The 115,343-nt window shown below is 50.8% G+C and carries 89 protein-coding genes, 2 tRNA genes and 1 pseudogene (2 of these 92 cut by a window edge); 45 read left to right on the top strand and 47 right to left on the bottom strand.

Annotation, left to right across the window (positions count from 1 at the left end; all coding sequences use genetic code 11):
• The 3 genes from WC959_01545 to WC959_01555 form a co-directional block, all read left to right on the top strand.
• A protein-coding gene (locus WC959_01545; GenBank protein MFA5687827.1) for a hypothetical protein crosses the window boundary here: on the top strand, positions 1-496 show its final stretch. It extends 1,637 nt beyond the left edge of the window; the window shows 496 of its 2,133 coding nt (coding positions 1,638-2,133); its start codon lies beyond the left edge, outside the window; the stop codon is at positions 494-496.
• A gap of 79 nt (positions 497-575) precedes the next feature.
• Entirely contained in the window at positions 576-1,709 is a 1,134-nt protein-coding gene (locus WC959_01550) for a hypothetical protein (protein ID MFA5687828.1), read from the top strand.
• Positions 1,710-1,742: 33 nt separating this feature from the next.
• Entirely contained in the window at positions 1,743-2,180 is a 438-nt protein-coding gene (locus WC959_01555) for a hypothetical protein (GenBank protein ID MFA5687829.1), read from the top strand.
• 60 nt (positions 2,181-2,240) lie between these two features.
• On the opposite strand, the gene WC959_01560 is transcribed toward WC959_01555, so the two are convergent.
• From WC959_01560 to WC959_01570, 3 genes are all read right to left on the bottom strand, one after another.
• Positions 2,241-2,522 carry a LysM domain-containing protein gene (locus WC959_01560; protein ID MFA5687830.1) on the bottom strand — a complete coding sequence of 94 codons (282 nt, stop codon included), beginning with the start codon at positions 2,520-2,522 and terminating at the stop codon, positions 2,241-2,243.
• A 13-nt stretch (positions 2,523-2,535) separates the two neighbouring features.
• Positions 2,536-3,630 (bottom strand): tetratricopeptide repeat protein, encoded by a 1,095-nt coding sequence (locus WC959_01565; protein MFA5687831.1) that lies wholly within the window; start codon positions 3,628-3,630, stop codon positions 2,536-2,538.
• A 139-nt stretch (positions 3,631-3,769) separates the two neighbouring features.
• On the bottom strand, positions 3,770-5,719 hold the full coding sequence (locus WC959_01570; protein MFA5687832.1) for a choice-of-anchor Q domain-containing protein: 1,950 nt from the start codon (positions 5,717-5,719) through the stop codon (positions 3,770-3,772).
• Positions 5,720-5,721: 2 nt separating this feature from the next.
• On the opposite strand from WC959_01570, the gene WC959_01575 reads away from it, so the two are divergent.
• Positions 5,722-5,955 (top strand): helix-turn-helix transcriptional regulator, encoded by a 234-nt coding sequence (locus WC959_01575; protein ID MFA5687833.1) that lies wholly within the window; start codon positions 5,722-5,724, stop codon positions 5,953-5,955.
• Positions 5,956-5,981: 26 nt separating this feature from the next.
• Here WC959_01575 and WC959_01580 read toward each other — a convergent pair whose 3' ends face one another.
• From WC959_01580 to WC959_01590, 3 genes are all read right to left on the bottom strand, one after another.
• A complete protein-coding gene (locus tag WC959_01580) occupies positions 5,982-7,643 on the bottom strand; it encodes a site-specific integrase (protein ID MFA5687834.1) in 1,662 nt (553 codons plus the stop codon).
• A gap of 87 nt (positions 7,644-7,730) precedes the next feature.
• Positions 7,731-7,802 (bottom strand) — tRNA-Gly (locus tag WC959_01585).
• A gap of 129 nt (positions 7,803-7,931) precedes the next feature.
• Positions 7,932-8,177, bottom strand: coding sequence for a hypothetical protein (locus tag WC959_01590; GenBank protein MFA5687835.1), 246 nt, complete (start codon positions 8,175-8,177; stop codon positions 7,932-7,934).
• A 260-nt stretch (positions 8,178-8,437) separates the two neighbouring features.
• On the opposite strand from WC959_01590, the gene WC959_01595 reads away from it, so the two are divergent.
• The 7 genes from WC959_01595 to WC959_01625 all read left to right on the top strand — a co-directional run bounded on the left by WC959_01595 (position 8,438) and on the right by WC959_01625 (position 17,529).
• Entirely contained in the window at positions 8,438-8,650 is a 213-nt protein-coding gene (locus tag WC959_01595; protein MFA5687836.1) for an OadG family protein, read from the top strand.
• A 35-nt stretch (positions 8,651-8,685) separates the two neighbouring features.
• Positions 8,686-10,488 (top strand): biotin/lipoyl-containing protein, encoded by a 1,803-nt coding sequence (locus WC959_01600; protein ID MFA5687837.1) that lies wholly within the window; start codon positions 8,686-8,688, stop codon positions 10,486-10,488.
• Positions 10,489-10,502: 14 nt separating this feature from the next.
• The gene (locus WC959_01605) at positions 10,503-11,978 is read left to right on the top strand and encodes a sodium ion-translocating decarboxylase subunit beta (GenBank protein ID MFA5687838.1); all 1,476 of its coding nucleotides are present in this window, start codon (positions 10,503-10,505) and stop codon (positions 11,976-11,978) included.
• Between the two features lie 156 nt (positions 11,979-12,134).
• Positions 12,135-14,597, top strand: coding sequence for a cation:proton antiporter (locus WC959_01610; protein ID MFA5687839.1), 2,463 nt, complete (start codon positions 12,135-12,137; stop codon positions 14,595-14,597).
• A gap of 215 nt (positions 14,598-14,812) precedes the next feature.
• Positions 14,813-15,217 carry a thioesterase family protein gene (locus WC959_01615; protein ID MFA5687840.1) on the top strand — a complete coding sequence of 135 codons (405 nt, stop codon included), beginning with the start codon at positions 14,813-14,815 and terminating at the stop codon, positions 15,215-15,217.
• Between the two features lie 100 nt (positions 15,218-15,317).
• Positions 15,318-16,925, top strand: coding sequence for a thiamine pyrophosphate-dependent enzyme (locus WC959_01620; protein ID MFA5687841.1), 1,608 nt, complete (start codon positions 15,318-15,320; stop codon positions 16,923-16,925).
• Between the two features lie 19 nt (positions 16,926-16,944).
• Positions 16,945-17,529, top strand: a complete 585-nt coding sequence (locus WC959_01625) for a 2-oxoacid:acceptor oxidoreductase family protein (GenBank protein MFA5687842.1) — start codon at positions 16,945-16,947, stop codon at positions 17,527-17,529.
• A gap of 132 nt (positions 17,530-17,661) precedes the next feature.
• On the opposite strand, the gene WC959_01630 is transcribed toward WC959_01625, so the two are convergent.
• The 13 genes and pseudogenes from WC959_01630 to WC959_01690 all read right to left on the bottom strand — a co-directional run bounded on the left by WC959_01630 (position 17,662) and on the right by WC959_01690 (position 37,531).
• Complete coding sequence (locus tag WC959_01630; GenBank protein ID MFA5687843.1) at positions 17,662-19,029, bottom strand: UDP-glucose 6-dehydrogenase; 1,368 nt, start codon at positions 19,027-19,029, stop codon at positions 17,662-17,664.
• A gap of 62 nt (positions 19,030-19,091) precedes the next feature.
• Positions 19,092-20,714 carry an NAD+ synthase gene (locus WC959_01635; protein ID MFA5687844.1) on the bottom strand — a complete coding sequence of 541 codons (1,623 nt, stop codon included), beginning with the start codon at positions 20,712-20,714 and terminating at the stop codon, positions 19,092-19,094.
• Between the two features lie 72 nt (positions 20,715-20,786).
• Positions 20,787-22,271: an IMP dehydrogenase gene (guaB, locus tag WC959_01640; protein MFA5687845.1), complete on the bottom strand. Its 1,485-nt coding sequence runs from the start codon at positions 22,269-22,271 to the stop codon at positions 20,787-20,789.
• 113 nt (positions 22,272-22,384) lie between these two features.
• Positions 22,385-23,011, bottom strand: coding sequence for a hypothetical protein (locus WC959_01645; GenBank protein MFA5687846.1), 627 nt, complete (start codon positions 23,009-23,011; stop codon positions 22,385-22,387).
• 217 nt (positions 23,012-23,228) lie between these two features.
• Entirely contained in the window at positions 23,229-23,585 is a 357-nt protein-coding gene (locus WC959_01650) for a hypothetical protein (GenBank protein MFA5687847.1), read from the bottom strand.
• Between the two features lie 86 nt (positions 23,586-23,671).
• Positions 23,672-24,274 (bottom strand): sigma-70 family RNA polymerase sigma factor, encoded by a 603-nt coding sequence (locus tag WC959_01655; GenBank protein ID MFA5687848.1) that lies wholly within the window; start codon positions 24,272-24,274, stop codon positions 23,672-23,674.
• A 186-nt stretch (positions 24,275-24,460) separates the two neighbouring features.
• A complete protein-coding gene (gene ppdK / locus WC959_01660; GenBank protein MFA5687849.1) occupies positions 24,461-27,217 on the bottom strand; it encodes a pyruvate, phosphate dikinase in 2,757 nt (918 codons plus the stop codon).
• A 183-nt stretch (positions 27,218-27,400) separates the two neighbouring features.
• Positions 27,401-29,482 carry a helicase C-terminal domain-containing protein gene (locus WC959_01665; protein ID MFA5687850.1) on the bottom strand — a complete coding sequence of 694 codons (2,082 nt, stop codon included), beginning with the start codon at positions 29,480-29,482 and terminating at the stop codon, positions 27,401-27,403.
• 50 nt (positions 29,483-29,532) lie between these two features.
• Entirely contained in the window at positions 29,533-33,378 is a 3,846-nt protein-coding gene (locus WC959_01670) for a phospholipase D-like domain-containing protein (protein MFA5687851.1), read from the bottom strand.
• A 205-nt stretch (positions 33,379-33,583) separates the two neighbouring features.
• Positions 33,584-35,704, bottom strand: coding sequence for a hypothetical protein (locus WC959_01675; protein MFA5687852.1), 2,121 nt, complete (start codon positions 35,702-35,704; stop codon positions 33,584-33,586).
• A 126-nt stretch (positions 35,705-35,830) separates the two neighbouring features.
• Positions 35,831-35,907: transfer RNA gene (locus WC959_01680), tRNA-Val, on the bottom strand.
• Positions 35,908-36,432: 525 nt separating this feature from the next.
• A protein-coding gene (locus WC959_01685) for an IS5 family transposase (GenBank protein ID MFA5687853.1) occupies positions 36,433-37,196 on the bottom strand; the annotation gives its coding sequence in 2 pieces (ribosomal slippage) (positions 36,433-36,878 and positions 36,878-37,196; 765 coding nt in all).
• Between the two features lie 46 nt (positions 37,197-37,242).
• A pseudogene (locus WC959_01690) lies at positions 37,243-37,531 on the bottom strand (helix-turn-helix domain-containing protein).
• A gap of 158 nt (positions 37,532-37,689) precedes the next feature.
• On the opposite strand from WC959_01690, the gene hisA reads away from it, so the two are divergent.
• Entirely contained in the window at positions 37,690-38,418 is a 729-nt protein-coding gene (hisA, locus tag WC959_01695) for a 1-(5-phosphoribosyl)-5-[(5-phosphoribosylamino)methylideneamino]imidazole-4-carboxamide isomerase (GenBank protein MFA5687854.1), read from the top strand.
• A gap of 101 nt (positions 38,419-38,519) precedes the next feature.
• The gene (locus WC959_01700) at positions 38,520-39,842 is read left to right on the top strand and encodes a glycosyltransferase N-terminal domain-containing protein (GenBank protein MFA5687855.1); all 1,323 of its coding nucleotides are present in this window, start codon (positions 38,520-38,522) and stop codon (positions 39,840-39,842) included.
• Between the two features lie 82 nt (positions 39,843-39,924).
• On the opposite strand, the gene WC959_01705 is transcribed toward WC959_01700, so the two are convergent.
• The 5 genes from WC959_01705 to WC959_01725 all read right to left on the bottom strand — a co-directional run bounded on the left by WC959_01705 (position 39,925) and on the right by WC959_01725 (position 52,200).
• Positions 39,925-42,045, bottom strand: coding sequence for a polyribonucleotide nucleotidyltransferase (locus WC959_01705; protein ID MFA5687856.1), 2,121 nt, complete (start codon positions 42,043-42,045; stop codon positions 39,925-39,927).
• Positions 42,046-42,218: 173 nt separating this feature from the next.
• Positions 42,219-42,482 (bottom strand): 30S ribosomal protein S15, encoded by a 264-nt coding sequence (gene rpsO, locus WC959_01710; protein MFA5687857.1) that lies wholly within the window; start codon positions 42,480-42,482, stop codon positions 42,219-42,221.
• Between the two features lie 172 nt (positions 42,483-42,654).
• Positions 42,655-48,792 (bottom strand): autotransporter-associated beta strand repeat-containing protein, encoded by a 6,138-nt coding sequence (locus WC959_01715; protein ID MFA5687858.1) that lies wholly within the window; start codon positions 48,790-48,792, stop codon positions 42,655-42,657.
• Positions 48,793-48,933: 141 nt separating this feature from the next.
• Positions 48,934-50,502: a hypothetical protein gene (locus tag WC959_01720; protein ID MFA5687859.1), complete on the bottom strand. Its 1,569-nt coding sequence runs from the start codon at positions 50,500-50,502 to the stop codon at positions 48,934-48,936.
• Positions 50,503-50,517: 15 nt separating this feature from the next.
• A complete protein-coding gene (locus WC959_01725; protein ID MFA5687860.1) occupies positions 50,518-52,200 on the bottom strand; it encodes a hypothetical protein in 1,683 nt (560 codons plus the stop codon).
• Positions 52,201-52,563: 363 nt separating this feature from the next.
• Between WC959_01725 and WC959_01730 the strand changes: the two genes are divergently transcribed.
• The 7 genes from WC959_01730 to WC959_01760 all read left to right on the top strand — a co-directional run bounded on the left by WC959_01730 (position 52,564) and on the right by WC959_01760 (position 60,330).
• A complete protein-coding gene (locus WC959_01730; GenBank protein MFA5687861.1) occupies positions 52,564-53,259 on the top strand; it encodes a ComF family protein in 696 nt (231 codons plus the stop codon).
• A gap of 17 nt (positions 53,260-53,276) precedes the next feature.
• Positions 53,277-54,122 carry an acetyl-CoA carboxylase, carboxyltransferase subunit beta gene (gene accD / locus WC959_01735; protein MFA5687862.1) on the top strand — a complete coding sequence of 282 codons (846 nt, stop codon included), beginning with the start codon at positions 53,277-53,279 and terminating at the stop codon, positions 54,120-54,122.
• A 98-nt stretch (positions 54,123-54,220) separates the two neighbouring features.
• A complete protein-coding gene (locus WC959_01740; protein MFA5687863.1) occupies positions 54,221-54,589 on the top strand; it encodes a four helix bundle protein in 369 nt (122 codons plus the stop codon).
• Between the two features lie 17 nt (positions 54,590-54,606).
• Positions 54,607-55,866 carry a folylpolyglutamate synthase/dihydrofolate synthase family protein gene (locus WC959_01745; protein MFA5687864.1) on the top strand — a complete coding sequence of 420 codons (1,260 nt, stop codon included), beginning with the start codon at positions 54,607-54,609 and terminating at the stop codon, positions 55,864-55,866.
• The gene (locus WC959_01750; GenBank protein MFA5687865.1) at positions 55,863-57,020 is read left to right on the top strand and encodes a UDP-N-acetylglucosamine--N-acetylmuramyl-(pentapeptide) pyrophosphoryl-undecaprenol N-acetylglucosamine transferase; all 1,158 of its coding nucleotides are present in this window, start codon (positions 55,863-55,865) and stop codon (positions 57,018-57,020) included. The genes WC959_01745 and WC959_01750 overlap by 4 nt, the downstream gene beginning before the upstream one ends.
• Positions 57,021-57,040: 20 nt before the next feature.
• A complete protein-coding gene (locus WC959_01755; protein ID MFA5687866.1) occupies positions 57,041-59,584 on the top strand; it encodes a Mur ligase domain-containing protein in 2,544 nt (847 codons plus the stop codon).
• A gap of 14 nt (positions 59,585-59,598) precedes the next feature.
• Positions 59,599-60,330 (top strand): endonuclease/exonuclease/phosphatase family protein, encoded by a 732-nt coding sequence (locus WC959_01760; GenBank protein ID MFA5687867.1) that lies wholly within the window; start codon positions 59,599-59,601, stop codon positions 60,328-60,330.
• A gap of 17 nt (positions 60,331-60,347) precedes the next feature.
• Here the strand turns inward: WC959_01760 and WC959_01765 are convergent, their stop codons facing one another.
• The 4 genes from WC959_01765 to WC959_01780 form a co-directional block, all read right to left on the bottom strand.
• Entirely contained in the window at positions 60,348-61,763 is a 1,416-nt protein-coding gene (locus WC959_01765; GenBank protein MFA5687868.1) for an NADP-dependent malic enzyme, read from the bottom strand.
• Positions 61,764-61,998: 235 nt separating this feature from the next.
• Positions 61,999-63,468 carry a cardiolipin synthase gene (gene cls, locus WC959_01770; protein MFA5687869.1) on the bottom strand — a complete coding sequence of 490 codons (1,470 nt, stop codon included), beginning with the start codon at positions 63,466-63,468 and terminating at the stop codon, positions 61,999-62,001.
• 11 nt (positions 63,469-63,479) lie between these two features.
• Positions 63,480-63,887 (bottom strand): hypothetical protein, encoded by a 408-nt coding sequence (locus WC959_01775; protein ID MFA5687870.1) that lies wholly within the window; start codon positions 63,885-63,887, stop codon positions 63,480-63,482.
• Complete coding sequence (locus WC959_01780) at positions 63,884-64,867, bottom strand: aminotransferase class IV (GenBank protein MFA5687871.1); 984 nt, start codon at positions 64,865-64,867, stop codon at positions 63,884-63,886. The genes WC959_01775 and WC959_01780 overlap by 4 nt, the downstream gene beginning before the upstream one ends.
• 59 nt (positions 64,868-64,926) lie before the next feature.
• Here WC959_01780 and WC959_01785 point away from each other — a divergent pair, with 59 nt between their 5' ends.
• Both WC959_01785 and WC959_01790 read left to right on the top strand, forming a co-directional pair.
• A complete protein-coding gene (locus WC959_01785; GenBank protein MFA5687872.1) occupies positions 64,927-65,820 on the top strand; it encodes a PAS domain-containing protein in 894 nt (297 codons plus the stop codon).
• 310 nt (positions 65,821-66,130) lie between these two features.
• On the top strand, positions 66,131-66,502 hold the full coding sequence (locus WC959_01790) for a hypothetical protein (protein ID MFA5687873.1): 372 nt from the start codon (positions 66,131-66,133) through the stop codon (positions 66,500-66,502).
• Here WC959_01790 and WC959_01795 read toward each other — a convergent pair.
• Positions 66,499-67,368, bottom strand: coding sequence for a polyprenyl synthetase family protein (locus WC959_01795; protein MFA5687874.1), 870 nt, complete (start codon positions 67,366-67,368; stop codon positions 66,499-66,501). The two genes, WC959_01790 and WC959_01795, sit on opposite strands and share 4 nt — an antisense overlap.
• 136 nt (positions 67,369-67,504) lie before the next feature.
• On the opposite strand from WC959_01795, the gene WC959_01800 reads away from it, so the two are divergent.
• The 5 genes from WC959_01800 to WC959_01820 all read left to right on the top strand — a co-directional run bounded on the left by WC959_01800 (position 67,505) and on the right by WC959_01820 (position 72,394).
• A complete protein-coding gene (locus tag WC959_01800) occupies positions 67,505-69,220 on the top strand; it encodes a P-loop domain-containing protein (protein MFA5687875.1) in 1,716 nt (571 codons plus the stop codon).
• A gap of 5 nt (positions 69,221-69,225) precedes the next feature.
• Positions 69,226-69,672, top strand: coding sequence for a D-aminoacyl-tRNA deacylase (dtd, locus tag WC959_01805; protein MFA5687876.1), 447 nt, complete (start codon positions 69,226-69,228; stop codon positions 69,670-69,672).
• Positions 69,673-69,681: 9 nt separating this feature from the next.
• Positions 69,682-70,626 carry an aldo/keto reductase gene (locus WC959_01810; protein MFA5687877.1) on the top strand — a complete coding sequence of 315 codons (945 nt, stop codon included), beginning with the start codon at positions 69,682-69,684 and terminating at the stop codon, positions 70,624-70,626.
• A gap of 132 nt (positions 70,627-70,758) precedes the next feature.
• Positions 70,759-71,922 (top strand): ABC transporter permease, encoded by a 1,164-nt coding sequence (locus WC959_01815; GenBank protein ID MFA5687878.1) that lies wholly within the window; start codon positions 70,759-70,761, stop codon positions 71,920-71,922.
• A gap of 286 nt (positions 71,923-72,208) precedes the next feature.
• A complete protein-coding gene (locus WC959_01820; GenBank protein ID MFA5687879.1) occupies positions 72,209-72,394 on the top strand; it encodes a hypothetical protein in 186 nt (61 codons plus the stop codon).
• 67 nt (positions 72,395-72,461) lie between these two features.
• On the opposite strand, the gene WC959_01825 is transcribed toward WC959_01820, so the two are convergent.
• The 4 genes from WC959_01825 to WC959_01840 form a co-directional block, all read right to left on the bottom strand.
• Positions 72,462-72,932 carry a methylated-DNA--[protein]-cysteine S-methyltransferase gene (locus WC959_01825; protein MFA5687880.1) on the bottom strand — a complete coding sequence of 157 codons (471 nt, stop codon included), beginning with the start codon at positions 72,930-72,932 and terminating at the stop codon, positions 72,462-72,464.
• A gap of 257 nt (positions 72,933-73,189) precedes the next feature.
• The gene (locus WC959_01830) at positions 73,190-73,876 is read right to left on the bottom strand and encodes an outer membrane lipoprotein-sorting protein (protein ID MFA5687881.1); all 687 of its coding nucleotides are present in this window, start codon (positions 73,874-73,876) and stop codon (positions 73,190-73,192) included.
• 83 nt (positions 73,877-73,959) lie between these two features.
• The gene (locus tag WC959_01835) at positions 73,960-75,339 is read right to left on the bottom strand and encodes an MATE family efflux transporter (GenBank protein ID MFA5687882.1); all 1,380 of its coding nucleotides are present in this window, start codon (positions 75,337-75,339) and stop codon (positions 73,960-73,962) included.
• A gap of 276 nt (positions 75,340-75,615) precedes the next feature.
• Entirely contained in the window at positions 75,616-76,494 is an 879-nt protein-coding gene (locus tag WC959_01840; protein MFA5687883.1) for a DUF4886 domain-containing protein, read from the bottom strand.
• Between the two features lie 158 nt (positions 76,495-76,652).
• Here WC959_01840 and WC959_01845 point away from each other — a divergent pair, with 158 nt between their 5' ends.
• Positions 76,653-78,965 (top strand): sodium-translocating pyrophosphatase, encoded by a 2,313-nt coding sequence (locus WC959_01845; GenBank protein MFA5687884.1) that lies wholly within the window; start codon positions 76,653-76,655, stop codon positions 78,963-78,965.
• Positions 78,966-79,083: 118 nt separating this feature from the next.
• Here WC959_01845 and purM read toward each other — a convergent pair whose 3' ends face one another.
• From purM to WC959_01860, 3 genes are all read right to left on the bottom strand, one after another.
• Complete coding sequence (gene purM, locus WC959_01850; protein MFA5687885.1) at positions 79,084-80,115, bottom strand: phosphoribosylformylglycinamidine cyclo-ligase; 1,032 nt, start codon at positions 80,113-80,115, stop codon at positions 79,084-79,086.
• 114 nt (positions 80,116-80,229) lie between these two features.
• A complete protein-coding gene (locus WC959_01855) occupies positions 80,230-81,243 on the bottom strand; it encodes a LacI family DNA-binding transcriptional regulator (protein ID MFA5687886.1) in 1,014 nt (337 codons plus the stop codon).
• Positions 81,244-81,250: 7 nt separating this feature from the next.
• Positions 81,251-83,275, bottom strand: coding sequence for an alpha-amylase family protein (locus WC959_01860; protein ID MFA5687887.1), 2,025 nt, complete (start codon positions 83,273-83,275; stop codon positions 81,251-81,253).
• A 241-nt stretch (positions 83,276-83,516) separates the two neighbouring features.
• Here WC959_01860 and WC959_01865 point away from each other — a divergent pair, with 241 nt between their 5' ends.
• The 12 genes from WC959_01865 to folP all read left to right on the top strand — a co-directional run bounded on the left by WC959_01865 (position 83,517) and on the right by folP (position 99,064).
• The gene (locus WC959_01865; GenBank protein ID MFA5687888.1) at positions 83,517-85,217 is read left to right on the top strand and encodes a hypothetical protein; all 1,701 of its coding nucleotides are present in this window, start codon (positions 83,517-83,519) and stop codon (positions 85,215-85,217) included.
• A gap of 2 nt (positions 85,218-85,219) precedes the next feature.
• A complete protein-coding gene (locus WC959_01870) occupies positions 85,220-86,407 on the top strand; it encodes a Gfo/Idh/MocA family oxidoreductase (protein ID MFA5687889.1) in 1,188 nt (395 codons plus the stop codon).
• Positions 86,404-87,714, top strand: coding sequence for a Gfo/Idh/MocA family oxidoreductase (locus WC959_01875; GenBank protein MFA5687890.1), 1,311 nt, complete (start codon positions 86,404-86,406; stop codon positions 87,712-87,714). The genes WC959_01870 and WC959_01875 overlap by 4 nt, the downstream gene beginning before the upstream one ends.
• Positions 87,715-87,911: 197 nt before the next feature.
• Positions 87,912-89,132 carry a hypothetical protein gene (locus tag WC959_01880; GenBank protein MFA5687891.1) on the top strand — a complete coding sequence of 407 codons (1,221 nt, stop codon included), beginning with the start codon at positions 87,912-87,914 and terminating at the stop codon, positions 89,130-89,132.
• 13 nt (positions 89,133-89,145) lie between these two features.
• Entirely contained in the window at positions 89,146-91,224 is a 2,079-nt protein-coding gene (locus WC959_01885) for an alpha-L-fucosidase (protein MFA5687892.1), read from the top strand.
• 11 nt (positions 91,225-91,235) lie between these two features.
• Positions 91,236-91,556, top strand: coding sequence for a hypothetical protein (locus WC959_01890; GenBank protein ID MFA5687893.1), 321 nt, complete (start codon positions 91,236-91,238; stop codon positions 91,554-91,556).
• Between the two features lie 55 nt (positions 91,557-91,611).
• Entirely contained in the window at positions 91,612-92,301 is a 690-nt protein-coding gene (locus WC959_01895) for a hypothetical protein (GenBank protein MFA5687894.1), read from the top strand.
• 63 nt (positions 92,302-92,364) lie between these two features.
• Positions 92,365-93,063, top strand: a complete 699-nt coding sequence (locus WC959_01900; GenBank protein ID MFA5687895.1) for a hypothetical protein — start codon at positions 92,365-92,367, stop codon at positions 93,061-93,063.
• Positions 93,060-94,331 carry a hypothetical protein gene (locus WC959_01905; protein ID MFA5687896.1) on the top strand — a complete coding sequence of 424 codons (1,272 nt, stop codon included), beginning with the start codon at positions 93,060-93,062 and terminating at the stop codon, positions 94,329-94,331. Before WC959_01900 ends, WC959_01905 begins: the two co-directional genes overlap by 4 nt.
• A gap of 63 nt (positions 94,332-94,394) precedes the next feature.
• A complete protein-coding gene (locus WC959_01910) occupies positions 94,395-95,537 on the top strand; it encodes a uroporphyrinogen decarboxylase family protein (GenBank protein ID MFA5687897.1) in 1,143 nt (380 codons plus the stop codon).
• 623 nt (positions 95,538-96,160) lie between these two features.
• Positions 96,161-97,357, top strand: a complete 1,197-nt coding sequence (locus WC959_01915) for an acetylxylan esterase (GenBank protein MFA5687898.1) — start codon at positions 96,161-96,163, stop codon at positions 97,355-97,357.
• Between the two features lie 798 nt (positions 97,358-98,155).
• Entirely contained in the window at positions 98,156-99,064 is a 909-nt protein-coding gene (gene folP, locus WC959_01920; protein MFA5687899.1) for a dihydropteroate synthase, read from the top strand.
• A gap of 125 nt (positions 99,065-99,189) precedes the next feature.
• Here the strand turns inward: folP and WC959_01925 are convergent, their stop codons facing one another.
• The 10 genes from WC959_01925 to cdaA all read right to left on the bottom strand — a co-directional run bounded on the left by WC959_01925 (position 99,190) and on the right by cdaA (position 110,388).
• Positions 99,190-100,140 (bottom strand): metallophosphoesterase, encoded by a 951-nt coding sequence (locus WC959_01925; GenBank protein ID MFA5687900.1) that lies wholly within the window; start codon positions 100,138-100,140, stop codon positions 99,190-99,192.
• Positions 100,137-100,262, bottom strand: coding sequence for a hypothetical protein (locus tag WC959_01930; protein MFA5687901.1), 126 nt, complete (start codon positions 100,260-100,262; stop codon positions 100,137-100,139). The genes WC959_01925 and WC959_01930 overlap by 4 nt, the downstream gene beginning before the upstream one ends.
• Positions 100,259-101,524 carry a Gfo/Idh/MocA family oxidoreductase gene (locus tag WC959_01935; GenBank protein MFA5687902.1) on the bottom strand — a complete coding sequence of 422 codons (1,266 nt, stop codon included), beginning with the start codon at positions 101,522-101,524 and terminating at the stop codon, positions 100,259-100,261. The genes WC959_01930 and WC959_01935 overlap by 4 nt, the downstream gene beginning before the upstream one ends.
• Positions 101,525-101,541: 17 nt before the next feature.
• Entirely contained in the window at positions 101,542-102,117 is a 576-nt protein-coding gene (locus WC959_01940) for a hypothetical protein (protein MFA5687903.1), read from the bottom strand.
• Positions 102,118-102,392: 275 nt separating this feature from the next.
• Positions 102,393-103,619 (bottom strand): SGNH/GDSL hydrolase family protein, encoded by a 1,227-nt coding sequence (locus tag WC959_01945; protein MFA5687904.1) that lies wholly within the window; start codon positions 103,617-103,619, stop codon positions 102,393-102,395.
• Between the two features lie 588 nt (positions 103,620-104,207).
• The gene (gene pheT, locus WC959_01950; GenBank protein ID MFA5687905.1) at positions 104,208-106,613 is read right to left on the bottom strand and encodes a phenylalanine--tRNA ligase subunit beta; all 2,406 of its coding nucleotides are present in this window, start codon (positions 106,611-106,613) and stop codon (positions 104,208-104,210) included.
• A gap of 152 nt (positions 106,614-106,765) precedes the next feature.
• Positions 106,766-107,698 carry an HAD hydrolase-like protein gene (locus WC959_01955; GenBank protein MFA5687906.1) on the bottom strand — a complete coding sequence of 311 codons (933 nt, stop codon included), beginning with the start codon at positions 107,696-107,698 and terminating at the stop codon, positions 106,766-106,768.
• Between the two features lie 47 nt (positions 107,699-107,745).
• Positions 107,746-108,576, bottom strand: coding sequence for a tetratricopeptide repeat protein (locus WC959_01960; protein MFA5687907.1), 831 nt, complete (start codon positions 108,574-108,576; stop codon positions 107,746-107,748).
• Between the two features lie 5 nt (positions 108,577-108,581).
• Positions 108,582-109,547: a CdaR family protein gene (locus WC959_01965; protein MFA5687908.1), complete on the bottom strand. Its 966-nt coding sequence runs from the start codon at positions 109,545-109,547 to the stop codon at positions 108,582-108,584.
• Entirely contained in the window at positions 109,540-110,388 is an 849-nt protein-coding gene (gene cdaA, locus WC959_01970) for a diadenylate cyclase CdaA (GenBank protein ID MFA5687909.1), read from the bottom strand. Before cdaA ends, WC959_01965 begins: the two co-directional genes overlap by 8 nt.
• 378 nt (positions 110,389-110,766) lie before the next feature.
• Here cdaA and WC959_01975 point away from each other — a divergent pair, with 378 nt between their 5' ends.
• Both WC959_01975 and WC959_01980 read left to right on the top strand, forming a co-directional pair.
• Positions 110,767-111,153, top strand: a complete 387-nt coding sequence (locus WC959_01975; protein ID MFA5687910.1) for a transposase — start codon at positions 110,767-110,769, stop codon at positions 111,151-111,153.
• 82 nt (positions 111,154-111,235) lie between these two features.
• A complete protein-coding gene (locus tag WC959_01980) occupies positions 111,236-111,574 on the top strand; it encodes a transposase (GenBank protein ID MFA5687911.1) in 339 nt (112 codons plus the stop codon).
• 139 nt (positions 111,575-111,713) lie between these two features.
• Here WC959_01980 and WC959_01985 read toward each other — a convergent pair whose 3' ends face one another.
• On the bottom strand, positions 111,714-112,823 hold the full coding sequence (locus WC959_01985; GenBank protein MFA5687912.1) for a substrate-binding domain-containing protein: 1,110 nt from the start codon (positions 112,821-112,823) through the stop codon (positions 111,714-111,716).
• 159 nt (positions 112,824-112,982) lie between these two features.
• Between WC959_01985 and WC959_01990 the strand changes: the two genes are divergently transcribed.
• The 3 genes from WC959_01990 to WC959_02000 form a co-directional block, all read left to right on the top strand.
• Entirely contained in the window at positions 112,983-113,747 is a 765-nt protein-coding gene (locus WC959_01990) for a GDSL-type esterase/lipase family protein (GenBank protein ID MFA5687913.1), read from the top strand.
• 10 nt (positions 113,748-113,757) lie between these two features.
• Positions 113,758-114,969 (top strand): acetylxylan esterase, encoded by a 1,212-nt coding sequence (locus WC959_01995; GenBank protein ID MFA5687914.1) that lies wholly within the window; start codon positions 113,758-113,760, stop codon positions 114,967-114,969.
• Positions 114,970-115,070: 101 nt separating this feature from the next.
• Positions 115,071-115,343, top strand: partial view of a glycoside hydrolase family 47 protein gene (locus WC959_02000; GenBank protein MFA5687915.1) — the beginning only. It continues 1,899 nt past the right edge of the window; the window shows 273 of its 2,172 coding nt (coding positions 1-273); it begins with the start codon at positions 115,071-115,073; the stop codon falls past the right edge of the window.

The following is a 115,343-nucleotide window of genomic DNA, read 5'->3' on the forward strand; positions in this document are numbered from 1 at the left end:
GCCGGTACTAGGGCATTCAGTGCAATTGAAGCAAGGCGATGTTGTTTTGCAGGGGCTTCCGTTCTATGCCGGGCGTATTATGTATGAAACTGATTTTTATTATGACGGGACTGCTTCATCTGTTTGGCTTTCGATCAGAAAATTCTCCGCGACAGTTACCGAAGTCTTCATAAACGGAAATCGCGTTGGCACCGTTGACTCTTCGTTCGGAAAAATAAAATTAAACCATGTCCTTCATATTGGTGAAAACCACATTCGGATCGTGGCTTTTAACTCTTTGCGCAATTTGCTTGGGCCTCATCACCATCCTCACGGAGAACTTTGCAATGTCAGACCGAAAGATTTTCTGCCAAGCGAGATTTTTCTGATTCAGAATCCTGTGAATGTCGTCGAGAAATGGGGAGGCGAAGGAATTATTCCGATGGATTGGATCGCAGATTATTTCGTTATAGGGTTTCAGATTGGTGACGTGGTGCTTACAGAAATATCCGTTTGATTTCAAATCATCAAATGGTTTCTGTAATTAAGATATTTTACAAGCTGCAATAATATTAAGTCATTAGCAAAGGGATATTGTGGACTACAATCCATTGTCTAAAAAGTTAAAAGCGCTTGATGCTAAGCTGCTGGAACTAAAGCAAAGCGAAAGAGAACTTACCAAAGAACTCGAATGGTATAAGCATTTCAGCCCTGAAGCGCAGGAAGATAAACGACAAAAATCTTTATCAACGATTCAAAAACACCATGCATTGCTCGAAGATATACATGCCGAGACTCTTGCAGTAACAAATGAAATTAAACAACATCAGGACAGCATTCAGGATATTGATGAAATTTTAGAAAGTTTCGATACAAACTGGTACAAGGATCTTGATCAGGAAACGCTAGGAAAACTGCGCTGTTACTATCCAGAAATAGATGATAAACGTGCGCAGGCAGACATAACCAATAAAAAGATGTTATGTGATATCAGTAATTCGGAAGCACGCATATTCAGTTTGATGAAAAACATGAGAACTGTTTGTAATCCGTTGAACTGGTTTAAGTCCGACCAGGTCCAGCTGCGGAATGAGTGTAATGATTTAAAGAATAAAATATTAGACTGTAAAGAACGACGGGTATGGCTGAGAAAACAATTAAACGAGCTGAATCCTAAGGCTCGCTACAGAGATGCTCAGGTGGAGCATCAACGCTGCATAGACTCGTTGCAGGATGAAATTAAAAAAAATGAAACCGGGAAAATTTTGTGGAAGCAGGGGATTTTTTCCAAGGAACAATTCATCAAGGATTTAGCTGCAGTATCTAATAAATATAATAACTTTGATTTCAAGGAGAAGGCGCGCAATCAGAAGGAAATGCATAATGAAATCACGTTCTTTGAGAAGGAACGCGAGCGTCTTGCTGAAAAAAAGAAAAATAATGATGAAAAAATCAATCCGATTATCAATGAAATAAAACGGCTAGAAGACCGTATTAAAAAAACCAAAGACAAAATTCAAAAAGCAACCGAATTTGCCAAGGCACTTTCGAATGAACCTAATTCTTATGAGCGATTTAAACTCCACCGAAAGTATGAGACCGAGTTCGGTTTTGAGAAACCGGGGCCAGGGGCTCTTGTCAGACGAGAATCTAAAAAGCTGGCGGCCATGGAAAAAAGCTTATCAATGGAGAAAAGAAGACTCGCACAAATTAACAGAAAGGTTCTGTGACAGATCGATACGATTATTATAGATGGAAGCGATTTGTGTTACGAAGGTGATCGTTTTATAGGCACACCGTTATTGGTATTAGTGGTAGAAAAGCTGAAAACACAGTATAATATAATAATTATTTTTGATACCTCCACAGTTCGCGGGAAACTGAGTACCAACAGTCTGGCATTAAAACGTCGATTCCCTCAAGATGTCAGAATTCATGTTATTGCGGGCGGGGCAACTGCTGATGAAACAATCCTTGATTTGGCTTCACGCAACGACAAAACGTACGTCCTTAGCAATGACAGCTTTTCAGCGTATAAAGAAAAAGAAGTAATACAACACGACCGACGGATTCGCTATCAACTCGTAGAGGGGAATATTTTTATTCGTGATTTAAGTATCACCGTTCTTCAAGAGGAATACGTTGAGAAAAATTTGTCGCCTGATGATAAATTGGAGCGACTGCTTGCTGATTTGCTGTGATTTGTAAATACGGTCTCTTTTTTTAGCCCTCAGGCATCCTGAACTAACCCATAATGGGTGTCATTCATCGCAGTTCGGAACAGGAACCAGTAATTTCACACCAGCACCTACAGCTAATTCATCCGTGATATTATTCCGTTGCATGATGGCATCCTTGGAACTGCCGTACTGCTTGGCAACATCATCCAGAGTTTCTCCCGGATAAAGGACATGGTCGTAAACCGATTCCTTTGGCGACGTAGATCCTAAGCCTTCAGGCTCTTTCACATACCCAAATTTTGCGATCATCATTGGGCTTCTTGATGCCCATTTGTAGCGATGATTTACTCTTCTTATTTCCATAACTTAATTCCTTTTAATCAGCGTCCCAGCCAATGGATTGCGCCATCGCCAGCCCCGCGCTGGTAACGCCCAGTCCCATGAATTTAGAAGGCCCCTGAGTCTGGATTTTTACATAAAAGCCGTTTTCACAATACAAACGGGATTCCCACCACCATGGAGTATCAATAGGATTGCCTCTCAAAAATTCATCTGTTCCCCGCAAATATACGACACATGCAACAGGAGAATCTGAACCATCCAGCGGATCATAAAACGGCGTTTCATTCACCCGTTCAAAACCGTACATTGACTCAACTGAGTTCAGAACACTTGTAAAATGACGCTGGAACTCTTCTGACGGCGCAATGAACTTAAAGCCTGAATCGTTCTGATTGCTGAAAACCGGGGAACCATCTTTATTTTTCATCACTTGAGCGCCAATGGTGCCTTCTGCCGCACGGTAGATTGTCACAATGGATGTGATATCCGAGGCAGAGTCACAATATACCAATTGAATATCGTCGTTGTAGGTGAACCCTTTTACTTCCTGCAAAATGAGTTCGCCAGCTTTTACAGGCATCAGCATATCTGTCGTTCGTATATACACTTTCCCGTCAAATATCTGATACAAGTCCGCCGGGTTTGCCGTCGTTGCAACATCAACGAGCTGAATAGCTGTACTCCGTTGCTCAGTCGTCATTCTGCTCATTAAATCTGCGCGCAACTCTTCGGTTCCGTTCAATCCATTGATGCCCGCCATGGACACCCAGTAATACGCTTCGACATAATCCTGCTGAATTCCAATTCCCTTGGCGCACATATGTCCCAAATAAATCTGCGCTTCTGCAAATCCCTGGACAGCAGCCCGCCGCAGCCATTTTTCAGCTTTCACATAATTCTGGGGAATACTGACCCCCTCATAATAAGCTTCACCCAGATTGTATTGTGCGCCGAAGAACCCGCGCTCTGCGGCCTTGCGCCACGAATCAATGCCTTTATCAATATCCTGTTCTACGCCATCACCGTCGATGTACGCACAGCCAAGCGATGTTTGCGCCTCCACACGACCCTGTTCAGCATCGTTTTTTACCCGCAGAAACCTGTCTTCTGCATCCATTATTGCATCCATAAAACACTCCTTAAAAACTGTTAATTTATCAATACAAGAAACATGCGTATATTATTGCATGTTAATATCTTATGATAAACAACAATCTGAAGTTTTTATGGAATAAAATGCCCTTGAAACAGCAGGATTTCGTTGTGATCTACTCCTCCGGCAAACTGACTTTCACTCCGAAAAAGCGGTGGGTGGTATTGGTGGCATCGTGCTTTTTCCAATCATTGGTCAACGTGATGCGGCCTTCGACCGTGTAAACGCGTCCTGATGCGGTCAGATCAGGCGTCCAGCCGATCTGTTGTACACCGTTGGTGAAATATATAAGAAAACGGTCAAGTGTATTGGTCGGACAGGTTCCGGTAAGATAATCGTGCCATACCGGCGCATCTTTAATGGAATCATCTAGCGCCGCCGCTTCATAATCATTGTTTGTAACCAGACTATATTCATCTAGCCAATAGTGAGGAACCGGCACAGGTGTTGTCGCGGTATCCGCTACGAATTCATACGCACCCATATCGACCGTACCGCTTTGAATACGTGGATTCCCGTCAAGATCAATCTCACCAACAGCAAGTGCATTGCTGCCTGTGTTGATGCATGGAGAACCTATCTGTAACCGATAATCTCCATTTGCCGTATCCACAAAAAGCGGATCATTAGAAATATTGCCAGAGCCAGAAGGCAACGGCGTTGTGCAGGAATAACTGAATGTGCATAAATAATGATTCGAAACCACTCCATTAACTGTATTACTCCAGATAATACAATTATTAAACGTTCCATAATATGAACCACCACCGACCCTGCCAGCTGTATTACCAAAAAGGGTGCAGTTATTTAAAAACCCAGAATATGCCCCTCCGCCATCAAAGGCTGCCGAATTATTAACCAATATACAATTATTCAGCGTTCCACCATACGACCCGCCGCCACGAGTGTAACCACTAGTACCAATCGCCGTATTTTCCATCAACGTACAATTATTCAATGTACTGGTATACGTACCGCCGCCTTTCCCAGACCCAGACCCAACTCTGCCTGCCGTATTTCCCGTCAACATGCAGTTATTCAGTATTCCGCCATGTGCTCCACCTCCACGTCCAGAACCGGAACTGTTGGTATTGGATCCGCTTGCCGTATTTCCCGTCAATACACAATTATCTAATGTTCCGCCATATGCGCCGCCTCCATAGCCGGCACTGGTACTGGTGCCGTTTCCGTCTGCCTTATTTTCTATCAACACACAATCATTCAACGTACAATTGTTCACTCCGCCACCATAGCCGTAACCGTAACCTGTACCGTTGCCGTAGCTAGCGTTGCTGAGGCCAGTACCGGTACCCTTCGCCGTATTTTCCGTCAATGTACAATTATTCAGTGTACTGTCACTTGCTCCGCCGCCGTAGTCACGGCCAAAACTTGACCCATAGCTTGAACTAGAGCCGCTCGCTGTATTGTTGGAAAGGATACAATAATTCAAAGTACTGCCGTAGGCCCCACCGCCATAGCCATTGCCATTGCTTGAACCGGATCCGCTTGCTGTATTTCCTGTCAGCACGCAGTTATTCAACGTTCCACCGTACGCCCCACCGCCATAGCCATAGCCACTGCTTGAACCGGAATAGTGTGCCCGCCCGTTCCGCAATGTAAAGCCGACAAGAACGGTGCTGAAATGATTGGTCGCTGATCCCAGCGTCGCACAACGACTAGAATTTTTGCCATCAATAATGGTGTACTCTGCACCATTTATACTCTGAATAGTGATGGCTTTATTACCGGTCGAAATCGGTGCATAAGTCCCATTTGTTACCCAAATGACATCCCCGGCAACCGCATTATTAATGGCAAGCTGAATATTAGTGTATGCTGTTTCCCAGCTTGTGCCTCCAGCTCCCGATCCAGAACTGCTGACATAGAGCTCTCGCGCTTCTACACAGGAAAAAGACAGTCCGACCCAAAGGAAGATTTGCCTTATTTTTATCGATTCTCGCTTTCTATTTCGTTTCACCTGAAACTTTGGAATGCATTCCAAAAACTCATAAATGCACATTTTTAATGGTGTAGAAGTATTTGCACTACTTTGGTGGTGTGTCAAGCATGCAAACACACGATACAAATACTCAACGGAAGATGCTGGGAGAGACTCTTCAGGCATATCGCAAAACAAAAGGAATCAGCCAGGAAAAGCTGGCGGAAATGCTGGATGTCCACCGCAATTATGTCGGCAGGATTGAACGCGGGGAGCAGAACATCACGTTTGACACGTTATGTGGAATTGCACAAACTCTCGGCATCTCGCTCTCCGAGCTCTTTGTGAACGCGCAGCTTTGATTATGAAAAACCGATAAAAGGATAAATCAATGCTCCCTGCCGTATTCAAGCCGCTGGAGCTGTTCAAGTAAAAGCGCAGGCGTTGATTGTCCAGCATAACCGCGATGAACAGCGGATACGCCTTCAACCTCGTGTCCCATGATTTCTTGAGCATAGCAGTCGTCTATTTTTGCCTGATTCTGTGCCTGCTGGCTCCATGTGTGGCGGAGGCCGTGGAAATCTTTATAGTGCGAAGATTCCGGTAGCCAATCCTTTTTCCACCTGTTAAACCAGCGAGACATACGGGCGCGATAACCTTTTTTATCATCGTATGTAACGTCTGAAAATAACGGTTGATTCGTACGTTCCTCACGTTGTTCTTCCCACCACGCTTTAAAACCTAAGGCGTCACGGACGTACGGATGCACCGGGACGATGCGAACTGAACTATTATTTTTCACTTTCTTGGTCGGGCGATTTGCACGAATGTAGATAACGAAAATGCCATCCTCGTCTTCGTAGATATCATCAGGGAACAGACTGCAGATTTCATTCAACCGGAAGCCGTGATATAACGCCAGCACGGTTGTCCAGTAACGGGCAGGGTGCTGATCGACCTCTTGCTGAACGGGTTGAAGTGCAGTCCATAATTCCTGAAGTTCATCTTTTGTGTACGTTTTCGGACGTTTCTCAATCACCCTGTATTCTGGAACTCTAATATTTGCGGCAGGATTAACAGGAATCAAATTCATCTGATCTTTGGCATAGTTGAATACAACATTCAGATTTATCAACCTATTGCCGCATGTCCGGTGTGAAATCGGAGGATACTTCGTCGGGTCGGCCTTTGTTAGCTCTATGCACTCACGGAGTGACTTGCCGGAATACTTGTTTCCTTTGCTCATGTTAGATGGGACATATGGCAGACAGTTTTGAACAAAATCAATCAGATCGCGCTTCGTATAAGCTGTGATATCACTTTTCCCGCTCCATTCTTCCAGAATCCGGATATCTGCTTGAGTTGTCGTTTCCGTTTTTGCATCCCGTTTCTTCGACGCCAGCATCAGACGTGTAATTTCAGAAAGAGAGTTGTCCTCTGAGGAAGCAGTTGCTGGGGCAGTGGAGGGTTCAACGGGTTTCTGTTTGCTGTCTTCCGCCGCGTGTTCCGCTGGTGTTATTTCTAATTCCTGCGTGATATCAGCCATCATTTTAGAAAGGAACTTGCACAAAATCTTGCGTTGTTTCCGGTCTTCTCCGGGGCTGGATGCTTTTAACGGCCATTTAATCCCGATTTCATCAAAATCAAACTGTATTATAGACTGTCGGTTTTGAATGAACGCGATCGCACCCTCATAGTATTCCACACGCTCCAACAACGCGGCGTCATCTTCTTTATCCAGAATTTCCCGAAGATTGCGTTCCCACACCGCCGCTATCGTTTGTTCAAGATCGTCTGCTTTAGGCATAGAGTTTTTCACATCAACAGCTGATACAGTCTGTTGAACTTCTCTAGCTTTCTTGAACTCGGCATGCCAATGTCGCGACAAACGGTGTACTTCTTTTGCCATTTCGATAGGATCAGAAGTTTTAAGAGACTGAGTGATTTCAGTCTTTCCGACTTTAGCTCTGCACGCTTCAGGAACAACAATTCTGAAATGATAAATACCATTCCTTTTGATGACGTTTTTCAGCTCCATTGTAATAACCATTTCCCGCTCCGTTTTGGAGCAAACCTTTGTAGCAAACTGGCAGATTCCTTAGAAAAATCAATGTTTTCTAGGAATTATGTAAATTTGAGCGGGAGACGGGAGTCGAACCCGCGACGTTCAGCTTGGGAAGCTGACATTCTACCACTGAATTACTCCCGCAGAAGAGTGAGCATTTTGTACGGTTTCCGGCGGCGGGTTTCAAGCGTCTTGTCTCACATAAAAAGATACCGATGGGGTAAAGGGTTTTGATAGTTAATGGTCATGAGGTAGTCCTGTGGATGCGGATTGTCAGGCAGCCGATGCCCCGGCCTGTTTTTTGAGTTCTTCGATGTGGCGTAATTGCGTTTTGATCCGCTCCTTGAGGTCGAGCGGATTCAGCGTATTATACTCCCTTTTCAGTGCCTCGGTCTTTTCCGGCGTGAAGGTGCCGCTGGCGTTTAATCGCTCATACAGTGTTGGGACATCATAGATTTTTATATACCGGCTCCCGCTCCGAGCCTTGCTCGCCAGTTTCATGACCGGTTTACAAGTCATTCCGCTTTTCCCTGTCCGCATACAGTGTATTAAGTTCATCCACCAGTGCCGGATCGTCCAGCCGGTTATAGCCGAGCGGTTCACACACGTGTATGTGTTGAGTTTGTGATATGTGCGGTTGCGCATGAAAGAAACCGGCCGTTTAATAATCTGCTGTTTCGCACACCGTCGTTTTTTTATTTTGGTTTTTCGCTCGCCCGCAGCGCGCAGTTCGCGTAGAAGGTAGGCTATTTTTATTTATCTAAAACGGAGGACGCACGATGGAGGAAGGTTTGGTTCTGCTGGTGATCGGCATGGCGGTGGTTTTTGCTTTTCTGATTTTGATGGTTCAGGTCATGGATCTGTCGGCAAAGTTCTTTACAAAGTTTGCTCATCTGTTCCCCGAAGAGCAACCGAAGGCGGCGCCGGTAAAGGCAGCCAATGCCGGCGTTGAAGTAGCCGTCGCACTCGCGGCGATCAAGGCAAAAGGATAAGCAGAGAGTTTAATAACATAGAAGGAGTATATATCGTGGCTAAGAAAAAAATTCATATCATGAACACTGCGTTCCGCGACGGCTTTCAGTCCGTGTACGGCGCCCGCGTTTTTACCAAAGATTTTCTGCCGGCAGTGAAGGCCTGCGTTGAAGCCGGACAAACCCATTTTGAAGCCGGTGGCGGCGCGCGTTTCCAGGCGCCGTTTTTTTATTGTAATGAAAATGCATTCGACATGATGGATCAGTTCCGTGAAGCGGCAGGTCCGGATGCTGAACTGCAAACGCTGTCACGCGGTATTAATGTGGTCGGCCTTGAATCGCAGCCGCACGATATTATCGACCTGCATGCAAAGATGTTTGCGAAGCACGGCATGACAACGATCCGCAATTTTGACGCACTGAATGATGTGAACAATCTGATCGACTCGGCAAATTCGATTAAAAAATACGGCTTAAAACACGAAGTGGTTGTCACCATGATGGAACTGCCGCCCGGCTGCACCGGCGCGCACGATGTCGCGTTTTATGAAAAAACATTAAAGGATATTCTCGCCGCCGGGATTCCGTTTGACAGCGTCTGCTTTAAAGATGCCTCCGGAACTTCAGTACCGAAAAAAGTGTATGAAACCATTCGGATGGCGCGCAAACTGTTGCCGGCGGAGTGCAAACTGGTCTTTCACTCACATGAAACAGCGGGCATCGGAACAGTCTGCTACCTCGCTGCAATTAAAGCGGGCGCGGATCAGGTTGACTGTTCCATCGTACCGGCCTCCGGCGGAACCTGCCAGCCGGATATCGCAACGCTGTGGCACGCGCTGCGCGGCGAAGATTATGAACTCGACGTGGATATCGATAAAATCATGAAAGCCGAAACGGTATTTAAAGAGTGCATGGCTGATTATTTTATGCCGCCGGAAGCGCTGGCAGTGGAGCCGATGATCCCGTGGTCGCCGATGCCCGGCGGCGCGCTGACGGCGAATACGCAGATGATGCGCGATAACGGCATCATGGATAAATATGATGACTGCATTCAGGCGATGGGCGAAGTGGTTCGCCGCGGCGGTTTCGGCACATCCGTTACGCCGGTCTCGCAGTTCTACTTCCAGCAGGCGTTCAACAATGTGATGTTCGGTCCGTGGGAAAAAATTGCCGACGGTTACGGCAAAATGGTGCTCGGCTATTTCGGTAAAACGCCGGTTGCTCCGGATCCGGAAATTGTAAAAATTGCCGCCGAAAAACTCGGGCTTGAACCGACCACTGAAAATCCGGTGGATATAAACGACAGAGATCCGAAGAAGGGAATTGAAGCGGCAAAGAAAATGCTGACCGGCGCCGGCATCACCGACCTCAGCGACGAAAATATTTTTATCGCCGCAGCCTGCGGACAGAAAGGCATCGATTTTCTGCTCGGCAAAGCCAGCGTTAACGGCGTGCGTAAAGGTGCCAAAAACGCCGGTGAATCGTCCGGCGGCGGTGACGGCAATTATACCGTCACTGTGAACGGCAAAAAATACGCGATCGAAATCGCCGGCGACAAAGCTACGGTGAACGGCAAAGTGTACGATGTTGCAGTTGCCGCCGGAATCGATCAAGCGTCCGGTACGGCGCCGGCAGTTTCCGGCGAGGCCGCTGTGATTAAATCGGCAATGCCCGGCAAGGTCATTAAGGTGAATGTCAGCGCCGGCGACAGCATCAACGAAAACGATGTTGTGCTTGTGCTTGAAGCAATGAAGATGGAAGTTGAAATTAAATCTCCGGCTGCCGGCACTGTCGCATCCGTTTCCGTCAACACCGGCGATCAGGTAACCAGCGGCCAGGAACTGGCATCCATCAATTAAGGAGAATCTGCCCCATGTGTAAAGCAACACGAAAAACATTCGGGCTGATCGCCCTCTCAGCTCTGCTCGCAGCGGGCCTTGCCGCCGCGCAGGACGCAAGTACACCGGTAGAAAAGACAAAAATTTCAATTTCGGGCGGCTTCAAAAAACTCTGGAAGGAAACCGGCATCTACCGTTTCATCAATCCAAAAACAGCCGCAGAAAAACGCGCAGATTATCTTTCCGGCGCCATCAAAACCGCCGAGGCTGAAATCAGCGGAGGACATATTGAGAGTGCGGAACAATATATTGAACTCGCCGCCAAATCCGGTGCCGACGAACAAACGATTGCGAAGCTGAACGCATTGCTCGCAGAAGAAAAACTGCACGGCGCCGGCAACCATAACAGTCTGCTGCCGGAAGGCGCCGGACAGATTGTAATGATTCTCGTCGGACTCTTACTGATCTATCTCGCCATCGCCAAAGGCTTTGAGCCGCTGCTGCTGCTGCCGATCGGGTTCGGTGCAATTCTCACCAACATTCCGACCGCCGGAATCGCCGAAATCGGCGTACCCGGACAGCCCGCCGGTTTTCTCTACTATTTCTATCAGGGTGTTCAGCATGGACTCTTTCCGCTGCTCATCTTTATGGGTGTCGGTGCAATGACCGACTTCGGCCCGCTGATTGCAAATCCGAAAACCGCTCTGCTCGGCGGTGCAGCACAGTTTGGAATTTTTCTTGCGCTGTTCGGCGCGCTCATGATGGGCGGACTCTTCACTCTGCAGGACGCCGCTTCCATCGGTATTATCGGCGGCGCCGACGGTCCGACCGCAATCTTCCTCGCATCGCGACTCTCGCCGAACCTGCTCGGTGCCATCGCCGTTGCTGCCTATTCCTATATGGCGCTCGTGCCGATCATTCAGCCGCCGATCATGCGTCTGCTGACAACCGAAGAAGAACGCAAAATTGAAATGAAACAGCTCCGTCACGTCGGTAAAACTGAGAAAATTGTTTTTCCGATTATGGTGCTGCTGCTTTGCATCCTGCTGCTGCCGTCCGCGACGCCGCTTATCGGGATGCTCATGTTCGGTAACCTGCTCAAAGAGTCGATGGTAACCGATCGGCTGTCTGATACGGCGCAAAACGCGCTTATCAATATTGTCACCATCCTGCTTGGCCTCTCTGTCGGCTCCAAACTCGCCGCCGATAAGTTCCTGAACATTCAAACGCTCGGAATTCTGTTCCTCGGACTGTTTGCATTTTGCATCGGAACCGGCGGCGGCGTACTGCTGGCGAAACTGATGAACAAATTCAGCAAAGACAAAATCAACCCGCTCATCGGTTCCGCCGGTGTTTCGGCTGTGCCTATGGCTGCGCGCGTCTCCAATAAGGTCGGGCTCGAATCAAACCCGCAAAATTTCCTGCTCATGCACGCTATGGGTCCGAACGTCGCCGGAGTTATCGGTTCCGCCGTCGCAGCAGGTATTCTGCTCGCACTGTGCGGAAGTTAATTTTTGACGATTACAAGAATTGACCCCAAAACGCACTTTATCAAAGTGCGTTTTGGGGTTTATACGTTTAAGAAATTTTCTACATTCCGTATGTAGAACTTTACGTTTTATTTTTTATATTTTAAATTTCTACCTTAATTTTTAATTAAGGTTTGTATGCTGCCGATTTCAGATCCGGTTCTGGTATTCGCAATTCTGGCGCTGGCCATGCTCGTGGCGCCGCTGATTTCTGAGCGCTTGAGAATTCCGGATCTGGTGTTTCTGCTCATATTCGGTGCGCTGCTCGGTCCAAACGGTTTTCACATTATTGAACGCAGCACTGCAGTCACGCTGCTTGGTGCAATCGGCATGCTTTACATCATGTTTCTCGCCGGCATTGAGATTGATTTGTATCGCTTCATGCGCAGCTATAAACGCAGTATCGCGTTTGGAATGCTGACGTTTCTCGTGCCGCAAATCCTCGGTACGTTCGCCGGACGTTATATTCTCAACATGAACTGGCCGGCGTCGCTGCTGCTCGCCAGTATGTTTGCATCGCACACGCTGCTGGCATATCCAATCGCCAGCCGCCTCGGAATTTCACGCAGCGAGCCGGTGGCTGTCACCGTTGGTGCAACCATCATCACCGACACACTCGCGCTGCTTGTCCTGGCTGTTATCGCCGATTCTGCGCGCGGCATGACACTCGGCGCCGGTTTCTGGGTAACGATCATTTTCGGCATGCTCGCTTTAACGGCTTTGACGTGGCGGGGAATTCCATTGGCCGCGCGCTGGTTTTTTCACCGCGTGCCGGAAAAAGGCAATGCGCAGTTTTTATTCGTTATCGTCGTTGTTTGCGTGTGTGCGTGGCTGTCGCATTTCGCGCGCATGGAACCGATTATCGGCGCATTTCTCACCGGCGCGGCGTTCAACCGGTTAATACCGGAGAACAGCGCGCTGATGGCGCGCATAACCTTCGCCGGCAACACGCTTTTTATCCCGTTTTTTCTTATCTCCGTTGGAATGCTGGTCGACGCTGGTGCCATGATTACCGGTACGCGCGGGCTGATTGTCGGCATAACCATGGTTGTCGCTGTGATTCTCACCAAATATGTTGCGGCGCATCTGGCGCGCCGGTTTTGCGGTTACAGCCGCGATACCGGCAATGTCATGTTTGGATTGAGTGTGGTGCAGGCGGCGGCGACGCTCGCAGCGGTTGTTGTCGGGTTCAACTTAAAAATTTTTGATGAAGCCGTTTTGAACGGTGCAATTCTCATGATCATTGTCACCTGTCCGCTCGGCTCGTGGATGGTCGACCGCTACGGCCGGCGCATGGCTGCCGAAGCGCCGGTACGCACGGCGCACTCCGCCGCCGAACAGCGGATTCTTGTGGCGGTTTCAAAACCGACGTCGGCGGCACGCCTGCTCGATTTAAGTTTTCTGCTGCGTAACAGCGCGCGTCCCGGCGGAATTTATCCGCTCACTGTAGCGCGCGAACAGGCATATTCCGATGAAGCCGTCGCGCAGGGCGAAAAACTGCTCGGCGGCTGTCTGGCGCACGCCGCCGCCGCTGATATTCAGGTGCAGCCCGCACTGCGCGTTTCATCCAATATTTCTGACGGAATTATTCAGGCCGCGCGCGAACTCCGTTCTGGGCTTGCCGTTGTCGGCTGGAGCGGCGAGCAGTCCGCGAGCATCCGGATTTTCGGCACTGTCATGCAGCATCTGGTGGAAGACTGCGCACCGCGTCTGATGTTCTGCCGGATCGTCCGTCCCCTCAACACTGCGCGTCGGATTATCATCCCGTTTCCGCCGCTTTCATCGCGATTGCGCGACCTGCCGGATTTTATTCGCGATGCAAAAATGCTTGCACATCAGGCCGGGACCGAATTGAAACTTTTTTGCGCCGCCGGTGATGCTGCCGATATTCTCTCCATCGTCGCAAAAACAAAGCCGGCGGTAAAAACTGCGGTAGAAGAGGGCAGGGTGTGGAGTCAAATTCAGAGAAGCCTTTTTAAAGAAATCGGCGCAGATGATCTGATCCTGCTCCCGGTTGACCGGCGCAACGGTGTGCAGTGGTCGCCGGCGCTCGACCATCTGCCGGAAATGATCGTGAAAAAATTTCCTGAAAACAATCTCATCGTTGCTTATCCGTCCGGTGCCGGCAATGCGCCGGAAAAAGAAACCGCGCCGCCGGAAGAAGCAGACTTGCCCGATCTGCTGCCGATCGATCTGGACGAAACCGGCACGCTTGAGCTGGCATTAAAACAGATGACGGATTTTGCATTCGGCGATCAGCCGGTACTGGCGCGCGCTGTGCTGCGTTATTTCCAGTCGTCTGCCGGTTCATTCCCTGTTGAACTTGCACCGCGCATGGCGCTGCTGCATGCGCGCTTTGGCGATTTGCCGCATCCGGTACTCGGAATCATTCGTATTCCGGCGGGCTGGCCGACGCCCGATCTGCCGGAGCCGCCGCAAACTGTGCTGGTGCTGATCGATTCCCATTCGCAACCGCCGGAATATCACCTTAAAAATCTGTCGCTCGTCGCACGCCGGATGCAGGTGGTCCGCCGGAAACTTAAAGGGTACACCGTCGTAAGTGCGCTGGAAATCTGTGAACTGTTCAGAAGTTCATCGTAGAGAATCAATGAGCGCGCCGGCGCATTCCCCATGAATATTTTTTAACGGGCTAACGGGCTTGATACGAATCTTGATATTCTGCGGGCGGTGTTTGTTATGAGTCAACTTGTGCCGGCATGTGCGGTATGCCTGCTAAACAATGACTTTTCTTTTCCGGCATATCGGCGTATATTTTCTCATTTTAATTTAGAAAAACCATGAAACCGCCGTTCACAATGCAGTTTAGAGTTCGCTATAGCGAGACCGACCAGATGCAGACGTTTTATAATTCGCGCGCGCTGGAGTGGTTTGAGGTCGGCCGCACCGAACTGGCGCGTGCGCTTGGTCTGCCGTATTCGGAATGGGAAAAGCGCGGAATTCTGCTGCCGCTGGTCGAGGCGCACGTTTTCTTTAAAGGCCGCGCGATGTATGATGACCTGCTTGAGATGTCGGTGACGATGCAGCCGGAAGGCCGCGCCCGGCTGCGGTTTGAGAACCGTATCACGCAGGCGTCAACCGGTGCGCCGGTTGCGGAAGGCCACACCGTGCATGCATTGGTTTCGCCGGAGACCGGCCGGCCGGTGCGGATACCGGAATGGGTTTTAAGTTTGACCGCGGATTGCGCGGATGGAAACGGATAATTTTTATAGAAGATAACGAAAAAAGATATGACCACAGAGTATACGGAGACTCAGAGAATTCACCCTCTGTGATCTCTGTGGTTAAGAAAAAAGAGTTTTCATGAAAAAGGAAAATCAAAAATCTGTAATCTCCCATAGGCAATCGGCAATCGGTAATCGGCAATTCTTAATGGGCAATGCGGCGGTGGCTTTAGGCGCACTGCATGCGGGTGCGGCATACGGTGCGGGATATCCGGGCACGCCGTCGAGCGAGATTCTGGACGATTTTAACCGTCTGGGCGGTGCGGCAGAATGGGCGCCCAATGAAAAGGTTGCGGCGGAAGTAGCGCTCGGCGTTTCGTTCGCCGGCGCGCGCGCGTTCTCGACGATGAAGCACGTCGGATTGAATGTAGCGGCAGATGTTTTGTTTACGGCGGCATACAGCGGTGTTGACGGTGCGCTGGTGTTCGTTGTGGCGGATGATCCAGGCATGGCGTCGAGCCAGAACGAACAGGATTCGCGGCGTTACGCGGTGGCTGCCGGTATTCCGTGTCTGGAGCCGGCGGATTCGCAGGAGGCGTACGATTTTACGCAGCTGGCATTTGAGGTTTCGGAACGGTGGAAAATTCCGGTGATTCTGAAACTGACGACGCGCGTCTGTCATTCCGGTACAATTGTCACACCGCGCACGCCGGCGGGAAAACCGGCGCCGCATTTTGAACGCAATATCCCGTATCGTGTGATGGTTCCGGCGCACGCGCGTCCGGCGCACCGGCGGTTGCGTGCGAAGCTCGCCGAGATTGCGGAATGGAACGAAGCGGAAGGTCCGAATAAAATTATCGCCGGCGAAAAAGACACCGGAATCATTGCCTCCGGCGTTGCATTTCAGCATGTGCGCGAAGCGGCGCCGGCGGCGGCGGTGTTCAAAATCGGCATGAGTTATCCGCTGCCGGTGAACGCGATTTTAAAATTTGCCGGCGCGGTCGAGACAGCCTGGGTGATTGAAGAGAACGATCCGTTTCTGGCGGACGCTGTGCGCGCTGCCGGCGGAAACATTGAGAGCGCGCCGGAAATGTACCGCTTCGGTGAGCTGACGGTAGATCGCGTGCGCCGGATTTTAAACAATGATATTTCGCCGGAACCGGTGCCGCCGCGCGGCATCCCGCCGCAGCTTTGCGCCGGCTGCCCGCACACCAAAAGTTTTGAAGTGCTGAAAAAGCTCGGCTGCATTGTCGCCGGCGACATCGGCTGTTATACACTCGCGGCGATGCAGCCGCTGGCGGCGATGGATACGCAGATTTGCATGGGCGCCGGCATTGGAGTCGGACTCGGCATGCGCCACGTTCTGCCGCGTGAAGAGGCGAAGAAAGTGGTGAGCGTAATCGGCGACAGCACGTTCGTGCACAGCGGCCTGACCGGCCTCGCAGAAATGGCGTACAATGTGCCGGATACCGGCCATGTGCTGCTGATTCTTGATAATTCAATAACGGCGATGACGGGACAGCAGGAACATCCCGGCACCGGCCGGCGTCTGAATCAGGAACCTGCGAGTCCGCTCGATTATGAAAAAGTTGTGCGTGCGATGAATATTGAAAATGTGTTCACATTCGATCCGGTGCGCGAAACGGAGGCGTATGAAACAGCGCTGAAAGAGGCTTTGGAAAAAGATGAGCTGACGGTGTTTATTCTAAAACGTCCCTGCATTCTCTCCGCCGCGCGGAAGTCTTAATGAACCGCGGATTGCACGGATGGAAACGGATTTTTTCAGTTACAACCTGAAAGATGTGAAAAAAATCAGAGAAGAATTTATGAAACCGGAAATCGGAAATCGGAAATCGGAAAATAAAAATCATCCATCATCAATCGTTAATATCAAGCTTGCTGGCATCGGCGGCATGGGTGTATTGAAAGCATCGCTGATTCTGGCAGAAGTGTTTTTCCGGCGCGGTATGGATGTAAAAAAGGCGGAAGTGCACGGCATGAGTCAGCGCGGCGGATCGGTGTGCAGCGATGTGCGTTTTGGTAAAAAAATATTCAGTCCGATGATACCGGCGGGCGCAATTGATTATCTGGTGCTGTTTCAGGAAGATCAGTTCCAGCTCTATGAGGCAGAGTGTTCCCCGAAAACGGTAATTTTAAAACCGGCAATGATAGATTTGGACAAACTGAAAAATAAACGCGCGCTGAATATCGCAATGCTCGGTCTGTTGAGCCGCTATCTGGATGCGCCTGAAAAAGTCTGGCTGGATGTGATTAAAGAAAATCTGCCGGAAAAACTGCATGATGTGAATGTGGAAGCATTCGGTCTTGGTCGACTGACGCCCGCTTTTTAGAGCATTTTCGGTTTTGTTTAGTACAAAAACAGCAACACTCGTGCCGGCGAACGCCGATAAAACACGGGGCAGGTATTCCTGCCTGTTTTCATAGTAGATTGAGCAGACAGGAATGTCTGCTTCACTTGAAAATTAAATGTGTTTCAATGCGGCTTTGCCGATGGCGTAGACGTTGAAGCCGATGTTGTACAGTTCCTGATGGTTCAGGTGGTTGCGTCCATCAAATAAAAACGCCGGACTCATCATTGTATCATAAATCCGTTTGTAATCGAGTGCTTTGTACTCATCCCAGTCGGTGAGCAGGGCGACGGCGTGCGCACCTTCCGCAGCTTTATACGGGTCCGGTTCAAAGATGACGCGGTCGCGCACATCGGCAAGCTCATAACCGGCGTTTTCGAGCGCTTTCGGATCGGTGACCACTACTTGCGCATTTTCGGCCAGCAGCTCATGTACAATTTTAATCGCCGGGCTTTCGCGCGTATCCCCGGTATTGGCTTTAAATGCAAAACCGAACAGTGCAATCTGTTTGCCGGCAATCGTATTAAACATTTCCTGCAGCATGCGCGCGGCAAACCGGCATCCCTGATAATCGTTCATCTTTACAACCTGCCGCCAGTATTCGGCGACTTCATCGAGGCCGTAACTTTCGCAGAGATACACAAGATTCAGAATATCTTTCTTAAAGCATGAACCGCCGAAACCGACGCTGGCTTTCAAAAATTTTGGACCGATCCGGCTGTCGGTTCCAATCGCGTGCGCAACTTCATTGATATCCGCTTCAGTTACTTCACACAATGCCGAAATACTGTTGATTGAGCTGACACGCTGCGCCAGAAATGCGTTGGCTGTCAGTTTAGAAAGTTCGCTCGACCACAGATTGGTGGTCAGGATTTTTTCGCGCGGCACCCAGGTTGCATACAGATCGATCAGCTTTTGCACTGCCGCCTGGCCTTCCGGTGTTTGGTGTCCGCCGATCAGAATACGATCCGGATTTTCAAGGTCGTTTATTGCGGTTCCTTCGGCGAGAAATTCCGGATTAGAAAGTACATCAAACCGCACACCGTTTTTTGCACCTTTTAAAATCCGTTCCATTGCAGCGGCGGTACGCACAGGCAGGGTGCTTTTTTCAACAACGATTTTATTTGAAGTAGACACGTCTAAAATCTGGCGTGTGCATCTTTCCCAGTGCTGCAGGTCGGCGGCGCAGCCGGCGCCGTGACCGAATGTTTTGGTCGGCGTGTTCACGCTGACAAAAATAATATCTGCATCCCGGATACCCTGATCTACATCGGTTGAAAAAAACAGATTTTTCCCGCGCGCAGCTTTCACCACTTCATCAAGACCCGGTTCATAAATCGGAAGAATGTCGGAATTCCACGCGGCGATCCGTTTTTTGTTAATATCGACGACGGTCACTAGAACATTCGGATTTTTTTTGGCAATCATTGCCATCGTCGGACCGCCAACATAACCCGCTCCGATACAAAGAACTTTTGTCATAAAACTCCTCCGATTTCCAAAACCGTGAATTTATAGGAAATTTGCCGGTAAAAAGGAAGCCTTTATCCCGTATACCGGTTCGTAAGCGGCATACGCCGGTCGCGCCCGAACGTTTTCGGCGTGATGCGGATCCCCGGCGGACTCTGCCGGCGTTTATATTCGCTTGAGTTAATCAGTCGTACCGTTTTTTTAACAGCAGCCGCATCAAAACCGGCGGCAATCATCGCGGTCACGCTCATTTCTTGCTCAACGTATGCTTTAATAATCGGATCAAGAATTTCGTACGGCGGCAGTGAATCACTGTCTTTCTGGTCGGGGTGGAGCTCGGCAGACGGCGGACGCTCAATCGTTGACTCCGGAATCACTGCGCCTTGCCGGTTGCGCCAGCGGCACAGATCGAACACCAGCGTTTTCGGCACATCTTTAATCACCGCAAGTCCGCCGGCCATATCGCCGTACAGCGTGCAGTAGCCGGTGGCGATTTCACTTTTATTGCCGGCCGTCAGCACGAGCCAGCCGAACTTGTTTGAAAGCGCCATGATCATCGTGCCGCGAATCCGTGCCTGCAGATTTTCTTCTGTCAAATCCGCCGGCGCGTTTTCCCAGACCGTTTCAAGTCCGGCAATAAATTTCTCATACACCGGCAGAATCGGAATCGCATGGAATTCTATACCAAGCCGGGCTGCAACTTCTTCTGCATCCGCAATGGTTGCGCCGGATGAGTATTGCGACGGCATCGTCACTGCCGCCACACGTTCCGCACCGAGTGCGTCTGTTGCCAGCGTTAACACCAGCGCTGAATCAATTCCGCCGCTCACCGCGACAACAACTTTTTTAAAACCGTTTTTTTCAACGTAATCACGCAGTCCGGTTTTCAGTGCTGTATATACTTCTTCCAGCGGACCGGAAATATTCCGGCAGATTTCCGGTGTGGCGGTAGAGAGTGTATATTCTTCAAACAGCGGCGCACGGCTTGTTAATCTACCGTGCGCATCAAATGCCGCACTGCCGCCGTCAAAAACCAGTTCATCCTGACCGCCGGTCAGATTGCAAAAGAGCAGGGGGGCGTTCAGTTTTTGTGCGGCGCCGGAAAGTATTTTTTCGCGTTCGGTGTATTTTCCGCGATAATACGGCGATGCCGAAAGATTAATGACAATTTCCGGTGCTTCTTTTTTTAACGCTGCAAGCGCCGCACCGGAAAGTTCCAGAGAATCTTCACCGATCTGAATACCGGTTTTTATGTCGCACGCATCGAATGTAAACGCACGGTTACCGGCATCAAACAGATGCTGTTCATCGAATATGCCGGAATCCGGCAGAACCATTTTTTTGTAAACGCCGGCAATGTTGCCGCCGTAGAAAATAAATGCTGCGTTATACCGGCCGGTGCCGTCGGCAAACGGCGCGCCGGCAACAACATAAATTTCCGGCGGCAGTTCTTTCGCCAGCCGCGCAATCTGCCGGTCGCAATCCTGAATAAACTGCGGGCGCAGAATTAAATCTTCCGGCGGATATCCGCACAGTACGAGTTCCGGAAAAACTACCAGTTGCGCGTCCGACTTTGCGGCGGCGATGGCGCTGGAAATAATTTTATTTGCATTCGCCTCCAGCGCGCCGACCGTTGGATTCATCTGAACTGCCGCGCACCGGATTCCGAAAGCAGAGCTGTGAACAAAATCATTCATTTTTCGTGAGGCGGACATTCCTGTCTGCCTGTTTTCCGGTAGTGAGCAGACAGGAATGTCTGCTCCACATTCTCATCGACGATAGTTCGGCGCTTCTTTGGTGATTTTAATATCATGCGGATGCGCTTCGTTCATACCGGCGGCGGAAACGCGCACAAACTGGCCGTGCTCCTGCAGTTCCGGAATGGTTTTGCAACCGCAGTAGCCGAGGCTGGCCTGCAGTCCGCCGCCGTATTGTTTCAGCACTTTGCTGACGGAACCGGCGTAGGGCACAACACCTTCAATGCCCTGCGGTACAGGCTCATCTTCGTCATTCAAACCGTAACGCTGACGCGATCCCTCGCGCGATTTAATGGCGTCCAGGCTGCCCATTCCGCGATAAATTACAAACTGCCGGCCTTCGAATAGAATTTTTTCACCGGGGCCTTCATCTGTTCCGGCAAGCACTGAACCCATCATTACGCTTGAGGCGCCGGCAACGATCGCTTTTGCGATGTCGCCGGAATGCCGTATTCCGCCATCGGCAATCACCGGAATCGAACCTTTCAGTGCACCGGCGCAGTTATAAATTGCGCTGATCTGCGGAATGCCGACGCCGGCAACCACGCGCGTTGTGCAGATGGAGCCCGGGCCGATGCCGACTTTCACCGCATCCGCACCCGCTTTACGCAGTGCCAGCGCTGCTTCACCGGTGGCAATATTTCCGGCGATCACATCGATGCGCGGAAAAGTTTTTTTCACCCACGCCGTCATTTCAAGTACGCCCTGGCTGTGGCCATGTGCGGTGTCAACCACCAGCACATCCACATTTGCAGCTGCGAGCGCTTCGGCTCGTGTATAATCACCGGGTCCGATGCCGGCGCCGGCGCGCAACTGGTATTTTTCATCACGGTTATAAAGCGGGCGCGTATTTTCAATTAAATCAGCAACATCGGTGTAACTGTACAGCCCGGTAAGTTTACCGTTTTTTACGAGCGGCAGTTTGCCGATTTTATTTTTCTGCATGATTTCATACGCCTGCTGCAGTGTTGTGGTTTCATCGGCAGTGATCACATTTTTCGTCATAATGTCACCGGCGCGGACATCAAGGCTGCGTGCGTATTTAATATCTTTTGAGGTAAGAATTCCGGCGAGCTCCCCGGCGTCGTTCAGCACCGGGAATCCGCTGAACGTATATTTTTTTTCGTCGCGATATGCTTTGATTTGCGCAAGCGTCTGATTTTCATTAAACGTGATCGGCGTGTTGATCAGACCGTTCAAATAATGTTTTACGCGCGCAACCGCACTTGCCTGCTGTACGATCTCAAGATTTTTATGAATAATTCCGATCCCGCCGTGCAGTGCCATCGCAATCGCCATGTCCGCTTCGGTCACTGTATCCATTGCAGCGCTGAGAAAAGGAATATTCAGCCGGATATTAGTAGAGAGCTGTGTGGTGATATCCGTGTCGCCGGGCAAAAAATCAGCGTACTGTGTAATCAGCGAAACATCATCGAATGTGAGACCTTCAAACCTGAAAGTTTCCATAAATTTATCGAGGTACTTATTCTGACTCATCTTTTGTGTCCTTTTGCCGCGACAGCTTGACGTTTATCCATTGTGGAGTCAAGCAGGGCTTTTGAGTGTACGGCATCCTGTTTTTTGACAGATCAACGCGGGTCAAACCCAACTTAGAAATCTTTTTTCCACTGAATCGTCGCTTTCTGTTCTTCCGTGCCGGGAACGGTTTCGTAGCCGGCTTCCCATCCGCCGGCAGGCAGTGTAATTGCACCGCCGGAAAATTCATAATCGCCGGTTTCCGGATTTTCGGCGAAGCGGAGGCGGAATAGAGGCAGAGCCAGGTGAGGAAAAAGATAGGGTGTGATCCAGCCGCTATTAATATTGATTTCGGATGATCCGCCGGAAATGAAGTCGGAAAAATTTGAATAACTGCCGGCGGAGCTTTTCGCAACTTCAGCGAGTGTGTTCTGTAAAATTTTATCGGCAAACGTTTCACGGCTGCCGCGTGTAGCGGGCAGTGCTGGGATATCAATATTTGTACGCCAGTCGGCGAGTGGAAACGCCGGTACTTCAATTTCACCGGCGCCGGCGGAAAGCACCGGCGCCGGTGTTTTAATTTTTCCAGTCTTAAAAAAATAAAATACGGTGAGTCCGACGATGAATGCTGCCGCGAATGCAAATAAAATTAAACTGTTTTTCCGGTTGAGCATAGATTGAATTTTTTGACCATTAATACGGTACCAGCATACAATACATTCCAAATAATTAAATGAATTAACCGGTCCTTCACATAACACAATTTCCGTTCGTGATGAAAATAAATTAAAAAATCGGAATCAGCGGTTATCCGCACTGAAAACAAAACTGCTCTAAAGGAGTGCATACGGTATTCATCTGCCGGGAACTGTGTGTTCAGCAGTTCACTGCCGATTTTTTCTCCGATAGATCCATTCCAAACCCGCACATTACGCCGGCGCAACCGAATTGAATGATCCGGCAGAGACGATCGGAAATTTATTCTTCAAATGAGGTCAGCATTGATGGAACAGAGGTTGCCACCGGACGGCGAATATTAAAAATATTTGTGGTAACTTGCGGCTGATTGGTGGCAACAGCGGTAGCTGTTAGGACCGCCATGGCATCATTGATCGATTCAGGCTTCTCTATGGATAATGTCGGGTTTTCATGCAGTGCGTTCAGCGGACGGTTGATGAGGTGCATGCCAAGAAATAAAATGAAAAGGGCGGCTATTCCGTAACGAGGCCGCTCTAATATCCATGAAAATCCTTTTTCCGGAAAAAGAAGAATTGACGCCGGAGCATTGTCCGTATTACGAACGGCACGCATGATGCTCTGAATATTTTTTTCCACCCGGTCTTCATTGGGACGCTCATACGCTTTGAGTGCAAGTAGTCCGATTAGATCCGACTCACTGATTTTCTGCTTTTCACTCTTCATTATTTCGCAAACTCCGCGAGTTCCGCCTGTAACTGCTGCCGCGCATAAAAAAGACGCGACCGCACGGTTCCTTCAGAAGTGTGCAGGATGCGGGCTATTTTTGCATGAGGGACTCCCTCAATATCATGCATCACGACCACTGCTCTATGCTTCTCGGACAGCTTCATGAGGGCTTCGTTCATTTTTTTCTGAAATTCTCCAAGACTCATCTTGCGAAGTACCGATCCTTTGCTGGAAAATTCCCGGTAAGATTCGGCCAGTTTGATGTCGGGATCGAACTCATCAAAGCTGATATTCTGCCGGCGGTTGCGTTTTTTTCTGAAATTAATCGTCCGGTTCAGGGCAATGCGGTAGATCCAGGTGTAAAATCCTGACTGTTCGCGGAAGCGCCCGAGTGCCTTCCACGCCCGCACAAAAACATCCTGTGTAACATCTTCTGCATCTTCTCGGTTGTTTACCATGCTGTAAACCAGCCCGTAAATTTTTTTATAATAACGGCGCGTCAGCTCCTCGTAGGCGGAATGATCTCCCGCCTGCGAACGATGAACCAGATCCAGATCGACCGGTTCATCCGCCTTCAACTGTTCTTCCCGCTCCGTCATTGACAAATTTTTCCTTTTTTATTCTTTTATCAGACTTCGGAGCAATTTGAAACGGTGAATTTCGAATATCGAACAAAACGCCGGAAAATTTCTGAAAATCAAAAACCGCCGGAAATTTTCCGACGGTTTTGGTAGGGACGCCTCGATGAGGCGTCCGCGATGGCTTCATCGAAGCCGCCCTGCCATTTAGCTCTGAATTGCAGCCTGCGCGGCGGCCAGACGTGCAATCGGCACGCGGAACGGCGAGCAGCTGACGTAATTCAGGCCGGCTTTACAGCAGAACTTCACGCTGGCCGGATCGCCGCCGTGTTCACCGCAAATACCGCATTTCAGTTCCGGACGGATTGAACGACCTTTCTCAACGCCGCTCTTTACAAGCTGTCCGACGCCGGATTGGTCAAGGCTCTGGAACGGATCGCACAGCAGCAGTTTTTCTTTCAGATAATCCGGCAGGAATGTGCCGATATCGTCACGGCTGAAGCCGAATGTCATTTGGGTCAAGTCGTTCGTGCCGAAGCTGAAAAATTCGGCAGTGTCGGCCACTTCGTCGGCGGTCAACGCCGCGCGCGGAGTTTCGATCATTGTACCGACCAGATATTTCAGCTTTACGCCCTCTTTCTTAATCACCTCTTCTGCAGTACGGCGGATGATTTTTTCAAGGAAGTCGAGTTCGGCTTTCGTGGCGATCAGCGGAACCATGATTTCCGGCAGAACTTTGATTTTTTTCTTTGCTTTCGCAACTTTGCAGGCCGCACCGATAATCGCCGCTGTCTGCATGACGCAAAGCTCCGGATAGGTGATTGAAAGACGGCAGCCGCGGTGACCAAGCATCGGATTGAATTCATGCAGCTGCGCGGCGCGATCCGTAACCTTTTTTAGCGGGATGCCAAGACGCTTTGCCATCTCTTTCTGATCTTTCGGCGTATGCGGCACAAACTCATGCAGCGGCGGGTCAAGCAGACGCACCGTTACCGGCAGACCGTCCATTGCTTTAAAGATGCCTTCAAAATCTTTCTGCTGAAGTTTTAGCAGTTTACCAAGTGCTTTTTTGCGGCCGGTTTCATCGTCGGCAAGAATAAACTCGCGGATTGCCCAGATACGGTCACCCTCAAAGAACATGTGTTCCGTGCGACAGAGTCCGATTCCTTCGGCACCGAACGCGCGCGCGTTCGAAGCGTCTTTCGGCGTATCGGCATTCGTACGGACATTAATTTTGCGCGCGGCATCCGACCACTGCGAAATCTGTTCGTACATTTTATAAATCGGGTGTTTTTTCGCCGCAGCGTTATTGTCAATCACACCGGCAACCACCGGGCTTGACTGCGTCGGAATTTGACCCTCGTACACGATTCCGGTGGAACCGTTCAGGCTGATCCAGTCACCGGCTTTATAGTTTTTCCGGTCGACGGTTACAGTACGTTTTTTATAATCGATCTGCAGAGCGCCGGCGCCGCAAATACAGCATTTGCCCCAGCCGCGCGCAACGACCGCCGCGTGCGATGTCATTCCGCCGGTAGACGTGAGCACGCCTTGGGCCGCCCACATTCCGCCCACATCTTCCGGGCTTGTTTCGTGACGAACCAGGATTACTTTAGCATTCGGATCTTTGGCAACTGCCGCTTCGGCTTCTTTCGCTTCAAATACAATTTTACCCACCGCCGCGCCGGGCCCCGCCGGCAGCGCCGATGTAATTGCTTTGGCTTTCTTTTCCGCAGCCACGTCAAAAATCGGGAACAGCAGCTGTTCGAGGTCATCGCCGGAAACCGTCATGAGCGCCTCTTTCTGTGTCAGAATTTTCGGCAGTGTTTTTCCGGTGAACACATCTTTTCCGGTCGCCATTTCTACAGCCCAGCGCACACCGGCGAGACCGGTGCGTTTGGCGTTGCGTGTCTGCAACATCCACAGTTTGCCTTCCTGTACGGTGAATTCAACATCCTGCGGATATTTATACTGGCGCTCCAGGCGATCCATAATTTTCAACAGATCGGTATGCGCTTTTTTCCAGACCGGAGATTTTTCATGCGGCATTTCATCGAGCTGTTTCGGCGTACGGATTCCGGCCACCACGTCTTCGCCCTGCGCGTTAATCAGATATTCTCCCATCGGCTTGCTGTCGCCGGTGCCGCCATCGCGCGTAAACGCCACGCCGGTACCGGACTCCTCACCCATATTACCGAATACCATCGTGCAGACATTCACCGCCGTGCCGAGCAGTCCAGTCACTTTATTAATCTGCCGGTATTTTTCAGCGCGCTCGGAATTCCATGAACCGAACACCGCGCGAATCGACAGATCAAGCTGCTGCATCGGATCCTGGGGGAAGGGTTTCTTCACTTTGTTCAGATAAACTTTTTTATAAATTTCGACGAGCTCTTTGAGCTGATCCGCCGTGAGATCGGTATCTTCTGCCGCTTTATATTTTTGCTTCAGTTTTTTCAGTTCCACTTCAAAATCGTGGTGTGTCAGACCGGTATACGGACCCATCACGACGTCGCCGAACATATCAATAAACCGGCGGTAGCAGTCCCAGCCCGTACGTTCCTTGCCGGTTTGTTTGATAAATCCCAGCACTGATTTATCCGTCAGACCAAGATTCAACACAGTATCCATCATGCCCGGCATCGAAATTGCCGCGCCGGAACGGACTGAAACGAGCAGCGGATCATTCGGATCACCGAGTTTTTTGCCCATCAGTTTTTCAAGTTTGCCGAGCGTCTTTTTCAGCTGATCCTCCATGCCTTCAGGATAACGGCCGCCGTTTTTGCTGTAGCAGGCGCAGGCTTCGGTCGACACCGTGAAGCCCGGGGGCACCGGAAGATTTGCGTTCGCCATTTCGGCCAGATTGGCACCTTTGCCGCCGAGAATTGCTTTCATGCTGCTATCGCCTTCGGTGTGCTCTTTGCCGAAGCCGTAGAAATAAACGTACTGCTTACCTTTTGCCATTTTGGCTCTCCTATTCGGTTTATATAAAAAGCGCGCCCGACCTTTTCTTTACCACGGACACGCAAAAAAATGCATGCTAGCAGAGCACAATCTGCTGTCAAGGCCAGGATACATTCCCGGGCAAAACACTAAACTGGAAGTAACGCTCCCTGCGGCAAGCCACCGGAAGTTTCTCTTTTCTGATTATTCATCCACCTCGACGGGGCAGTCGGGCAGGGCCTGTAAAAACAGGCGGCCGTACCATTTGTGCATTACACGCGGGTCAAGAATCACAACGGTGCCTTCGTCGCTTGCGGTGCGGATTAAACGCCCGACGCCCTGCCGGAATTTGATGACGGCGGACGGCAGTGAATAGTTGCGGAACGGGTCACTGCCGGATTCTTTAATCTGTTCCATGCGCGCCTGCACAAGCGGCTGATCCGGCACAGCGAACGGCAGTCGCACAAGAATGATATTACTTAACGCATCTCCGCGCACATCCACGCCCATCCAGAACCGGTCTAAACCGAACAGCGCCGCCGCGCCGTGCTCACGGAAGCGTTTGAGCATCGACTGCGGAGAAAGTCCGGCGCCCTGTACAAACAGTTCAATGCCGGATTCTTCGAGCGTATCTTGTACCTGTCCGGCGACGCGGCGCATGAAACCGGCATTGGTAAAAAGCACGAATGTTCGTCCGCCGGATTTCAGAATATAGTGCGGCAGAGTGCGTATGACAGCCTCTTCATAAGCGCATTCATTCAGCGGATCAGGCATTCCCGCTGGAATTTTAACGCGCATCTGCCGGCTGTAATCGAACGGTGAATCGACGACGAGCTCGTCGCAGTGCTCCGCGCCGATCCGCCCGCGAAACCAGTTTAGTGTATCACCGACGGCGAGCGTAGCGCTGGTCATAATCACCGCCGGAATTTGGTCGAACACAATTTTATGCAGAATTCCCGCGACGTCCACCGGCGCCGAATAAAGCACCGGCTGTTTATGCGTTTTGCCTTCGAGTGCAATCCAGTAGACATGCCCATCTGCATTCTGTTTTAAAAACGCCGTGAGCATGTCCATAAAATATTTGCCTTTGGTGCGTACCGACTGCAGTTCCGCTTTCAATTCTTCGTTTTCCATGTCGCGGATCAGCACGCCGAGATGCACGTCCATTTCTGCGAGCTGGTCCGGTAGCATCGTATCAATTTCCGGCGGTTGACACAGGCGTACCACCGGATGATCATCTGACAGTTTAAACTGCCGTTTTACTGTTTTAAAAAACTTTGTACTTTCGTTCCAGGTGCGATTCGTAATATCGGCACCGCGTCCGTCGCGCAACACCGCAAACAGCCCTTTCTGATTATCCTGCGTGAACAGCCGGCGCAGCCAGTGTTCAAGTGCGTAGCGTGAAAGCCGGATGCCGAGATTTTCCGCGGCGACGTTTTCCATCTGATGTGCTTCATCAAACACCACAAAGCTATAATCCGGCAGAAATGCGCCGCCGGACGCGCGCACCGCCAGTTCCGCGAAAAACAGATGATGATTTACAATCAGCAGATTTGCCTCATGCAAACCGGCGCGCGCTTTCATCATAAAACAGCGGTCATAATCCGGACAGCGCCGCCCGAGGCAGTTGCCGTCTTCCACACACACCGCGCTCCAGAGATCCGCCGGGGGTTGCGGTTCAACTTCCTGCCGGCTGCCTTCCGTCGCCGTATCCGCCCATGCGCGCAGCCGGTCGAGCTCGAGCTTTTTCGACGTATCAAACAGATCGCCGCTCATCTGCTGCGCGCGCGCCAGCCGGCGCAGACAAAGATAATTTGAGCGGCCCTTTACCAGCCGTGCTTTAAACTCTGTGCCGAGCGCATCGCGCAGAAACGGAATATCTTTCTCCATCAACTGTTCTTGCAGTGTAATCGTATACGTTGCCACCACCGCACGCGTATTCTGCGCCAGCGCATTGAGAATCAGCGGGACCAGATAGGCAAAGCTTTTACCGACGCCGGTGCCGGCTTCCACCGCCAGATGGCACGAGCTCGCACACGCTTCCGCTACAGCCCGCGCCATTTTCTGCTGCTGCGGCCGCACTTCAAACGGAAACTCTTCACCGGCGTGTGCCTGCTCCAGTGCGCCGCCGGGTGCAAAAAAGCGCTCTGTTACCGTCAGTGTTTCAGGATGTTCAACCGGACGAATCATAAATTCCAGCCATAATTGCAGATCGCCGGCGGCGGTGCAAAAAGATAGCGGTATTTTCGTTTTATGCGGATAAGAGACAAATTGTAAAAGTAACAAAACTGTCTGCGTTGAGTTTTTGCAGTGCTGAACGCCGGCGGGCATCCTTTTCATCGAATAAGACTGTGAGTTTCATCGGCTGGTCGTATCTGTACACGATAAAAATTTTGTCCAGCGCGGTGGACAGAATCCGTCCACGAATTTTGCGGATACATAATTCCGGCGGCAATCATTTGGAACGGTTCGGTCAGGTTTACGGTGTGTTCGATGGAATAAATGCGCTCCGGCACAGAGCTCCACTGCAAGGTGATCCCGGCGGCTGATTGAATGGTAAACAGGGAGTTCGCGTCAAACAGATCGGTTCCGGCGATCATTTCGGCAGCGTTTGAAACCCCGTCACCGTCTTCATCGCCGCTGGAATGAACAACGATGCAACTGCCGATGGTTTCGTTTTCGGATGCGCGGACCAGCATAACGGTTTGTCTGTTTTCTTCCCAAAGCAGTGCCGCCGGCGGTGCGACGACGCACCGGATATTTTCAAAGCTCACCTGAATCAGTTCATCTCCGGAATTCAGTTGGAAAATTTTTCCGTACCGCAGACCGGAAAATGAATTGGTGATTACACCGCTGGACATCAGATGAATTTTCTCTACCTCGACCGGTGCCGGAATACCGGCGACACTCAGGCGGAAAATTCCGCTGTTCAGCCAGTTTGTAATTGTAACGGCGGGGCGGAATGAAAATGCGTCAACTGCGGTTAATGAGATTTGCCGCCAGCACTCACCGTTTTCTAACACAAAAATCCGGCGCGGATAGAATCCGCGAAACCAGCCGCTGATCCGGCTGTCCGTTGCGCCGGAAACTGCTGCCGCCGGTTCAACGGTGCATGTGCCAAGCACACGATCATCCACACCGATCAACCGCATCAGCAGCTGTCCGCCTTTTTCAAACCGCCAGACGCGCGCCGGAAGCTCATTCATCGGAACATGTTCAAAACTGATTTGTTTCCATGCGGTGCCGTCGGTCAGCTCAAAAACAGTTTCATAATGCAGCCCGGAAAATTTTCCGGTGATGAATGTTTCGATGATATCAATCTGCTCAACTTCAACATAACCGGAAACACCGGCGACGATCATGCGGCGCTGTCCGAACTGATTAGTGATTGTCACTGCGGGACGATACAGCGGCGCGACGCGTTTTACACCCCCGACCGTCTGCTGCCAGAACTGTCCGTTGTTCAGTTTAAAAATGGTGTCGCCGCTCCAGCCGTAAAAATTTCCGGCAATCTGAGCGGAACTTGCCACGGTAATTTTCAGAGTCAGTTCGCGCGTGCCGGCAAAGCCTTCCGCGAAAATTTTCGCGGTATGCACGCCGTAGAGCGGCAGATCCCACGCCAGAATTCCGGTGACTGAATTTGTGCCGGTCGCGCCGGAAAATGTTGCGCCGACCGGCAATTCGCCGATGCTCAGTGTAATTACATCGGTGCAAACCGGATTTGTGGCGGTAATCGTTAAGCGTAATTTATCTCCGGCGAAAACAAACGCCTCTGTTTCGTTGATAAATTCCGGGCGCGGGCCGTGCACACCGGGATTCATCTCATGAACGCCGGCATCGGTAATTATCCATTCCTCTTCATCCCAGCCGGTCGACGGATGCAGTACATGACGTTTACGTTCAGCGCGTCCGTCGGTATAATCCCAGTTTGTACCGCTGCCGTTTACATCGCGCTCGCCGAACATATCTATCAGAATTCCGGTGCGATGATCACCGGAGCGGAAGAGGAAATAGGCATCGATGCCGTTGCCATCGACACCGGTACTTTCCTGATCGGGCACGATGCCGTACGCGCCGTAAAAATCGTCGGCGCTTTTGGCAATCACATAGGTTGAAACGGCATCGACAAGTCCGGTGAGTGCAATCGCACTCCAGCTGGTGCCGCCGTTATTCTGCCGGCATAAAAACCACCGTTCTGCCGCCAGATCAATTTCGGTCGCACCGGCGTTATACAATTCAACAAACCGTTTTGTGTCGCCGCCAGTACCGGCGGGATCGGCGACTTCAGAGATGAAAAACTGCGGACGCGGTGTCACTGCAATCCGCACCGCGTTCGTTGTTGCGCCGTCCTTGTCTTCCGCAATAAACAGTACGGTATAACTGCCGGCAGGCGCCGCCGGATTCCACCGGAAAATTCCGTTGGTAAAAATTGCGCCGTACGGCAGCGATTCCGCGCGCAGCGAAAAGCTATCGCCGTCAACTGCATCGCGTGCCGTGACAGGGAATGAAACTTCCGTGCCTTCAAAAACATTCTGATCATCGATAACATCAATGACCGGCGGCTGATTATATGCGTCGCCGGTAATCATAATTGTATCAATTCGTCCGGCGCCGGCGCTCGCAACAGCTGCGCCGTTTACAGCGGTGTTGTTCACCATCAGCCAGCGCAGAAAAACATTCGACTGATTATTGCATTCCGGCGGCAGCGGAACGCGCGTGAGCAGTGCATAACTGTTTGCCGCCGGAATTATAACTTCACCGCCGGCGACATCGGTATATTCATCGCCGCCGGTTTGATACTGCAATTTAAAATTCGCCGGTCCGGTGGCTGTCGCGGTTTGCACAGATGAAAGTTTAATATTCCGGTGCTTAACCGTGTTGATTTGAATTTCCCAGTACGCCGTGTGTGCGCCGCCGTTCCAGCCGTTCGCCGTCAGCATTCCACTGGTGAATGAATAGGCGGCCGGTTCCGGCACGCGTGTAATTTCTGCATTCAGATTCGCCGTAACTCCGGCATCGGCAACCCGGTCGCTATCTGCAAAGTTCCATTCGGCGAGCACCGAATTTCCGCCGGAAAAAATTCCGGTGCCGGTAACGCGCTGAAAGTGCTCCGTAAATTTTTGTGCGATTCCGGTGTGCCGTAAAATTAATACCGTTTCGTCATTTTGGTTTAAACCGGCGAGTCCTTCGGCTGTCCAGTTTGCCGAGCCGTGAATCACCGCCGCGTTTGTTCTGCCGGGATCAATCACCATATATTTCGCGTGAATCAAATCCTGCTGACCGGAATCCGCTGCGGAATAATCGGCGCGTGCGGCGGCGGTGAAAAACTGAACATGATGGGTGAGTGATGAATAGACTGCGTGCGAAACTTTGCCCGCATCTGTATCGCTGCGCGGCATCACGCCGGAAATTTTTACACCGCGCGCCGCCGCCGCAATCAGCGCATCGCGCACTGCGGTGCGGTTCAATTTATTGAGTGCAAAAATAATTTCGTGTTCCGCACCGTTAATCAGCTCGATGATATCTGCTTCGGCAGTGCTGCCGGAATCAGGGTAGGGCGCAAAACGAACCATATTTGCACCGGAATTTCCAAAATAAAAAACTGCACCGTCGTGTGCATGCGATTTGTCGGCATGATCGTGAAACCGGCCGGCGAACAGTTCATCGGTTTCGGCTTTATAAATGGAATAAAAATCATCGCTGCGGATTTCCACGGCGATGTTCCATTGATTCGCGCTGGCGGCGAGCGTGAAGTTCCATGATGCGACCATAACCACTTTATTGTTGATTCCGTAATCAAAGAGTCCGAGTTTGGTATGCATAATTCCGCCGGCGTGATCGTCGAGCGTCAATCGCAGCGGATTGATCGTGCGCGCCGTTAAATCACGCAATGAAAATCTGCCGCCGTATTGAATATCCGTTTCTGCTTCGTTGTCGACGATAAAACGGATTTGCGCGCCGCGATCAAGTGCGGCGTCGATGGCGTTAATGATTGTTCCGGCGCCTTCGTTCGCCGAGAATGTAAAGGTTGTCAGTGTTGCTTCATGCCCGGTGTTGAGCTGATTGATCCGCTCAATGAATGCGTCGCGAATAATAAACTGTTCGGGATAGGTGACGCCGGACTGCGACTGATGCGGCAGATTATAATAAACGTTCCATTCCGCCGGAACGGATTTTACCAAGAGGAAACAAAGGAAACAGAATTTTTTTACCGCAGATAATACAGATTTAAACGGATGCAAAATCAGATTAGACTGAAGAATCGGCCACCAAAAACACAACAATCCATGAAAATAATAACTTGTGTTTTTTTGTGCTTTTTGTGGCAACTGAAAATTGATGTCCATTCGCGATTTCTTAATCCGTTTTTATTCATGTTATTTGCGGTTACAGATTCCGCCGGTTTCCGGCGGCATCAACCTGATTGGCGGTGACAAAAATCAGCAGATTACGTTTGATGCTGCGTTCGCCTTCGGAGCGGAATAGACGCCCGATCAATGGGATTTTCCCGAGCACCGGCACACTGTCTTTAAACGTTTCGAGATGTTCTTTAATCAGCCCGCCCATTGCGATGGTTGTGCCGTCCTGGATGGTTACGGCAGTGTTGACTTTGCGCGTTTTGAACACAGGGCGGCGCGCGAAAAGGCGGTCGGCCTGCCGCTGCGATGTCCCCAGTACTTCTTTGAGCTCCTGTCCGTTTAACATGCTTTCTATGGAAAATGCGTTGTTGTTTCCGCCAGTGAAAAACGGCCAGAGTGTAGCGACATGTTCCTGATTAAATCCGGCGAGCTCGCGGATTTCCGGCGCCAGTTTCATATTGATCGTGCCGTTTTCGGAATCGAGCTCCGGTGTGACTTCAAGTATAACGCCGGTACGCTGCTCTTCATAGTCTAGAGGAATTAAACTGGTCTGTGCGTATCGCTCAATGCCGACATCGAATGCGGTCGGATACCAGTGCACTTCGCCGACGTGAATGGAAGCGGTTTCTCCGCTTTTCGTTAAAATTTTCGGCGCGGAAAGCAGATCGGAGCCGGAGGTGCGCTCGAGCGCGCGGATAATTAAATTCGCCGGCGTACCTTGTACTTTTTGAATCAGCAGTTCGCCCGCCGGACCGGTAAGCCCGGTGCGGATGGTGTCGCCGGAAATTCCAACGGGAATACTGAATGCGGTTTCACCGGTGCGCAGTGTATCGGAAAAAAGTTTCTGCCCGCCGGGCATGCTCCAGCGATCCTGATTAATCCAGTCGCCGGCGGCGCCGACTGTCCATTCAAAACCCAGTTCGTCGAGCGCGCCCTGAGCGACTTCAATAAATTTCGTTTCAATTTCAACCTGCCGCGCACTTTCTTCGAGCGCACGGCGGGTGTAACGGCGCAGCAGGGTGTCGATCTTTTCAATATGCTTCGGCGAATTGCGCACGAGCAGCATGCCGAATTCCGGACTGTACTGTGCGCTCGTTCCCGGCGGAAACGGCACGGTGCCGAAAAATTGGCGCACGTCGATCATACCGTTTGAACTCTCCGGCGCGCCGGAAGCCAGCATGTGCCGTACAACGGATTGAATGATGTCGAATTCCGCAGCGACCATCTGCGCCGGCGATTCATAATTGACCGGCGTTATGCTGACCATGCTGGTTCCAATCTCATATTTCATGCCGGCAATTTGTGTGACGATCTCCAGCGTTTCCAGTGCGGACAGTGCAGTGCCGGAAAATGTAATCAGCGGCAATACGGTATCGGAAATTCCAAAGACGACGAAGTTGACCCCTTTGTGTTCCGGATCAAGTTTCCGGCAGAGCGCCGACAGTTCGAGTACGACCTGCTGAATATCGGCATCATGAAATGCAATCGCCGGAATAAAAATTGTTTCCAGTTTTGTGCGCAGCGCAGCGATTTTCTGTTCTTCCGCCGACAGTTCATGCTCTTCCAGTAGATCCGCCGGAACCTTTCCGGCGGGCGCCGGCGAGCTCCACGCGGACTGAACGTCGGCAAGCATGCGCTTGCGCGTAGCATCATATAATTTTTCTGCGCCGGAATCTTTCTTTTCGGCAACACGCTTAAGCCAGTAGGCTGCATCATTTTGGTAGGCCGGAATTCCGGCAACCGATTCAAATAAATTTTGCGCGCGGTCGAAATCGTCGGAACAGTACGCCGCTTTGGCTTCATCAAATTGCACTGCCGGTGCCGGCATTTCTTCCAGCGGCTGATATTCCGGCACATCGATGATGATGATTTCTTCCGGCGGAGTATCAGTCACTTCCGGTGGATGTTCCGGCGCAACAAACACCGGCGGCGGTGTGACTGATAAAACCGGCGGTCGAATTTCCAGTGCAGTTTCCGGTTCTGATTCTTCTGCCGGCGGATTTTCTGGCGGCGGTGTGATGACTGGCACAACGGACGCCGTACCGGGATCAAATTCAAAATCGTCCAGACCGGCGAAAATATCATCGGCGCGACTGGCGGCAGAAGATATCATCAGCATCGCAGTAACGGTGCAGCAGGAAAAATTCATAACACTCCTTTTCCGTAAAATTCACGAAGCGGAGTGAAGAATAAAAACTTTTAAAGATAAAGCAAGAAAATAGGTTGGAAAAACAAGTATCGATTTTTAGAATAAAGATTGAAATCAATAAAAAACTGGTGGGCGATACAGAACTCGAATCTGTGACCTCTTGCATGTCAAGCAAGCGCTCTAACCAACTGAGCTAATCGCCCGAAAGAGGTGGTACGCTATATGAGTGCAGGGCTGCTTGTCAATACGTAGAAATAAAGTAAAAGAAATAAGTATTGATGCCATAGAAACACATAAAAAAAACTGTCACGCCCGACGACTTGTGCAGCGATTTCACGATCAATTTCGACAAAGGATTCAAACATGAGAACAGCGTTGCGGAATCGGCTGGCGGGAATCTCTGGCCGGTTCATTCTGTTGCTAAACGGTCATCCGGAAATCTGGAAACTGTTCGCAGGTTTTAACATTCAAAAATCGCACTGATGAAATATTTCATCAGAAAAAGTGCGGCCGGCAGAAAAAAAGACCGTGCTGAAGTTCTCATACAAAATGTTTGAAGCGGTGTTGCAGCGCCGGTGGAGGATCCCTGCAAGTTGTATCAAACCGCTGTCACATCCGGTTTTTTTTGCGTGTCTTTGTACAAAGTCGCCGCACCTGCAGGAATCAAAATAAATCGTTGATTTTCAGTTTATTCCAGCTGGTTTCATAATATTAAACTCTAGAACGTGTTAACACAAACGCAAGAATTCCACGATGAACGCGAAGACAATGAATCCTAAAAACATAATGTCCAGTTTGTCATACCAGGTAAATTCCCGGCGATAGGATTTCACCCGCTGGATGAGTCGCTCAACCTCATTTCGTCTTTGATAGATTATTGTATCGTAATCCCATGGGTTTTTCCGGTTCGGGTTAGGCGGAACAACAGGTATAAACCCGAGCGCCTGAGCCGGTTCTCGGGTTTCATCCTCTTCATACGCGCGATCCATAAGCAGATGGCATGGTTCCGGGATTCTGCCCATGCGCATCAGCAGTTCTCTGCCCCGCGGCGCGTCACCCTCGTTGCCGGTAGACAAGCAGAAAATTACTGCCTGACGAGCAGTTGCGGCAACCAGATGTATCTTTGTAGTTCGTCCGCCCCGTGACCGCCCGATGGCTTGCGGGCCGTTTTTTTCAACGCCCCGCAGGCATCCGGGTGAACCCGGACGCTGGTGCTGTCCAGTGACATGGCGTCGATCCGGACATAAAGCATGGCCTCTTCCTGCAGTCGAACAAAAATCCGGTTCAGTACGCCGGCTTTTGCCCAGCGGCTCATGCGGGTGTAAATGGTATGCCAGTTACCGAATTCCGCCGGCAGCGCCCGCCATTTACAGCCGTTTTCGAGCGCATAGAGAATGGCATTCATCACGGTTAGATGATCCAAAGAGACATTGCCGCGCTGCGTCGGAAATGCATCGGCAATCCGGTCGTATTGTTCCTGCGTAAGTTTCATGCGGCATTTTTACAACCATCCGTAAATAAATGCAACAGTGTTAACACGCCCTAATACATTTTAACTCGCTTTGAATACGCCTTGCCCCGATGTTACGTTTTTCGCGCAATTCCAAAACAAGCTGCCTCGTAGTCAGATCCTATTTTGGCTGCCGGGGAGTTGTGTGGTCGTCTGCTTTGGTTTTTTAATCCTGCAAGGCCTTGCGCCTGATACCGGTTCCACCATTTACGTAACGTCGATCGCGAGATGCCGCAACACCGACAAACAATCCCGGCATCCTCAAATTCTTCGTAAAGTCTTACCCATTGAAAGCGCTGCCGGATTTCTTTTTCCATTGAGGTACACTACAAATGAATTGAAATGATGTCTATGAATCACACATATTATGTAAAATCTGATGTATCCTGTAGATCCCGTTAAAAAACATTCTGGTTTTGTGATTTCTGACTTTAGACCTTTGACCTTCAGACCTTCGACCTGCTAGTTTCTTACAATGATTACAATTATTCCGGCAATTGATTTAAAGGGCGGGCGCTGTGTACGGTTGCGGCAGGGCGCAGCGGCGGACGAAACGGTGTATTCGTTTGATCCGGTGGAAACAGCGCGGATGTGGGTGAAAGAGGGCGGCGAATTTCTGCATGTGGTCGATCTGGACGGCGCGTTTCTGGGCAGGCCGGTGCACACGGAAATCCTGCGCGAAATTTGCACGGCGATTGATATACCGGTTGAAATCGGTGGCGGAATCCGTACCGATGCGGATATTGAAACGCTGTTGAATACCGGCGTTGCGCGCGTGATTCTCGGCACACGCGCATGTGAGCATCCGGAAGAGCTGGCGCGGCTGGTTAAAAAATTCGGCGGCGAAAAAATTGCGGCAGGTATCGACGCCCGCAACGGAAAAGTTCAGACGAAGGGCTGGGTTGAAACGACGGATATAACCGCGGCGGACCTGGCCAAACAAGTAGACGCTGCCGGCGTCGGCACACTTATTTATACGGACACTGCCCGTGACGGCATGATGGACGGTGTAAATGCATTTGAAACGGGGAAAATCTGTTCGGCGGTTTCCTGCAGCGTGGTGGCGTCGGGCGGTGTTTCGAGTGTAGAGGATATTAAACGGCTGGCAGCATTGAACAGTCCGAATCTTACCGGCGCTATCGTTGGCAAAGCGCTCTATGAAAAAACGGTGACCGTTAAGCAGCTTAAAAAAGTGCAAAACTGATTCCGTCATGAACCGCAATACCTGTTTGCCGGGTATTTTTTAACGGATAAGCAGTAACAAACACTTGAATATTTCACAGTGAACCGGAATTCTGTGCGGCAATGATCTGGATTTTTTACAACCTGGTTTTCCCTGTCATTTTTTTATTCATGCTGCCGAAATTTATTACGCGCATGCTGCGGCGCGGCGGTTACCGGCGCCATTTTGAACAGCGTTTCGGAATTTTCGGGCAGGGCGTGAAAGCGCGTTTTGCGGAAGGCGATCACATCTGGATTCATGCGGTCAGTGTCGGCGAACTTTTTATTGCACTGCGCTATATCGAGGAGTACCGCCGGCTGCATCCGGACGCGCTGTTTGTGCTAAGCACAACCACATCCACCGGTCACGCGCTCGCCGGGCGTAAAATTGATCCGCGCGATGTGCTGATTTATTTTCCGGTCGATCTGCCGTGTATCATTCGCCGCGTCTTCAAGATCATCCGTCCGCAAAAACTGATTCTGGTTGAAGGAGAGTTCTGGCCAAACCTCGTCCGGCGCGCATATAAATTAAAAATTCCGGTGGCGCTGATTAACGGACGCGTTTCCGATTCATCGTTCAAAGGTTATATGCTGCTGCGCCCGCTCACGCGCCGGCTGCTCGCGATGATCAACCCGATTCTGGTGCAGGGCAGACGCGACGGTGAACGGATTCTTGCAATGGGCGCACGGCCCGAAACCGTAAAGGTTCTGGGTACTGCGAAATATGATCTGCCGGCGCCGGCCGAAGATTCCGGCGCCGTTGCACGGAGCATTTTAAACTCCATCGCGGTTTCCGGCGATTCGATAATTCTGCTCGGCGGTTCAACCTGGCCCGGTGAAGAAGAGGTGCTTTGCCGGATTTATAAAACACTGCGCCGCGAAAATCCGAAAGTGTTTTTAGTCCTCGTTCCGCGCCACGCCGAGCGCCGGAATGAAGTTGTCCAGATACTTGCAGAACAAAACCTTTCATTCGCACTGCGGAGTCAATTCAATACCGCCGGCGAGACTTCCGCGCGTGTTCACACAAATGAAGCCGGAAGCCTCATCGATCATCCTGAGGTTTTAGTGGTTGATACCACCGGCGAACTGATGGATTTCTACGCGATTGCCGATCTTGTCTTCGTCGGCAAAAGTCTGTACAGCCACGGCGGACAGAATCCGATTGAACCGGCGTTGTTCGGCAAGGCGGTATTTGTCGGCCCGGGTATGGAAAACTTTCCGCTCGTTATGGAGGATTTTCTCGCCGCCGGCGCAATCTGCCAGGTGCCTGACGCCATCGTGCTTGAATACCGGATGAAACAGATGCTTGCCGATCCGGCAGCGCGCGCAAAACTTGGTGCAGCAGCTGCCGGTGTTATTGAAAAAAACCGCGGAACCATCACGCGCATGGTTGCAGAGACGGAATAGTAAATTCTGTAAATGATGCGTGATGCCTAATCAATAAAAAAGCCCGCCGGTCAGCGGGCTTTTTCGGCGAAGACGAATGAGATCATTCGGATTGATCTTCGTTGTGAGCAGCATCCATTTCCACCATCGCAGCCTTGCGGCTGAGACGGATTTTTCCGTCGCGGTCGACGTCGAGGACTTTAACCCACATTTTATCGCCTTCCTTGCAGATGTCTTCGACTTTACCGACGCGGAAGTCGGCGAGCTCGGAGATATGTACGAGTCCGTCTTTGCCCGGCAGGATTTCGACGAATGCGCCGAAGTCGCGAATGGTCTTAACGGTGCCTTCGTAGAGTTTTCCGATTTCAGCTTCAGCGGTGATCGCATTAACAGCTTTGACTGCCGAAGCCATCGCGATGGCGTCGCTGCTGAAGATATTGACGGTGCCGTCTTCTTCGATGTCGATCTGTACACCATAGGTATCGGTGATGCCGCGAATGACTTTCCCGCCGGGACCGATGAGCGCACCGATTTTTTCGGGATCGATTTGGATGACGGTGATGCGCGGTGCAAATTCAGACATTTCGGCGCGCGGTTTGGCAAGAACGCTTTCCATGTAATCCAGAATTTGCATACGGCCATCGCGGGCGAGGGCGAAGGCGCCTTCAACGAGATCCCAGCGGAGTCCGTCAATTTTGAGGTCAACCTGGAATCCGGTGATGCCGTCGCGCGTGCCGCAGACTTTAAAATCCATATCGCCGCAATGATCTTCGGTGCCGAGAATATCAAGCACGAGTTCAGCCTGATCATTTTTGCCGGTGAACAGTCCGACAGAAATTCCGCCGACCGGTTTTTTGATCGGAATTCCTGCGTCCATCAGCGCGAGCGTCCCGACACAGGCGGATGCCATGGATGACGAACCGTTAGAACCCATGATTTCGGAAACCAGGCGTATGGCGTACGGGAAATTTTCCGGCATCATCGGGCGCAGACTGCGCTCGGCAAGATTCCCGTGTCCGATTTCGCGGCGGCCGGTTGTGCCGAGACGCCCGACTTCACCGACGCTGTACGGCGGGAAGTTATAGTGCAGCATGAACGGCTTTTCTTTTTCGCCGCCGGTAACGGCGTCAACGGCCTGTGCCTCTTTTTTTGGCCCGAGCGTTACAACGGCCAGCGCCTGTGTTTCGCCGCGGTTGAACACTGCCGAACCGTGTACGCGCGGCAGTATGCCGACTTGTGCTTTGAGTTCGCGCAGTTCTTTAAAGCCGCGACCGCCGACCCGCGTGTTATGTTCCAGCACATTTTTGCGGACAGTTTCGATTTCGAGCTCATCGAACAGATGGAAATATTCGTTTTCTGGCATTTCCGGATAAATCTCGAGCAGTTTGGCTTGCAGCGATTCTTTGATCTCGCTGACTTTATCCTGCCGCTGGAGTTTATCGTTGATCGCCAGTGCAGCAAGCAGTTCAGTGCCGGCAAATTCGCGGGCTTTGCCGAGTTTTTCTTCATCCGCCACTGGGATTTCGATCACTTTCTCCGGCAGTCCAAGTTGTTTGCGCAGCTCGAGCTGTGCTTTGATGATCGGCTGAATCGCTTCGTGCGCAACTTTCATAGCGGCGACGAAATCGGCTTCACTGATTTCGTTGGCGCTGCCTTCGATCATCAGCGGCAGATCCGCCGTCCCTGCGTAGGTCAGATCGAGATCACTCTGTGCGAGCTCGGCGTGCGTCGGCATAATTACGAATTCACCGTTCACGCGGCCGATGCGTACAGCGGCGATCGGGCCCATAAACGGAATTTCAGAAATTGTCAGCGCAGCGCTGGAGGCATTGACGCTGAGAAAATCGGTATCGATAGTACCATCACAGCTCATCAGCATATTGTTGATTTGGACATCGTTATAGTAGCCCTTCGGGAAGAGCGGGCGCAACGGACGGTCGGTTACGCGTGCGGTGAGAATTTCTTTTTCGGACGGACGCGCTTCGCGTTTGAAAAAACCGCCGGGGAAACGGCCTGCCGCATAGAATTTTTCGCGGTATTCAACCTGAAGGGGGAAAAAATCCACACCTTCGCGCAGGGTTTTTGTATTGGTAACGGCGGAGAACACAATGTTGTCACCTGCTCCGCAGCTTACTGCACCGGCGGCCTGCTGCGCGAGCAGCCCTGACTCGAAGAACATCGGCTTACCGCCGACGTCGAACTTTATTTTTACTGTATCTTTCATTTCTTTCCTTACTTTCAGTTCTCAGTTGTCTGTTAATAGTTATCAGTGCATGGATAGAGAAGGGATTAAGGCGATTGATAACCGATAACTGGCAACGGGTAACTAAATAACAGCGCGCGCCGCGCGCCATAAACAAAACAGCCCCGTTATAAGAACGGGGCCGTCCTCTTGATTTAGCGGCGGAGACCGAGGCGCTGAATTAATTCTTTATAGCGCGCATCGTCTTCTTTCGCCAGATAGCTGAGCAGTTTGCGACGTTTATTGACCAGAGTGATCAATCCGCGCCGGGTGCTGTTATCTTTTTTATGCGTTTTCAGATGCTCCGTCAGTTCCGAAATACGGCCGGACATCAGTGCAACCTGCACTTCAACCGAACCCGTATCACGGTCGTGCTTCTGATATTCTTTCTTAACTTCCGCTTTAACTGCCTGATCCACGTATAGGCTCCTTCTTACCTCTAACTTTTCTTCCAACGTCTGTATTGAAGCGTCGAAATATACAGATGCGCCTATCCCTTGTAAACCGGAAAAGGTTGATTTTTTAATTTGATAACCTACCGCATAAAAAACCGTTTCAAAATTAAAACGGTTTTTTTGCGAGTAGAATTTTCTATTGAACAACAACTTTGTAAAAGATAACCGGCTCATCATTGTGCTGGTCATCAACAAATGATCCGGTGTTGTATACGGTCGTCAGATGAGTCCATCCGGCAGTCAGGTTGGTCGTAAACCAGATGTTATAGGTGCGCGAAAGTTCATCTGCCGGTGCCGGCCAGCTGATGGTTCTTGAGCCGTCGCTGTTAATTGATGACGTGACATTAAACAGCTGTGGCTGGACACCAGCCAGTGCACTCTGTGACGCCATCAATGCATTGTAACTTATACTTGCACTGTTGGTTGCCGTAAACTGGACATCAAGCAGGGTCTGTTGATCATGATAATTGAAGATTAACGCGGTGTTATTCGTGACCTGATAAGAACCGTTGGCCTTCAGGCTGCGAGCATCTCCATTGATTGTAATGGTCATATTACTTCCCGATGCGATATATCCGCTTCGGGGTGATGCTGTAATCACTTTTACTGCTCCGGACTTCGGGTTGAACGACACCGACTTTGAAAAAATCCGGGTGATATAACCGTCAACCCGATTTTGATAATTCGTCGTATAACGGAAGTTCGGATAGAAGCCGTTGGTTGTAATCACCTGAACCTGTGTATAATTTGTTCCGACGGTCGTCGCAAGGTTGCTGCTCAACGCAGTAGAGACGATGCCTTTATCCGTTTCAATCTGTATTGTCCCCTTATTCCAGTTGGTTCCCAGTTGCTTATAATGGAAATCAATATTTCCTGAACGGTTTAAAACGGCTCTGAAAGAGTTCGAACCGGAGGCATCCGTCCATGTAATATAAAACCGGTTTCTATCACCTAAGCCGCCATTACGTGTCCACGCCTGCACTCCCGATAAAGATGCTTTAAACGGACTTGCTGAATGACGATCTGAAAATACGACAGTTCCATCCGCCCGGACAATTAAACTCGTATACGCAGTTCCTGAGAAAGCGAACGGAAAACCGATATTTATGGGTACAATTCCAAGATCCTGCGGCGCAACAAGGGTCCCCTGAGAGGGGAGCTCCGTCCACGCAAAGTCAGTATTCATCGCTGAATATATCATGGTTCCTTCATCAATGATTGAGAAGTTCAATCCGGAATTGCCGGAATTTGTAACAACGATGTTGGTCGTTGTAATATATCCGGCCGGGCCGCTGAATATTAGGCCTGACGGTATGTCCAGCTGTACGGTTGAGTTGACCACGTTCACAGCAACCGAAAGATCCTGACTATGTTTATTATTCCAGACCACCTTTGCCGGAACAATATATATGCCTACAGGCATATTTGACGCATCAGCAGAAAAAACCACACTTTTATACTGACCGGAGGAGATACCTCCGGATTGAGGTTCGGCCCGGACCCATGTCGATGATGATGGCGTCATTACTATGCAGTCCCGTGATGAGCTCCCGGGAGAATGGGAAATGATTTGATTCCCAATGGCAATTTCGCCCCCCTCCCATGTTCCGAACTGGTAAAGATACATAATGCGTCCATCGTCAAGCAGCCATACCTGAAGTTCTTTTCCTGTCTGATATCCCCAAGAAACAACCAGTCGGTTTGCTCCATCGTACGTATCCTGTACAAAATGGATGGCATCCGTCGGCGAAAGAGATGTGCTTTTCGAATAAGGTTTTAAGCGGATGGAATGCTCACCTTCCATTAATGTGACGCTTCCGGAATCGGAAACGGAAAAGCTGGAATACAGAATGCCGAAAATCCGCATATTAAATCCGATATTTTCCGGAACACTGTGGCTTCCGTTCCATTTAAGCAATGTACTGCCGGTGGATCCGGGAAAGGAGATAAATTCTCTTCTGTCCACCGGTTTATTGGTGACCGTATAGCTGCCGGACGGCCAGTTTGCCTGAACTTCAAAGGCAATCGCGGACATTCCCGCGTTTGAAAGAATAAGAGATTCTGTGCCGGTATCTCCTTGCGGTACTGTAATTATGATACTCTCAGAACCCAGGACACCGCTGCTGCCGCCGGTTGCAGACATAATGCGGACTGTTCCGTTATTAAACAGATTAGACGTATCCAGTGTAACGAACGGCGGAAGATTAACCGGAAGTACTTGCAGCCCCTCATCACTTAAATATCCCCAGTTGCTCAAAACCGTAAAAGAGGCACCGTTAGTTGCAGATGAATTTCCTGCAAAATCCAATACCAGTGTTCCACTGGCCTTCAGAATATTGCTGCCATTTCCCTGTATTGAAGCAGTTGTTGTGTTCACAGCAAGGAGCGTTGATACCGATCCCGTTTGTATAAGATCGCCCTTGAATGTCATCCCGCCTGAAGAAAGGTCCAGCGCGGAGCCTGAATCCATGGAAGCGCTTTTAACTGAACCGGATCCGCTTAACACGGCGCCAGACCGGACGGTAAACTCAGCATCGTCAAAAGCGGCATTCACCTCCAGGGTACCCTCTTTAATCTCAAATTTACTGCTATATGCGGATGCCGCATTTAATGTCATCTTTTTCGCACCGGTTTTTTGAATTCCATGCGTACTCTTAGCTGTTCCATCGCTGAATGCACCGTTGAATTCAATATCATTATTCAGTTTAAATATGACAGGTTTGTCAGATGTTCGCTGAAGTTCAAATTTTGTGGTTACCGGATCCAGCGGTGCATTGAACTCAAACATAACCTGACCTGATAATCCTGATGCATGTCCGATTAAGATACTGTCCATACTGGCAATCGCTTTCGGATGTTCGAATCGTATGGTTCGTTCGTGAGTTACTGTCGAGGCGCGTACATTGCGAAGCCTCCCGATATAACCCGAATTATCACCCCTGAAAATAATCGTCCCGCCGGCATTTGGAAAATCGAGGAAAGAGGTTGCGTTACCGCCGGAGATTTTTCCTTCAAAAATAATGGTGGTGTTGTTAACTTGATTAAATGTTACTCCCCGGTTATTTACTGCCGCTATAGAAATATCGTTACTGACGATTCCGCCAGTGTTAAGATGCCAGCTGTTATTTCTATTGGGTGCTGCGTAAATGGTTCCTTTTCCGTTTCCAAGGGCGGACGGAGTAGCATAGAGCCAGTTCGCGGTATCAAAAACAATATCCCCTGAAAAATCGTTGTTATCCCCCGATAATGCGATTCGATATCCGGATAATGTAAGCTGATTCGTTCCGATAATTCTGCCTGAATGAACAAAGAGTCCTCCGTCAGCGGTCACAGTCAGAGTTCCAAGTGTTGCATCGCCGGACAGAATAATATCATTCACAAGTGCAAACAAAGTATTATTCCAGCTGGGATGAACACCGGCAATAGACATCAGGCTGCTGCCGTTTTCTAACACAACCGGACCTGTTCCCAGCGCTTCATGGTGACCCAGAATAATTTTTCCGGAATTTGTTGTCCCCCCGCTGTAGGCATTGGCATTCGCAAGCGTTAATTCACCGTTGCCGGTTTTCATCAAACTTCCGCTGCCGGTAACATGCCCGGCAACTGTTATCGGAGTTGCGTTCGAAAGAATCATAGCTCCTGTCAGCGTGATATCAGTATTCAGATTAGCCGCTGCAACCAGCATTGCGTTATCTGCAGTCAGCGTTCCGAATCCCAGCGCATATTCATTCGCAACCGAAAGTATTCCGTTGCTGAGAACCGTCCCGCCGGCATAGGAATTGACTCCATCCAGAGCCAGCTCGCCGTCTCCGGTTTTTATTAATGCGGCATTTGTCGTACCTGAAATGTTTCCGGATACTGTCAAAACCCGGGAGGTTGCAACAGCCCAGACCTGAGTTGTTCCAAGTATTGTTTTGGCGTCAAGGGTCAGATTTTCAGTAGCGCCGGACATATCAACCCCGCTGGAGCCGATCGTCAGCGAATAATTCGTATCACTGATTGTCCAGGGGACATTATTGCTGACTAAAGCCATTCCCTTCCAGGAAAGGTTCCCGCCGAGTTTTGTCGTGATGGGTGATGTTACAGTGCTATCCATTACAGCGGTATCTGTTGCATTCGGAACAGCGCCGCTGGTCCAGCTGCTGGCTAAATTGAGATCATCATTGTTATCATCTTTAACCCAGCGTTCGCCCGGTTTGCGGATGAAGACATCCAGTGAAATGGACTCTGTCCAGATGTTTGCTCCGGACTGATTGCTGATGGTTAATGTGTAATTCCCGGCGCCGGCAGAGGCGCTGATGACTACTGTATAATCAATCTGCGTGGATGTTCCCGGCGTCAGGGAATACGGAGCAGGGGAGGGAGAAATGGAAAATATTCCGGGGCCGGACAGCGTGCTGACAATATTCGAAACACTTTTCGATCCATTATTTGTTACCGTAACCGAAATCCGCAGTGTTTCTCCCGGCTCATTCAAATCGGCAAACAGGCCGCCGGAAATTTCTGTTATTGAGGTGGTGTCTATACCGAGGCTGGATCCCACTGCAATATCCAGCGCGGCATCCGGGCTGTTTGTTTCTGCAGAAACTGCCCGTGCCGTAAACTGATACTGTCCGTTCGCTGTGGCGATAATATCATAGGTATTTGTTACAGACTCTTTCCATCCCAGCACAACCGGAGTATTAGTGGATGTGATCACAAAACCGCCGGATGGAGAAACTGTCAGCTCGGAAATAACCGCAGATGCCTGTCCGCCGGAATTTGAGATGACAACAGAAATTTCATTTGGTTCGCCTATATCCATTGCTCCGCCTAACTCATCGCTGATTTGTACAGTCAGGTTCGGCTCCAGCGAATCATCAGCGACTTCTGCCATAATTTCAGCTAAAGACGCGGCGTGGCGGATATTATCTACGGCCGCATAATCTTCTGAGCCGGACGGGCGGAATGATCCGGTAGCATGAAAACAAAGATTCGAAATACTGGTCAAAGCAATATTGTTGGATGTAAACATGGCCGGGGTATTTGTAGTGAGGCCGCTTCCTCCCTCAAAATCATACCACACATTAAGTGTTTTTGTTTCAAGATCAACTTCGGCGATTGCAGTTAAAGTTCCTGTTGTGTCCAAATTGTTTGTGATCGCGGTTAAGGTGCGATTTGATGGTGCAGTACTTTCAAGATTGCCGTCATCATAACCAAGCACGAGACCGGCGGCTTTTGCCCCGCTGTCTCCCGTGAAATATACACCCAGCAGAGTTCCCGAACTGCGGGAAGAATTCGTGAATGAATATTCAAGATCATATCTGAGATAATGTTTACCTGCAGCCGCCGGGGGAATAGCCGCATCAGATATCAGACCATCCCATCCGTTGGTTTCTTCGCCAACGCAAATTAGTGCCCGGTTTGTCACATAGACGGATGGTGAGCCGGTTGCAAATTGCGCCAGCGGTGAACTTGTTCCTGAATTAATTGCTTCTGTAATAAAAATGCCGTCCCGATCCCGCTCAAAGGTCCACTCATTCAGATAGCTGCCTTCTCCATTTCCCGAAACAACCCGTGGCGCGGCAATAATTTCATCCCATGACTCAGCCGCGCGCAACAGTGTTACGCGTGTTTCGGATTCTGCCGGAACAAAATCCCCGGTCGCCTGGAATCGCAACTGGCTGATAGATGTTATATTAATATTGGTTGCCGTTTTGTCGGGAACACTTTCTGTTTTGGTTGTAATGTCGCCATTTATCGTATACCAGACGGACAATGTTTTCGGGCTGGATGTAATGTCTATTCTGGCAATAACGGAGACGGAGCCGGCATCGGCAAGCCCGGTTTCAAGTTCTGTAACGGCTGCCGGCGGAGTGTTGGACGCGCCGACATCATATTGAAGCGCTACACCGGCGATATTAGATCCAGAAGAGTCGGAGAAAGAAAAACCCAATACCGTTCCGGTTTCATTGGTTCCGTTGGGGTTAGAAAAATCATATGTAAAGTCATACCGTAGAAAATAAACAGAAGGAGAGGGGATTATTGCTGAATAAATGGAACCATCCCTCCACATGTCAGTGGATGCGTCATGTAACGTAGAGCGGAGGCCGCCCAGGCCATCCGTTAACATGACATCTGCATTCCCTGTATTTGTAAACGCGGCTCCACCGTATGCCTGCGGAAGAGTCAGTCCTGCCCGGTCGGAATAAAAATCAACTTCCATTGCTGCGGCTGCAGTGAAAAAGTTTATCAGCACTGCTGTTCCAAAAAGAAAGTTCAGTTTTGTTTTCATAAATATCCTCATCCGGGCAGTTAAATCTGGTCGTTTTTAAAAAAAGCGCGAAAACACAATCTATTTTAATAACATTTAAAACAATTACGGAAGGGAGGTTTAGCCCTCCCTTCCAAACAAGCCTTGCCTAATTCAGCGAACTTATTCAAAAGAGCGGGCAGTGTTAATTCGGCCGCTCGGGTTAACTTTCTTTGCAGTAACAAAAATCATCAGATTCTGTTTTACAGCACGCTGACCCTCATTGCGGAACAGGCGTCCAACTCCGGGCAGACTGCCAAGGAACGGAACTTTATCTTTATACGATTCAATTTTTTCATTAATCAATCCGCCCATGCCGATCGTGCTGCCGTCAGCAATTGTAACTTCTGTTTTTATCTCCCGTTTTTTAAATACCGGAAGTTTTGCTATAACTGCATCATGTTCGAATTCGAATCCGACACGGAACTGGTAATAGGTGTAGGCAGAGTTTGCCGGCGCAATGGTATAATTCTGCCAGCCGCGCAGTTCATTAATTTTTGGATTTAAACCGAGCGAAATCTGATCGCCGTCAATTTTCGGCGTAACTTCCAGCTCAACCCCGAGGAGTTTTTCTGCAAAATCTTCATATTTCACATGAACAATATTACCTTCATTGGCGCCTACTTCATAGATTTCCGGGAAATAATGAATTTCGCCGACACGAATTTTGGCTGTTTCGCCGCTTTTAGTAACGACTCGCGGTGCAGACAGAACATCCGTTCCGGAGCTTTGGTCCAGAGCACTGATCAGAACTTCAAGCGGATTGCTTCCATTATTTTCGAGTTTAAGAACGGCCGCTGTTTGACTAAATGTATCTTCAAGACGTGAAGACGACCAAGCCCCCGTTGCAGGGGTGTCGCCGGCGATATCTGCCGGACGGCTGAACGGGAGAGCGGAATTTACGTTTGCACCGCCACGGAGGGCATCAGCGAACAGGCCGTTCCCATCATCAAACCATATATCACTTCCCTCAATTCCCGTGCGTACGATATCTTGGAAATCCCATTGAAAACCGAGAGCTTCCAGCGTGCCTTCCATGACTTCAACGAATTTCGCTTCAATCTCTACCTGATCAACATCCGTGCTGTATTTATTGATATCCAGTGCATCCAGAATTTCTTCCAGAACTGCAAAGTTTTGCCGTGTTGCACGAACAAACAGCTTGGTTGTTTTCGGCTGATAAATTGCAGAAGCGCCTTTTGGGAAGCTGACTTCCGGAAACTTAAATGTAATGTCTGTAGCTTCTGTCACATCACCAAGTTCCATTTTTTGAACAGCATCCGATGAAATAGAGTATGAACGGAGCATCAATCCGGTTTTCCATGCATCATCCACCGCATCCATGGCGGCAATTTCCGTCTTGCGGTGATTACGCTCAAGAATCCGCCGCAGATACATGCGGGCAACAACATTTTCGGGGTCAATTTTTATAATCGCTTCAAATCCTTTTTGAGCGCGTTCAAACTCGCCGCCGACATAGAGGTCGCGGCTGTGGTCGAGCGTTGACTGTACATCAATATCCTGTTCAGCCTGTTCGGCTTCCGGCAGTACAACGGCCGGAGCTGATGAGGCGCGGTTATTATAGGTGTTCAATTCATTCAGAATCGTTTCAAGACTGCTTTCTGACTCCTGAGCCGCTACAGAGCAGGCGATCAAAACGCCCGGAATTAAAAATTTAAAAACATTTCGCATGATTTCCTCCTTAAATTATTTCGTTGCAAGATCAACTGCCCGGCGTCCGTTTACATCAACCTGAGTTGCCGTTACAAAAATCATCAGATTGCGTTTGATACTGCGTTCACCTTCGGAGCGGAAAAGCCGTCCAACCCATGGAATGCTGCCGAGCACTGGAACTTTGTCTTTGAATGTTTCCAGTTTGTCATAAATCAAACCGCCCATACCAACCGTGGAGCCATCTTCAACGGTGACCTGGGTAGACATTTCCCGGATGCGGAAGTAAGGGAGCTGACCATGAAGCGCAGGAACTTGAATCAGTTCCGAGCGGTCCCAGTTGCGCCGCTGATCCTGATAACCATATTGGGCCGATCCCGGCGGAACATTATAGTTTCCATGTGTCAGATAATCATTTACGTCGGTGTTTCTGTTGGAGTTTATCGAGTCGTTCTCCCACACATGGGACATAATACTTGTAAACAGTTCGCCCACAGAGTTCAGTTTATCCTTTGTATAGGTCACAACAGGATACCGCCCGACCATTAAACTGTTAACGAGAGGCTGTCCTTGAATTGGCCACATTGAGGCATTGTCCGGGGATACTTGATAGTTGTCGTATCCCAGTATGTCTAGAATTTTCGGTTTAAGATCAAGATCAATCAGGTTTTCAGCACGCAGCTCCGGGGTAACTTCAAGTTGAACTCCCATGAGCATGGCTTCCCAGCCAGAGTTTTCAACGTAAATGCTGGAGTTGGCAGAGTTGACGCCAAAGCGTTTCGGCAGCATTCGTTCATCACCAACCTGAATGGTTGCTGTACTTCCATCCCGGGTCACAATTTTTGGAGCGGAAAGGACGTCGGCATTGTCAGACTGCTCCAAAGCACGGATTGTACCTGACCACCACAGGGAGCCGCTGGTTTTTGCGATATCGAGAACACCGGCCGGACTTCCTCCCAATGCAGAGCTTCCAGTTCTTAAAGAATCAGACAGTATGCGCTGTCCTCCAGATAAAATTAGGTTTTCAAAAATATGGGCTCCACCTGTACCTGGAACGGGATTACCGTTTGAGTCAAATGCTGGGTTTTTTCCGCCGAAATACCAGCTAAAGCCCAGTTCGTTTAATGTACTCTGATTGATTTCGATGAATTTTGTTTCAATTTCAACCTGTTTGCCCATCAGCTCACGGGTGGCGCTGTGATGTTCCGCCAAGAAATCTTCGATGGTCAGCACATTTTCAAGTGTCTGGCGAACAAAGAGTTTTTTAAACTCCGGACGGTAATAAACCGAAGAACCTTTCGAAAAGTCCATGCCCGGGAATGAGTCGGAAACATCAATGACGTTACCGTCTTTGCCCCGGGTCAACTCATTGCCGACCGCCTCACTGATCGTGTAGGAGCGGAAAAGAATATCCCCGCAGGAGTTCCACGCATTGGCAACTTCTATCATCGCCGGTTTTTCTAGTTTTTCATTCGGCGGTGTTTTCAGTGCCGTCTCAACGGTCTTCACCGTCGCACGAAGATCATCCGTGACGAATTTAACAGCATCGCCGACGAGATTAACCGTATCTTGTGGAATGGATTTGATCTCTCTCACCGCACTTTCAAGGACTACGTCGCTTTCGACCGCATAATCCTGCGCTGTAATGATTGCTTCTGCTGATACACCTTGCAACCCTGCAAAGCACAGCGCCATTATCCCCGCTGCTACCTTTCGCATGCCTCTACTCCTTGGTTTGTGAACCCGACAACTAAAAACGATAAAAGCTGCGATTTTTTTCTCCGCTATACTTTTATTCGTTTTTATCCAACATTCCTAAAAATACGAACCGACGAACCTTATTTCGTATTTTTCCTATTCAGTCAAGTCCGGTACAAAAAGATACTGTTCGCGAAACAGAAACAACCCGTCAAAATGTGCTAACAAAATGCACACTTTATTGCTCCACTTTGCGACCACATACCCAAACATAATACCCACTTGACATGTTCTAATACTAGAAACCGCTCTGTGTTTCGTCAATTAGAGAGTTTAACTTTTTTTCTTTTGATATTAGTCATTATCCAATCCATAGTTACATTTATGTTAAACATGATTTATCCAGAAAATTGTACGGGTTGCGGTATAAATACGAGTGCGCCGTTTCGATATTTCTGTTGGGAGTGTTTAAATGAAACGCCGAAAATAGAAGCGCCGTTCTGCCGCCTTTGCGGTGATCCGGTTTTCGGCCTGGTCCAGCACGATTATGTCTGTTTCAACTGTTCCCGGGAAAAACCGTTTTTTGATGCCGCCCGATCTGCTGTCCGTTACGATGGCGTCATTGCCGGGGCGCTGCGTGATCTAAAGTATCATTCTGCTCTCTGGATGGTGAGCGATTTGGCGCTCCTTATATATATGTGTGTACAGGCGGAGTTTTTTGCACAGAAATTTGATGTCGTTACTGCAGTGCCGCTGCACGCTGCGCGTTATCGCGCGCGCGGTTTTAACCAGTCGGCAGAGCTCGGCAGGGCGCTGGCGCGCCGGATGCAGCTCCCGTTCAGAGCCGGACTGCTGCGCCGGATTCGTTCCACCGGAACTCAAACAGGTTTGACAGCGCCGCAGCGTACCGATAACGTGTGCGGCGCTTTTAAAACAGGAATTCGCGCGCGCGTGAAAGGACGGCGGATTCTGCTGGTGGACGACGTGATGACAACCGGCGCGACGGTAAACGCCTGCGCCAAAGCACTGAAAAGAAACGGCGCGGCGCTGGTCTGTGTGATTACTGTGGCACGCGGGTAAACAAACAAAGGATTTTTATGGCATTATTCGGAAAAAGGAATTACTCGACCGTTCAGATGCACAAACGTGAGGTGCCGGACGGCTTATGGGAAAAATGTCCCGGCTGCTGTGAAATTATCTATGCCAAAGAGCTTGAACAGAGTTTGCAGGTCTGTCCGCGATGCGGATACCATTTCCCGCTCAGCCGGCAGAAGCGTATCGACATGTTTGCAGATGAAGGAACATTTGTTGAATGGGACGCCGCAATGGAATCGGTCGATATACTCGGCTTCACCGGTAAAGATTCATACGTGTCCAAGCTCGAAAAAAACCGGCAGCAAACCGGCAGTAACGATGCTGTAACCTGCGGCGCCGCCAGGTTAAACAACCGCGACATCGGGCTCGGCGTCATGGACTTTACATTTCTCGGGGCGAGTATGGGCAGCGTTGTCGGCGAAAAAATCACGCGGCTCATTGAGCGGTGCACCGATGAGAAACTGCCGTGCATCATCGTTTGCGCTTCCGGCGGGGCACGAATGTACGAGGGACTTTTCAGTCTGATGCAAATGGCCAAAACCAGCGGCGCGCTCGCGCGGCACGCCGCTGCACGCCTGCCGTACATTCCGGTGCTCACGAATCCGACCATGGCCGGCGTGATGGCCAGTTTTGCAACGCTGGGCGATGTGATCATTGCTGAACCCGGTGCACTTATAGGTTTTGCCGGTCCGCGCGTCATTAAAGAAACTACACAGCAGGACCTGCCCGAAGGGTTCCAGCGCTCTGAGTTTCTGCAAAAGCACGGACTTATCGATATAGTCGTTCCGCGCCAGCAGCTCAAAGAACGTATCGCTCAACTGCTTGACTATATGGGTAATGTTCAGTGAGCAACTAACAATACGCAATTTTCAATGCTCAACTCTCAATGCGCGATGTTCAATTTTTAATATTCAATTTTCAATGGTCAGTGGCCAACGTTTAATCAATGGGCAAGGAAGCAAAATTTGATTTAGAAGATCGTCTGGTTGATTTTGCTGCGATGATTCTTACCATTGCTGAACAACTTCCAAGAACTCTTGCCGGTAGTCATATTGCCGGACAAATTGTCCGGTCGGGGACTTCGCCGGCGGCGAATTACGGCGAAGTTCAGGGCGCAGAATCACGGAAAGACTTCATTCATAAATTCGGCATCGTTCTGAAAGAGTTGAAAGAAACACGAATCTGGCTTCGGATCATTTGTAAGAAAAAATATTTAGATGTCGCAGATGTTGACTCTGTGTTTATTGAATGTTGTGAATTGATTCAGATCAGTGGGAAAAGCATTTCCACCGCCAGAAAAAATAATGAACGCTGAATATTGAGAATTGAGAATTGAACATTGAACATTTATTCGCTCGAACGGCGCACGGAATCAAACCGGGGCTTGATGTAATTTCCGAATTACTCCGGCAACTTGGTAATCCGCACGAAAACCTGAAGATCATTCACGTTGCCGGAACCAACGGCAAAGGGTCGGTGTGCGCAATGATTGAATCCGTATTGCGCGCGTCGGGTTTTAAAACCGGACTTTATACATCGCCGCATCTCTTCCGTTTTAATGAACGGTTCCGTATCGCCGGCAAGGAGATTTCCGACGTCGAACTCGAAAACTTGATCGTCCGGGTTGAAGCCGCCGCCGGGCATATCACAACCCGTCCGCCGACATTTTTTGAAATCTCCACTGCGATGGCATTCGAATATTTCCGGCGGCAGAACGTCGATTACGCCGTCATCGAGGTCGGCATGGGCGGACGGTGGGATGCGACGAATGTTGTGCAGCCGCTTATTTCAATCATTACGCGCATTGACCTGGATCATGCCGAATATCTCGGCAGCGATATTCAGAATGTTGCGCGGGAAAAAGCCGGTATTATCAAAACCGGTGCACCGGTGATCTGCGGCCCGATGCCGGTCGAAGCGGAGTCCATCATCTATCAGGAAGCCGCTGAAAAAAACGTTCCGATTCTGGGCAGTGAAGCAGCCGCGTTCATTCATGTGCTCGAAACGCGCCGCACCGATCAGCTGATCGATATCGAAGCCAGCGGCAGTGAATACAACGGAATCCGGCTGCCGCTTGCCGGCACATTTCAAATTGAAAACTGCGGCATCGCCGTTGCGGCGCTCGAAGATATCGCTGACCTCGCCGGCATCCGCCTCGAAATGAAAAAAGGACTCGAAGCAGTAAAGTGGCCGGGGCGGTTTCAACTGCTGCAAATGAAACCGCCGGTCATTTACGACGGCGCACATAATCCCGCCGGCGCGCGCGCGCTGAAAAAATCCATCGAACAGATTTATCCAAAATTTGAAAATGGATTTGTGTTCAGTTTCATGCGTGACAAAGACGTTACCGGAATTCTGGAAACGGTTGCATCGCTTGCCGGAAAAGCATGGGCATACACATTGCCGGGCGATCGCGCGATGAGTGCCGGTGAAATAATCGCCGCCGGAAAAACTGCCGGAATGCAAATCGAATTGATTGAACATCTGAATGAAGCCCTCGACTGGGCGAACGCCGGGAAAAAACGGCTCGTCTGTTTCACCGGCTCGCTCTATCTTCCTGAACAACTGCGCACCGCCGGAATCATGGAATGAAAACAAACGAAGAATTCTCAATGCTCAATGTGCAATGTCCGGGCAGCTCTTTTCAATCATCAATCGACAATCGACAATCGTCTATTCTTAACATTGCCGTCGCCTGCGGCGGAACCGGCGGACACATTTTCCCGGGGCTTGCCACTGCGAAAGCGCTGACGGCACGTGGACATAATGTATCGCTCTGGCTCGCCGGAAAAGAGGTTGAAAACGCCGCTGTGAAAGGCTGGCAGGGCGATATCGTTACCGTGATGTCCGAAGGATTTCAATACGGTGTGCTCCGTTCATTCTTAACGGTGTTCCGGATTTTAAAAGCTATTATAACATGCTGGCGGAGTATGCGCCGGCAGCCGCCGGACGTTGTGCTGGCGATGGGCAGTTATGCATCTATCGGACCGTGTTTTGCGGCGCGGTTATGCGGTATCCCGTATGTTCTGCATGAAGCGAATGCGGTTCCCGGCAAAGCGGTGCGACTGCTCGCCGGCAGAGCGGCAGCGGTTGGAATTTGTTTCGATGCGGTGCGCTATCATCTGAAAGGAATCAGTCTCACTACCACAGGCATGCCGCTTCGTCCGGAAATGCAACAAGGCAAACGCGGCACCCCCGTTCCATCCGATACGTTTTCGTTATTCATCATGGGCGGTTCCGGCGGCGCACACGACATCAACGAAATTGTTTCGCAGGCCGTTTGCGAGCTTTCCGGAGAAAAAATCTGTATTACGCATTTAACCGGTGCGGCGGACAAAAAAACCGTTTCAGACCGCTACAAAGCTGCCGGAATCAATGCCGCCGTTTTCGTATTCACGCACGATATGGCAACGCTCTATCAAAAAGCATCACTCGCCATCTGCCGTTCCGGCGCATCAACCTGTTTTGAGCTCGGCGTATTTGGAATTCCGGCGCTGCTCATTCCCTATCCCCACGCTGCCGGCGACCATCAAACCGCCAACGCGCGCGCGCTGGAAAAAACCGGCGCCGCCGATGTTATCGACCAGTCCGATTTAACGGTGGAGTGGTGCAAAGACTATCTCGCTGCACAAATGGAAAGTCCGGCGCGGCTTGAACAGATGCGCGCGTGCGCGGCGGCACATCCGGCGCCGGTCGATGCCGCTGAACAACTCGCAGACCTGGTTGAGCAATGTGCGCGGAAATAAAAAATATAACGCAGACACTCTTGCCTGTCCCGCAGGTGGAGCAGGCATTCCTGCCTGCTCAATCCGATTCTACGGGAGGGCAGACTGGAAAGTCTGCCGCACAAGTGGAGGAGGCATTCCTGCCTGTGCATTCAGATTCCGCAGGAGGGCAGACTGGAAAGTCTGCCGCACAGGTGGAGCAGGCATTCCTGCCTGTTCATTCAGATTCTGCGGGAGGGCAGACTGGAAAGTCTGCCCCACAGGTGGCGCAGACATTCCTGCCTGTTCATTCAGATTCTGCGGGAGGGCAGACTGGAAAGTCTGCCCCACAGGTGAAGGAAGCATTCCTGCCTGTTCATGCAGATTCCGCAGGAGGGCAGACTGGAAAGTCTGCCGCGCAGGTGGAGCAGGCATTCCTGCCTGTTCATTCAGATTCTGCAGGGGGACAGACTGGAAAGTCTGCCCCACAGGTGAAGGAAGCATTCCTGCCTGCTCAATCCGATTCTGCGGGAGGGCAGACTGGAAAGTCCGCCCCACAGGTGGCGCAGACATTCCTGTCTGTGCAGGAGCAGGCTGAAAAGCCTGCTCCACAGGATTCTGAAATATTTTTATCCACTCATCCATTCCGCCTGGTTGATCCGGACTCGGCGCATATTTTCCGGCGCCGTCTTCCACATTGGGAGCAAAAAAACCGGATTTATTTTGTTACATTCCGGCTCGCCGATTCTATTGCGCAAAAAAAACTGGCCGAATGGAAGGATGAAATAGAAAAACGACATTTTGGAAAAAATGAAACAGAGCGGCGGCGTTTATATTTCCAATATCGGGAAAACTGGCTGGATCAAGGATATGGTGCCTGCATTTTAAAAAATCCGGCGATTTCTGAAATTGTGGAAAACAGTCTGCGCTATTTTGATGGAGAAAAATATTTATTAGGTGATTATGTGATTATGCCGAATCACGTTCATTTATTAGTCATGCCGCTTGCCGGCGAATCAATTTCTTCAGTTATAAAGTCGTGGCAAGGTTATTCCGCACGAAAAATTAACCGGTTTCTTCAGCGGTCCGGTGCTGTTTGGCGCGATGAATCATTCGATCATATTGTGCGCAGTTCACAAAAATTTATAAAATTCCGGCAGTACATCATCGAAAATCCTCAAAAAGGACATGTGCCCGGAAAATCATTTCGTCTCGGGTACGGGCAGCTATCCACTGTGGAGCAGGCATTCCTGCTTGTTCATGCAGATTCCGCAGGAGGGCAGACTGGAAAGTCTGCCCCACAGGTGGCGCAGACATTCCTGTCTGTGCAGGAGCAGGCTGAAAAGCCTGTCCCGGGATCAATTCAAAACCTGCTTGCTCAACCGCGCCGGATTCACATGATCGGCATCGGCGGCATCGGTATGGCAGGGCTGGCGTTTCTGCTGAAACAGCGCGGGCATGATGTGCGCGGTTCAGATGATCAGGAAAACCGGCAGACGGCGTGGTTGCATGAAAATGGTATTCCCGTTTTCATTGGACGCAGCGCCGGATATGCTGCCGGTGCGGAGTGGATTATCCGTTCCACTGCCGTGCCGGATTCCCATCCCGAATTGATCGCCGGCATTCCGGCGCACCGGCGCGGTGAAGTGCTGCCGGAAATCTTGCGCGACCGCTTTACAGTTGCCGTCAGCGGCACGCACGGCAAAACAACGACGGCGGCCATGATCGCGCAGGTGCTGGATTGCGGATTTTGTATCGGCGGCGAAATTCCGGCGTTTAACGGTGTCGCGCGTGACGGTGAGATTATGGTGGTTGAAGCGGATGAAAGCGACGGCACCGTGGCGCTGTATCATCCCGATATCGCCGTGATTACCAATATCGAATACGATCACATGGAACACCATGATAGTGTTGAAGCGTTTGAAGCGTGCTTTAAAAAATTTATTGCGAACACCAAAGAGAGCGTCGTTTATTGCGCCGAAGATCCGGCGGCAGTTCGACTGTGCGCCGGAATGCCGCATGCGGTTCCGTATTTCTATGCGGCCACGCCGGTGTCGCTGGCCGGAAAACATAATCAGCTGAATGCCGGTGCGGCGGCGGCTGTTGCACGGCGGTGGAAAACGGATGCGGAAATTGCGGCGGCGCTGCAAAACATTCAACCGGTGCGCCGGCGGTTTGAAAAAATTATCTCCGGAAAATACACTGTAATTTCTGACTACGCGCACCATCCCACCGAAATCCGTGCGCTGATTCAAACCGCACTCGCCGCCGAAAAACCGGCGCGGCTGCTGGCGGTGTTTCAACCGCACCGCTACACGCGCACCCGCGCACTGCGCGCCGATTTTCCGCCGGCGTTTTCCGGCGTTGATAAACTGTGGCTCGTGCCGGTGTATGCTGCATCGGAAGAACCGCTGGCCGGGGGAACAACACCGGCGTTAATGCAGGAATTTCCGGCGGAATGGCAGAACCGGTTAGTGTATGCTGAAACACTTGACGGTGCGCAGTGCGCCATCCAAAATGAATTGCGCGCCGGTGATCTGCTGCTGATTATCGGCGCCGGCGATGTGGAAAAAATCGGCGAACAGTTTTTGCAGCGTGCACTCTAAAAACAAAAAATTTTATGAGATTTTTATTATATAATATCCGTTACGGCACCGGCGGCGGAAAGATGATTTCACCGCTGAACGGTTATCTGCGCCGCACCGGTGAAAACCTGGAGCGCATCGCGCGCTTTCTGAATGACACGAATCCCGACATTGCCGGATTGCTGGAAGTGGATGCCGGGTCATACCGTTCCGGCAGAATTAATCAGGCGGAAACGATTGCAAAAAAACTCGGACAGCATCATGTGTACCGCTCCAAGTACGGTGAAAATTCAATGACGCGTCGCGTGCCGCTGTTCAGTCAGCAGGGGAATGCCTTCATCGTGCGCGGCAACGGACACTCTGGGAAATTTCATTATTTCGATCACGGCATGAAACGGCTTGTCATCGAACTGGAAACGGAGCATGTGACGTTTTTTCTGATTCATCTGGCGCTCGGCTCACGGTTACGGCACCGGCAGCTCGGCGATCTCTACGACATGCTCAAAGAAGTGAACCGGCCGTACATTGTCGCCGGAGATTTTAACGTGCTTTGGGGCGAACAGGAAATTCGACTGTTTCTCGCCGCCACCGGATTAAAAAATGCACATACGCCCGGCGCACCGACTTTCCCGAGCTGGAATCCCAAACGCCACCTCGACTTCGTTTTGCACAGCCCTGAAATCAGCGTCGAGCGCTGCTGGGTTCCGCAGGTTGACTATTCCGATCACCTTCCGATCATCTGTGATTTTTCTGTGTCCGGCCGGTGAACAGCAAGCATGTTTTCTTACCGCAGTTTATAAAACGATTCATTCGGAAGTACAGGGCGGGCCAGACCCTCTTCGCGGGCGACGCGTTCAACGGCATCCGCAACCGCATCGGCGACACGGCGGTCAAACACCGGCGGAATAATAAAATCTTCATGCAGTTCGGCATCAGAAACTAAACCGGCGATCGCCTGCGACGCCGCAACTTTCATCCCTTCGCTAATCGACCGTGCACGGCAGCGCAGCGCGCCTTTAAAGATTCCCGGGAAACAGAGCACATTGTTAATCTGATTCGGATAATCGGAGCGGCCGGTGGCCATAATGCGCGCGTACGGTTTTGCAGCTTCGGGCATAATTTCCGGGACCGGGTTGGCCATCGCAAAAATGACTGGATCGTCAGCCATATTTTTCACATCCTCTGCCGTGATACAGCCCGGAGCGGAAACGCCGAGAAACAGATCGGCACCATGCATTGCTTCTTTTAATGAACCGGCGAAATTTTCTGGATTCGTGTTCGCAGCGAACCATTCCTTTATCGCATTCATATTTTCGGTGCGGCCGCAGTAAATCGCGCCGGCGCGGTCGAAGCCGATCAGATTTTTTACACCGGCAGACAGCATGATTTTTGAACACGCCACGCCGGCGGCGCCGATGCCGTTGACAACAACTTTCAGACGTTCCATTTTTTTGCCGGTAATTTTCAGCGCATTATACAGTGCCGCGAGCGAAACGACCGCCGTACCGTGCTGATCGTCGTGAAACACCGGAATATCCAGTTCCGCTTTCAACCGTTCCTCGATTTCAAAACAGCGCGGCGCCGCAATATCTTCCAGATTAATGCCGCCGAAGGTTGGTGCGAGCAGTTTTACAGTGCGAATAATCTCTTCCGGATCTTTGGAGTTCAAACAGATAGGGAATGCATCAATGCCGGCAAATTCTTTAAACAGCATGGCTTTGCCTTCCATCACCGGCAGCGCCGCCGCAGGGCCGATATCACCAAGACCGAGCACCGCCGAGCCGTCCGAAACCACCGCCACGGTTCTGGCTTTTATAGTCAGATTATCCGCCGCCGCCGGATTGTCATGCACCGCCATACAAACGCGCGCTACACCCGGTGTGTACGCAATCGCCATCATATCCCTGTCCGATAAATCAAGCCGGCCGGTGACATCAAGTTTGCCGCCGATGTGTGAACGGAATGTAATTTCTTCAGCAGACACCACGCACGTATCGCCCGACTTTTCCAGCGCTGAAATAATTTCCTGCTGATGCCCGCTGTCGCGTGCATCCACCGTTAAACGAAATCGATTGCCCTCACTGGAGATTTTTTTAATTACGCCGCCGGCGCCGGAAACAATCTGTTCAAGCTGCGGCGCGGGAAGGGAGGATTCCACCGTTAAATCAATGCTGAAACTGGGTGTCGGATTAATTTTCATAAGCCGGACATCGTATCGTCCGTTTCCCGCCGGGCAAGCGAAAAGCGAAGTTTTGGCCTGCGGCGCTGAAGCCGTATTCATCACCGCTTGTTCTGTTTTATTTTCGCGCCGGCCGCCGCCGAAAAATCCGAGATGATGATGGATTAAAAAACGGTAGGGCGGTCAGTCCCTTGACCGCCGTAAATATTGATAAACTTTTTATCGGCGCGCAAGGGACTGCGCGCCCCGCCTATATTTATAAAACCGGACTCATTAAAAGTGCGAGATTTTCAATCAACCGGCGGTATGCCGGGCGGCGCTGCCATTCGTTCAGGCGGATTTCATCAGAATGGAGTATTTCTTCGTAAATGATGAGTTGCATGGCATTGGCAAAATGTTTGTCGTAGACTGCGACATTGGTCTCATAATTTAAAATTAAACTGCGTTCATCGAGGTTGGCGGTGCCGACAAGCGAAAATTCGCTGTCCACAATTAATGCTTTGGCGTGCATGAAGGGCGGCAGCCGTTCGAAAATCTGTGCGCCGGCGGAGAGCAGATCTTCATACAGCGCTTTGCCGGCATAACCGGCGTAACGGTGATTGTTTTCTTTCGGCACAATGAGGCGGACGTCGACGCCGCGCAGTGCGGCGGCGCGCAGTGCGCGCAGAATATCCACTGTGGGCACAAAGTAGGGTGTGACGGCGAGAATCTGTTTTTTGGCAAGTGTGATGGCGTTAAAAAATGTTTGCGTGGCGATGTCGCAACCGGAATCGGGGCCGGTATTAATGAGCCGCGCGGTGATATCGCCGGCGCGCTCAACGGCCGGAAAATAATTTTCAGAAAGCAGGTGCTCCGGCGATTCCCCGGTGATGAAATACCAGTCGCATAAAAATGAATACTGCAAGCCCTGCACGAGCGGACCCTCGACTTTAAAATGATAGTCGCGCAACGGCGGCTTGCCGGGGCGCGTGGTGTTTTTACTTTGAATATTGATGCCGCCGAAAAATGCAGTTTTTCCGTCGACTACCAGCGCTTTCCGGTGATTGCGCAGATTAATCTGAAACTGCCGTTTCAACGGATTCGCCTGCGTCCAGCCTTCGACTTTCAGATTGGCAGTTTTTTGTGCGCGGCGGAAAAATCCTTTAAACAATGCGCCGGTGGAGCCGAAACGGTCGTAGAGCACGCGCACCTGAATGCCGGCGCGCGCTTTGGACGCCAGTTCGTTTAAAAACAGTTTTCCGGTGGCGTCACCGGCAATGATGAAACTCTGCAAATGGATATGATGTTTTGCATTGCGAATGGCCTCCAGCATCTGCGGGTAGGCGTTATCGCCGGTAACGAGCGGCGTAATTTTATTACAGGTGTGCGCCGGATATTCGGGCATCAGTGCATCCAGTGCGCGATCGAACTCGGTGTGGAAAACGCTTGCTGTCCGCGTGCTTTTACATTCGCGCCAGTAGGCCTGCGGCGATGAACGGCGCTCATCTTTGCGTGCGCGCAGCAGCCGTTCATCTGCCAGCAGTTTTTGCTGTCCGCGATCCGGCACGCGGTCGACGCCGAAGCCGAGATACACCAGCGCACCGATAAACGGAAATGACCATGTGACAAAAATCCACAGGATCGTTGCGCCGGGATTCCGGCGCCGGTGCAGACAGTGCAGAGAGACAGCTGCAAATATACTCAGATGCAATGCACCGGTGATCCACAGAATAATTTGATGATGCATGATCGGAGTTTTTACAGCGCCGGCGCAGGGCGGTCGAGTTTATTAACGCGCAGCGGATAGCGGATTTTCAGGTCGCCGTCTAAAAGGATTTCAACCCAGTAGACACCGGGCGCAGGGAAGGTGACATTGATGAAAACCTCGACGCTGGTCGCCGCAGCCTCCGGCGACGGCAGGTTGACCCGCACATCCTGTCCGGCGGCAAGTACTGTTTTCTGATCGGTATTTAAAATCTGCGAGCGCTGGATAAAGTTACCGGCGCCGTTGCACCAGCGGGTAACGAGGCACATTTTCATGAATGTCACCGGCAGCTGTTCGGAGTGGATGGCGTCGAAAATTCCGATTAGCATGAATTTGCCGTTGCGCTCCTGCCGGACGTCGTCGCAGATCAGGCTGGATTGGAGATCCGGCAGCATATTCATTGGAAGACCTCCGTTAATGTCTCGCTTTTGGGTGTCATATCGTGGTTCAACAGATTGAGCAGCTGGCCGGCCACCGGTCCCGGAACTCCGGCGCCGACGGGTCGGCCTTCCCATTCAACCACCGGAGTGACGTCGGCGGTGGTGCCGAAAATAAAAATTTCTTTAGCGGCGGCGGCCGTCGCCGGGGAAATATTACGGTATTCGGCGATGCGCAGCGTCCCGTTTTTGACCAGCGATTGTGCCAGCTCAAGTGCGCGGCGCGCTGTGGTGCCGGAAAGGATAAAGTCCGGCATCGGCATCAGCAGCTCATTGTCCGGCGTAAGAATGCCGATGTTTTCCGTTGCGCCTTCGCCGAGATTGCCGTGCGGATCAAGCGAAATTACAAAGTCCAGTCCGCGCTGACCGGCTTCAAGTTTCATCAGCACATTCGGCAGATAATTACAGGTTTTTATCGTGGCGAGCTCCGGCGGTTTCACCGGAATTCTGCTGATGCCGGCGCGGGCCGGTTTCAGCATGCCGTTTTCAATGCGCGCGGTGTAGCGATATGCGACCACATAAAGCACCGGTCCGTTACAGAGCGCCGGATCGATGCCCATATTTTCCGTACCGCGCGAAATGAGTACACGGATGAGACACTCTTTTTTTCCGCCGGCGCGAATGACAGCACAGATAATTTCTAAAAGTTCAGCGTGTGTGCAGGGAAGTTCCATGCCGATGCCGCGCGCGGAACGTTCGAGGCGGGTGAAGTGTGCGGCGGCGTTATAAAGCTGCCCGTTTAAACATTTGAGCGATTCGAAAACGCCGTCCCCGCGTTGCGGCAGATGATCGTCGACCGGAATATTCATCAGCGCCGGATCGGTGGTGATGCCGCCGGTGATGCCGGAATACATGGCAAAAAGAAGTTCCGCAGCTCCGGCGCGCGCGCGGCGCTGTGCGGCAATCCACTCTTCTCCGCTTAAAAGTTTTGCCGTTTTCGTCATAAAAAAACCATACGCTAAAGATTCGCCCCGCTGAAGATTTATATTATACTCTTTGCATTATGAAAAAGAAAACCCAGTTTGCGCCGGCGGAACGTGCGCCACAGAAAGAAATTATTCAGCTGTACGAAAAGCTGGCTGCTCTTCCCCTCCTTTGTGATTTTATGAACACCGTGCCGAATGTGATGGTGGTACTGAACAAATGCCGGCAGATTGTATTCGGCAATCAAGCGTTTGCTGAACTTACCGGCGCAGAGGATCCCTCTGCAGTCATTGGAAAACACCGTTGCGCTCTCCTTCCCTGTCCATACCGGCACGCACTCGGCAAACGCCCCGGCGAAGCACTGCGCTGTATTCATACAGATACCGGAGAGGATTGCGGAACCACGCTGTTCTGCCGCAGTTGCGGTGCGGTGAATGCAATTCTTAACAGCCAGATCAATGGACGGGGTGATATTCAGGAATGCCGGCTCATTTGCGGCACCATCGGCCGTCCGGAAACAGCACTCGATCTGCGTGTCTGGACGCGGCAGATCGAGGTCGACAGCGAACGGCTGACGGTATTTTCAGTTATGGATATCAGCCACGAGAAACGCCGCAAAGAGCTGGAGTATATTTTTTTCCACGATGTTTTGAACAACGCCAGCGGTGTGTGCGGACTGGCCACGCTGCTGAACGAGACAGTACCGCCGCCGGAAAAAACCAAAGAGATCGCCGGACTGATTACCCGCGCATCCACACAACTGATCGACGAAATTTCATTGCAGCGGCTGCTCACGGCGGCAGAAAGCGGCGACCTGAAAGTCTATCCGCAGGAAATCGATACCGCCGACATCTGCGCCAAAGCAGTACAGACTATTGAAACACTGCCCGCTGCCAAAGGAAAAAAATCATCTATAAAAGCGTTGAAAACATTCGGTTTATCTCCGATCCGGTACTGCTCGATCACGTCCTGACGGCACAGATTAAAAACGCCATTGAGGCTGCAAAGGAAAACGATACCGTTACGCTTGATATTGAGGCCGGTGACGATACAATTTGCTTCCACATACAGAACAGTGCGGTAATCCCGCACGACATCCAGCAGAAAATTTTTTCACGGATCTTTGCGCCGGACCGCGCCACGCGCGGACTCGGTACCTACTGTATGAAACTGCTCACCGAACAGTACCTCGGCGGAGAAATTTCATTCGTATCCAACGAAAAAAGCGGAACTGTTTTTACCGCCAGTTATCCGCGAATTTTGAAACTGCCGGAAAATAAATCATGAATGTTGAAATCATCTGTACGCAGTGCGGCATGGAAGCATTTCTCAAGCGCGAACCCGTGTATGACGGGTTCAAAAAAACCGGCGAAGAGCTGAGCTGTTCCGCCTGCGGAGCTGTTTTCCCGTCGGAAGAAAACGTGCCGTTTAAAGCCCGGGAAAGAATACCGGAAATTTTTACAGATGCCGACCGCCCGGAAACACCGGATATATTTATTGAAGGTGAAAACCGTGTTATCTGCCGGTATTGCGCGAGCTATGTTATCAATCCCTTTATGCAATTCTGTGGGCACCACAAAAAAGAAATTCAGGCCACCGATACCTGCAGCGATTTTTCACTCGCGCCGGAAAATCCGGCACCGCCGGTGTTTTAAAAATTCCGGCGGATAATAAAATGCGCCAGTTGCCGGAGGCGCTCCGGCGCCGGAAAAATTTTTAATGCATCGAGTGCGGCGAGTTCCATTTGCCTGGCATCGGCTTCTGTTTTTTCGACACCGTAAACGGCGGGCCAGGTGATTTTGCCGCGCGCTTTGTCAACGCCGGTGTTTTTGCCGAGTTGTGCAACACTGGCACGTTCATCGAGCAGATCATCCGTGAGTTGAAAGGCGAGTCCGATATTTTCACCGAATTCGGCGAGCTTCTCTAATTCGGCCGGGCTGCCGCCGGCGCAGATTCCGCCGAGTGTACACGCAGCACGGATAAGTGCAGCGGTTTTGTTGCGGTGGATATAGTTTACAGTTTCGGCATCCGGCGTTTTACCTTCGCTTTCGATGTCAATCATCTGTCCGCCGATGACGCCGCAGCTTCCGGCGGCACGTGCAAGTTCAAGCACAAGCGCTGTGCCGGCTTGCGGAATTCCGGCAAGAATTTCAAATGACAGCGTGAGCAGGGCATCGCCGGCGAGAATAGCCGTGGCTTCGCCGAACTGAATGTGGCAGGCCGGACGTCCGCGCCTGAGTTCGTCGTCATCCAGCGCCGGCAGATCATCGTGAATCAGTGTATAGGTGTGAAGCATTTCGACGGCGCACGCGGCATGCATCGCATCAGATTCTTTTCCGCCGCATGCTTCGGCGGCGGCAAGACAAAGCAGGGGACGGAGGCGCTTGCCGCCGGCGAATATGCTGTAGCGCATGGCGGCATGCAGGCGCTGCGGTTGTACGGTTTCTGCCGGCAAAAGACAGTCGAGCGCCTGATTTATAACGGCGCTTTTTTCCTGTATAAAATCATTCAGTTCATTCATCCGGCATATCATATCCCGGCGTCTTCAGTAGTAAAGCAATACGCGCGGAATGATTTGACACGCCGCCGCCGGACAACCTATTATCCCCGTTCATTTTCAATTGTTAAGGAAAACCAAGAAACAGGGAAGTTCGGCTATGAAGGATAGAAAAGAGTTTTACAGCGTACTGGGTGAAATTAACGGTCTGCCGTTTTCTGAATACGAACGCATCATCGGCGATTTCGATTTTGCACGCTATGTGATTAAGTGCACGCAAATTGATTGCACCGGCGAAGAGCATCCGGTGTTTAATATCCGCATTCCGCAAACCATCGCCGAGCTGCCGGGACATCTTTACGATTCGCCGGTGCGCCGTACTGCGCTGGAAGATTATCTGACGCGCAATCTCGCTGAAACCGCATCCAAAATTGCACGCTTCAGCCCCAGCGGCTGGGCGCGCCGGAACGTGATTGTATCGGAGCCGGGACAGAAAATTCTGCCGCGCACGTCTGTGGTTATAACGAAGGAATATATTGATGTGCGCGTGCGTGTTGTGCTGCCGTTCAAAATATTTGATTCCGGCGAACGGCTGGTTGACGGCGAAATGGCGCGCCAGGTGTTTTTTGAAGACCTGCCGAAAATTGTTGCCAGCATTTACTGCTGCAACCTTGATACCGGTGCAGTTGAAAACTTTGTGGACAGCATGGAGGATGCTGACCGCGTCCGCCAGAATCTCGGTACGCTCGGCCTCGTCAGCTTTATTGGCGAAGGCGCATTTCTTGCCCGTGAGCAGGATAATGATCAGCCCGATCTCGATAATATCGTGCCGTTTGACGTCGCCGAAAACGCACAGGTTACGATTGACGTGCCGAATGCCGGCCAGCTTAAAGGTCTTGGAATTCCGGCGGGGCTTACCGTCGTACTCGGCAGTGCGTCCACCGGCCGCAAAGATTTCATGAGCGCGATTGCCTCCGGTGTTTATAATCATATTCCCGGCGACGGTCGCGAAAATGTGGTGACGGTTTCTGACGCGGTACAAATTGCAGTTAACCGCGGACGCAGCGTGCAGGAAGTGAATATTTCACCGTTTATCACCGAAATGGACGGTGCCGACACGACGTCCTACAGCACCGCCGCTGCAGACTCGTTCATTTCGCAGGCCTCTGCTACGATCGAAGCTCTTGAAGTCGGTGCACGCGTACTGATTTTTGACGAAAATTCGTCATCGCCGGCATTTCTGACGACCGATTCTCGCGTCGCCGGACTGCTGCAGGAAACGTCACGTGTATCGCTTGTACGCCGCGCGCGTCAGATGGTTGATGAACTCGGCATTTCAATCGTCGTCGGCGGTGAAAACGTCGTCGCCGAATTTATACCGGTCGCCGACACGATTCTGAAAGTTGAAGATTTTGAAGTCACCGATATTTCCGGAGAAGCAAAAGCGACGGAAATGCCGTTGCCGGCAGAAGCACCGGCGGTGAACCTCGCCTCGATGCTCGGCCGTTCGCGCTGGGTTATGCCGAGCAGCATTGATGCTGTTGTCGGCAACCGCGATCAGGTTATTGAAGCGCTGGACGTTTTCACAATCCGTTTCGGCCGCTCAATGATCAACCTGTCTGACATTGTTCAGATTGCCGATGAAGACCAGACGCGCACAATCGGACTGCTGCTGTACTATGCTAAATTACGTTACATGCAGGAAGGCTATCCGTTGCGCGAAATTCTCGATATGATCGACCGCGATATCAGCAGCGAAGGACTCGGCTCCATCACGCGCGATCTGCGCGGTGATCTTGCACGTCCGCGCCGTTATGAACTCGCGGCAGCGCTCAACCGCCTGCCAGGTTTCCGCGTATCGCACGTTACCGATTAAGCTTTATGCGGCTGGTTGTCCAGCGTGTGAAGGCCGCGGCAGTAAAAGCCGGCGAAGGAACCGCCGGCGCAATCGAAAGCGGTCTGCTTGTTTTAGTTGCGGTATCGCACGCCGACACACCGGCGGATGCCGCGTTCCTTGCAAAAAAAACCGTCAACTTACGGATTTTTGATGACGCCGATGGAAAAATGAATCTGTCCGTGCTTGAGACCGCCGGTGCAATTCTTGCCGTCAGCCAGTTCACACTGTACGGCGATTGCCGGAAAGGCAACCGTCCGAGTTATATCGAAGCCGCCGTACCGGAAAAAGGCAGAGAGCTTTATGAAGAATACATTGCACAGCTTCGTCGGTACGGACTGCCCGTCGCCACCGGTATCTTTCAAGCCGAAATGGAAGTCAGTTTAATAAACGACGGACCGGTAACTTTGATTCTGGAAAGCACCGGAAAATAAATTTTTGTTATGAAATATAATAAATTAGGGCAAACCGGTATTGAAGTTTCAGCGCTGACGATCGGCGCGTGGCAGCTGGGCGGCCCGCTGTTTTTTGACGGCGAACCGGACGGTCATCCGGATCCGGGCAAAGAAAATGCTATCCGAATGATTCATGAACTCGGCGATCTTGGCATTAACGCCATCGACACAGCGGAGCAGTACAGTGCCGGCGAATCGGAGCGGCGCACCGGCGAGGCGCTGAAAAACCGGCGGGATAAATGGGTGATTTCAACCAAATTCGGTTATCGCGTCGGTCTGGGCAATACGCGCGAAGACGATTCGTCGCCGCCGACGATACTGCCAAGTCTGGAAGGATCGCTGCGCCGGCTTGGAACGGATTACATTGATGTTTTTCTGTATCACTGTGCGCCGGAAATTGAAGATATCGCCGCCGGACGCGAAATTCTGGAAAAAGCCAAAGCGCAGGGGAAAATCCGCGCTTACGGAATCTCAACCAACAACACCGAATTGGTACGTGTAATGATTGCCGCAAATACGGTCGATGTACTGCAATTTGCTACGAATTTACTTGATCCGGCGGTGGAACTCAGTGCACTGGCGCATGAAGCCAATCTCGGCACGCAGTTGCGCGGCGTAATGGCGCAGGGACGGTTGAGCGGCAAATATTTTCACACCGCACCGGAATTTCGTGCCGACGACAACCGTACGAAAATTACCGGCGATGATTTTTCGCGCTATGTTGCATTTGAGCCGCTGATTCCGGCGGGTTATACGATGGCGCAGGCGGCATTGCGCTGGGCGCTCGACCGGCCGGGGCATCATACCGTCTGCCTCGGTGCGAAAAATATGAAAGACTACCGCAGCGCTGTGGCCGCACTCGATTTACCGCCGTTGACTGACGAAACGCGCGCCGCACTGGTAGGGTGCGCGCAAGGATTGCGCGCGGAATAATGGAAAGGATGAAACATTGGAATAAATAATTCTTTATTCAGGCATTCCATTATTCCAACATTCCACTTTATGAAGTCATTTTCTCTTTTTTTGGCATTTAAATATCTGCGGCCGAAACGGTCCTTTTTATCAATGGTCACCATTTTGTCACTGCTCGGCGTGACGCTTGGCGTGGCAGTGCTGGTAGTGGTGCTTTCCGTGATGACAGGTTTTGACGAAACATGGCGCGATAAACTGCTTAGCTTTAATGCGCACATTAAAATCACCGAGTATGGCGGAACCGTAACGCACCCGGAAATGGTATTAGACTCAATTAAAAATCTGGATGGAATCACCGGCGCGGCGCCGAATCTTGAGGGGCTGGTGTTCATGCAGGCCGGGGATAATGTGCATACGCCGCTGCTGCGCGGAATCAACCCGGAGCTGGAGCGCACAGTCAGCCGTGTGCCGGATTACATGATCGCCGGCGAATTTTCGACGGGCTACGATGAAATTATTATCGGCAGTGATCTTGCGCTGCGCATGGGGTTGGGGGTTGGCGACAGCGTGCTGGTCTATTCGCCGCAGAATTTTGTTTCACAGGATGAGTTGCGTCTGCCGGCAGAATTGACGGTGAGCGGAATTTTTGAAGTCGGCATGTGGGAGATCGACACCGGTTATGTGCTCACATCGCTCGAAACCGCGCGCGGCATTTATAATGTCGAACAGGGCGTGCACAGTATTCAGGTGATGACCGACGATCCGATGCGCGCTCCGGAAATTGCATCGAATATTCGCCATGTACTCGGGCCGATGTTTGCGCCGCGTACCTGGATTGATCTGAACCGGCAGATTTTCACCGCGCTGCAAACCGAAAAAAACATGATGTTTTTTCTGCTCATCTTCATCACCATTGTCGCAGCGTTCGGAATTACCAATACGTTGATTACGTTAACAGTGCAAAAAACGCATGAAATCGGATTGCTGAAAGCGCTGGGATTTTCCAGTCGCCGGATTATGGGAATTTTTTTGTGGATCGGCGCAGTGCAGGGCGTCATCGGCACCGGACTCGGGCTCGGACTCGGTTTGCTTGCGCTGCATTACCGCAATGAACTGTTAAATTTTATTTCAATGCAGTTTCGCGTCGACCTGCTGCCGAAAGAGCTTTATCAGCTCAGCCAGATTCCGGCGCATACCACCGTCCAGGACGTGACCATTGTTTGTATCACTGTTTTAATCATCTGCACGCTCGCCGGACTCATTCCCGCCTGGCGCGCCGCGCGGCTCGAGCCGGTGGAGGCGTTGCGGAATGAATAATTTTTGAACCGCGAATATACGCGAATGGGAACGTCGGACAGGCGTTCTGCCGGTCCACGTTTGAACGGAAATTTCTACATAAGGGTTCCAGCCGCGAATGAAATAGAAACCATATGAATGCCTGCCAGATAATCGGTACTGTTAATGAAATTCAGCAGTGAGTTTTTTGTATTCTTTATGCGGTCGAAGACAGAACACCACGGCTTTAGCCGTGGATGAATGAGCCTCCTGATTGCCGCGAACGCAAAGTTTCGCGGCGTTCAGGTCAGCTCCGAGAGGAGCTGTGATGAAAAAAGAACCCCGAGTTTACTCGGGGGTATCTATATTTTTTCGAACACTTCACCGATTTGTATTTGCAGCGCCGTTGCCGCTTTCCCGGTTGCTGCTTTCTTTCAGAAAGCCCCTCTTCGAGTCTTCAAATACGGCAAATAAAAATTTAGCGGATGACAGTGCGGCGCGCCGTTTCCTGTAAAACCTCTTGACTTCAGTGCGTCTTTTCTACTTTCACCGTAGAATAACAGACTCGCAGTACAGTTTGTTTACAGCAGCACGCCTTCGAGTTTTAACAGGCGCGTTTTAAAATCAAGTCCCGCCGAATATCCGGTTAGGTTGCCGCTGGCACCGATCACGCGATGACACGGAATGACAATGTTCACCGGATTCAGTCCGTTGGCGCGCCCCACCGCCCGGGATGCTTTCGGATGCCCGATCTGTTTGGCAATCTGTCCATAGGTACGGGTTTCGCCGAAAGGAATTGTAAGCAGCGCCGCCCAGACTGCACGTTCAAACGCCGTGCCTTCCGGATTCACCGGGAAATCAAACCCGGTGCGGTTCCTCCCAGCGAAATACTCCTGCAGCTGACGTCCGGCTTCAAGCAGCAGCGGTGTTTCTTCAATTTCGTATTCCGCCGGTTTGACCGTTCCGGCGAAAAAAATATTTGTTACCGCGCCGGCAGTTTCTGCGATTCCTATTTCGCCCATCACTGTTTGAAAAAAACAGGCTTTTTTCATTTAGCTCTCCAGTTAACTGAGCATAACGTATCATAAAAACAATATACGACGGACTGTTTTCGGACATCAAATAATCTTTCAAAAACAAAATTCCAGTGTTTCAGCAGTGGGGCGGTCAGTCCCTTGACCGCCGCTGAAATGGAATATTCAAATTGACGGCGCGCAAGGGACTGCGCACCCCAAAAAATACGTTACGTTGTGCTTCTATGCTTTTGTTCCTTTTGCCGCTAATGCCTCGTGCCTGATGCCTTTTTTTCTCATTCAAGCGGCTCAACGGTCTCAATCCGCAGCGATGCGCGCCGGTTTTCAGCAGGATGAATAATATCGAGATCTTTCACCATCCAGAGCCCGTCAAATTCTTTAACGCTAATGACTTTAATTTCCTTTGTCAGTTTTCCGGCGGCGTTCTGCTCTTTTGCGCCGAGCATCCTGCCGGAGTCTTTTTCGATCCAGAGCCGCAGTTGCTTGTCACCGCGCAGAACGGAAATCACATAACAGTCACGTCCAAGCCGTTTGCCGGTTTCTACTGTTTTTGCGTCTTTGCTCCACAAAAACGAAAATGAAAGATCGGACCATGTTATACCGATGCCGCCGATTTCATCCGCCGGATTAAATTCCGGTGCCGGGATTCCGTTTTTAACGTAATCAAACACTGCGCCGGAGTTTTTCCATTTAATTTCGAGCAGTTCCAGGCTGTGCGTTTTTTTATCCTGAATCCGGTAGGCGGCGCGCGGCGGATTTTCACCCCAGTATAAATCCATTTCAATGGCGAGTTCGCGCCGGACAAATCCGTTCGGTGCGCGGTCTTTCAGCGCGCCGGTTAATCGCACGGGTGCGGTTGGCAACTGCTGCCGTGCGTGTGTCAGGATTTTCCCCGCCGCCGGCAAATCCTCTGCAATTACGGAAATTCCGGCAAGTAAAACCAAAATGAATTGTTTAAACATGCATCTATCTTAAAACTGCCGGGGAGATTTTTACAGCAGTAAACAAGGAAATTAAACCTGTGGCTGTGCTGGATCAGATTTGTTTAATTTGCCGTTTGTGAGCAAAGATGCCGGAGTTTTTTGTATTCCGGTATGATTAAACACAGCGTGATTGCGGTAACCATCAGATCCGCCAGCGGATAAGCTGCCCAGATTCCAGGCAGTCCGAAAATATACGGCATAAGTATGATGACCCCCGGCATGACAATTCCCATGCGCAGCAGGCTGAGCATAATGGTGATTTTCGGCCGTCCAGTGGCCTGAAAAAAATTGGACGACAGTGTAAAAAACGCCCACGTCGGCACGCCGATCACAAAAATGCGCAGTGCCGGTGTCCAGGCCTGCACCATCGCGGCATCGTGCCGGCAGAACATGCCGAATGCCCACGGCGCAATACCTTGGACAATAATCATTAGAAACAGCGCGATACCGGAGGCGGTGAGAACGGAAAGTTTCAGGCATTGTGCAACACGCCCGTAAAGCTGCGCGCCATAGTTATAACCGATGATCGGCTGATAACCGAACATGATGCCCATGCCCGGAATGGTCATCAGCATAAAAATGGATGCGTTAATCACCATAACCGCTACGGCAATATCACCGCCGTATTTCAGCAGCGTATGGTTCTGCACAATTGCCATAATCGCCAGCATTCCCTGCGCGAGGAACGGCGAAATTCCAATGTAACACATGCGGCAGAAAAGCGCTTTGTCGAACCGGAAATATTTCCACCGCAGTGTCAATGACCGGTGTGGACTGCGCCGGAAATGCCAGAACACTAAAATGCTGGACAGCAGTTTTGAAATTCCGGTGGCCCACGCGGCGCCGGCGATGCCCATGTTGCATGGAAAAATAAAAATGTAATCAAGAATAATGTTTGCCACGCAGCCGGCCGCGATATTCCACATTGAAAAACGGGGATTGCCTTCTGAACGAATGATGTGATTGGTACCCATTGCCATAAAATCGAACGGCATAAAAAAAAGCAGAATGCCGAAATATTCTTTGGCATAGGGAGCGGTTACATCGGTCGCGCCAAACAGCCGGGTGATCGGATCGATAAACATCAGTCCGAACAGACAGGTCAGAATTCCACCAATAGTGTAAATCCAGTAAAGCGTGCCGAGAATCCGTTCCGCAGAACGGACATTGCGGCGGCCGAGCTGCAATGAAGCCAGTGTACCGCTGCCGATACCAAACATAATGCCCACCGCGATAAACAGCATGAAGATCTGGAATGTAATTCCAATGCCGGCAATGGCTTCTGTGCCGAGTTTATAGCTGATGAAAATGCGATCGACGATGTTGTAGATCGTCATCATAAAAGAGCCCAGTGCTGCCGGAATGCTGTACTTTAAAATCAACCCGAACATTCCGGCAGTGCGGAATTCTTCAGAAACGTTACTGATTTTATGATGGTTCATTACAGAATTTTTTAAGATAAGCGGTCTAATGTACGCCGCTTTTTCAGTAAATCAAGACAGTCAGCCGGCATTCGGCCTTGCCGGCGGCCGTTAGCTGAAGGTAACGAAGACAAACGAAAGGAAAACGGGATGAGCTTCGCGATCTTTTTGTTTAGAAATGTTTACCCGGAAGCCTGCACCGGCCGCGCAGAGAAAATTAAATCTGTTTATATCTGCGGGTAAATTTTTTGACCTAAACGAACGCCCGGCAGATAATCGTTATAGTTTTCAGTCGGATTATTTTGTTTTAAAACTGGATTCAGTGACAGAAAACGGCGTTTTTACAGCGTTATTGACTGCTTCTTTAATGACAGGCAGAAGCTCCGGCGGGACTTCATCTGCGTTTGGTACCCAGGAGATGTCATCAATTAAAACGCCGGTTAAGGTTTTCAGCCAGGTCATTCCGGCGATATAACGTCCGAGGTTTAATGAAAGGTGGAAACCGTCGCGCGTCAGTGTGTCGCCGATATAGCTGGTGCGCATATTTTGAATCGCAGTACCGGACGGAATTACAAAATTGATGTTTTTGTTTGGAACTATTTTTTCCTGAACGGCGGTAACAATCGCCTGATACATCATCCTTTGATCGCTGTTGTATCGTGGAAAATGCTGGTGTTTGCTGTTGGATTGATATGCCCACGTCATGTGCCACATAATTTTTGCATCCGGATTTGTCTTTTTGGAGTTGATGTATTCAACCAGATTATCAAGGTCTGAATTATACGTTTCCGCCAGTCCACTGTTTCCGCTGACCTGCTGAATGGAAATAAAATCCCAATCCTCGTCCAGTAATCCATCGTCAATCACGCTGCCTTTCCGGTCGACCCATGCACTGGAACTGTTTTTACGATAGTTATAATCCGCGAGCTGTTCCGACGCGCTCTTCCAGTGTCGTTCCAGCGAACAGCCGCCGATATTGAGATTGCCCAGCACGACCTGTTTAAAACCCGCGTTTGTTGCGATCTGATACAAATGCTGCATGGCATCAACCGAAAAACTGTTGCCGATCGCCAGAATCCGCAGCGGCTTTTGCGGCGCCTCCGGTGTTCCGCCGGAGGCGCCGGTCAACACAGAAATACTAAAACTGAGCAGGCCGGCGACAATCAATTTTTGCATGTCATCAAATATCCTTGTTTATTGAATCGGCATAGATTTTCACATTCCTTTTATTTGCACAAGGATAACCGTTGCTGTTATCTTCGGTTCTGCATATACAATGCACCGTTGAACAATAAGTATTCAGCGGGAAAAGATATAACAAGGGAAGGATAGCAATGGTCTCTGTAGTTCCGATGATGTGGTGGATTGCGCCGGTGGCGTCAATTCTTGCGCTGCTGTTTGCGGTTTATTTTTACAGAAAAATGCTTGCGGCCAATGAAGGCAATGCGACGATGAAAGAGATCGCCGGTTATGTGCGCGAAGGCGCAATGGCCTATCTCGTCCGGCAGTACAAAGTGGTGACGCTGGTGTTTCTGGTACTGCTGGCGGTTCTCCAGCTGCTGGCAATATTTGATATTCAAAATCCATTTGTACCGATCGCATTTCTGACCGGCGGGTTTTTCTCCGGTCTTTGCGGCTTCATCGGCATGAAAACCGCCACCGCCGCTTCGTCACGCACCGCCCAGGGCTGCTCCGAAGGATTAAACCGCGGGCTGCAGGTCGCCTTCCGCTCCGGCGCCGTAATGGGTCTGGTTGTGGTGGGTTTCGGACTGCTCGACATCTGTATCTGGTATTACGTTCTTGATAAACTGGTCTATACGCCGGAGAACATGGCGAACGGTCTGCACTTTCTCGGCATGACACTGGTACATGAAAACTGCACCGTGGTTGAAAAACTTGTTGCGATTACTACCACCATGATTACCTTCGGTATGGGCGCATCCACGCAGGCGCTCTTCGCGCGTGTCGGCGGCGGAATTTACACCAAAGCGGCAGACGTCGGCGCCGATCTCGTCGGCAAAGTGGAAGCCGGCATTCCGGAAGATGATCCGCGCAATCCGGCTACCATAGCCGACAATGTCGGCGACAATGTCGGCGATGTGGCCGGTATGGGCGCCGACCTGTACGAATCCTATTGCGGCTCCATTCTTGCCACCGCCGCGCTCGGCGCCGCCGTCGGCGCGCAGCATATTGCAAAAGGCATCGGAACTGTCGCGGATGCCGTCAGCCTGGTCACCGCACCGATGGTTGTCGCCGGTGTCGGTATCCTGCTCTCTATTGTCGGAATTTTTCTGGTGCGCTGCAAAGAGGGCGCAAGTCAGAAAAGCCTGTTGCATGCTCTGCTCACCGGCACGCTCAGCAGTTCCGTATTAATTATTTTAGCGCTCGTCGGCATGTGGCAGCTCGATATGATCGCCGGCGGGATTGTGCTCGCGGTAATTTCCGGACTCATCGCCGGTGTGATTATCGGTCAGGCCACTGAATATTACACATCGGATGAATATAAACCGACGCGCGGTATCGCCGGGCAGGCGCAAATGGGACCGGCGACAACTATTATTGACGGACTCGCCACCGGTATGTACTCCGCCGGTATTCCGGTCATTACAATCGTCATTGGAATTATCTGTGCATTCGGATTCGCCGGCGGTTTCAGTGATATGTCGATGGGACTGTACGGCATCGGTTTTGCGGCTGTCGGCATGCTCGCCACACTCGGCATCACGCTCGCTACGGATGCGTACGGCCCGATTGCTGATAACGCCGGCGGCAATGCCGAAATGTCCGGACTGCCGCCGGAAGTCCGTGAGCGTACCGACGCACTCGACTCGCTGGGTAACACCACCGCGGCCACCGGCAAGGGCTTTGCCATTGGTTCCGCCGCGCTCACCGCGATGGCTCTGCTCGCAGCGTATATTGAAGAGGTTAAACTCTGGATCGGCAAAATGGCCGGCAGCGACGGAACATTTCTTGGATTTACCAAAGAAACTGCGGCACATGCTGAAATGGTCGATTTCGTCGAAAAATTCGCCATGCATATCATGAATCCGCTGCTCATCTGCGGGCTCTTTATTGGCGGTATGATGGCGTTTGTATTCTGCGCCATGACCATGAAAGCCGTCGGCCGCGCCGCCGGATCCATGGTCGAAGAAGTGCGCCGGCAGTTTCGTGAAAAGCCGGGCATTATGGCCGGCACTGAACGTCCCGACTACGCCAGCTGTGTTGCCATTTCCACCGCCGGCGCACAGCGCGAAATGATTGTTCCGTCGCTGCTTGCTATCGTTATTCCGGTTGGCGCCGGGCTCATTCTCGGCGTACCGGGCGTGATGGGACTGCTCGCCGGCGGACTTACCACCGGATTCGTTTTAGCGACGATGCTCAACAATTCCGGAGGCGCGTGGGATAATGCCAAAAAATATATCGAGAAGGGCGCATTCGGCGGAAAAACACTGCCCGACGGCAGCAAAAATCCGGTTCACGGTGCTGCAGTTATCGGCGATACCGTCGGCGATCCGTGCAAAGACACCTCCGGGCCGTCGCTCAATATTCTCATCAAACTGATGAGCATGGTCAGCGTTGTCTTTACGCCGGTTGTTGTGAAATTCTCACCGATCGTGCAGGAGTGGCTGCACATTGTGACGAAATAAGGCGGTCGAAAGTCTAAAGTCCAAGTGGAAGAGGCTTCCAGCCTCTGGCCGGCGGCAGAAATGCCGCCTCCACTTTCTCAACCTTCGACGTTTGACTTTTAGACCCGAGACTTTTTTCTTAATTCACCAACACCGCTTTCCCGCTGCCTTTTTCAACGCGGCCGATGAGGATCGGTTTTTCTCCAGCGGCGCAGAGAATGTTCAGCGCGGCAGCGGAATCGGCGGCGCGCACGAAGATGCACATGCCGATGCCCATATTGAACACTCGGTACATCTCTTCATGATCCACTTTTCCGGCGCTTTCAATGAATTGATAAATCGCCGGCGTTTTCCACGTTGAGCGATCGAACACCGCATCGACGGTTTTTGGCAAAATGCGCGGAACGTTATCAACCAGTCCGCCGCCGGTAATGTGCGCCATGCCGTGAATCTGAATTTTTTTCATCAGTGCAACTGCCGGCTTCAGATAACTCTTATGCACGGCGAGCAGAGCTTTTTCGAAGGTGGTTTTTGTGCCTGGTACGGTATCGTTCAGTTTTTTCTGCGCAGTTTCAAAAATTACCTTGCGCGCCAGCGAATAGCCGTTGGTATGCAGTCCGCTTGATGGCAGCCCGATGATCACATCGCCTTTGCGAATTGTTTTGCCGGTGATGAGTTTTTTCTTTTCAACCTGTCCGATGATGGTTCCGACGAGATCGTATTCGCCGCGCGGATAGAGTCCCGGCATTTCCGCTGTTTCGCCGCCGAGCAGGGCGCAGCCGTTTGCGCGGCATGCTTTGCAAAAGCCGTCGATCACGCTTTCAAACACCTTCGGCTCCAGCGCGGCGGCACCGAGATAGTCGAGAAAAAACAGCGGCGTGGCGCCCTGAACAAGAATATCATTCACGCAGTGATTAACTAAATCCTGTCCGACGGTATTATGTTTGCCGGCCATGTGCGCGACTTTGAGCTTGGTGCCGACGCCATCCGTGCTGGCCACCAGCAGAAACTCTTTGCCCGGTGAACGGAATAAACCGCCGAACGAACCGATCTCACTCACAACGCCGGCGGTTGCGGTGGACTTGACATTCTTTTTAATCCGCTGCAGCGAATTCATCATCACATCAATATCAACGCCGGCGGCGGCATACGCACTTTTCTTTTTAGCCATAAAAACACTCCAGGTTTAAGAAGCGCACAATGTAAAGGCCGTACCGGTGTCCGGCAATCTTAAAGATGCGATAACAGATCGATGTGCTGCAAAGATGCCGGCGGCGTTAAGTGTTCAAATCGACGGTGCAACCAGCGTCCGGATGCGCGGCAGCGGCACTTTGCTGTGAATCCGGTCGTACAGATGTCCCACCGCGATTTCGCCGATCCGTTTAAAATGAACATCGATTGTTGCCGGTCTGGGCCGCAGGTTTTTCAGAACGGCGTCCTGCTTGTCGCTGCTCAACAGTGTGATGCCGGTTAACGGAATTTTATTTTTGTTGAAGTGCGGGATCAATAGGGCCGCATCAAAGTCGCTGTCGATAAAAATACCGTCCGGTTTCTTTTTTATCTGCCGGTATTTTTCAGTAATTTCATCGATATACGTTTCTGCCGGACGGGTATAAGGAAATTCAGAAAATCCTTCGCCGGCGGCAAGCGTTGTATACTCAAACAACGGATTGGACGCCCTGACACCGTGATCGCGCAGCATAGAAATTCTGTTTTGCGGACGCAGATTAATTGAAATCACGCGCCGGCAGTTGTGCTGCATAAAGTAGTCGGCGGCAAGGTGTCCAACCTCTTCATGATCCGGCAGAACCTGATCGCCCCATTCCGGACGGAACATATTATCCAGCACCCAGCAGCAATTTCGTTCGCGCAACCGATCTGCCAGAATTTTTTCAGGTCTCCAGCCGGCTAGAATAACTCCATCCGGATTGAGATTCAGAATTTCATCGGGCAGGGCATCGTAACGTGAAATAATATGCATATCCGTCCGCATCCCTTTTTGCGCGGCGGTTTCGTTAATAGCCTGTTTGATTTCCAGGATCGTCGATGAAATTTCAAGATTTTTCTGCGCCGGATCCACTAAAACAATGAATGAAACCAGTTCCCGTTTTTTGCGCGGCGGACGCGCGGTGCCGGACGGGCGGCGCTCGCTCAGTTCGAAGTTCAGATCTTTAACGACCTGCCGGATTTTTTTCAGTGTCTTCGGAGCAACAATGTTCGGTGAGTTAAGTGCGCGCGAGACAGTGGCCGGCGATACGCCGGCCTGTTTTGCTACATCGAGGATAGATACTTCTTTCATACGTTTTTTAATGTGCCAGTTCGATCATCTGATGTCCCGTAAACTGCGGAACGGTGAATAAAATTCTTCCGGCGGTCTGTGTAAATGCCAGCGGCATTCCTTCCGGCTGCAGCGTTGCACGCCGAATATTTTCCGGCAGTTCCACCTCAATTTTTATGTTGTGCAGCGGAATTAATTCTTCAATCAGTTCCACGCCGTGCAGTTTGCCGGACTCTGTGCTGTTGGACAGTTTTACTTCGCTGCCGCGCTGAACGGTGCTGCTGTACAGCAGATGAAGCACATGCCGGTTTTCTGCCGGCTGGAACGTCAGCACAGCGCGTGCAACGGACGGCAGGTTTGTTTTTAAAATTCTGCCGCTGAGCAGGCGGTTGAGCGCGTTCACAATATATTCTTTGCACGTTACTGCGCCGAAATCGTGATAGATGGAAAACACCGGATGCGCGAGATAGAGAATATTGTCTTTCTGCACGCCGCCGGAAAATCCGGAGATTTCCGGTTGCGGCGGCGTGTGCAGATGCGAACAGAAATGTTCCCAGGTGCGGTTAAAATACGGCTCAATAAGATCGCCGAGTGATTCGCCGCCGGTAACTTTAATCCGCTGCGGCCGCCGGTACATCACGAACGGCGACGAGCAGAACGCCGGCTGCAGTTCCGGCGCCGGCAGAATATAATCCGGTTCAAATTCGCCGGCGCCGAGCCATTCCGCGCCGGTGTCGAACATAAAGCCGTTTTCGTCGATTCCGCTCGTGCCGGTCATAAACAGTTTCCCGCCGCCGGCGAGATATTCATTTAATTTTTTTTGCAGCGCCGGCTGAATGTTCAGATCGTCCGGTAGAATCAGCATCTTGTAGCGCCGGAAATCCATATTGCTGTCAATCACATCAAACAGAAAATGACCTTCAAGCAGAATGCGCGCCGCGCCGGTGTCCGCCGGATTATCGTAGTGTCCGCCGGTGCGTGCGCGGTTCACTGCTTCGGATGAGAGCAGACCGATGTCAGCAACACTTTTTGCGCCGGTGCACCACGGCTGTTTCTGTTCAACTTCTGCGAATGCCGCGCCGATGATCCGGTAGGTGCTTTCATCCAGCCTGCCGGACGGGTGAAGCTGATCGCCGACTGAACACTTTGCGCCGTGTGCGATCATCGCACCGCATTCATAGCGCAGTGCATCAGGAGGTTTATAGCCGCCGAACTCGCCCCACGCGGTGTGGAACTTGCCGGTCATGCCGAGAAAATCAATACCGAGCTGCTGGCAGTATTTTGCCGACAGCGGAAAATGATCATACCCCCAGCCGCCGGTCGGCAGCGATTCGAGTTCAAAGTGGCTGAAATAGGAGAACAGATCATAGCGTCCTTTCGGTACGTGTCCGCTGTTATGAAACACCGGCATGTCCGGATTTTTAAATCGCGCTGCCGCCGTGCTTTTTTGAAAATAATTCAACAGCGCCAGATCAGCGCATTTAAGACGGTCTGCTGCGAGCTCCGGATTCAATCCTTCGCATGCCATCAGTTCCATACACCATTTGCAGCAGCATTGTCCCTGTGCAATAATATCAAGAAAAATTCCGGCGGCATCCGGGAAGAGGGTAACGACTTCGCGAATCTGCTCCGCCAGATAATCCACATACGGCGTATTAAAACAGACCGTTTGAAAGCCGGGATCAAACGCATTCTTCGACCAGCCGAGGAACTGTCCGTTATAATCCGTCTCACGCCACTCCGGGTGCTCGCTGATGGCAACATTATGCACGCCGGCGGTTAGATAGACCGGCACACGGATGCCGATTTCCCGGCATGCATTAAATTGCGCGCGGAGCAGATCGAATTTCAGGTTGGGATGTTTTTTGCCAACCGTTGTATCGTAATACGACCAGCCGTGATGGCAGGAGGCGAAACAGGTGATGGATTCCACGCCGGCAGTTTGCAGTGTTTTCTGCCAGTGCGCTTTGTCAAACCGTTCACCGATACCCGGAATATATTCCGAGGTGTGAAAGTCGAGGTGAACCTGCCGGAAAGGAAGTTTGGCTGTCATTTGCACTGTATGAACCTCACATGAAAATTTTTAAAGTAAATAATGCAAAATATTAAAAAATCTGACGTCTGAAAACAAGCGTGTAAAAAATTATTTATTTCGTGATTGTGATTACATTACAGTTATCAAAAAATGAAAGTAATGTAAATAAAAATTTTTCAGAAAAGTATTGCATTGAAAAAAATTCAGTGCTACATCTCTCTGCGCTAAGCAGGAATGCATCCTGCACTGCGGAGAGGTTATGACGGAAACGATTTATCAGTTCAGCGCAGCAGACTGTTATGTGATCGGGGCGTATCTGCTGATGCTGATCAGCATCGGGTTTATTTTAAAAAAGCTGTGCGGCGGCGTAGCGGATTATTTTATCGGCAGCAACCGGATTCCGTGGTGGCTGGCCGGCGCCGGCTGTTTTATGTCGGCATTTACCGCGTGGACATTTACCGGCGCGGCAGGCTTTGCCTATAAACACGGCATTCTGATTATGCTGATTTTCCACTTTAATGTGATTTCCTATCTCTTTGCCGGAAAATTTATAGCGGCAAAATGCCGGCAGACGCGCCGGATGACCTCGGCGCAGATTATTTTCGACCGCTTCGGCCGGCTGGGCGAACAGTTCTTTCTGTGGATTCAGGTTCCGAATATGCTCTTCGGCGGCGCCATCGGAATGATGGGACTGGCGACATTTCTTTCGGTTGCATTCGGCGTTCCGGTATCGCTCACCATCATCGTCAGCGGCGTGGTCATTCTCATCTATTCAACACTCAGCGGTTCCTGGGCGGTACTCACGTCGGCATTTGTGCAGTCCGTCATTCTGCTCGCATTAACCATTGTTGTTGCGGTACTGACGCTTGGCCGGATCGGAGGAATCAGCGGAATTTTTGAACACATTGAGCCGGTGAAACTGAAATTGTTCAGTGAAGAACACTCATGGATGTGGGCGCTCGCATATTTCTCGCAGATCTTTTTAATCTTTACCTCGGCCACCGGCTCCACGCGCTTCCTTTCGGTGCGCGATGGAAAGAGCGCGAAGAAGGCAGCCTGTCTGGCGGCGGTTCTCTTTTTCTTCGCACCGTTTGTCTGGTTTCTGCCGCCGATCGCCGCGTCGCATATTTTTCCTGATCTTGCCACCATGCTGCCGGCGCTGAAACATCCGCAGGATGCGGCGTATGTGATGATCGGCCTGAAGGTGCTGCCCGCCGGACTCGCCGGATTAATGATCATGGTTATTTTTGCGGCGACGCTTTCCACGATGGATACCTCTATTAATCAGAATGCCGGAATCATCGCATTGAATCTGTATAAACCGCTGTTTCGTCCCGACGCCGGCGAGCGCGAAATGTTTATTGTTTCACGCATTTTTAATATGGTTTGCGGCATCGCGATTATGGCGGGTGCGCTTTTTCTTGCACGACAGGAGCAGTTTGCGCTGTTCGATCTTATGCTCATCATGTCGTCCGTCGTTGCACTGCCGACGGCGGTGCCGTTCGTGCTGATGTACTGGGTGAAAAAAACGCCGCGCTGGTCGATGGTTGTTTCGATTCTTTGCGGCGCGGTGTTCAGTTATTTTTCAGTTGTCAACAACTGGTCACTGCCGGTCCGTGTATTCGGAATCATTCTGTGCGGCACGGTGCCGTTTTTCCTGAGCGGAATTTTCTGGAAACGCAGTTCCGAGAAAAGCCGTGATGAAATTCTCACATTCTATAAAACCATGAACACGCCGGTGGACACCGCTGCGGAAAACATCGGGTCGGAAGATGCCGGTCAGCTGCTGCTCGTCGGTAAAATGGTCATGATTGTCGCCGGCGGACTGTTCGTTGTTGTCCTGTTCCCGAACACGCTGACCGCGCGCATCATCATCGCCGTAACGGCGCTGATGATCTTTATCACCGGCTGGCTCATGACCGTCGCCGGCAGAAAAAATTCTGCAAAAAAATGTGATTAACCGTGAACTCTAAACAAACAACTCTGATTCGAAACGAAGTGAAGAAGGGCTCCGCGAACGCGGGGCAACGAAGTGGCAACTCTGAACCCGGAACGCTGAACTGTATTTGTATCGGCGGCTGGGGACATTGGCCGGAAGTGCTGGACGCACTGCAGGCGCGCGGCGATGTGATCATCGCCGGAATTGCGCCGGCGTATGCCGGTGAAGAGTTGACGGCGATTTGCGCGCATTCGCTCGCCGCCGGTGCACCGGTTTTTGATTCGGCGGACGAACTGCTGAAAATTCCGGCGGAGTTTTGCGTTATCAGCACGCGCCCCGATCACATTGCCGGCGCAATTATCGCGGCGGCGAACGCCGGCAAACACATTATCACCGAAAAGCCTACCGGAATTACCTTTGGCCAGCTCGACGCGGCAGAACGCGCCGTAAAAGAAAACGGTGTGCGTATCGCCGGCATGTTCACGATGCGGACGTTTCAGGTGTTTCAGGCCGCGCGCAATCTGTGCCGTGCCGGGAAAATCGGCATGCCGGTGTTAGTGAACGCGCGCAAATCCTATAAATACGGCCTGCGTTTCGAATGGTTCGGTGACCGCAACCGTTACGGCGGAACGTTTCCGTGGATCGGCATTCATGCGTTCGACATGATCCGCTTTATCACCGGACTGCTGCCGGAACGCGTTGCTGCACTGCACAAAAATCAGGCGCATCCCGAACGCCGGGACTGCGAAGACAGTTGTGTTGCGGTGTGCGAACTTACCGGCGGCGCGCTGGCAACCATCAGCCTCGATCTGTGCCGTCCTGCCGGCGCCGCAGAATACGGCGACGACTGGATTCGCATCGTCGGCACCGCCGGTGTGATTGAAGCGCGCTACAACGAAAAAACTTGTACGCTGCTTATCGACGGCATTCCGGCGCCGGTGAAGCTTGCGCCGGCGGAGTCAATTTATAGCAAGTTTATTGATGGTGGAGCAGACCTTCCAGTCTGCTCATCACCGGAAGAGAGGGCAGACAGGAATGTCTGCCCCAGCTCCGAACGTGCAGATTGTGGAGCAGACTTTCTTGTCTGCTCATTAATGAAGGAGAGGGCAGGCGGGGATGCCTGCCCTGTACCGGATATTTTTGCCTTAACCCGCGCCTGCCTCTTTGCGCGTCAGGCGGCGGATGAAAAACAATGGAAAGAAATTCAATGAACTCCCAACTCCCAACTCCAAACTTTGAACCGCTAAAAATTGCCATGATCGGCTGCGGCGGCTACGCGAATTATTTATCGTGCCGCATCGCAGAGGTTCCTGAATTCTGTACGCTGGTTGCGGTGTCAACACACGATTTTCAAAGTCCGGCGGCGGACGCGATGCGCACGAAAGGCGTAACGGTTTTTGCCGGCGTAGATGAAATGCTGGATTCGCTGTCGCCGGAAACCTGTGACGCCGTGATTGTGCCGACAAGTATTGAAAGTCATTTTGATTACACCCGGCGCATTGTCGAACGCGGTTTTCATGTACTGCTGGAAAAGCCGCCGGTGGCCGCCATTCAGGATCTGGATCAGCTGATCGAACTGCAGCGCCGCAGTGGCAAATGGATTGCCGTAAATTTTCAATATTTATACACCGACATGACACAAAATTTGAAATGGCGATTGATGTCCGGTGAATTCGGCGCCGTAAAATCTGTTAAAGCGCGCGCGCTGTGGCGGCGGCCGGAATCCTATTTCTTGCGCAATTTCTGGAGCGGCAAACTGAAAATAAACGGGCGGTGGGTGCTTGACGGCGTCATCGGCAATCCGCTCGCGCATCTGCTGGCAGAAGCCCTTTATCTGGCGGCGCCGGACGCCGGAATGCTGACGCCGGAAACGGTGGAGGCGGAGCTGTATCACGCGAATGAAACGGAGGGCGACGATACGAGCTGTGTTCGGATTTCCGGCGCGAACGAAGTCGCCGTTTATTTTTACGGCAGTCTGTGCGGCGCGGAACAGTCGCAGGTTTTTTGCGAAATTGAAACGGATCGTGCGCAGATACAATTCACCGAATTTTCTGAAGTTGAAATTCATTTTCATGATGGAAAAACAGAATCAGGCAGAACGCCGGAGTATGAAGAAACGCAGCCGCGCCGGCGTATGCTCGCTGCTATTGCGGCGCGGCTTTTGAATGATGAAAAACCGCTGATCACAGTGGAAGAGTGCCGCCCGTATATGCTGGCGTGGAACGGCGCGTTTGAATCGTTCGGATTTCCGGCGGCACTGCCGGAATCTGCCTTTGTCCGGCAGGAATTGGAAGAGTACGGAACCACTCGCGTGCTGCCGGAAATTAAAGCGCTGATGACAGCGGCATCAGAAAACGGACAGCTCTTTTCAGAAAACGGCGCGGCATGGGCGCGGCCGGGTCGCAAAATCAGTCTGGATGACTACAGTTTTTTCCCGTCGGAAAATCCGGCGTTGATGGAAAAAAATCCGCAAGTGCGGAACAAAGCCGGGCGGGGTGCCGCGGCTTTGCAGGTATAAACAAAATCGTCTGGCGGACACTGAGGTTCGCAGACAAAACAGGAAAGGTAAGGAGGAAGAAGATTATAAACTCGATTTTGCATATTGTTTTGGCACTGGTGCTCCACAGATGACACTGACGCGATAAAATGGCGCAGTAAAGCTGCTAAGCAAGGATTTGCTGATGCTAAGTTACATTTGATTGAAAGGATTAAATCATGAATACAGCAGTGTTGGCGGCACTGGCTTTAGAACAAGGAAAAGGAATTTTACGGTTGGCTCCGAATTGGGTGCCGCGGTCATTCTGCATTCCAGGCCGGCGTATTAAATTGCATCCGGATGATTATTATGCATTGGGCGGCGAGCGCGGCGGAATTGATGAACGCTGGTTTGCTTCCACCACATCAGCGGACAACGGGCCGCTGACCGGCGAATTTGAAGGTCTTAGTTTTGTGGTGGTTGAGGTCGACGGTGAAATAGAACAGTTGACGCTGCGTGATGCGGTGGTTGAATTAAAGCGCTGGCTGATTGGTGAGGCGCTGTGGGGAAAATTCGGTACGTGGCCGATGTTCTCAAAGTTTTTTGATAATCAGGAACCGCTGCCGCATCATATTCATCACGGCGAAGAAGCGGCGGCGCGCGGCGGACAGCGCGGTAAACCGGAAGCGTATTATTTTCCGCCGCAGCTGAATAATCACGGCGGTGATTTTCCGTATACGTTTTTCGGATTCGAACCGGGCGTAACAAAAGAGCAGGTGAAGCAGTGCCTGATGAATTTCACGAAGGGCGACAATGAAATTACAAATCTGTCGCGCGCCTATCGGCTGAAACCCGGCACCGGCTGGAATGTCCCGGCGGGCGTATTGCACGCGCCGGGAAGTCTTTGCACTTATGAGCCGCAAGCGGCATCGGATGTATTTGCAATGTATCAATCCGTTATTCAAAATCGCCGCGTCGTTCCGGAAGAACTGCTGTGGAAAGATACGCCGGCGGAATGCAAAGGCGATTTTGATTATCTGGTTGATGTGATCGACTGGGAGAAAAACGTCGATCCGAATTTTATGCAGAACAACTTTATGGTGCCGGTGCCGGTAAAACCGGAATCGGAAATGCTGGCGGAAGGTTATTGCGAAAAATGGATCTGTTATAAATCGGACGCATTTTCAGCAAAAGAGCTGACAGTGCTGCCCGGCCGTACGGTGACAATTTATGATTCCGCCGCGTACGGTTTGATTATGATGCAGGGGCACGGAACGCTGAATCAGTGGAAGGTTGAAACACCGGCACTGATTCGTTTCGGGCAGTTGACGCACGATGAATATTTCGTCAGCGAAACTGCTGCGAAAACCGGCGTGACCATCACGAATGCATCCGCCAGCGATCCGCTCGTTATGCTCAAACATTTCGGCGCCGGAAATCCTGATTTAAAAATGGGTTAGCGGAAAAATCTTTATGAAATGGCTTGAAAAAAGTTACCGCCGGAATCTGGTTGATATTCATATTGAGGACTGGAATCCGGCGTTTTTGAGTAAGCTCGATCCGGCGGTGTATGTTGAAAATCTAAAAACCGCGCAGGTGAAGAGCGCGATGATTTATGCCAACTCACACGTCGGACTCTGCAACTGGCCGACAAAAACCGGCGCAATGCACAAAGGCTTGAACGATCGCGATTTTCTTGGCGATGTCCTTGCGCTCTGCGCGGAAAATGGAATTGATACCGTTGTTTATTACAGTCTGGTTTATAATAACTGGACATATGAAAAGTTTCCGACGTGGCGCATTCGCAATGTCGATGGACAGGCTTCGCGCGATCCGGATGTAAAAAACTTTTTTATGAAAGGGCGCTACGGCGTTTGCTGTTCGAATAACAAAGAATACCGCGAGTTTACATTTGCGCAACTCGACGAGCTGTTTGATGCGTATCCATTTCAAGGAATGTTTTTTGACATGACCTATTGGCCGGCGATCTGTTTTTGCGACGCCTGCAAACAACGCTATGCCGCAGAAACCGGTGGTAGCATTCCTGAAATTATCGATTGGAACGATGAACGCTGGGTAAATTTTCAGCGCAAGCGCGAAGAATGGATGTCGGAATTCGTGCACACCATGACGGCGAAAGTAAAAAGTCGTAATCCGGATGTCACGGTTGAACACACATGCGCAACGATTCATTTTCCGTATCTGCTCGGAACAGTCACCGGAAATTCCGATGCCAGCGATTATGCCGGCGGCGATTTTTACGGCGGCTTTCTACAGCAGTCATTCATCTGCAAACTCTATTCTGCCGTAACGCAGAATCAGCCGTTTGAATATATGACATCGCGCTGCTATCCGAGTTTGAAAGATCACACCACGATGAAAACAAAGGAGATGCTGGAACTGCACGCATTTCTCGCGCTGGCACACAACGGTGCATTTCTCGCAATTGATGCGATCAATCCGGACGGCTCATTGAATAAAGAAGTCTATCAACTGCTCGGTTCTGTTTTTTCCGAGCTGAAAAAATTTGAACAGAATGCCGGCGGTACATTCTGCGCCGACGCTGCAATCTATTTTCCGCTGACATCGAAATACTATCCGCAGGACAACGGAAAACACATTCGCGATGCGATTGAAATCAACGATACATCAACCAATATGCCATATCTCGACGCACCGCTCGGCGCGGCGCGTACCATGCGGGAAGCACACATTCCGTTCGCTGTAATTGCGCGACCGAATTTGGAAACGCTCGCGAACTATCAACTGCTGATTGTTCCTGGCGCGCGCGATATGACGCTGGAAGAAATTGCTGCGTTCAAAGCGTATGTTGAAAACGGCGGAACGCTGTACTTAAGCGGCGAAACATCGCCGGCGCTGCTGGCCGATGTATTCGGAATTAAAATTTCCGGCACAACTAAAGAAACGCTCACTTATATCGCGCCGGTAAATGAAGGTTGCACGCTGTTCCCGCACGTTGCGCCGGAATATCCGCTGACCGTTTTTGCGGCACAGCTCATCGCGGAGAATGTTGCGCCGGAAAATGTGCTGGCGCAAATTGTTCTGCCGGGAACGGATCCGGCGGACAGTTCAACATTTGTTTCCATTCATTCAAACCCGCCGCAAAAAAATTCCGGTGCGCCGGCGATGATCAAAAAATCATTCGGGCAGGGTCGCGTCATCTGGAGCGCCGCGCAATTTGAAGCGGCAATTCAGCCGCCGCATAAAAAAGCTTTCGAAAGTTTAGTCCGCTCGTGCTTTACCGTGCCACCGGCATTCAGTTCGAATGCGCATCCGGCGGTTGAGCTGACGCTGTTTGAACAACCGGAGCGCGCGCGGTTTTTACTGAATCTGGTGAATGCACAGGATGTTTTACCGCCGGTGCCGATACACGGTATTCAACTTTATGTCCGCCTGAACGGAAAAACTCCGGAAAGCATTGTTCGCGTCAGTGACGGAGTAAAGCTTTTTTTTTCAACAGACGGCGACACAATACAATTTATGGCAGATCTCCCGGGACTTTTTGAGATGATTGCTGTGAACTGGAAATAGAAAACTCCAATATGAACTCTAAACAAACAACTCTAAGCGCTGAATCCCGAACGCTGAACTGCATCTGCGTACTCTGGCCGCAAAAATATCTATGCGGCGGTGCGCTGGCAACTATCAGCCTTGAGTTTTGCGGTTCTGTCGGTGCCGCTAAATACGGCGACGACCGGAATAGACAAGCTTTTCCAGAAACCGACGCGGCATGGGCGCGGCCGGGACACAAAATCGAAATGAACGGATACAGGTTGTTTCCGTCAGTAAATTCGACATGGGTCGAGGAAAATCCGCGAGTGCGGGACAAAGCCGGGCGGGGTGCCGCGGCTTTGCAGGTATAAACAAAATCGTCCGGCGGACACTGAGGTTCGCGGACAAAAAAGTAAGGAGGAAGAGATGAATAGAAAGTATAAATATGTTATAGGCGTTTTCAGCCTGATCGTTATAGCTCATGTAAAAGCCGATGTTATATTAAGTAATCCAACACCGGATTTTTCGAAGAATATGGCAGTATGTCAGACTAATCAGGATGGAAATCTTCAAACAAGGTGGACGAGTGGTGATAATCGGAGTGTTACACAAACGTTTCAATGGAAGAGTGAAGATCTATTGGATGGAATTGGTTTGTATATGATGTCCAGCCAAACGACCTGGGTTAGAGATCAGGAATATGTTCTTATAATTCAAGAAGCGTCGGGTGCAACAGGCTCTGCCGGAACTGTTGTGACAAACATCACATTTACGATGACACGCAACAATGTTTCAGCAAATCAATGGTTGTTTATTGATTTTGATAATGTCGCGCTAACCAGCAATCAATGGTATGGGATTACCATTTGTCCATCATCAAACGATGTTGCCGGTACGGTTATGTTTTGGGGGTCCTATTCAGTAGATTCTTCGCTGCCGGGAACGGCTCAGCAATTTAATCCCGGAGATACAGGACTTCCTAAATCTGAGTTTGGCAGCTCCAACCGGGATTTGACCTTTTATTTGCAATCCGCACCAGTTCCTGAACCCGCTACAATTTCACTTTTTATTATATCAATGATTAGTATGTGGGGTGTTCGCCAGATGACCCGGTAGTTTTTATATATCCTGTTCCGGTTTTTACCGGAACAGGTACTGAAATCTGAAAAGGAGAATGAAATGAGATTATCTGTTTTTGTATGTGGTATAATCGCAGCGGGATTAATCGGAAATGCTTCTGATATTTTATATGATTCAAAAGGATTTGAATCTCCGGTATTTAGGGAAGGGACAATTCAAGGACAAAATGGGTGGTCCAGAGGCAGTACGCCGGATTATCAAAAAGCCGAAATAATAAAGAAAAACGGGCAGCAAATGGTTCGGATTCCTTCTGACGGGACGCAACGTATTCTTCTTCTTTCTAAAAATAGAACCGTTTCGTCAGGAACAGTAAAGCTGTCAGCAGATATTGTTCCTCATAAACTGTCAACAGATGTTCTTGCTCTGGTTTGTGATGTTAACGGTACTGGCGATGATTCAGTTTTTCTCGCAACGTTTGAACGACGTGGAACAAAAGTATTTTTTTCTGTTGGCGGAGTTTTTTCTGATACAGCAAAACCGCCCAAGGAAGAGCTTTCTTTCAAAGAAAGTGACTGGAATCATGTAGAGATAATGGTCGATCTTGATTCATTTGAAATCTGGGGTGTTGTAAACGGAGAGAAAACATCCAAAGGAAAACTTTCTTCGAACATAAAATCATTGAAGCTTGATAAAATAATTGTTCGGACGGAACGAGGAAGTTCTGACGCTGAAATATTGGTTGATAATATAATACTGGAATGGATAAAAAATAGATCATCAACACCGGAGAAAAAATGAAATCACTGATAGAATTATTAGTTATCGTTCTTCCGTTTTTCAGTACTGCTTTTGGCCTGTTTGCCACTACAGTATCTTCAGTTCCTTCATCGTGGATCTATGTTGGAAATGAGAAAGAGGTTGTTGTTGATCCTGAAACCGGTAGAGAAATAATTTATCTTTCATCCGGAGAGTTTGTGGATACTCAATTTCACTATCACGGTGAAACATGGGGAGTGATTAATCATCGTACTTGGCTATTTTTTTCATCGTCCCGTCCACGCCCGGACGTTGCAGGAGGAACTGTTTCTGGAGAACGGCAGATTATGGCTGCTGATATAATGACGGGAAACCTTTATTATTTAACAACAGTTTTTAACGACGGATTGAGTAATATCAGTCATTTCGGAACACGTCCTTATTATGCTACATATAATGACAAACTAAAAGTGATTGTTTTTTTCGATAAGTCCAGATCTCAGATATTTGGTTATAATTGCTTAACCGGAGTTCTTAAGAAAATGCTGACACTTCCTGAAGGAGCGACATCCAGAGAGCTTGATGATTGCTTTGACGGGACAACACTTCGATTGATTTATCCGTATACGATACCGGCAGATGGGGGAATGGTAGGATATATTTCAGTATCTGATTTTGATTGTGATCTTACCCACATTTCCACCCGAATTGTAAAAAGCTGTTCAGCTGATGAAGCATTGAATCATGTCGAAATTCGACCTGATGATATTAACCTGTTTTTCTATAAACATCACAGTGAGAAAAAAGCTGATGGACAGTATTCGAAGGGAAATGTTTATATTAAAAATCTGGAGAACGATGATTCGTCAGATATTGTTGTAAATTCTGAAAACGAACTGATGGATCATATGATTTGGGGGCATTCTGGTGATTATATTTATTGGGATGACCAGGCCGGATCATTAATGCGGTTTGATTACAAAAAACAGAAAATTGAAAAAACAGGAAGTACATATACACTTCATAATTATTTATCTTCAGATGAAAAATTCTGGGTATATGATCTTCGCGGTTCAGAGATTGATTCAACAATACGTATTTCCAATGTAAAAATAACAAATCGGCCCGGTTCAATATGGATATATAATATGAAAACCGGACATTCAGAGAAATATGCCAATATTACCTGGGGCGATCCTCATCCTCGTCATCCGCATGCCGTGTTTTCTTTCGATGACAATATGATTTCATTTGTCACCGGAGCTGAAGATGGAAATTCTCGTGTTGCAATTATGTGGATGAAAAAATAAAACCGCTCAACTTGCGGAAATTGAATAAAGTGTGAATAATCCAGAAAACTCCGGAAGGAAAAAATGAGCAGACAACGGGCGCTGGATGCAATTAATGGTGTGATGAGCGACCGGATTCCTCAATGGGATTTTCCGGATAATATTCTGCTGGCTGAAAAAATTTGCGGCGACGATATCTGGGAGAACACAGAGAAAACAACAGTCGAGCTGTTGAAATATTGTGACATTGATATGACGCATTATATTGCTGGCGGCGTTGCAGAATGGAATTTTCCGTTGGTTCGATATTATAATGAAGCGGAGTTTATCCAGAATGATGATACGCAGTCTTATCTGCAGGCTTATAATAAAAAAACAGAAAAACCGTATCGCTCCATGTATGATAATCTCGGAATGAGCTGTTCCGCTTCGTTCTGGGGAATTGCGCCCACGCTGGCGATGAAAAAATATATGTTCGATTCGCCGGAAGACGTGCTGGAGTTCAATCCGCTTGAACACGATTCCGCAACGCTCGATGACCGCATTGAATTTTTCAGGAATTATTATAAAGAGAAGCAGGCGTTGCTGGGCGACAGTTGTCTGTTTATCGGGTGGTATTATCATACGCTTTTTATGTGGCCGGTTGAGATTTTCGGATGGGAGAATTTTATGCTCGCCGCAATGATGGACTCTGAACGGTTTAAAGAAATTCTTGATCAGTTCTGGGAAATCTCTAAACGTGATCTTTCTGCCATGACGGCTGTCGACGACTTGCAGCTTATTGGGTGTCATGATGATTTGTGCAGTGCGAATGGCCCGATGTTTCCGCCGGACTGGTACAGAACGTTTATTTATGACCGGTACGCGGAAGTCAGTTCAATGATTCGCGCTGCCGGAAAGAAAAGCGTTTTTGTTTGCGACGGAAATGTAAGCGCGCTGCTTCCCGATATTGCCGCGACCGGATTTGATGGAATTACTGTTGATGGTCAGACAGATTTAAACTGTGTTGTGAAAAACTTTTCCGGAAAAATCATGGTCGGCGGAATGAAGCCGACAATTGTCAGCAACGGTACACCGGAACAGATTGAGCAGATGATAAAAAGTACGGTTGATATTATAAAAGATGAGCCGGGATATTTTTTCCAAAGTTCCGGTCTGGCCGGGAAAACACCGGTAAAAAATATCGAACATTATTTGCATTGTATTCAGAAGTTCGGACAGCGGTAAATTTCAGGAGTGATAATGGAAACGGTGAAAAAAGATCAGATTACAGAATATAAACTCGGCGATATGATCGCGCGGTTTTCCCCGCAATGTAATCAAATCATTTCGAGCCGCCGGCAAAACTGCCGCCGTCGCCGCCGCAAAAAATATTTCGCCGCGCGCCGTAAAAATTTCGGACATCTCTTAATTGGCCACGAAAAACACAAAAAGGCACAAAAATTAAATCTCAGAATAAAATTTTTGACAGGATAACAGGATGAGTAGCGTGGATTTTTCATCTGTGCCATCTGTGTTTATCTGCGGATAAAAAATCCTTGGCGTCTTGGCGGTTAAAACATGAAAAAGAAATGGAACCACAGAGTTCACAGAGATTCAGAGAATCTTTCCTCCGTGCCTCAGTGATCTCTGTGGGTAAAAAATCCTTGGCGTCTTGGCGGTTAAATCAGAAAAGGGAATAGGCATTAGGCACGAGGCATTAGGGAAGAAAGGAACAAAGGCACAGAGGCACAAAGAGACTGCGTCAGGTAGCGTTCAGACGAGGATTCAGAGAATCTTTCCTCCGTGTCTCAGTGATCTCTGTGGTTAAAAAATTCTCGGCATCTTGGTGGTTAAATCAAAAGGAAGATATGAAATCATTACTTACTGCTCTCATGCTTGTTGTCGCCGGAAATGTTCATTCCGATTATGCGGAGATGAATGAAAAAATTCTTGAGCTCGGCTCGCTGACAAATGCGCCGGCGGTACAGGACGCCGGAAAAACTTCCGGCGCGATGAAAGCGATTTTTTTCGATTCGCTGCCGCTGAACGGAAAACCGACCAAAGTGTTCGCGTGGATTGGCGTGCCGGAAGTTTCCGCCGGAAAAAAAGTTCCCGGCGTTGTGCTTTTACACGGCGGCGGCGGAACGGCGTTTAAAGAATGGGTTGAGTTGTGGAACAGTCACGGTTTTGCGGCGATTGCGATTGCCACCGAAGGCCAGACGGATGAACGCGATGAAGAAAATTCACGGCCGTGGAAACGGCACGAATGGAGCGGACCGGCTAAAAAACAAACGTATGCCGACACAAATCTGCCGCTGGAAGAGCAGTGGACGTATCACGCGTCCGCCGCCACTATTCTCGCCAATTCACTGCTGCGCTCACTGCCGGAAGTTGACGAAAATAAAATTGGATTAATGGGAATTTCGTGGGGTGGAATTTTAACCAGCACCGTGATGGGCATTGATGCGCGGTTTGCATTTGTGATCCCGGTGTACGGTTGTGGACATCTGTTCGACAGCGAAAATCAATACGGCGATGCGACGCGCGATAATGAAATTTATAAAAATGTCTGGGACCCGATGGTGCGGATGGCGCGCGCAAAAATGCCGGCGCTCTGGCTGTCGTGGCCGCAGGACACGGCATTTTCGCTGGAAAGTCAGGCGAAAAGTTATCGCGCGATGAGTGGTGACTATATGGTGTCGTTGATTCCGCGCATGCAGCACGGCCACGCGTCGGCGTGGAAAAAGCCGGACAGCTATGCCTTTGCAAAAAGCGTGGTGGAAACCGGACGCCCGTGGGGAGAAATGATTCGCGGCGGCATAAACGGAAACCGCGCTGAAGCGGAATTCCGTTCTGATATTGCGCCGGAAAAAGCATTATTGGTTTCAACAACCGGCACCGGATTTACCGGCACCCGCAAATGGATTGAAACACCGGCGGAATTCAAACAGAAAAACGGTCACTGGGTTGCTACGGCTACGCTGCCTGAAAAAACCACCGCGTGGTTTATTAATCTCACCTGTGACAGTTTAACGCTTAGTTCGGAATTTCAAACGATCGATTAATTGATTCGGCGTGCGCCGGTTTTTTGCAAATTCTCCTTGATCGAGCCGCGCGCCGGTTTCAATTTCTCCATCAGCAATCATTTGATGGATTGCTATTTTGCTCTTACCGGCTCAGCTATCGGTACGCGTGAGATATCCTGCAGCGATTTGCAGCGTTACTGTACAGCTCCGTCCGATTTTTTGCCAGTAATTCCCAGACGGCTGGGCGTTGAAAAACAATATGGATCAACGGCACCGGTGCGCGATTGCAGAGAATAAATTAAACAGAAAACGCTCTATAGTATTAAGAATATTAGCATATTGTTGTTATTTGTGACATCGTCGCTCATGAAAGCCTATACGATGGATTTATGAGAACCGATCGTAGCCTTTGTCAAAAACGGCGGATCGGAAGTTGGAGTAGCAAAACGGTTTCATGTCGGGCGGCGTGCTGTCTATCTCTATCTCCAGGCCGATGCCGCCGGAACGCTCGAGCCCAGGCAGAGCTGGGGACATTGGCGTACGCTTGATCCGGCCGCGCTCCGGGGTGAGGTGGAAAGGGATCCCGACGCCACACTGGATGAGCCCGGAGAACGTCTTGGGGCCCATTCTGCAACCGTCTGGCATGGACTGAAAAGGCAGAACCTCACATTAACAACATCGTCTGTACCGGCCCTGCACCCGTTCGCCGCGGGGTCAATGGGTCTATACGGATGTTGCGGATGGACGGTGTGGACGAACGAACCAGTATCATCTCCGCATCCTGTCTGCGCCGGACAGTATTCTTGTCCGGCGCATTTCTTTTGCTATTCTGCCGGTATGACAAAAACGAAGGAAATAATCTGGTCGTGCGGCGGATGTGAAATCCAGTTTTCCGGTATGCCGCTGATTATGGGAATTCTGAATGTGACACCGGATTCGTTTTCAGACGGCGGACGCTGGTTTGATTCCGGCGCGGCAGTAAAACGCGGAATTGAAATGGCGGAGCAGGGCGCACAAATTATTGATGTCGGCGGCGAGTCGACGCGCCCCGGTTCGCAGTTTGTCGGCGCGGCTGAAGAAATCCGGCGCACAGTGCCGGTGATTCGCGAGCTGCGCAAGCAGCTGCCGGAAATTTTGATTTCGGTGGATACGTGGCGGACAGAAACGGCGCGTGCGGCCGTTGCGGCCGGTGCAAATATAATTAACGATATCGCCGGTTTGCGCGGCCTCGGCATGGCGGAGCTCGCCGCCGACACCGGCGCCGGTGTTGTGCTGATGCACATGACCGGAACGCCGGAAACGATGCAGTTGAATCCGCAATACACCGATGTCGTAACAGACGTAAAAAAATTTTTCGAAATGCAAGCCGCCTTTGCTGCCGACTGCGGCGTCCGCCGGGAACAGCTTTGTTTCGATCCGGGTATCGGATTTGGCAAAACGGATGAGCACAACCTGACATTACTGAAAACAGTGCCGGAATTTATAAAATTAGAACGTCCGGTCCTGATCGGCGTGAGCCGGAAAAGTATGTTCGGGCGACTGCTCGGGCGCGAAAACCCGTGCGACCGGCTGGCGGCGTCACTCGCCGCCGGAATGTTTGCGGCACTGCGCGGCGCACATATTTTGCGCGTTCACGATGTATTAGAAACGGTCGATGCCATGAAAATCTTCAATCAATTAACCACAGATGATGCGGATATAAACGGATGTTCGACGGTAGGCGTGCAGTCCCTTGCGCGCCGTTAATATGGAATATTCAATGTTTGCGGACGGCAAGGGACTGCCGTCCCTACCTTTTTTCATCCGTTTGTATCCGCATCATCTGCGGTTTAAATCCATTGTTTAGAATTTTTTCTTGGCGGCTTGGCGGTTTAAGCCCGTTGCCGTGGATACGGCAGCGAAAATTTACGTTCAGATTCGTTGCCGGTGCAATAGAGCAGATCCGTTGAATGTTCGCTGTCCGTATGCGCGACATCTTTTTTGCGCAAATGCAGGTTGGTTGTGTACGGCACAGCAAGCTCCGTCGGCGCGGATATCATCTGCACATCAATGCAGTCGTTCGCCACATCAAAAATCGCAACATCATGCGGAAAACTGGCAAGCCCGGATGGAACGATGTGCGTAACGCCATTCGTTTTTACGCGGCCGGTCAAATGCACGTGACCGGAGAGCACCGCAATAATCCGGTCGCTGTTGTCTTCAATCAGTTGCCGCAATGCAAGATCGCCGCAAATCCAACTGATAAAGCCGAATGTTTTTTCCAGCACGGCGGCGTCACGGATCGGGACAATCGGAATATGAAACGTGATGAAAACCGGCAGTCCGGGATGTTCCGCCAGCGCCTGCTCAAGAAATTTCCGGCGCGCGGCGCGGCATGCCTGCTGAACTTCGGGCGATTGAAATTCGATTGATCCGTCAAACCCCGTATCGCCGCTGTTATTCAGCATGATGAAGAGGATTCCTTTGTGCACAAAAGCATATTGCGTGCGGTCGGCGCCGAATGTATCGCGGTACGCTTTTTCGTACACCGCATCACCTTCATGCTGCCGGTTTTCGTGATTGCCGACGCACGGATAAAACACCACGGACAGCTCTTTCATATATTCTGCAAACGCCGGCTGCTCTGCGTTGATCTTTTCGAGTTCAACGCCGTGAATCATATCGCCGCCGGACAGAATAAAATCGAGATCGCCCAGCCGGCCTTCCGCAGCTTCTTTAAAAAACCACTGCGCGCGCTGATTGGCACCTTTGTACGGACGCACACCGTCGAACGGCAGTCCCATGTGAATATCAGTCGCAAAAGCAAATCTGAATTTTTTCATATCTTTACCCTTTTCCGGCAGCCCATTCCCATCATCGACAGCGATGATGCCATCAAACTTCCCTGCAGAAATTTCCGGCGCGTCGGGCTCGCAAAACTTATATTATCAATTGGAAATTTCATGATGCCCTTTCAATATGAATACGACGGGACTCAATCTGTTCCAATTCAATCAACTCATAATTCAGCGACGGAAAATGAGTGTAGTTCCGCATATCCACAATCCGCCCGGGCTTTGCCCACGGAATTGCGGCGGCGGAAAACAGCGTTCCGTTTTCCGCCATCTGCCGGACAGACCCGCCGATATTTTTAATGTACCGAAATGTATTCCCGTTCTGTTTTTTAACCGCTGTAAATTCAGCGTCAATCGCCGCCGGAATTCCGGCGGATTCAAACGCGCCGTTCCACGCCAGCACAAACGGCCGGCACTCTTCAACGGTAATCAGCGGCCGTTCGCCGGATTTTAAACTGTGAATCGTTGATCGCAGCATTGCCAGCCGGCTGAAAATCCCATCGTCCTCTTCCGTAAAATCCTGCCGCTCGCGGCGTCCATCATGAAACTCGACATCAACCGTGCAGAAATCAGTCAGTGTAACAGTTGCTTTTTCGGTGCGGATTTCGCAAACAACCGCGCCGGACTCCGGCGTCGCAAGACTCGCGCTGAACAACAGCTTCACGCCGTTTTCGGCCTGAATGCAAACCGCATTGGTATCTTCACTTTCAATCGCGTTGGCGTGATACAGTTCCGCCTGTACCGTTTCCGGCGACGCCATTCCGGCGGCGGAACTTCCAAGATACAGCGCCTCCGCCATCAAATGCGCCAGCGGATTTCCAATCGTTCCGTCCAGCACCCACACATTGTTCATCCGCAGCTTTCCGCTCCACGCCGCGCGGCGGAAATATTCTTCCGAGCGCGGCCAGAGCGCATGCGCATGCACACTTTTAATTGCGCCGAACTCGCCGAACATCAACCGGTTTTTAATCGCGGCCGTTGACGTCGCAAACAGATGCTGAAAATTCACAGCAATCCATTTTCCGGTGCGCCGCTGCAGTTCAATCAGTTTATCCATATCCTGAATCGTCACCACCGGCGGTTTCTCCAGCAGCACATGAAACCCGTTTTCCACCGCTTTCGCCGCGTACTCGAAATGACTGTCTATACTGGTCGGAATAACAATCGCCGGACAGGTTTCCGGCGGCACATTTGCAATCAGGGCATCAATATCTTTATAAATGGAAACCCCGGCTGCGGCACACTGCTGTACCGGTTCGCTGTCTGAATTCCGGGTCACTATTGCAACCAGCCGGCAGATTTCCGGCAGCTCGCTGATCCGGTCGCGCAAATATGCTGCATAGCCGCCGCAGCCGATGATTGCCAAATTCATTGGCAAATGTTTAATACTCAATGTTCATTGCTCCATATAAAAACTGTTTCGAGACGCTGTTCATTGCCGGTTAACTGCTGAATATTGATAATTGAACATTCATCGGCAGACTGGCGCGCACGCAAAACGAAACGCGTTAATTTGAGAGCATCGACGGTATTCGTCAGTGCAGTGTTCTTTTCAACAAACGGCAGATACAGCGGCGGCGGAATATCCAGCTCCACCGGCACCGGAGTTTTTCCGTCCTTCAGCAGTGTAACGAGATTTTCGTTCGCGCGCGCTTCGATAATTCCGGCGGTACCGACAATCCGGATCCAGTCGTTGCCATGCGTGCCGGCGGACTGCGGACAAAAATAGTCCACGCTCACCGTCGCCGGCGCACCGCTGCTCAATGTAAAAATTCCGGCGCATGAATCTTCGCAGCTGCTGAACACCGTAATTCCGGCCAGCGACGGATGATTTAAACCGCCGGAAAGTTCTTCGCCGGCATACGCCGGCGCCACGCCGGAAAAGTGAACATCACCACACGCACCGAATTCATTTGCCGCCTCAAACCAATGTCCCCACCCGCCTATAAAAACAATATTTTTCATAACTAGTAAACCTCCCCGCGACAAGCCACGGGGTATTCTGCGACAGACTTCGATAAAACTTAATTTCCGGGCCACGGGATGAAATGAAAACGAATGTGCAATCAGTTCCTCCCATATCAAGATCCGGATTTATTTTCGGGGAGAACACGGTGCAATTCAAAAATATAAACTGTCCAAATTATCTCCCTTTTTTTGGACATGCCCAAAAAAACGGAATGTATTCAAAACAAAAAAATCGCTGCAGGATACGCCGTATTCAGGAGCGTATCCTGCTTCTAATTTTCCGGTGCGACGGACGCCGGAAAACCGGCGGCGCAAATGCTCTCAATCCGCAGCTCCTCGCTGGCGGACAGTTCCGGCACAATCTCCAGCAGCCACTCGTTTCCGGCATCCATACCGGACGCAATGATTTTAACCAGTCGCATATTGCCGTCGGCGCAGTTTGCATTAAACGTTCCGGCGGGCTCACCGTTAATCCGAACGCTGAACGCTCCGGATTTTTTTGTACTCTCACCGAACAGCATCACCTCCGAAGCGCGTACGCGGAACCGCAGCGGCTTTGCTCCCGGCGCCGCCACTGCCAGTGTGCCCATCCAGCGTGAACAGAGAAAATCGAATGCAATCGCAATCCGGTGCGGTTCGGCGCGTGTCCAGACGTCCGGCAGATCGCCGTTGGCGGCAATGTGGAAGCGGTTCGCCGTCACATACGTTTCCGCATGCAGCATTTTTTCCGGCGCGCGACAAACAGCGGCATTGCTGATCGCCTGCTCAAACGCATCCCACACCGCAGCCGCATACAATGCGTATCCGGCGTCACCGGGATGAACAGAATCGGGCGTATCCCACAGCTCATTTGCATCTGCAATTCCGGTGGCGACGCGCTCTTTCAACAAAGCAACCGCATCCGCCTGCGGCAGTCCGTACGCCTCAGCAATTTTTTTATGCTCCGCATCGAGCGGGCGCGGCGGCGGATTCGGCAGGCCGTCTTTTTTAATTGAAAAACGCGCCTGCAACACCGGAATCCCTGCCAACACCAGTCGCCGGACAACCGCCTCATACGCCGCCAGCCGCGCCGGGTTCGGAAAATCAAACGCCTTGTCGTTAATCGTAAAATCCAGAAAAACCAGATCCGGCTCATACGCCAGCACATCGCGATCCAGCCGGAACACCGCCAGTTGCGAACCGGTGCCGCCCAGCGCTGCATCAATAAACCGGAACTGCGACATCGGGAAACGATCCTCCAGCTTGCGGGAAATGATAGCGCGGTATGATGTTTTCCACGGATCCGTTGAATTCGCGCCGACGGTCAGGCTTCCGCCAAAAAACGCGACACAAAGCCGCTCGCCGTTTTCAGCCCGGCGCGCAAACTCTGAAAAATCCGGCGCAACGGAAAAAAGAAAAACCGGCAGTAAAACAAAAACAGCGATCAATTTTTTCATGCCGCCAAGATTCGGTGAAATAAAAATGCCTGCAATGAAAAAAGAAAAAATTCTGTACACCATATTCTCATGGTAGATTGTAACTGCAAGTGTCCGGTTGGAGATTTTTGATTCATGCCGTCATTTTCTGATCGAACCGTTCTTCCGCTGTTTTAAAATTCAATAGTTTTCGTGGATAGGTAGTGATCCACGTTTCGATCTCCCAATGATTGAACTCTTCCTGGGTTCAACCGCCGGCGGACGGTCGATAATGCTGTGTCCCGGAGCCACGGTGCGTTTGCGGCATTACACCGTTCTTCTACGGAATACTCTCCATGCGATAGGTCAGCCCAGCCGCACTTCAGCTCCTGGCGGATCGTACGCTTCGCACATCCGGGCAGCGCGGCAATCCGGACGGCCGGTTCTCCCCTCCGGTACAACACCTCAATCTGAATGCGCTCTTCGTACGTCAAATGCTTTCCCTTCCGCGGGTCTGTGTGATACATTGTCCCTGTTCCATGCCGATGCTCCTTTCCTTTGTTTTGTCGAATGAAGACAGGTTCATTCTGGTATGGAATTTCTATGCTTCCAACCGGATACTTGCGTTTACAATCTACCCGGATTTTATAATTTCACCGCAACGGATAAAAGGAAATCAAGCTGCGTGTGCTATTAACCTTCACGGATAGCGGCTCCAGTGGCTTCGCAGACATTTTTACCGACGATGTCATGGAAGGCGTTCACTCTTTCGTCGGTGAGCGTGCCGGCTGGAGAGCGGTAGATAAAGTTGTATGCCATGCTCTTTTTGCCTTGTTCAAGCGGCTTGCCGCGAAAGAGATCGAACAGCGTAATTGTTTCCAGTTCCGCCGGCGCGGCAGATCTGGCAGCTTTGACGATCTCTTCATGCTTCACCTGTTCGTCCACGATAAATGCAAAATCGCGGTCGATGCTCGGATAGAGCGGAATATCTTTGACGGGATACCGGCGCCAGACGTTTTCGATCAGCGCTTCAAGATCAATTTCGGCGGCAGCGACCGGATCGTTCAAGCGCCACTCTTTGCGCGCGGCATCGTTAATCAATCCAAGCACGCCGATTTTCCGTTTGCCGGCGGTAATTTCCACGGCGGTGCCGGCGGAAAATTCCGGTGCTTTATCGAGCGGACGGAACTGTACTTTAACGAGTTTCTGTGCGGCGAACAGATTTTCGAGCAGTCCTTTCAGATGCAAAAAAGTTTCTTCCCGGGTGACGGGGCGCTGTTTATCGAGTGCGCCGCGGCCGGCGGTTCCCATTAGGCCGATACAGATTTTTTCAACCTGCTTTGTTCCTTGTTCAGTTTTGATAAAGGTGCGCCCGCTTTCAAAAAAGAGAGCTTCATTAATCTGACGCGATTTATTGCGTCCGAGGCTTTCAACCATTTGCGGAATAAGCGAGGTGCGCAGTACGGATTGATCCGAACTGATCGGATGCGGCAGCTCTTCACGCGCGTCGTAATTTTCTTTGCCGAACAGATCGAGCAAGGCGTGGTTGACGAGCGTGTAGTTCATGATTTCACGTGCGCCGAGTCCGGCGAGATTTTTATGGCATGCATGAATGGCGCGAATCCGCGCATCACTGACGCCGGAGATCGTGGTGGCGTCCGGCATTTTTTCCGGAATTTTATCAACACCGTACAGCCGGATCACTTCTTCGCTCAAATCAACTTCGCGTTCTAGGTCGTCACGAAAGGCCGGAATTTCGAGCAGCGCTTTTTCGGTATCGCTCTCCAGCACGCTGATTCCGAGCGATTCAAAAATTTCTTTCTGTGTACCCGCCGGAATTCCCAATCCAATCAAATCACAGATTTTATGCCAGTGAACAGTGATCTGCCGTCTGGTTTTCGGCGCGGCGTATGCATCAAGCACACCGGCACAAAGTTCAGCGCCGGCAAAGTCCTGCATGAGTGCGGCGGCGCGGCGGCTCGCCCATTCAACAGACTCTGCATTCACGCCGCGCTGAAAACGGTAGGAGCTGTCAGTGGAAAGCCCGAGCGCTTTTACAGTGGCGCGAATGTTTGACTTTTCAAACACCGCCGCTTCGAGCAGAACAGTTTTGGTATGATCATTAATTTCAGTATTAAGTCCGCCCATTATGCCGCCGAGCGCAATGGCTTTTTCGGTGTCGGCAATGACGGTCATATGTTCATTTAATACGCGCTCTGTGCCGTCAAGCGTGATAAATTTTTCACCGGCGCCGGCGTTGCGGACAATAATTTTCCCCGCTTGCAGCAGCGTGTAATCGAACGCGTGCAACGGATGTCCGGTTTCGAGCAGGACATAGTTGGTGATATCGACGACGTTGTTGATGGAACGGATGCCGCAGGCATTGAGCCGTTTCTGCATCCATTCCGGCGCCGGTGCAATTTGAATGTTTTTCAAAACGTGCGCGGTATAGCGCGGACATTTTCCGGTATCCTGAACTTCAACAGAAACATATTTTTCTACTGCTGCGGTGCTCTCTTTAATTTCCGGCACCGGAATTTTCAGCGGCGCGCCGTAGATTGCGGCGACTTCGCGCGCGATGCCGATGACGCTTAAGCAGTCCGGACGGTTCGGCGTGATTTCAAGTTCGAACACCGTTTCCGGCGCGCCGATAATTTCGGTCAGCGGTGTGCCGGGAACAGTTCCGGGATTGAGAACCATCAGCCCTGAATGATCATTTGAAAGTCCGAGTTCATCCGCTGCACAGAGCATACCGAGCGATTCGACGCCGCGGATTTTAGCTTTTTTCAGTTTTTCACCGCGCAGTACGGTGCCGACCGGCGCAAATGGATAGACGCCGCCGGTTTCGACATTCGGAGCGCCGCAAACCACTTTAAGCGTTGCGCCGGCGCCGTAATCGACACTACACAACCGCAGTTTATCGGCATCCGGATGCGGCTCGACGGCGAGAATTTTTCCGGCGACGACGCCATCAAACATACCGCCGACAGTTTCAATTTTTTCCACTTCAAGACCGGCGAACGTCAGGCGGTCGGCAAGACCTTCAACGGTATCATCAAAATCGACATATTCTTTGAGCCAGCTTAATGTAAATTTCATCGGGTTTCCTCAGCTAAAACGAAAAGAGAGTAAAACACGAAACGCACCGGCGGGCAAGCCGTGACAAAAAGAACATATGATCTATGGGGTGAATTTAAAGTACACTGTCGAAAGACAGAAGTGAGTAAAATTTTCGCTGACTTTTTCAGCAGCTAATTTTTCTTCCACGGCGGTGTAAACGGCAGTGCGGCGTGAAAACGGTCGATTAATTCTGTCTGATATTCCCCGGCAAAATTTCCGGCAGTAATTCTTTTTAATGCAGTGTTACGCAACTCAATCCAGCTGGCGGATTCGTCGCCGGGAATGATCGGAAAAAAATTCACGCCGGCGGAGCGGGCGGCGGCAAGATCGCCGGGGGCATCGCCAACCATGAGCATGTGCGCCGGTGCATAGCGTCCGCACATAATGGTTTGCAGCGTCGATTTTTTTGACCCGAGTTCGGCGCCGGCAATCACATCAATATATTTTTCAAGACCGGCGTTACGCCATTCGTGCACAAGCGCTTCTTCGGCAGTTTGCGAAACGACAATGACATCGCAGTCGCGTCGAATTTTTTGCAGTGATGTTTCAACCTCAGCAAACACCGGCATCTCTTTTACACCGGCGATTTCTATATTTACTGCACGGCTCCAGTTCAGGATGCGGCGCAAATCTTCGTTATCGCCGCATCCGGCGGGTGCGGTTATTGCGCGATCATCGCCCGCATTTACAATCATAAATTTCTCCAGCTCATCCGTGCTGAGCGGACGACCAGAATTTATAAACTGCTCGAGTGCGGCGGTATTCGGGATTCTGGTGAGTGCCGGAAAGTACGGCACAGCGGTTTTCATATTCTGGAAAATTTTGAGCAGCAGCTCAAACCGGTTAAGCCCGCGCCACTGCGAATAAAGCGCTGTCCATTCGGCGATTCGCCGGAATTCCTTTTCTTCGTTTTCGAGCTGCCAGAAGCGAATGATGCCGGTATGAAAAATCTGCTGTTTGATCGTCATGCTGTCAAACACACAACCGTCGGAATCCAGCGCAACCAGTACATCGTGCTTTGCATCAAAATGAATCAGATCGTTTTTGCTCCAGCTGTTTTTCATATCATACGATCAGGCAGATTTGACAGATCGGGCAGATCAACATCTTTTTAATTATCGTATTCGTCCAGGCCCTGCAGTACACGGTAGGTGCGGTGAGCGCGCTGAATTTTTGCCTGCTGTTCCTGAAACGACTGCACCTCTGTTTCGCGCGGATTGGTTTTTGAAAGCAGAATCAGCGCTTCCGTTGAAATCTGCGCCGCTTTTTCGTATTCACCGGAAACATAATAGGCTTCAGCCAGCGTGTTCCAAATGGACGGCATGTACGGTGAAAGCATCAGTGCTTCACGGGCATAACGCAGCGCAAGCGCACCGTCGCGCACACGTCCGCCGGTGGCATAAACCCACGCGAGGTTGTTGTAGAGCAGCGGATTATCGGGATATTCTTCAATGAGCTGTTTCAGATAGTTGATCGCCTCGGAATAGCGTTTCATCGTGATGTAAAGCGTACTGAGGCGAAACCGGATTTCAGCATCCTCCGGATAATTTTCGCGGGCGCGCAGATAGGCTTTTTCGGCTGATAAATACTCTCCTTCTTCCATATATTTTTGTGCGGCGTTCAACAGACGGTCGGTGCGGCTGTCGTGCTGCACCCCTTCCGGCGCAGCAAATTCCGGCGGAGTTTCAGTTTCATCCTGCAGTTCAATCCGCGAGCCGGTTTCTGTTTGAATGATCAGTTCACGCTCTGTGTCGACATCCTGATCGGGACGCCGCAGCAGCGGCGGCGCATTGGTTTCTTCCGCTGCGGAATCCCACCGGTTGGGAAGTGCAGTGTCAGCATGTTCAAAAATATTGGTTGAAATTCCTCCGTCCGGGTGCTGAGCCATCAGCACAGCAGCAACGGAAACGGAAGCGGTTAAAATAAAAATCAGTTTGTGCATAGAAATTATAATTTTTTAACAGTTACTTTTACAGTCGCCGGCTCAATGCGATCGGTTTTAAATCCGGCCGGCACCGCCGCATGCACCGGCATTTCATATTCGCCCGCCGCCGTCAGTTCTGAACAGTCGGCATATAAATATACATCGTGCCGATGCAGATCGTCTACGTTCGCAGTGCGTCCAGACAACTCGATGGTCGCGGTTTCCGGTGAAATTCTTGTCACACGCGACTCAGCCGATGATACCAGAACCCGGATATTTATATTTTCAAGCCGGCGCGTAACAACGCGTTCAACCAGAGTAAAATCTACTGTTACATATTCCGGCGATGCATTCCAGAATTCCGCCGTATCGGCAATCATTGCGGCTGTACGGAACGATGTGTAACGTCCGTCCAGACTCACCGGCACGGTGCGCACCAGTTCGAGATTGCGCAGCAGTTGTTCAGCGCCGCGCACCCGGACCGCTGCCGGCGTACACTCTGTTTTTTCAAGCTGAACGCCTGCCGGAAGTTCACCTTCGAACACCGCTTTCACCGGCAGAATACGCTCCACTTCACGGTCGATGGAGACTGTAATTTCCGATGGATCGAACTGGACAATTTGCGCGCGCGAGGTGGTACGCACGAATCGCGGCTGAAGTTTAACAGACTGTTTTGCGCGGTCAGACGTGCGCGGCACTTCAATAAACACTGCCAGTTCATCGCTGCTGATAAACCGTAAATCTTCACGCGCACCGCGGAAACGGATATTGACCGTTTCCGCCGACTGATCCATCACCGCGCGCCCCGGACCGGCAGAAATTTCCACCGGCACATCCGTCACTAGAATTTCAAAACTTGTTGTTTCGCGGATCGCCTGCCACACCGCAAATGCCAGCGCCACGCAGCCGAGTTTCAGCAGCCAGTGGTACGAAACGGTTTTCCACAGCAGTACAATATAATCTTTAATTGTCTTTTTCCGCTCAGTCATGTTGCGGTGCTTCTCCGAAAATAAAATTCAATTGTCCGCCGGCGTATGCCGGCTGATGACTTTTCAGTTTTTTCAGTCCGCTCGATTCGCGGCCGAGAAACGACGACAGCACGCGTTTTAAATGCGCTTCATCAAACCCGCGTTTCAATCGCCCGTTATACGCGATCGAAACCACACCGGTTTCTTCCGAAACAACAATCACCACCGCGTCGGATTCTTCCGTCATTCCGATTGCCGCGCGATGCCGTGTGCCGAGCGTACGCGCCATATCGTCGTTCTGCGACAGCGGGAAAACACAGCCGGCAGCGGCGATCTTGTTTTCATTAATAATCACACCGCCGTCGTGCAGCGGCGTGCCGGGATAAAAAATAGTGGCCAGCAGTTCCGCACTGACATCGCAGTGCAAGGCCACACCGGTATCCTGAATACCCTTTGTTTCAACATCGCGTTCAATTGCAATTAATGCGCCGATCTTCCGTTCGGCCAGCATATTCACCGCCAGTACAATCGGATCCGCCAGTGCGCGCCGGCCTTTCGTACCAAGAAAATTCGTGCGCTGTCCGATGCGCGCCAATGCGCGCCGGACTTCCGGCTGAAAGATCACCACCAGCGCAAGCGCCAGATAAATCATGACGCGCTGCAGCAGCCAGTTGATAATTAACAGATTGGTGAATTTTGTAATTAAAATCAGACAGACAAACAGCACCGCCAGACCGGTAAAAATAGCGGACGCGCGCGTGCCGCGGAAAAATTTAATCAGATAATAAAAAATAAAGGAGAGAATCGTAATTTCGATCCAGCCGCCGATGCCGGGATTTTCTATGCCTGAAAGCCAATTCATCCAATTCTCCTAAATTCTTTTTATAATCTAGACAGGATTAAGCGGATAGACAAACCTGAAATGAATTTCAAACCGCGGATGGAGCGGATGGAAACGAATTTTTAACTGCAAATGGACGCCAATTTACACGAATAAATCGGCAGGGCGGCAGTCCCTTGTATGTTCCCCTGTGTGTTATCTTTTATCTGCTTTCAATGACACTGCGGTTGATTGGAAGGGTTCACCGGGGGCGGCCGCCCCCGGTGAACCGGAGGGAGTAAGGCTGGTTCGCCCTTGAACCTTGAGTCCAAAAGCGTAGCTCAGCCCCTGCCTCCCGCATGTACTAACCCGGACTGTTGTCTGAGCAACCGGGCTCGTATCATAAGGATGGAGTATACAATGAATGACAAGGCCGTCTACATCGGTGTCGATGTTTCAAAGGAGTTTCTGGACATCGATTCGTTTGATTCAAAACCCGCACACATTCCTAATTCCAAAGCCGGTATCCGCCGGCTCATTGAGCGGATTAAGAATGCAGATCAACACATAATCATCTGCTGTGAATCCACCGGCGGATGCGAACGCCTGCTGTGTGACAGGCTCACAGACGCAGGCCTTGATGCTGCCCGGGTTGATCCCCAAAGCGTACGCGACTTCGCGAAGTCGCGTAAGATCCTTGCCAGGACCGATCAGCTTGACGCAAAAGTTCTATCGTTGTTCGGTACACTGAATAACCGCGGCTGTATGTACAGCAGCCGCAGTGGCGGACCGCGCTCAATGCACTGATCCATCGGCGCACAGTACTCGTTGAGATGTGCAAGGATGAAAAACTTCGTTTAAACATGGCTGAACCACAGATAGAAACGTCATCGGACTCACCGGTGCACTGACACTCGTCAGTACGATGCCTGAACCCGGTCAGATCGGTGATAACCAGGCAGCGGCGCCGGCCGGATTAGCGCCGCACAATCGTGACAGCGGAAAGTTCCGCGGCCAGCGCCATATCCATGGCGGCCGCGCGGAAGTGCGGCGTGCACTCTACATGTGCGCCATAAGTGCACGGCGCCGCAATCCAATCCTGAAGGAGTTTTATGAACGGCTTATCGCCGACGGAAAAAAGAAAAAAGCGGCGCTCATTGCAGTGGCATGCAAATTAATCGTACTGGCCAACCGGCTGCTCGCAGATCCCGGGTTCCAGCTCTCATAACTTTTTCAACAAACACTGTTGCTACATTCTGCGCAGAAAAAATTCTGCACGCAAAGACACAAAGGAAAAAAGAGAAATGAATTTTTTTGCCGGCGGAACGCCGGAGATTTTTCATGCTTCGTGCCTAATGCCTTTTTCCTTATCTGTTTTTCTGGAAATCTGAAGGGCACATGCCGGTGGCTTTCTGCAGGACTTGGCTCAAGTGCGTTGTGGACAGATATCCAACGTTGATCGCAATTTCAGCGACGGTCTGATTGCCGGCGGCGAGTTCTTCTTTAATCCTCTCCAGCCGCAGATCACGGATATGGTCGGCGACAGAATGACCAAGATAGCGGTAAAACCGGCGGTCGAGTGTCCGTCGCGCAATCATCAGGCGCTGCGCCAGTTCGCCGGCATTCAGGCGGAGGCCTCTCGGCGTTTTTAAAATCTGCAGCGCGGCAGTAACCTGAGGGTCTTCAACCATCAGAACATCACTGGATCCGCGCACCGCAATCCGCTCAGGTTTAATAATTGTTTTTTGCGGCACTTTTTTTCCCCCGCGCATCAACCGGTCGAGCAGTTTGCAGGCGGCGGTGCCGACTTCCGCCTCCGGCAGTTCAATACTGCTTAGCGTCGGAATGCAGTCGATGCACAGTTCGATGGCGTTGTTGCAGCTGAGAACTGCAATTTCGTTCGGCACGCTGCGCCCGAGTTTTTCAATCAGGTGAATAATATCTCTGCCGCCGTAGTCGGAATCAGAAAACAGCCCGAAACAGCATGGCCAGGAACGGATGATCTGCCGGTATTTTCTTTGATCGATTTCCTTCCAGGGGAACAGATTTTCTTCCAGCAGGGTGAATTCCTGCCGGTGCAGTTCATCGGTAAATCCTTGTCGGCGGTATTTGGCAAATTCGTATTCAGAATAAACCATGCCAAATGTTTTGGCACCGCAGGAGATCAGGTGCCGGGCGGCGAGTACGCCGATTTCATAATTATCAAATGTACACATCGGATAATTCGTTTCCGGCAGCGCCTGAGAAATATTGATGACCGGGCATTGCATTTTTTTGGCAGCGTTCAAGATTTCCGGGCAGTTGATTTTTAAGATGGCACCGTCAAATTTTGTGCGGGGAAATCTTCCTCGGCGTCCGAGCTCACAAGGAATCAGCGACACTTCGCACCATCCGGCGTGTTCGGCATACGTCAACACGGACGGCAGCAGGCCGGAAATTTCCAAAGGCTCCAAATATAACGCAATGTGCTTTCCCATGAATCAACAATCTTCACGGAAATTTTCCTGCTGTCAAGCCGGCGTGTCCAAAAATAAGGAATGCGGTTGTCACTTTTTTCCCGTTGGTTTTTTTGTGCCGGTATTCATGATCGCTGTATAATCACCGGAAATTCCGGCGGGCGGCGTACAGGAGCGGAAATGAAGTTATTGGCAATATTGGTGTTTTTTGCGACGGGCTATGCGGAAACTAATCCGCTCGAAACCGTTCGCGTTGCGATCGCGGGGAGTTCCGCCTGCGAAACGTATCATTCCGGCGCGCCGGAACTGATTTGGGGCTGGGGCGAAGTGATCGGCGATTATTTCAAGCCCGGCGCCGAAATATTGAATCATGCAAAAGGCGGACGCAGCAGCAAAAGTTTTATCGCCGAAAGGCGCTGGGAAAAACTGCTGGCCGACGAACCGGATTATATTCTAATGACTCTCGGAGCCAACGACACTAAAGGTAAACTCGGTTATACTGATCCGCAGACAGAATTCCGCGACAATCTCCGGCGGTTTGCGGCGGATGCCGGCGCTGCCGGCGCGCACATTATTTTCGTAACGCTGAATACATCCATGATGTTCAATGCGGATAAAACCAAAGCGGTTTTCCATAAATCCGGCAGAGCCATCCGCACCGATCGGCTGGAGCACTGTCAGGCAATCCGCGAAGTTGCGGCGGAACTGAACAAACCCTGTCTCGAACTATGGGATAATCAGGTGCGCGAATGGGAAGAGATGGGCGAAGAAAACGCCGCTGCGCTGTATCGCATCAACGATCAGGGGAAAATTGATCCCAGCCATACAAATAAAGCCGGCGCCGAACGGATTGCGCGAATCATCATGCGCGAACTGGCAGCAAGCATATCGCCGCTGGCGGCTTATGTTGATTCTGTAAAAATTGAAGCGTGTGGAAAAAATTAATGGAGTGGAAATGAAAAGATTAATTGCAGCAGTTTGCGGGATTGCATCGATGTCCGCCGGAGCGGATTTCTCACAAATGAACGAACAGGTTCTGGCGCTCGGTTCGCTGACGAATGCGCCGGCAGTACAGGATGCCGGAGATTCTGACGGCATCATGAAAACCGTGTTTTTTGATTCGGTGCAATATAAAGGAAAACCGGCGAAAGTGTTCGCATGGATCGGCGTGCCGGAAACGTCCGGCGGTAAAAAAATCCCCGGCATTGTTCTTGTGCACGGCGGCGGCGGAACCGCATTCAAAGAGTGGGTCGATCTGTGGAACAAAAAAGGATTCGCCGCAATTTCCATTGCTACCGGCGGACAGACCGACGAGTGGACGGGCAACTACAGCGCCACAGCGCGGAATAAAATCTGGGTGCGGCACGAATGGGCGGGCGCGCCGCAGGGCAGTACATATGGCGACACCAAAGAGCCGCTGGAAGATCAGTGGATGTATCACGCCGTCGCCGGAACGGTGCTGGCAAACTCGCTGCTGCGTTCACTTCCGGAAGTTGACGAAAGCAGGATCGGCGTGATAGGAATTTCGTGGGGCGGAATCATCACCAGCACCGTGATGGGCATTGATCCGCGTTTTGCATTCGCCATCCCGGTTTACGGCTGCGGGCATCTGGCGGACAGCGAAAATAAATATGGCGACGCGCTGCGCGATAATGAAATTTATAAAAATGTCTGGGACCCGATGATCCGGATGAGCCGTGCGATAATGCCGACGCTCTGGCTGTCGTGGCCGGAGGATTTTGCATTTTCGCCGATCAGTCAGGCAAAAAATTATCACGCGATGCCCGGCGCCTACATGGTTTCGCTGATTCCCCGCATGGGACACAGTCATGAGAAGGGCTGGAATCCGCCGGACAGTTATGCCTTTGCCGAAAGCATTGTGAACACCGGCCGGCCGTGGGGCGGCATGGTCCGGGTTGAAAAAGCCGGTGCGGATGTCGCTGTAGAATTCAGGACGGACATCGCACCGGAAAAAGCAGTACTGGTTTCGACAACCGGCGCCGGTTTTACCGGAAACCGCACCTGGATCGAAACGCCGGCGGCATTCCGGCAGAACGACGGAACATGGATTGCTTCCGCAATCCTGCCGGAAAATACAACGGCATGGTTTCTCAATCTGACCTGCAGCGGATTGACGCTGAGCTCGGAATTTCAGACGGTGGAATAAAAAGAACTGTCCAAAAATCAGTATAATTTCTGGCGGGTTTTTTTTATTGGCACTGGCTTGCCGGAGTTCATAATTAAAACACAATTAACGGAGTAATGTGTATGAAGAACACGAACTGTAAAGAAAATATGCTATTGGTGATGATTACAGGCATACTGTGCTGCAGTGCGGCTCAGGCGCTGGGCATTGAAATCGGTGCGCAATCCGCGGCGCCGCCGGTTGCGCCGGATAAAATTTTCCCGCCAACGCTTTCCTTCTATGCGTCGTTCGATAACGGACTGGATGCCGAATTTTCGCGCTCGGAAGGCGGCGCCGGCGGTTTGACGGTGAGCACCGTTTCCGGCGGAGTCAGCAACGGCGCCGTATCGATTACA

Source organism: Kiritimatiellales bacterium (assembly GCA_041656295.1).
Lineage (GTDB): Bacteria > Verrucomicrobiota > Kiritimatiellia > Kiritimatiellales > Tichowtungiaceae > Tichowtungia.

What these genes read in the sequence shown, in the direction of transcription:
- WC959_01560 (MFA5687830.1), bottom strand. Translation starts at nt 2,522, where the DNA reads ATGGAAATAAGAAGAGTAAATCATCGCTACAAATGGGCATCAAGAAGC.
- WC959_01565 (MFA5687831.1), bottom strand. Translation starts at nt 3,630, where the DNA reads ATGGATGCAATAATGGATGCAGAAGACAGGTTTCTGCGGGTAAAAAAC.
- WC959_01575 (MFA5687833.1), top strand. Translation starts at nt 5,722, where the DNA reads ATGCAAACACACGATACAAATACTCAACGGAAGATGCTGGGAGAGACT.
- WC959_01580 (MFA5687834.1), bottom strand. Translation starts at nt 7,643, where the DNA reads ATGGTTATTACAATGGAGCTGAAAAACGTCATCAAAAGGAATGGTATT.
- WC959_01590 (MFA5687835.1), bottom strand. Translation starts at nt 8,177, where the DNA reads ATGACTTGTAAACCGGTCATGAAACTGGCGAGCAAGGCTCGGAGCGGG.
- WC959_01595 (MFA5687836.1), top strand. Translation starts at nt 8,438, where the DNA reads ATGGAGGAAGGTTTGGTTCTGCTGGTGATCGGCATGGCGGTGGTTTTT.
- WC959_01605 (MFA5687838.1), top strand. Translation starts at nt 10,503, where the DNA reads ATGTGTAAAGCAACACGAAAAACATTCGGGCTGATCGCCCTCTCAGCT.
- WC959_01610 (MFA5687839.1), top strand. Translation starts at nt 12,135, where the DNA reads ATGCTGCCGATTTCAGATCCGGTTCTGGTATTCGCAATTCTGGCGCTG.
- WC959_01615 (MFA5687840.1), top strand. Translation starts at nt 14,813, where the DNA reads ATGCAGTTTAGAGTTCGCTATAGCGAGACCGACCAGATGCAGACGTTT.
- WC959_01620 (MFA5687841.1), top strand. Translation starts at nt 15,318, where the DNA reads ATGAAAAAGGAAAATCAAAAATCTGTAATCTCCCATAGGCAATCGGCA.
- WC959_01625 (MFA5687842.1), top strand. Translation starts at nt 16,945, where the DNA reads ATGGAAACGGATTTTTTCAGTTACAACCTGAAAGATGTGAAAAAAATC.
- WC959_01630 (MFA5687843.1), bottom strand. Translation starts at nt 19,029, where the DNA reads ATGACAAAAGTTCTTTGTATCGGAGCGGGTTATGTTGGCGGTCCGACG.
- WC959_01635 (MFA5687844.1), bottom strand. Translation starts at nt 20,714, where the DNA reads ATGAATGATTTTGTTCACAGCTCTGCTTTCGGAATCCGGTGCGCGGCA.
- guaB (MFA5687845.1), bottom strand. Translation starts at nt 22,271, where the DNA reads ATGAGTCAGAATAAGTACCTCGATAAATTTATGGAAACTTTCAGGTTT.
- WC959_01655 (MFA5687848.1), bottom strand. Translation starts at nt 24,274, where the DNA reads ATGACGGAGCGGGAAGAACAGTTGAAGGCGGATGAACCGGTCGATCTG.
- ppdK (MFA5687849.1), bottom strand. Translation starts at nt 27,217, where the DNA reads ATGGCAAAAGGTAAGCAGTACGTTTATTTCTACGGCTTCGGCAAAGAG.
- WC959_01675 (MFA5687852.1), bottom strand. Translation starts at nt 35,704, where the DNA reads ATGAATTTTTCCTGCTGCACCGTTACTGCGATGCTGATGATATCTTCT.
- hisA (MFA5687854.1), top strand. Translation starts at nt 37,690, where the DNA reads ATGATTACAATTATTCCGGCAATTGATTTAAAGGGCGGGCGCTGTGTA.
- WC959_01700 (MFA5687855.1), top strand. Translation starts at nt 38,520, where the DNA reads ATGATCTGGATTTTTTACAACCTGGTTTTCCCTGTCATTTTTTTATTC.
- WC959_01705 (MFA5687856.1), bottom strand. Translation starts at nt 42,045, where the DNA reads ATGAAAGATACAGTAAAAATAAAGTTCGACGTCGGCGGTAAGCCGATG.
- WC959_01715 (MFA5687858.1), bottom strand. Translation starts at nt 48,792, where the DNA reads ATGAAAACAAAACTGAACTTTCTTTTTGGAACAGCAGTGCTGATAAAC.
- WC959_01720 (MFA5687859.1), bottom strand. Translation starts at nt 50,502, where the DNA reads ATGCGAAATGTTTTTAAATTTTTAATTCCGGGCGTTTTGATCGCCTGC.
- WC959_01725 (MFA5687860.1), bottom strand. Translation starts at nt 52,200, where the DNA reads ATGCGAAAGGTAGCAGCGGGGATAATGGCGCTGTGCTTTGCAGGGTTG.
- WC959_01730 (MFA5687861.1), top strand. Translation starts at nt 52,564, where the DNA reads ATGTTAAACATGATTTATCCAGAAAATTGTACGGGTTGCGGTATAAAT.
- accD (MFA5687862.1), top strand. Translation starts at nt 53,277, where the DNA reads ATGGCATTATTCGGAAAAAGGAATTACTCGACCGTTCAGATGCACAAA.
- WC959_01740 (MFA5687863.1), top strand. Translation starts at nt 54,221, where the DNA reads ATGGGCAAGGAAGCAAAATTTGATTTAGAAGATCGTCTGGTTGATTTT.
- WC959_01750 (MFA5687865.1), top strand. Translation starts at nt 55,863, where the DNA reads ATGAAAACAAACGAAGAATTCTCAATGCTCAATGTGCAATGTCCGGGC.
- WC959_01760 (MFA5687867.1), top strand. Translation starts at nt 59,599, where the DNA reads ATGAGATTTTTATTATATAATATCCGTTACGGCACCGGCGGCGGAAAG.
- WC959_01765 (MFA5687868.1), bottom strand. Translation starts at nt 61,763, where the DNA reads ATGAAAATTAATCCGACACCCAGTTTCAGCATTGATTTAACGGTGGAA.
- cls (MFA5687869.1), bottom strand. Translation starts at nt 63,468, where the DNA reads ATGCATCATCAAATTATTCTGTGGATCACCGGTGCATTGCATCTGAGT.
- WC959_01775 (MFA5687870.1), bottom strand. Translation starts at nt 63,887, where the DNA reads ATGAATATGCTGCCGGATCTCCAATCCAGCCTGATCTGCGACGACGTC.
- WC959_01780 (MFA5687871.1), bottom strand. Translation starts at nt 64,867, where the DNA reads ATGACGAAAACGGCAAAACTTTTAAGCGGAGAAGAGTGGATTGCCGCA.
- WC959_01785 (MFA5687872.1), top strand. Translation starts at nt 64,927, where the DNA reads ATGAAAAAGAAAACCCAGTTTGCGCCGGCGGAACGTGCGCCACAGAAA.
- WC959_01790 (MFA5687873.1), top strand. Translation starts at nt 66,131, where the DNA reads ATGAATGTTGAAATCATCTGTACGCAGTGCGGCATGGAAGCATTTCTC.
- WC959_01795 (MFA5687874.1), bottom strand. Translation starts at nt 67,368, where the DNA reads ATGAATGAACTGAATGATTTTATACAGGAAAAAAGCGCCGTTATAAAT.
- WC959_01800 (MFA5687875.1), top strand. Translation starts at nt 67,505, where the DNA reads ATGAAGGATAGAAAAGAGTTTTACAGCGTACTGGGTGAAATTAACGGT.
- dtd (MFA5687876.1), top strand. Translation starts at nt 69,226, where the DNA reads ATGCGGCTGGTTGTCCAGCGTGTGAAGGCCGCGGCAGTAAAAGCCGGC.
- WC959_01810 (MFA5687877.1), top strand. Translation starts at nt 69,682, where the DNA reads ATGAAATATAATAAATTAGGGCAAACCGGTATTGAAGTTTCAGCGCTG.
- WC959_01815 (MFA5687878.1), top strand. Translation starts at nt 70,759, where the DNA reads ATGGTCACCATTTTGTCACTGCTCGGCGTGACGCTTGGCGTGGCAGTG.
- WC959_01820 (MFA5687879.1), top strand. Translation starts at nt 72,209, where the DNA reads ATGAAAAAAGAACCCCGAGTTTACTCGGGGGTATCTATATTTTTTCGA.
- WC959_01825 (MFA5687880.1), bottom strand. Translation starts at nt 72,932, where the DNA reads ATGAAAAAAGCCTGTTTTTTTCAAACAGTGATGGGCGAAATAGGAATC.
- WC959_01830 (MFA5687881.1), bottom strand. Translation starts at nt 73,876, where the DNA reads ATGTTTAAACAATTCATTTTGGTTTTACTTGCCGGAATTTCCGTAATT.
- WC959_01835 (MFA5687882.1), bottom strand. Translation starts at nt 75,339, where the DNA reads ATGAACCATCATAAAATCAGTAACGTTTCTGAAGAATTCCGCACTGCC.
- WC959_01840 (MFA5687883.1), bottom strand. Translation starts at nt 76,494, where the DNA reads ATGCAAAAATTGATTGTCGCCGGCCTGCTCAGTTTTAGTATTTCTGTG.
- WC959_01845 (MFA5687884.1), top strand. Translation starts at nt 76,653, where the DNA reads ATGGTCTCTGTAGTTCCGATGATGTGGTGGATTGCGCCGGTGGCGTCA.
- purM (MFA5687885.1), bottom strand. Translation starts at nt 80,115, where the DNA reads ATGGCTAAAAAGAAAAGTGCGTATGCCGCCGCCGGCGTTGATATTGAT.
- WC959_01855 (MFA5687886.1), bottom strand. Translation starts at nt 81,243, where the DNA reads ATGAAAGAAGTATCTATCCTCGATGTAGCAAAACAGGCCGGCGTATCG.
- WC959_01860 (MFA5687887.1), bottom strand. Translation starts at nt 83,275, where the DNA reads ATGACAGCCAAACTTCCTTTCCGGCAGGTTCACCTCGACTTTCACACC.
- WC959_01865 (MFA5687888.1), top strand. Translation starts at nt 83,517, where the DNA reads ATGACGGAAACGATTTATCAGTTCAGCGCAGCAGACTGTTATGTGATC.
- WC959_01875 (MFA5687890.1), top strand. Translation starts at nt 86,404, where the DNA reads ATGAACTCCCAACTCCCAACTCCAAACTTTGAACCGCTAAAAATTGCC.
- WC959_01880 (MFA5687891.1), top strand. Translation starts at nt 87,912, where the DNA reads ATGAATACAGCAGTGTTGGCGGCACTGGCTTTAGAACAAGGAAAAGGA.
- WC959_01885 (MFA5687892.1), top strand. Translation starts at nt 89,146, where the DNA reads ATGAAATGGCTTGAAAAAAGTTACCGCCGGAATCTGGTTGATATTCAT.
- WC959_01890 (MFA5687893.1), top strand. Translation starts at nt 91,236, where the DNA reads ATGAACTCTAAACAAACAACTCTAAGCGCTGAATCCCGAACGCTGAAC.
- WC959_01895 (MFA5687894.1), top strand. Translation starts at nt 91,612, where the DNA reads ATGAATAGAAAGTATAAATATGTTATAGGCGTTTTCAGCCTGATCGTT.
- WC959_01900 (MFA5687895.1), top strand. Translation starts at nt 92,365, where the DNA reads ATGAGATTATCTGTTTTTGTATGTGGTATAATCGCAGCGGGATTAATC.
- WC959_01905 (MFA5687896.1), top strand. Translation starts at nt 93,060, where the DNA reads ATGAAATCACTGATAGAATTATTAGTTATCGTTCTTCCGTTTTTCAGT.
- WC959_01910 (MFA5687897.1), top strand. Translation starts at nt 94,395, where the DNA reads ATGAGCAGACAACGGGCGCTGGATGCAATTAATGGTGTGATGAGCGAC.
- WC959_01915 (MFA5687898.1), top strand. Translation starts at nt 96,161, where the DNA reads ATGAAATCATTACTTACTGCTCTCATGCTTGTTGTCGCCGGAAATGTT.
- folP (MFA5687899.1), top strand. Translation starts at nt 98,156, where the DNA reads ATGACAAAAACGAAGGAAATAATCTGGTCGTGCGGCGGATGTGAAATC.
- WC959_01925 (MFA5687900.1), bottom strand. Translation starts at nt 100,140, where the DNA reads ATGAAAAAATTCAGATTTGCTTTTGCGACTGATATTCACATGGGACTG.
- WC959_01930 (MFA5687901.1), bottom strand. Translation starts at nt 100,262, where the DNA reads ATGAAATTTCCAATTGATAATATAAGTTTTGCGAGCCCGACGCGCCGG.
- WC959_01935 (MFA5687902.1), bottom strand. Translation starts at nt 101,524, where the DNA reads ATGAATTTGGCAATCATCGGCTGCGGCGGCTATGCAGCATATTTGCGC.
- WC959_01940 (MFA5687903.1), bottom strand. Translation starts at nt 102,117, where the DNA reads ATGAAAAATATTGTTTTTATAGGCGGGTGGGGACATTGGTTTGAGGCG.
- WC959_01945 (MFA5687904.1), bottom strand. Translation starts at nt 103,619, where the DNA reads ATGGTGTACAGAATTTTTTCTTTTTTCATTGCAGGCATTTTTATTTCA.
- pheT (MFA5687905.1), bottom strand. Translation starts at nt 106,613, where the DNA reads ATGAAATTTACATTAAGCTGGCTCAAAGAATATGTCGATTTTGATGAT.
- WC959_01955 (MFA5687906.1), bottom strand. Translation starts at nt 107,698, where the DNA reads ATGAAAAACAGCTGGAGCAAAAACGATCTGATTCATTTTGATGCAAAG.
- WC959_01960 (MFA5687907.1), bottom strand. Translation starts at nt 108,576, where the DNA reads ATGCACAAACTGATTTTTATTTTAACCGCTTCCGTTTCCGTTGCTGCT.
- WC959_01965 (MFA5687908.1), bottom strand. Translation starts at nt 109,547, where the DNA reads ATGACTGAGCGGAAAAAGACAATTAAAGATTATATTGTACTGCTGTGG.
- cdaA (MFA5687909.1), bottom strand. Translation starts at nt 110,388, where the DNA reads ATGAATTGGCTTTCAGGCATAGAAAATCCCGGCATCGGCGGCTGGATC.
- WC959_01975 (MFA5687910.1), top strand. Translation starts at nt 110,767, where the DNA reads ATGAATGACAAGGCCGTCTACATCGGTGTCGATGTTTCAAAGGAGTTT.
- WC959_01985 (MFA5687912.1), bottom strand. Translation starts at nt 112,823, where the DNA reads ATGGGAAAGCACATTGCGTTATATTTGGAGCCTTTGGAAATTTCCGGC.
- WC959_01990 (MFA5687913.1), top strand. Translation starts at nt 112,983, where the DNA reads ATGAAGTTATTGGCAATATTGGTGTTTTTTGCGACGGGCTATGCGGAA.
- WC959_01995 (MFA5687914.1), top strand. Translation starts at nt 113,758, where the DNA reads ATGAAAAGATTAATTGCAGCAGTTTGCGGGATTGCATCGATGTCCGCC.